Here is a 115,343-nt window from a genome sequence, read left to right as displayed (position 1 = left end):
AACGGTTTGGTCAGGTAGTCGTCGGCGCCGAGATCGAACGCGTCGGTCTGGTCGTACTCGCCGTCCTTCGCGGTCAGCATCAGCACCGGTGTCCAGACCCCACGCTCGCGGAGCTGCTCGAGCACCTTGTAGCCGTTCACCCGGGGCAGCATGATGTCGAGCACGATCACGTCGTAGCTGTGCTCGCTCGCGGCCCACAACCCGTCCTCGCCGTTGTGCACCACCTCGACCACGAACCCGGCGTCACTGAGCCCCCGCCGAACCGTCTCGGCCAGCCGCTCCTCGTCCTCCACCATCAACACCCGCATACCGCCAGTCTGTCCCCACCCCGCTGAGAATCAGCTGAGTGACGCGAAGAGGTCGTCACAGAGGCGGCCGCCGGGGGAGCGGCCGTGTTCGACGAACCACTCGTGGCCGAGGGCTTGGCGGAAGAGCCAGGGCGGGAGCTTGAGGAGGAGGGCGAGGGTGCGGGCGGTGTCGTCGGAGGTCGTTTGGCTGGCGTGGGCTTCGAAGGAGCGGCGCTTGGCTTCGGCGTACTGGCGGACGTCGATGCGGTGGGTGAGGTACTCGCGCGCCGTGTAGGCGGTCGCGTAGTCGGTGGCACGGACGTCGGGGAGGATTCCGGGGACCGCCTCGACCAGGCGGATGAGGCGGCGGATCAGAGTGCGGTCGATCGTTGCCTCTAGCACCAATGGGGTGCCGGCCAGGCGGGCGGCGCGGAGGCCGGCGGTGTGGACCTGCTTGTGGTCGGGGTGGCCGTAGCCGCCGGCGGGGTCGTAGACGGTGAGCGCGTCGGCCTGTTCCTCTCTCAGTAGGTCCGCCAGCGGGGCGGCTGCTTCGTCGATCGGCAGGGAGCTGAACGTCCCTGGTCCGGGGGCGGACGAGCGGGACCAGCCGGAGTCGCGGAAGCCGAAGCGGACGACGCGGGCGCAGCCGAGCGCCTCGGCGGATCGGTCGAGTTCGTCGCGGCGATGCGCCGCAAGATCCTGACGGTACGCCGAAGATGCCGCCCCAGCTTCACCGTCCGTGGCAACGGCGAGCACGACCCGATGCCCCTCAGCGGCGAGGCGCGCGAGCGTACCGCCCGTCAGCAACGCCTCGTCGTCGGGATGGGCGTGGAAGGACACCAGTGTGTAGGCCACCTCACCACCATGGCACGTGGTTGCCCAGGGCCCGAACGGCTCTCAGCGCCCTCTCAGCGACATGCTCCGACGATGAACGAACACAGCCCGACCGTGGACAGGATCGCGATGAGCACACCCCGGCGAACCATCACCTCGGTACTGACCGGCGCCCTGACGATCGCCCTGGTCGTCCTGCTGCCCCGTGCCGTCGGTACCAGCTGGTCGACCGTCGGCACGCTCCTCGGTCACCTCTCGCTACCGGCGATCGTCTTGCTGGCCGCCGTCTGGATCGCGGGCCTGTGGTCGCATTCGTTCGTCCTGGCCGCCTCCCTGCCCGGGCTGACCAAACGCCGCGGTCTCACGCTCAGCCTGACCGGTAGCGCGGTGGCCAACGTTCTGCCGTTGGGCGGAGCCGCCGGCACGGGCCTGAACTTCGCGATGACCCGGCGCTGGGGATTCGGCCCGGCTGCCTTCGGTGGCTTCCTTGCTGTCACCACGCTGATCAACGTGCTGGCCAAGCTCGGGGTGGTCGCTGTAGCGCTGGCTTTGGTCCCGATCGCCAACACCGCGACCGCGCTGCCGATCGGACGTACGAGTCTGCTGCTGATCCCGGTGCTGGTCGCACTGGCTGCCGTCGCCTGGTTCCTCGCGAGCGAAACGGCCCCGGTGACCGCCGGGCGGGCCCTCGGTCGACTCACCCGGGGACGAACCCGGTTGGAGCGTTCGCTTCCAGCTCTGCGCACTTCGGTACTGGGTGTCTTTCGTCGCGGCTGGCGGCCGATGACCGCTGGGATGCTCGCCTACCTGCTGTTGCAGTTGGCGCTTCTCTGGTTGTGTTTCCAGCTCTTGGGGACCTCTCTGAGCCTGCCTGTTCTGATCACCGGACTGGCGGTCGAACGGTTGCTCACGCTGATCCCGATCACGCCCGGCGGCGCCGGAGTCGTCGAGGTGGGTACCGTGGCGGCGCTGGTCGCCATGGGTGGCGATCCTGCCGCGGTGACCGCGGGGATGGTGCTGTTCCGCGGCTTCACCTACCTGCTGGAGATTCCCGTCGGGGGAGTGACCCTGGCTCTCTGGCTGTTGGCCAACCGCAAGCAGGCGGTGGCGGCGTGAGGATCGCACTCGTCAGCGATGTCTACCTGCCACGCCTGGGCGGGATCGAGATGCACGTGCACGATCTCGCCGTCCAGCTCCGGCGGGCCGGCCACGCCGTCACCGTCTTCACCGCGACCCCGGCCGACTCCCCGGCCACCGATGTGCCGGTAGTTCGGTTGCCTTCGCTGGCCGGCGTACCGACGTCTCTTGATGCGCTGCGGTTCGCGCTTGGTTCTGGTGAGTACGACGTGGTGCACGCGCACACCTCGTTCTTCTCTCCACTCGCGTGGAACGCGACCCGGCTTGCCGCAGACCTGAACCTGCCCGCCGTCATCACGCTGCATTCGCTGCCCGCGCCCGACGGTGTGGTCCTTCCATGGCTGCTCGCTCATGTCGATCGCGACTTCGGCCCGCGGGTGCGGTGGACGGCCGTCAGCGAAGCGGTCGCACGCCGGTTGCGCACAGTGCTCCCGCATCGGCCGATCGCTGTACTCCACAACGGCATCGATCCGGCACCCTGGCAACAGCCTCCGGTAGACGACCACTCGCTGACCATCGTCAGCACGATGCGCCTGACCCAGCGCAAGCGTCCGGACGCGCTCCTCGAGACCCTGCAGGACATTCGTCGCAGAGTGCCGGCCGACCTTCCGCTGCGAGCCGTGATCATCGGCACGGGCCCGCGGGCGGCCGCCATCGCCAGGGCGACCAGACGCCGCGGTCTCGACTGGGTCGAGCTGCCTGGCCGGTTGACCCGCTACGAGATCCAGCAGCTCTACCTGGCCGCCGACATCTACCTGGCTCCCGCCGAACTCGAATCGTTCGGAGTGGCGGCTCTGGAGGCGCGGAGCGCCGGTCTGGCCGTCGTCGCGATGGCCTCGGGTGGTGTCGGCGAGTTCGTCCGCGACGGCATCGAAGGCTTCCTGGTGGACGACCACGAGGAGATGGCTGAGGTCACCGCCGGCCTGCTGACCGACCGCCCGCTGCTGCAGAAGCTCCAAGCCCACAACAGGTTCACCGAGCCGTCGATGACTTGGCCGACGGTGATCGAGCAGCACGTCGCCCAGTACGCGCTCACTCAGCCTGCTCTCAGCGTCGGCTACCTACCGTCGACGGCATGATGAATCTGCTCGACCCGCACAGCCTGCTGTCCCAGCTGGGGCCGTGGGCGGTGCTGCTGGTGATGTTCGCCGAGACCGGTCTGCTGATCGGGTTCTTCCTCCCTGGCGACTCGCTGCTCTTCACCGCCGGTCTGCTGACCACGACCGACATCCACCTGAACCTGCCGCTGACGCTGGTCTTCGCGCCGCTCGGTGCGGTGCTCGGCGCCCAGGCCGGCTACCTGATCGGCCGCAGGTTCGGCCCGGCGATCGTCCAGCGGCCGAGACTCGAGCGCGCGGCCGAGCGGGCGAGAGAGCATTTGGAGTCGTACGGCGTGGGCCGTGCGGTCGTGCTGGCCCGGTTCATTCCTGGCGTCCGTACGGTGATGAACCCACTGGCCGGGGCGTTGCGGATCGACGCCAAGGCCTTCACCCGCTGGCAGGTCGCGGGTGGTGTGGTCTGGACGGTCGGGCTCGTGCTGGCCGGTCATCTGCTCGGGTCGCAGATTCCCGGGGTCGACAAGTACCTGCTGCCGATCATCGCCGTCATCGTGATCGTCTCCCTTGTACCGGTGGGAATCGAGTTCCTCCGCCAACGCTCGAGGCCCGCCGCATGAGCAGTGAGGAAACCTCGTTGAGCGGCTGGGGGCGGTCAATGCATCGGCGAAGCGTCGTCCGGAGACCCACGACCGACGCGGAACTTGACGATGCGATGAAGTCGGCCGGACAGGTGACGGTTCGCGGGGCCGGGTGCAGCTACGGCGACGCGGCATTGCCCGGGCAAGGGATTGTGCTGGACATGACCGCACGCAACCGGGTTCTGTCGTTCGACGGGCTCAGAGGCGTCGTTGTGGTCGAGGCAGGCGTAACCCTGGGCGACCTCATGGATCAGGTGCTTCCGCTGGGCTGGGCAGTGCCGGTCCTGCCCGGCACCGCCAAGATCACGGTCGGCGGAGCCCTGGCAAGCGACGTGCACGGCAAGAACCACCCTGGCGCGGGCTCCTTCGGACAGCACGTGCTCTGGCTGTCCCTGCTCGACTCCGAAGGCATGGTCACCGAACTGTCGGCGGGCCAGGATCCCGACGGGTTCTGGGCAACGCTGGGTGGGATGGGGCTGACTGGCGTCATCCTCAAGGCAGCCATCCAGCTCCAGCCCGTCGAAACCGGATGGGCCAGGCAACGTCGTCGACGGACCCGCTCGCTTGACGAGACCATCGCAGTACTCCGTGAGCTCGCCGTCCGTCAGGAGACCGATCCCAACCTCCACGTGGTCGCCTGGCTCGACACCCACACCCCCGGGCCGAGACTCGGCCGCGGACTGATCGACGAGACGCAGCCGGCGCAGCTGAGCGACCTGCCTCGTGGTGTGCCGCCGGATCCCGATCGGCGACGATCCGCAGCCGGGCGGCCGGTGCGGTCGCTTCCTGGACCAGGAGTCGTTTTCGGGCCGACGATTGCCGCCGCGTCGTTGGCCAGGTGGCATTTCACCGGTGCACGGGATGGCCGGCTGCTACCTCTGATGTCAGCCCTGTGTCCGCTGGACCGAGCCGATGCGTGGCCGGCTGCCTTTGGGCGGAGCGGACTGGTTCAGTACCAGTTCGCCATCCCGAGCGAAGCAACTCCGGTACTACGCCGAGTGCTGGCCTTCCTGGTCGGCAGCCGGATGTCACCCGCCCTCACGACGCTCAAGAACCTCGGCTTCGGCACCGCCGGTCCGTTGTCCTTCCCGCTGCACGGTTGGACTCTCGCCGCGGATCTCCCAGCCCGCTGGTTACGCGACGGACGAACCCTGCGCACGCTCGACGCGATGGTCGCCGAGGCGGGCGGCCGCATCTACCTCGCCAAGGACTCGACTGTGGACCCTGACCTGATCCCGGAGATGTACCCTCGGCTCAAGACCTGGCAACGTACGCGGGATCGCCTCGACCCGGACAGGCGCTTCACCTCCGGGCTCGCTGAGCGATTGCACCTGCTGCCATGACGAGTACTGCTTTGCTGGTGGGAGGTTCGTCCGAGATCGGGATGGCCGTCCTGAAGGAGCTGCTCGGCCCGCCGCCGCGCGATGTGGTGCTGGCGGGCCGGCCCAGTGGGCAACTCTGGCAGAACGCCGAGAAGCTGCGCGATCTCGGGTACCACGTGACGACCGCGCAGTACGACGCGATGCTGCACGCCGGTGAGATCGACGGGCTGCTCGCCCATCTGTCGGCCCACCGTCCGGTTGGGCTCGCTGTGGTCGCGGTCGGGTCGATGGCCACGACATCCTTCGAGGATGGGCTGGTCGTCAATGGGGTGGCGGTCGCGCTGCTCGTGCATGCGCTGGTGCAGCGGTTGAGCGACGGCCAGTTGGTGCTGCTGTCGTCGGCGGCGGCCGCTCGGCCTCGGCGATCGATCATGGCCTATTCGCTGGGGAAGCAGTTGGCGGACTCTACGGCGGTGATGCTTGCGCCTCAGGCCGCGGAGCGCGGAGTACGGGTGCTGGTGGTTCGGCCGGGATTCGTGACGACCCGGATGACCGATGGGTTGAAACGGGCGCCGTTGGCGACCACGGCTGAGAAGGTCGCGCAGCGCGTCGTACGGGCCTTGGAGGGACGGCGAACAGTCGTTTGGGCTCCGGCGCCGATGGGTGCGATGGTGTGGTTGCTGGGCAAGTTGCCGAGGCGACTGCTGCCGGTTGAGCTGCGCTGACCTGCTCTCTCCGCTTCCTCTCAGCAGGGAATCGTTCTACTGGGTTCATGAAGTCCAAATCTCCTGCTGAGAAAGCGCGGAGGCGCAGGCGACGAAGAGTCATTGCGCTGGTCCTCTGCTTGTTGCTCGTCCTGCCCGTCGTCTCTTATGTCCGTGCATTGCTCTATCCGGGTAACGCGTCCTTCGCGGTACGGACCGTGGAGTGGATCAGGGATCACGGCGCGGGCGGGATGATCGACGCCATCGAGACCTGGAAGTACTCCCGCCAGGCACCCCCGGCAACCGGTCGGCCGACGGATATGCCAGCGGTCGTTCCGTCCCGGACGCCGGTGAAGGCGACCGATCTGCCGGCGATCAAGTTGCTGCCGGGTGTCAAGGCGTTGCCCCACGAAGGGACCTGGTCGGTTGCCAGGCAGAGCAGCAAAGGCAAGCCGTTGCTCTGGACGGGATGGTTCCGCGCGGACAGCGCACACCTGCCGGTGGCGGCCGCCGCGGCGCTCATCCCGCAAGGTGCGGATCAGGTGCGGTTGATGCCTGGGACGAGGGAGCCGGTGGTCGGGATGGCATCAAAGGACGGGTACTCCGTGCCGGTCCGTGACTACTCGCGACTGGTCGCCACCTTCAACGGTGGCTTCAAGATGCACGACTCGCATGGTGGCTGGTGGACCAAAGAGTCGGACGCCGTGCCGCTGGTGGACGGCCGAGCCTCTGCGGTCATCGACCGCAACGGCGTGGTGCGGATCGGCGAGTGGGGCAAGAACGTCGGGATGAGCCCGGATGTCGTCGCGGTCCGGCAGAACCTGGACCAGGTGATCGTCGGTGGGCGGATCGTGGACAGTCTGAGCAGCAATGCGAACGGGCGATGGGGGAGTGTCCGCAGCCAGTTCCAGTTCACCTGGCGCTCCGGCCTCGGAACCGACGCCAAGGGCAATCTCATCTACGTGGCCGGGCAGGGCCTGACGCTTGCGACGCTGGCCGCCGCGATGCAGCAGGCCGGCATCCAAGAGGGGATGGAGCTGGACATCCACGCGGCCATGGTCAGCTTCGACATCGAGACTCCACAAGGCACTTCGATCCTGAGCAAGCGGCTGCTCGAGTCCATGAATTCACCCGCGAACCGGTACCTGATCGACGACCAGCGCGACTACTTCTACGTCGTGGCCCGATGACTGAGCTCCAGCAGCGGCAAGCCGTCGCATTGCGTACTTCCCGCGCTCGCTCACTCCTCAGACTCAGCAGGCCGCAGCAGTGGCACAAGGCGACGATGCTGTACGCCGCGCCGGCGGCGGCCGGCGTTGTCGATCAGCCCAATGCATTGCTCAAGGCCACCATCGCCGCCGTGGCATTCACCCTCCTCTCGATCGCGGTCTACGCACTCAACGACGTCCGCGATACGCCAGACGACCGCCGCCACCCGACCAAGCAGCACCGGCCGATCGCCTCCGGCGCATTGTCACCAAGAGCCGCGACCGTCTGGGCAATCGTCACGGCTGCGGCGGGACTGGCGGTCCTGACCCAGTTGGGCCCGTCGACCTGTGCACTGGGAGCGGCCTACCTGGTGACGCAACTGCTCTACGTCTACGGCCTCAAGCACATAGCAGTTGTCGACGTGGTTGCAGTTGCCCTCGGCTTCGTACTGCGAGCCGCGGCCGGCGCCACCGCGACCGGCGTACCGGTCTCCAACTGGTTCCTGGTCGTCTCGCTCTTCGGCGCCCTCTTCCTGGTCGCCGGTAAGCGACGTGCAGAGCGTGGTGCCAGCACGGCCGACGCGCGGACTCGCCCCGTCCTGGCGGCCTACACGTCGGCCTGGCTGGACCAGCTCACCACTGTCGCCCTCCTGGGAACCTGTCTGTCCTACGGCCTGTGGGCGTTCCAGTACCTCGGCGACGACGTGTACCGCCAACTTCTTACCGTCTCCTTCCTCCCTTTCCTGACCGGCCTCCTCCGGTACGGCTTCCTCGTCTCAACCGGTCGGGGTGAGCTCCCCGAACACGAGCTGTTTCGCGACCGCGTGCTGGTGATCGCGGGCCTGTCCTGGGCGGCACTGGTCGGTGCCGGGTTGTACCTGGCCTGACGATGAGGTGATACGCGATGCGTAGTACGTGGCGTGTACTATTGGCGGTCATGACGAAGAAGATCGCCAAGGTGCTGGCCGTGGTCGTCCTCGTGCTGCTGGTGGGCTGCACCGGATATGTCGCGGTGGTGGCCGCGCTGAGCAGCCGGCCGGTTGTCTTGCCGGCGTTGACGGGATCTCACCAGGTCGGCCGGACGGCGTTCGAGTGGACCGATCGCAGCCGGGTGGATCCGCTGGCGAGTGATGGCGGGCCACGCCGCCTGGCAGTCTGGCTCTGGTATCCGGCGACGGGGTCGGGCGAGCCCGCGGAGTACATGCCGGGACTTTGGCGCAAGCAGCAGTTCGGGGGTGTGGTCGGCTGGTTCGAGACCGACTTCGAGAACATCCGGGTGCATGCAATGGCGGATGCTCCGGTCGCGGACGGGCGGTTCCCGGTGGTGGTGCTCTCGCCGGGGATGGGTTTCTCGGCGCCGCAGTACACGGCGATCGCGGAGGATCTGGCCAGTCATGGCTATCTGGTCGCCGGGGTGACGCCGACGTACAGCGCCAACGTGAGTGTGCTCGACGGGAAACTGGTGGAGAGTACGCCGATAGGGAACCCGCAGGATCTCGGTGGCCCGGCCCTGGCCGAGGGGAACAAGCTCGTCGACCTGTGGGCAGCGGACGCACGCTTCGTCGCGGGTCAGGTCGCCAACTTGACGGGCCGATTCGCCGGCCGGGTGAAACCAGGCGTCGCCTATCTCGGTCATTCCTTCGGTGGGGCAGCCTCGTTGGAAGCTTGCCGTCTAGACCGGTCGTGTGCCGGTGCGGTCGACCTGGACGGCACTCAGTTCGGCGGTGTGGTCGAGCAAGGGCTTCGGGTGCCGTACATGATCCTGAGTTCGGAGGACTCCTGTGTCACCGGGACCTGTGGACCCAAGGCGGCCAATCCTGACGGCGAGCAGGCTGCCGCCGTGTCATTGGTGAAGGCGAGTAGCGGCGAGGCTGTGCGGTACGTCGTTGGCGGCGCGAGGCATTTCGACTTCACCGACTATGCCGTCTACTTCCTCGCTCCACCGATCAGCAACCTGGTCGGTATGGGGTCGATCGACGGACGCCGTGCGCTGGCGATCGAGAACCATTGCCTGGCGGCTTTCCTCGATCATGCCTACCGCGGAACACCACTGGCGACACTGGCGCGGGGGTATCCGGAACTGACGGCCGCCTAGTCGATGGCCGCGAGGTCGCGGATCGTGCCGCCGCCGGCCAGTGCGAGAGCGACAAGTCCCGAGCCGGCGACCAACCCGGTCGCCAGGTCATTGCCGCTGGCAAATGTTGCGGTGACGAAGACGCCGGCACTCGTGCTGAGGCCGACGACCGCGAACCAGAGCCCGGTCACGAGGCGGCGCGGTCCAGCTGTCGGCTCAATCGATCCGATCGTCCGTGCCAGCTGGACGACGGTCAGGATGAGCGCCAGCCACCAACAGGCCAGCAGCGGCAGGACGAGCAGAAATCCCAGCAAGGTGATTGCATCGCAGACGTCGAGGATCCAAGAGTGCGCCAAGCCCCGGGGAACGGCGGCCGACAACTCCAGCAGCGCATGGCCGGTCAGCCAGCCCGCTCCGGTCACCGCGATGGCGAGCTTCGCGACGCGGGCCCGCCGATGCGTCACGGATCCGGCCGGCCAGATCGCCGGATGGGTCCAGAGCCGGATCAGGTTGACGGTCAGATCAGGCCAGCCGCGCCACCCGTCGCGGCGGGCCTCCTCTTCGAGCTCCGGCCCCCATCGCTCGCGGACGGCCGACGGGTAGAGCCCGACCAGTGCGCGAGTGATGCTCATGCCGGCTTCACTCCGAGATGCTTGAGCCCGGTTGCGGCCACCTTGGCCATGGCGCGCAGCTCCTGTTCCAGCTCGGTGCGCCCCTTGGCGGTCAGCCGGACTGGCCGCTGCCGCCCCTGCTCCGCCAGCGGCTCGATCAACCCCTTGGCCTCGAGCCGCGTCAGCGCGCCGTACAGGCTTCCGGCGCCGAGTCTCTCGCCGGTCAGCTCCTCGATCGCCGCGTTGATCGCGTACCCGTGCATCGGCCCGTTCGCGAGCACACACAGCACCAGCGTCTGCGAATCGTTGACCTGCATCCCGGCAGTCTACTACGCGCCGTGTACGAAACCGCCGTCGGCTTCTGGCCAAGACGGCGTAGTCGTTCTCGTCCGGGCGGGGGATGATCCGGGGCGGCCCGGCCGGGAGCCTAGGACCATGAGTGAGCCGACGGTCACCGCGCTGGGTCATGCCGGTCTGCGCCTCGACGCGCCCGGAATCCGTCTTCTCGCCGACCCCTGGATGTCGTCGTCCGGGGCGTTCCTCGGCGCCTGGTTCCCGTTCCCGGACAACTCGCACCTGCTCACGCCCGAGCTGCTCGACGTGGATCTCGTCGTTGTGTCCCACGAGCATCTCGACCATCTCGACCTCGACCTGATCGCCGGACTCCCGCCGGAGGTGCCGGTGGTGATTCCGCGGTATCCGTCGACGATCATGCAGCGCCGGCTCGCGGCGATCGGGCGGACGCGGGTCGTGGTGCTGGACGCATGGCAGCGGTACTCGCTGGGTGGCGACGACTGGCTGACGGTGATCCCGGAGCAGTGTCCGATGAGCCACGACTCCGCGGTGCTGATCAAGGTGGCCGGTCGCAGTCTGCTGCACACGAATGACGCGCGGATCTCGCTCGGCCAGACCAGGCGGGCGATGGCGGAGGTCGGCGGGCAGTTCGACCTGATGGGCGCGCAGATGTCCGGCGCGAGCTGGCATCCGGTGCGGTACGAGTACGACGAGGCCGAGCGTGAGCGGATCTCGACGATCAAACGGGTCGGCAAGTTCAAGGCCGTCACCCGGCTGGTCCGGCAGGTCAAGCCGCGGCTGGTGATGCCGTACGCCGGGCCGCCCTGCTTCCTCGACGACGATCTGTTCGAACTCAACAGCGGGCTGCAACCGGGCGGGATCTTTCCCGACCAGGGCGAGGCGCTGGCCTGGCTGGCCGAGCGTCTCCCCGAGCAGCCCGGCGTGTGCCTGCTCCCCGGCGACCGGGTCGACCTCGGTAGCCTGGAGGTCACCAGAGACCCACAGTGGCGGGACTTCTCCCTCGACGCCGGCTCGGAGGCTCGCCGCCGCTACCTGCTCGAGTACGCCGACCGGCGCCGTGCAGCGATCGACGCGGTCTGGGCGGCGAACCCACCACCGGCACCCGGACTGGCTGAGCGGTTCAAGGCGCACTTCGAGTCGCTCGGCACCCTGTCGGAGTACTTCCTGGCGCGGATCGGCATGACCGTGCGCTTCGAGGTCGAGGGTCCGCACGGCGGTGTATGGGACGCGCACATCGGTCCCAGCCGGGTACGGGTCGAGCTGGCCGGTGGAGGCTGTCACGCGGACTACCGGCTGATCCTCGACGGTCGCTGGCTGGACGGTGTGGTCTCCGGTCGTACGAGGTGGGAGGAGCTGTTGCTGTCGCTCCGCTTCACCGCCCGGCGCCAGCCCGATCAGTACAACGACTACCTGGTCGGGCTGCTGAAGCATGCCGACCGGGCCGCGCTGCGTGCGGTCGAGGAGTTCGAGGCGGCTCGCGATCCGGAGGAGACGATCGCGCTCACGGTGAACGGCGAGACGATCGAGGTCAGCCGTTTCTGCCCGCACGCCGGGGAGGACCTGGCCGAGACGGGGGTCGTGGTGAACGGCGTACTGCGCTGCCTCGGCCACAACTTCGAGTTCGACCTGACCAGCGGCGACTGCCTCAACGCCCGGTCCGACTCGCTGCACATCAAGCGCAGCGAGCCGTACTCCGAAGCTGTCTGACCTACTGCACCTGGCGCTGGACGTCGGCCAGGCCGGTGACGAACAGCGCCGTCAGCAGGAGGTAGTGGAACGTCCGCCTGAGCGTCGGGCGGTGGAGGTACTCCTGGTCGGCCGCGACCCGCAGTGGGACCAGCACCTGCAAGTAGTAGCTCTCGACATCGGTCCAGTTCGCAGGTGGCACGTTGGACCGTTCGCGGTAGTGCAGCTGTGCGGGGCCGGTGAGCCCAGGACGAGCGAGCAGGATCGGCCGGCAGGACTCCGGGTAGCGAAGGGCCAGGGCGTCGCTCTCCGGGCGTGGACCGACCAGGGTCATCTGGCCGCGGAGTACGTGCCAGAGCTGGGGGAGCTCGTCGATCGCGGTACGCCGCAGGAAGGCGCCCAGGCGGGTGATCCGGACGTCCGACTCGGCGGTCACCTCGGGGCCGGCAGCGACCACTCGCATCGTGCGGAGCTTGTAGAGCGTGAACCGTTGCCCGTTCTCGCCGACGCGGGACTGCCGGAAGAAGACCGGCCGGCCGTCGGTCAACAGGATGCCGATGGCAACGACCGCGATCAGCGGCAGGACTACCACCGACAGCAGCAGGACGACGGCGACATCCAGTGTCCGGCGAAGCAGTCCGACACCGTCGTGGCCGGTGGCTGCCTTGCTCCGGGTGCGGGTGATCAGGGACATGATGGCTCCTTAGCTGGTCAGCCGGTTCCGGCGGCGACGAAGACCGCGGTGAAGGCGGCCGCGGCGAGATCGCATTCATGGGCGAAGGCGGCGGACTCCGAAGGCATCTGCGACGGGGTCATGTGGGTCAGGAGCTGAGCTCCCGCGCGGTGGTGCCGGACCAGTTCGCTCCACAGCGGGTTGGGGGACAGGCTCGGTCCGAGCAGGCTGACGACATTGCCCTGGTACTGCTGGCGCCAGGTCCAGATGTCGACGGCCTTCGCTCCGGCTGCGACCGGTATGTCGATGTAGGTGCGGCTGTCCTCGTCCGCCTGGCCGGTGTCACCCTGATAGCCGTCTGGCTCGGCGAGAGCCTTCCGCGCCTGGAGGACGGTGAGCTGTGGCCATCCCTGGGCCTTGACCCGGTTCCACGCGTCGGTCTGGGCCTCGCGTTTGGTCAGGCCCCACTTGGCGTAGGTCGCGTCCTCGAGCAAGCCGGTGCTGAGATCGAGCCGGTCGATCAGCCCGGCCCGCAGATAGCTCTCCAGGGCGGCGGCGGTCGCGGCCGGATACTTGAGCCGGACGCGTTGCGCACACCCCTGTTGGTTGGTCCCGCGCCAGGGCAGGCAGCCGAGTTCGGGCACGATCGCGTCCACCAGCAACTGCTTGCCGGGGGCAACCTGAGCGAGCCGGGTCTTGGCGGCCTTCAGGAACTGGGCCGCGTCGGCCATCGTCTGGAGGCCGTCCTTGTAGCCGATCTCGTCGGAGACCTTGAAGCCGACGACGCCGGGGACCTTGGCGAGTTCGCCGAGCCGGACGATCGCCTGGTCGAAAGAGGCTGATCCCTCCAGCCAGCGGGATACCAGGTCGGTCTCCCACCAGATGGCCACGCCACGCTGATGCAGGGCTGTCGCCAGTTCGGCGTACCGGTCGGCGCCGAGGCGGGGTGGCTGCGGGGCCCGCGGCGAGGAGACCGGTACCGGTCCTCCGGTGCGTTGGGTGGGCGGCACGGTGTTGGTGACGCCTGGTGAAGCGTTGGTCGGGTCGGCGTCGGGCGTTGCGCTCGAGCAGCCCGTGACCAGCAGGGCGATGAGCAGTGCGGGGGCGGTGAATTTCATGAAGTGACCTCGGTGATCGGTACTGCGGACCTGCTGTGGCGGGCGTTACTGGGCGCGCTCAGTCGCAGTAGCAGGCCGATGAGTAGTGCGTCGGTGGACAGGTAGGCGGCGGTGGAGGCGATGGCCGCACCCATAGCGCCGTGGGCGGGAATCAGTAGCAGGTCGAGGACGACCGTGATGACGAGTCCGATGCCGAGGACGATCGAGTTGAGTCCCGGCGTACCGCGTCCATAGAGGTAGGCGCTCGCGACCCCGGAGGCGCCGGCGAGCAACATGCCCGCGAGCAGCACCCGCGCCGGCGCGACGGCCGGACCGAACGCCGCGCCGTACAGGAGTCGCATCACCGGCGAGGTCAGCAGCGCGACCGGAATGGCGGCCAGCAGGATGCCGATCAGCGTCGGCCGGATCATCCGCCGTGCCGTCGCGGCGGCCTCACTCTGCCCGAGCTTCGCCAACCGTGGATAGAAGACCCAGGTCAGCGCAGTACCCGGCAGCCTCAGCAGTTCCGCGTACTTCGAGGCGACGGCGTAGCTGCCCAGGACGGCCGGTCCCGCCATCGCGCCCAGGATCGCGAAGTCCAGCCGGAGGTTGAGCAACGTGATGAGCCCGCCGACCTGCCCGCGCAGCCCGTACGACGCTATCTGCCTGCCCAGCTCGCGATCCGGCCTACCGAACCACCCAAGACCGTCGCCCGACAGTCCGTACCGCCGCCAGCCGAGCAACCGGCTGACCCGCCGCCAGGCCTCGACGGCGACGACGAGGTCGGCTAGCCCGAGGCCGATCACGATGGCCGTGACCCCGTGGAATCCGGTGAGCAACGGCAGCAGGTAGCACGGCAGGAACGCCAGTTCTTCGGCCGCGATGACCACGTCACCGCCGCGGCGATCCTCCAACCCCTGCAGGGCTGTCTTCCCCAAGGTGAGCAGGAGTTGGGTCGGCACGGTCACTCCGGCCGCTGCGATCAGCAACGCCGGCTCGTCCGGGAAGAACAAGTGCGCGATGACCGGCGAGGCGATGAGCCAGACCACCGTGCCGAATAACGCACCGCCGAAGCCGATCGCGATCAGCGTCGGCCACAGCCGCGGCAGGTCTCGCCGCGGAGCCGCGAGGAAGTAGGCGAGAGCGCCAGGCAGCCCCAGGACGCAGAGCACGCCGACCAGCCCGGGGAGCATCCGCAGCAGTGCATATTCACCGACCGCCGATGGGCCGCCGGTGCGCGCGACGAGGACGGTAGCGAGGGTCAGGCCGGCGATCGCCAGCGCGCGGGCGGACGTGTTCGCCACGACGGTCCGGAACAGTTCACCGGTGACACGGCCTCTCATGAGGCACGCTTCTTCTGCTGGTCCTGCATGACCAGGACGAGTGCGGCGACCAGGCCCAGCCAGGTCCAGAGATGCCGGAAATGGAGTACCTCGTAGAACCCGGCAGCCGTAGCCATGATCGGTCCGATGACGGCCAGCAGCCAGGGTCTGGGGACCAGCGCCGCATAGGACTCGGGCAGGTTGCCGACGACGAGCCGGAAGCACCGCACACCGATGGCGAGACCCAGGGCAAGCAACCCGAGCGCACCGATCAGCCCGCGTTCGAGCAGGGTCGCGAGGTAGTCGTTGTGGGCCTCTTTGACGTACGGCGCCTGGTTGGCGGCGAGGGCCGCTTTGGTCCGGGCAGGCCCGTACCCGGTGGCGTCGCCCTCGAAGAAGAGGTTGGTGCCCTCGTGCACGATGGTCGCGCGCTCGCTGGTGGAGCTGCCGCTGCGGCCGAAGGAGTCGCGCAGCAGCGGGACACTGCCGGCTGCGGCTTCACGGACTTGGCCCAGGTCGACGCGAGGCATGACGAAGACGAACACCAGTCCGGCCAGCAACACCGACGCGGCCAGCGTGGTGAGGCCGATGAGAGCACCTCTGCGGCGGTACCGGGTGACGGTGAAGGCGAGGACGAGCCCGACCAGCAGGGTGAGCATGGCGCCGTTCGAGCCGGTGAAGCCGATCGCTGCCAGGACGAGGATGTAGGCGATCCGGCGTACGCCGGGGGACTGCGGGCACTTGCACGCGGCCATCACGAACAGCGAGACGACCAGGTAGTTGCCGGCCAGGTTCGGGTCGCCGAAGGTGTACGACGCGCGGACGCCGTCCTTGGCGGAGACTCCGCTGAGCGCGTTGATGCCGAGCAGGTACGCCGCGGCCATCACACCGGAGTAGACCGGCGCGGTCCGGCACCAGGCACGGGTGACCGCCGACACGATCGCCGGGTTGTGGCGTCCCAGCGCCAAGGCGGCACCCCAGGCCAGTAGAAGCACGTCCTGCGCCAGTACGAGGCCCACTCCGACGGGTGCTTGTGCGACGTACGCCGCAAAGGCGCCGCCGAGCAACAGGCCCGCAATGCCAAGTAGATAAGGCACTTTGACCGGCAGATGTTCGCGAACCGACCAGAGCAGGGCAAGGCCGATGCACAGCGTCATGCCGACGTCGGCCAGAGCAGTGTTGCCCGGCCCAGCGGGGACCAGGAACGGGAGCAGGCAGACGGTCAGCCCCATCATGGTGGCGAGCACGTCGCCGCGAGGCAGGCCTGGCCGGTTGATCCCGCCGGGAGCGCGTTGCGGAGCTGTCAGCGTCATCGGGCTCTCACTCCTTACCCTCGGTGGGCCATAGCGGCAGACTCGCCAGCAGCTCGAGATGATCGCTGCCGAAGCCGTCGTCGTTCGCCAGCGCTGCTACCTCGCCTAGCCCCACGAGGGCCGCGCTGTACCAGAGGTCAGCCGGCAGCCCGAGCGCGGTGAGCCCGTCGCGAAGGTAGGAGCGGACGAGGTCGGGTAGCCAGCCTCGGCCGAGCAGTCCGTACCTGATGCCCGCGCCAAAACCCGTACGCCGCAAGCCCCGATGCCGGAGTACACGGTGGCCAGGGCGAGTGTGCCGATCCAGGTAGAGGCAGTAACTGACCGCGAATCGAACCAGGTCGCGCAGCGGCCAACCACTGCGCTCGCCACCCTCCCAATCGACCACGCCGGTGATCACCCCGTCGTCGACGAGGAGGTTCCCGAACCAGTAGTCGCCGTGCACCATCGTGCGGCAGACCCGCTGGTCGCCCAGCTGGTGATCGGCCGAGGTCAACCTGATCAGGGCGGAGTCGAGCTGCGGATGACCGGCCCAACGCTCACGCAACTGGTCGGCCACCTCCTCGGCCCACCGGATCCGGGTCCGCTCGCCCGAGGTCGCGGTCTGGAACCTCCGCAGCCAGCCACCGGCCAGCGCGAAGTCGACCGCAACCAGCCGGGCGCGGGCGGTGTGCAGCCAGTGGTGGTACGCAACGCTCATCGGCTTGCCCCGCAAGGCCGTGGAGACCAGTGCCGGCAGTCCGTCGCTGTCGAGCGTCTCGACGTACCGGGGGACAGTCTCGCCGAGACCTCCGAGGTCGGCGTCGCGCAGGTCGATCAGCATCTCGGTCTCGTGCCGGATCGCCGCCGCGGCCAGGGACGTCGCGGGGATCTTGACGGCGATCGGGCCGGCCGGTCCGCCCGGGAAGGTGCCCGGCGCGGGGGTGACGATGAAGGTCATCTTGGCGTCGGGGTCGCGGGAGGCCGCGATCAGCACGCCGCGGGTGTCCGGCGCGAACAGCAGCTCGTGCACCGACCGCGGCCGGGGATGAATCGCTCGGGGCGCTTCGGTCATGGTCGTCTCCCCACGAGAGCGCGGCCAGGTGCGGCCGCGCCGGTCCAGCTCCAGGGCAGCCGCCGGGCGAGGCTGAGCAGTGCCGACGCCGGCACCGCGCTGAGCGCCAGTCCCGGCGGGACGGTGGCGATCGTGGTCCAGAAGTGCCGGACGGCGGCTTCGGTGTCGTCGATCAGGACGATCGGCCGGCCCAGCGTCGGTAGCACGATGAACTCGCGCTCGACCGCGATCGCCAGCTCCCGCGCCAGCCGCCGCAGCCGGCGACGGCTGAACGGGCGCTGATCGATCAGCACCACCGGCAGGTCCGGCTTCAGCTGGTCCGAGAGGTCGTCGTCGATGGCCCGGGCGTCGATCTCCAAGGTGCCGAGTGGGCACAACGTCATCCAGGGCGAGGTCGCGAGCCGGGACGAGCCGGCCGGCTCCGCGAAGCTCATCGCGCCACCAGACCGGCGGTCCGCCCACCTGAGTAGACCTGGTCCAGTACGTCGGCCAGCCGCTCGGCATCGAAGGTCGCCCCAGCGAGCACCAGCCCTTGCCGGACGAGCCGTTCGGCGGTCCGTGGATCGTCCAGTACGCCGTCGATCGCCGCCGCAAGCAGTTCCGGCCGCCCCGGGGGTACCAGTACTCCACTCTCGCCCGGGATGACGAGATCGGGTACGGAGTTCACGGCCGTCGCCACCACGGGCACACCGCATCGCATCGCCTCGACGACGGCACACGGCAAGCCCTCGTAGCGACTGGCCATCGCGAACACGTCGAAGGCGGGCAACAGACTCGCGACATCCGATCGCTCGCCGGCGAACATGAATCGGTCGAGCAGCCCTGCCCTGCGGACGAGTTCTCGCGCTGCCGTGAGCCCGGGCCCCGAGCCGATCCAGACGGCTGTCGCGTCGCGGTGCCGCAGGTTGGCGATCGCCGCGATCAGGTGCTCCGGCGCCTTCTGATAGTCGACCCGGCCGACCGTGCCAACGACCAGGCCATCGCCGGCGAGGCCCAGCGCCGCCCGCGCGGCCGCCCGGGACTCGTCGGTCTTCGGCACGGTGATGGCCTCGACCACCGGAGCGATGGTGCGCAAGGACGACGGCGTCGCCAGTCCTCGGCGCAGCGCCTCTGTGGCGACGCCGCTGCCGATCGCGAGCACGGCGTCGGTGATCGACGCCAGCCTGCGTTCGATGGCGACGTACGCCGCCTTGCGCACCGGGTTCTGGAATTCGTGGAACGGAAAGCCGTGGTACGTGTGCACGATCATCGGGACGGCCGCTCGATGGGCGGCCAGCCGGCCGAGCGCGCCGGCCTTCGCGCTATGGGTGTGCACCACGTCGAAGCCGCCGGCCTCGCAGAGCCTGGTGAGCCGGCGCAGTGCGGTGCGGTCGTCGCGTGGTGACAGCGGCGAGACCAGCGAAGGCTCGATGACGACGCGGAAGCCCGCGGCCTCGGCCCGCTCCGTCAACGGTCCGCCCTGCCCGGTGACGATGGTGACGGCGTACCGGTTGGGATCCAGCGGCAGGACGCCGCGCAAGGCGACCCCGCCGGCGCCGGCGATGAAGCGGGTGACGATCTGGGCGACCTCGATCCGGTCCGTCATCACGACACCCCGTTCGAGCGGACCGACTCCAGGCGCGGCCGCAGGAGCTCGGCCAGGCCCGCGCCGGGTTCACGCCCCAACTGGAGTTCCAAGCAGGGCAGCCGGTTGGCGAGAACGGCAGCGACGTCTTCGACCGGTGGGTGCGCCGGCCCACAACCGGTCGCCATCGCGAGAACGGCAGCGGTCGACCAGAAGCGCCGGAGTTCGCCGGCGGAGTACGTGCCGGTGACGATGGCGCGGGTTGCTTGCGCGGCGGTGATGGATCGAAGCTGAGGGTCGGCTTGCAGCCCGCGCCGTACGACGACGATCAGCTCGGGTCGCAGGGATCGCATCCGCGTCTCCCACCCGTGTTCGCGGCGGCCGTGGAAGGTCTTGCGGCCGGTCGAATCGGTCGCTTCGACCGGCAGCCGGATCGGTTCGGCCAGCCCGTAGGCGATGGTGCCGTCGCACGCGGCCAGGTTGTCGCAGGTGGCCCGGCTGCCGTCGGCCAGCTCGCGCGCCACCAGGCTGGACTTGCCGACGCCACCGGGTCCTGCCAGTAGGACGGCGATTCCGTCGATCTCCACGACCGATACGTGCAGCGGCGCGAAGCCTTGCTGCATTGCCATCCACAGCGCGGGGTAGTGCACGAGCACTTGCCCGGTCAGTGCGTGGTGCCTGGCGGGAAGCAACCGAGCTGCGGCGGCTTCCTTGGCCGACGGCGTCCAGCGGCTGACGACCCGGAGACCGTCCTCGTCGATCGACCACAGTTGGCTGTAGCCGGAGCCGCCCGCGCTGTCGAGGATCGCCTCGCGCCGGTCGGTGGCCCAGACGCCCCGGGTGATCGGCTCGCAGCCAGAGGTGCCGAACCGCTGCTTGCTCGGCTCCACGGCGACAAGGACGTTGGGGAGGTCATCGCAGTCGCGCTCTGCGCCACCGGTCGCAGCGAGAATCGTGTCGATCGCGGCCGCCGATCCCTCGACCGCCATCCGTTGGCCGGCGGTGTGCAGGAAGGTGTGCGCGATCGGTGCGGCGCTCACGCGAGCCTGCCGAAGCGGCGCTTGGCGGGACCGTTGACGATGCCGAGGACCGGCCAGCGGACGGCCTTGAGTACGTCGTCCAGGTCGTCGAGGCGGCGCAGCAACACCGTGCCGCCCGACACGACCACCACGCCGGCCGTCATCTCGTCCTGCGGCGTGACCGCGGACAACCCGGTGAACCGGACGTTCGCGAACGGCGCGTCCATCTCGAGCACGCTCGCTTCACCGGCCTCCTCGATCCCGCCCGGCGAGGTGCTCTTCGCCCGATGTGGTGCCGACGCGAAGCCGGACAGCGAGAACAGCAACTGGCTCACCGTGTCCGCATCCGATTCGTCGGCCCCCATCAGGACGACGGCATCGACTCCCTGCCGTCGGGCAGCGAGCGCCATCGTGTTGCGTAGCGAGCCGATCTCTTCGGAGGACTTGCCCAGGACGGGCGCCTCCAGCAGATGGGCCAGCGCCCGGACACTCGCCACCCGTGGCCGCATCGTCTCGAGGACAGCCGCGGCGGTCAGCCCGAGGACGAGCCCGAGCAGCAACGCGAGCGCTGCCTGGGGGAGCAGAGGTGACTGGACCTGACTGAGCTCCGGCTTATTGCCGACCGGTACGACGATGTCGCGGGTGGCATCGGCGATGGTCAGCGAAGCCCGCTGGGTGGTGAGCTGGGACAGCAGCTGATCGGCCGACTGGATCTGCGTCTGGATGTCGGCCCGGGCGTTGATGTCGGCGATGCCTTTGAGTTGCAGTGCGAGCTTGTTGCGGTTGGCGGTGGCCGCGTCGACCTGCTCGTCCAGCTTGGTCAGCGCGGCGTTGAACGCGGCCCGATCCCCTTGGTTCATGAAGAGCGCGACCCGCTCGGCCAGGGCGGCGACGATCTGGCCGGCCGCGATCGGGTCCTTGTCCGTGACGCTCAGCTCGACGATCGAGGACTCACCGAGCCGCTGCGCAGCCACATGGGTGGCGGCGAATTCGGCCACGTCGCGCTGTGCGCCCGCCTGTTTGAGCGAGGCGTCCAGCAGACCGGGTGTGGTCGCCAGGGCGAGTACCCGGCTGCTGATCCCTTCGGCCTCGGTCGCAGACCGCGGCGCGCCGGAGACCACCTGGAGCCGGATCGAGGCCAGCGAGACCGATGGCTGCCTCGCCTGCCAGGCGATCGCGGCGGCGACCGGGAGCAGTACGCACACCAGGATGATCCCCAGGTGGGCCCGCACGATCCGACGGAACATCTCTTCGATGGTCATCGCTGTGCCCTTCGTCCGATGGCGTGCCTCACGGCAGCACCAGCACTGTCTTCGTGGCCGAGCTGGACAGCCCAACCGTGTCGGTGACCGTCACCCGGACCGTGAAGATCCCGATCGAGGTGTAGGTGCAGGTGGTGGTCGGCGTGGTCTGGACCGGCTTGGCCGGCCCGCTGCCGCAGCTGAACAGGTAGGTCGCGATCGGCGACTTGTCGACGCTGGTCGACCCCGACGCGTCCGCGGTGACGGACTGCTTCAACTTGATCGAGGACTTGTTGAGCTTGAGGTCCGCGTTCGGCGCCACGTCCGCGAGGATCCTGACCTGGGCGGTCGCGGTGCTGCTGGCGTCGGCCGTATCGCGAACCGTCACCCGGGAGGTGAAGATGCCCGCGTTCGGGTAGCTGCAGGTGAACGACGAGGTCGTCAGCGCGCCGGAGGTCTGTCCGTTGCCGCAGTCGAAGGTGTAGCTCGCCAGTGGTCTGCCATCGGCGTCCGACGAAGCGCCCGCGTTGAGGACGACCTGCTGCGGCCGGTAGGCCTGGTTCGGAGTCGCGGTGATCCGTGCGGTCGGCAGGCCGTTCGGCTTCACCACCAGGGCGGTGCCGGTCCAGGTGTCGCTCAGGCCGGACGAGTCCGTCACGGTGACCGTCGGCGTGAAGGTGCCGGCCGCCGTGTACCGGCAGACGCCGCTCGAGGTCGTCAGCACCGTCCCGTTGCCACAGGCGATCTGGTACGCCGTGATCGGCGCGCCCAGTCCGACGCTGGTCGACCCGTCGACGGTCACGTCCACCGGGGCGAACAACGCCGAGGCCGGCGTGACGGTCGCCCTGGCCACCGGTCCGACGAACTCGAAGGCGCCGAGGTCGGCGAAGACGACCGGTCCCACGCCGGTGTTGGGAATCACCGGGTTGTCGGCCAGAGCCGTGCCGTCGCGGTTGGTCGCCGTCCAGCCGGTCACCGCGGTGTCGGCGGAGTCGATCGCGGGGGACTGGCCGGTCAGGTGCAGATCGCGACCGGTGAGATTTACGAAGAGCGGGTTGGCTGCCTGGCCGGCGGCCTCCTGTCCACTCGCGGTCCGGAAAGCGGCGATCGACGTGTACGGCTGGGATGCCCATTCGTACAAGTTGCCGTTGGCAGCTGTCTGGAAGACCAGGTCGCGGTCGAGTGTGGTGCCCGGGCTGGACGCTTCGTCGACCCGGATCTCGCCGATCGTCCGGGTACTGCCGACGGCGTTGTCCATCGCGATGTTGTCGCGGGCGGTGGAGTTGGTCGAGCCGCCCTCGAAGTTGATCCCGGCGGTGGCGTTGCGGACGACCGTGTTCGACAGGACCGTGGTGTTCGGTGCGAACGAGGTGTCGATGCCGTGGTCGCCGTTGTCGTAGACGACGTTGCGGCGGATCGTCGTACCGGTCGAACCGCTGTAGGACTCGATGCCGGAGTCGTCGTTGCCGTAGCTGAGGTTGGCCTCGATCAGGGTCTGCTGAGAGGAGGCGCTGACGTCGATGCCGGTGGCGATCCGGGTGGACAGTCGCTTGTTGCGGTAGGTGGTCACCCAGGCCACGGTGACCCGGGTGCTGCCCTGGACGCTGACGCCGTGGTGCTGGTTCTCGTGGGTGACCGAGTTGCGCAGCTCGCTGTCGGTGGAGTTGAAGAACCGGACACCGATGGAGAGGTTGAAGGCGGACTGGATGCCGGTCAGGCTCGCGTTGCTCGACGCGTCGACCGTGATACCGGGAGCGCCGGCCTGGGCGACGTCGAGGTCCCCGAGGATGACTCGCTGGGTCCGGTCCAGATCGACCCCGTTGAAGTTCTGCTGGCGGATCGCGAATCCGGAGACCGCGATGTCACTGACCTGGCGGAGCAGGATGCCGAAGCTGCGAGCGCCCGCCGCGACGGTGTGGCCGGCTGCCGGGTTGGTGCCGCCGGTGTCGACGTAGAGGCTGGTCGTGGCGGCGTCGTAGTACCAGCTGTTCGGAGTGGTCGTGGTCGCACTGGTTGCCTTGGGCAAGGGCTGCCCGTCCAGGAAGACCTGAGCGGGAGCGACCGCGAAGGTGTGCGTCCAGGCGGTCGTCGCGGTGGCGGTCCAGCCGGCGGCGTCGGAGACGTCGTTGGTGCCGACGATGACGGCGCTCGGCGAGGTGGCCTTCAGGGTGATCGGGTTGGCCGGCTCGCCGCTGGCGGTGATGGTGACCTGCTCGCGGTACTGGCCTGGTCCGACGAGGGCGGTGTCACCGGCGAGCAGTTTCTTGGTGGCGGCGCCAATGGTGCAGAACGGTGAGGCGACGGTGCCGGGGCCTGTGTCGGTGCAGGCGGGGTTGGTCTGTTCGACGGAGTAGGTCTGGACCGGTCGGGTGCTGATGACCTCTTGCGAGCTTGCGGAGTCGGTGAGACCCGCGGCATCCGTGACGGTCACGGTGACCGCGTAGCTGCCTGGACCAGCATAGGTGTGAGTGGCAGTCGGCGTGGGTTGCGGGCCGACGACCGTGCCGTCGCCGAAGTCGAAGGTGTAGGACGCGATGCCGAACAGATCCGCGTCGCTCGAACCGCTCGCGTCGGCGGTCACCGGGGGCGACGGCGGGGTGCTCATCGCGGCGGGGTTGAGGATCAGCGCGGCGTGCGGTGCGTAGTTCGTCGAACCGGCGACCGGCTGGAACTCGAGCGCGCCGCGATCGGCGTACGCCGGTGTGCCGGCGCCGGTGTCGGCGACGATCGTGTCATCGGCGAGTTGGTTGCCAGCGGCATCGGTCGCCCGGAAGCCGGTGGCGCCGGAGTTCGCCGAGTCGACGGCGGTCGAGCCGGCGGTGAGCCTGAAGTCGCCGGACGCCGGGTTGACGAGGTCGGGGTCGATCGAAGATCCGTGGCTCTCCTGGCCGCTGGCGGTGGCGTACCCGGACAGCTTCGGGTAGACGACGCCGCCGACCTTCGTGGTCGGAGCGGTCGTGTGGTTGAAGGCGGTGTCGTAGTCGGCGCTGAATCCGGAGACCGAGCCGGCGTCGACGTACAGGTTGTACTCGGTGGCGGTGACGCCGTTGTCGACCAGCAGGTTGTTGGTCAGGGTCGTGCCGGTGGAGACGCCTTCGACGGAGATGCCGTCTCGGCGGTTTGCGTACGAGGTGTTGTTGAGGTAGCGGACGCCGGTCGATGCGAGGGTGTCGAAGCCGTGGTCGCCGTTGGCGTAGGAGATGTTGCGGGCGACGAGGGCGCGGTGCGAGCCGCTGTAGACCTGTACGCCGGTGTCCTGGTTCTGGTACGTGACGTTGTTGACGACCGTGTTGTCGGGGGAGTTCGTGTTGACGTCGATGCCGGCCGAGGTGGCGTTCGGGTTGACGGACGTGTTCGCGTAGGTGGTGTTGCCGTCGATCAGGTTGTTCGACGAGGTGGACAGGCCGATGCCGTGCAGGCCGTTGTGATGGCTGCTCGACCCGGTGACGGTGACGCCGCTGGACGCGGCGATCCGGATCCCCGTCGACAACGAACCGTCGACGGCGGCAGCGCGGACGACGTTGCCGCCGCCCGGTGAGGTATCGATCAGGATGCCGTTGCTGGCCGACTGGGAGGCGGTGACGTGATCGATGGTGGCCCCGGTCGCGGTCAGCAGCCGGACGCCGGCCAGGTTCGGCCGGTCGGTCTCGATGTTGCTGATGGCAACGTTCGACTTGCTGCTCGCGGTGACGCCGAAGGATTGCGCGCCGGCCTCGACCTGGTGGCCGTCGCCGGGGTTGGCGCCGCCGGCGTCGACGTACAGGACCTTGGCGGTCGCGTCGTAGAACCAGCTGTTCGCGACTGTGGTGGTTGCCGAGGTCGCGGTCGCCAGACGTTGACCGTCGAAGAACACCTGCCGTGGGACGGAGGGCGGCGCGTACGGCGTACTCCACGCTGTCGTGCTTGTCGCCGTCCAGAGCGCTGCTGTGCTCAGGGAGCGGGTGCCGAGGATGACGACACCGGGTGCGTCACCGACGACGCTGATTGGGTCGGTGGCGGTACCGGAGGCGTTGATGGTGACTTGCTCGCGGTATGTGCCGGGCGCGACGTGAACGGTGTCGCCCGGCGCGATCGCCTTCTTGGTGCCCTGGGAGATCGTGCAGAACGGAACAGCTTGGGTGCCGGCGCCTGCCAGGGTGTCGCTGCAGTTGGCCGCGCCGTTGTTCACCCAGTAGCCCGTGCCGGCTGCGGCTGCCGGGCCGCTGCTGACGACGACGAGGGTGGACGCGGCGAGGATCATGACCGATCCGGCCGCCAGCTGCTTGAGCCGTCTGTACATGATCTCTCCTGCGTCTGGAAGCGTGGTTAGTGGAGTACGGCTACCGGCCGCATCCGGGCGACGGGCTGGACCAGCCCGTTGCGGACGAGGACGTCGAGCGCGGCGTCGACGCCGCGGTTGTCGAAGTGCGGGGCGTCGGTGGGTGCGCCGTCGTCATAGCGATAGCGCAGCGTCTTGCGGCCGAGTGGGTCGTCGCCGGAGATGCCCCGGGTGACCAGGTCCTTCACGACCGTGCCGGCGCCATGGCACGCGGAGTAGAGGCTGTTGGCGGCCTTGTCCCCGGCTACCGCGAGATAGCTGGAGGTGCGATGCGTGCCGGGCAGCAGGACGGCCTGACCGGTGTCCGCGAAGGTGGTCCCGGGCGTCATCATGCTGGCTGGGAAGGCCCGGCAGGAGTTGTGCCGATGGACCACAGCCGTCGATCCGTCGACGGGCTCCTCGTAGATGCTGTTGTGGGGGGAGTCGACGACGAGTCGTCCGGTGGCGCCGCCGAAGGACTCGGCCGCGATCTTGCGGAGCGCCGCGTAGGTCGCGGTACGGAAGGCGAAGCCGTAGTTCATCGCTGCCGCCGTGGCCAGCATCAGTCGCTGGCCTTCGTCGGTGGCGAGCCCGAGCGGCGTGCAACCGTCGGTGAAGTAGAGGCTCAGCCGGGCCTTGAGCTGGGCGAAGGACTTCGCCGAACGCAGGTGGAACCACGGCTTCAGGGCCGCGTTGACCGCCTTGATCTGGCGTGGGTAGTCCTTGCGACGGAAGAAGAGCCGGCCGATCTCGCCGGTGAAGACACCGCCGCCACCGTGGTACTGGATGGTCAGCTGGCCTTCCTTCACCCCTAGCTTCGCGGCCCGCTCCGGATCGAGGATCTCCTCGACCCGCTGCAGCTCGACGAAGTGGTTCGACGGGCCGACGGTCCCGAACCGGTACCGCGCCAGCTGGAAGGCGACGCCGGGGAGCTCGGACTGCAGCCGGTCGATCCCGCCGTACCGCTCCAGCTCGATCCGGCCGCCCTCCTCGATCCGCTCGAGGTCGTCGGCGGGTGCGCCCCAGCGCTCGACGCTGAACTCCGAGCCGTTCTTGACCGCCCTGACCACCTCGGAGCGGGACAGCTCGCGCGTGCCCTGAGTGGGGTACGGATAACGCTGGCGGACGGCCCGCATGAAGGTGTCGATGGCGCGCTCGTCGGGAACCTCAGAGTCGACGGCGATCAGCGCCATCCCGCAGTTCACCGACGAGCTGGTCAGGTCGGGACGGATCGTGCCGTTGGTCGCGACCGCGACACTGGACGGCAGCTCCATCTTGGACTTGTGATGGAAGTCGGGCAGCACGACCGGCGGAGCAGCCAGGTCCGCGCCCTCGACCCGATGACGCAGCGCTGCAACCGTGGTCTGGTTGGCCGGCAGCAGGTGACTGTCATCGAAGACCGTCGGGGGGTCGGTGACGGCGTCGAGGACGCGGACATTCAGTGGTGGCTGGTGATCAGTGGTCATGGCTGCTCGCAGTCGTGGTAGGCGGTCACGTGGTCAGAAGTCGTCCGGGTACGGCGCGCCCGCGGTGACAGCGGACACCAGGCCGGGGGCCGGGGTGTACTCCGGGACGAGCCGGCGCAGGTGCCGGAACACCTCGTCGGGACGGTTGTGTGAGGCCGCGTCGTACAGCTCGCGCAGGCCGGCCCGGAAGCCGGGGACGGCGTGCGGCGGCTTCGTCATCGAGATCCGCGGGTGGTCGGTCGGCAGTGCTTCCTCCTCGCAGCCGAACAGCTCCTCGGTCAGCTTCTCGCCGGGCCGCAGGCCGGTGTAGCGGAACTTCACGTCGCGGATGTTGAGCAGGTTCGCGAAGTTGCGGACCAGGTCGACGATCCGGACCGGTTCGCCCATGTCGAGGACGTACGTCGAGGAGCCGTCGGCCATCCGGGCCGCCTCGAGGACCAGTCCGACGGCTTCCTCGATGGTCATGAAGAAGCGGTTCACGTCCGGGTGGGTCACGGTCACGTCCGCGCCGCTGGCGAGCTGGTCGCGGACCACGTGCAGGAGCGAGCCGCGGCTGCCGAGTACGTTGCCGAACCGGACCGCCGTCAGCACGGTGTCCGAGCCGTGGTGCGCTTCCAGGACCAGCTCGGCCAGCCGTTTGGTTGCCCCGAGCACCGAAGCTGGGTTGGCTGCCTTGTCGGTGGAGATCAGCACGAACCGTTCGACGTCGTAGGCGATCGCGGCCTCGACCAGGTTCTCGGTGCCCCGGACATTCGACTTCACGCCTTCGCAGGGGTGGCGCTCCAGTACCGGCAGGTGTTTGAGGGCCGCGGCGTGGAAGACGATCTGCGGACGGTGGTCGCGGAACAGTTGGTGGATCCGCTCGCTGTCGCGGATGTCGGCCACCACAGTGCTCTCGGTGTCCAGCAGCGCCTCGCCCCACAGATCGAGCTGGGTGCGGTGCAGGTTCGACTCGTCGTGGTCGAGCATGATCAGCTCGGCCGGCCCGAAGCCGTAGACCTGGCGGCACAACTCGCTGCCGATCGAACCGCCCGCGCCCGTCACCAGGACCCGCTTGCCGGCGATGGCCTCGGCCGCACCGCGACTGACCACGTGCATCTCCGGGCGCCCGATCAACGGGCCGACCTGGAGAGCGCGCATGTCGGTGCCGGCGATCTGCCGCTGCAGCGCCGACAGGAACGGCGGCAGGTGGAGCACGGTGACGCCTTGGGCGGCCGCCCGGAGTCCGAGCTGCTTCACCTCGTGGGTCGGCATCGACGGGATGGCGACCACGACGACATCGACGCGGTTGCTTTCGAGTACGGCCTCGAGATCGGCCAGCGTGCCCAGTACCCGGCGTCCTCCGAACCGCCGGCCCTGCTTGGATTCGTCGTCGTCCAGGAAGCCAACCGGCTCCAGCCCGAACGAGCTGACCCGGTGCAGGTCGCGGGCCAGGGCGAGGCCGGCCTCACCGGCCCCGACCACGATGGTCCGCAACAGGTTCTTCTCGTCTTGCCGTAGCAACACAGGCTGACTCATTCCGCTCCCTTTCTGGAGAACCGCCGGTTCGTCGCGTCTGCCAACGCGGCGCACACGGCATCGATCTGGCCGTCGGTCAGACGGGGGTGGATCGGTAGTGACAGCAACTGGTCGAAAAGGGCGTCTGCGCCGTTCATCCCGCTCGGGGGAATCGACGCGACCTGGCCGAAGTACGTGAGCTGGTGGACCGGGATGAAGTGCACCGAGGTGCCGACTCCCCGGGCCGCCAGTTCGGCGATCACCTCGTCCCGCTCGATCCCTGCTGCCAGCCGGATCGGGTAGAGATGCCACGCGTGGGTGCCGGTTCCGGGTGCGGGGCGGTGGGGGAGCGCCACCGCCGGCAGCGTGGACAGCTGGAGGTCATAACGGGCAGCGATCTGGGCTCGGCGCTCCTGCCACCTGGGTAGGTGCGTGAGCTGGGCGCGTCCCATCGCTGCCTGGATGTCGGTCATGTTGGCTTTGAGACCGGCTTCGGCGACGTCGTAGCGCCAACTGCCGCCGGGGAGGTACCGGCGCCACGCGTCGGCGGTCATCCCGTGCAAACGGGCCTGATGCAACCATCCGGCCCGGTCCGCGTTGTTGGTAGTGATCATGCCGCCTTCGCCGAGCGGCAGGTTCTTCGTTGCGTAGAAGCTGAAACAGGTCGCTCCGCACTGCGAGCCGATGGGTGTCGAGCCCTCGTAGGTGCCGATCGCGTGAGCGGCGTCGACGACGACCTGGTCGAGCGTGAGCCCGGCCGCGTCGGCCAGCGCCGGTACGTCCGCAAGGTCACCCGCCCAGTGCACGACGGTCATCGCCGCGGGTTGTCCGAAGGCTCGTACTGAGTCCCGCACGGTGGCGGGAGTCGGCATGCCGGTGATCGCGTCGACATCGACGAGAACCGGTTGCAGGCCTGCGTGCACGATGGCCTGGACGGCGCCGCAGAACGTCATCGTCGAGGTGAGGACGAGCGATCCGCGCGGCAGCCCGTAGGAGCGCAACGCGAGCTCGATCCCGTGTGTACACGAGGAAACGGCGACGGCATGGTCCGCGCCGACATAGCCGGCGAACTCGCCCTCGAAGGCGGCCACCTCGCGGCCGGTGGTGACCCAGCCGGACCGGAGTACGCGGAGTGCGGCGTTCTGGGCCGCGGCGGTGATGTAGCAGTCCGCGAACGGCACCTGGACCTCTTCGGCCGGTACGGCGCGCGGCACAGCATTGATTCGGGTAGTCATCCCGTATGCCCCCCTCAGAGCCACTGCTTTGACCTCGACGCTACGGGCCGTGAGCGTGGCCCGCGCCCGACGAGGAGGTGAGAACGTCTACGTCAGAAGGACGATCCGCGGCAGCCGGCGGCCGGGAGTTCGTCGATTTCGTCGATGCCCTTCACGCCGTGTGACCGGGCGAAGGCCACCAGGGCGAGGGCCGAGTGCTGGTCCGATCTGCGGAGCAGGCTCTGCACGTGGGTCCGGACCGTGTTCATCGAGACGAACAGCTGTGCGGCGACCTCGGCCCGGGTCATCCCGGACACCAGGCAGCGCAGTACTTCGAGCTCGCGCGGCGTCAGTTCCGCGACGAACTCGGCGGCCGCCTGCCGTCCTCGGCGATCCGACAGCAGATGATCCAGCACCGGCCGCAACGTGGCCGGCGCGAGGTAGAGCTGGCCGCTGAGGACCTGCCACACAGCCGCCATCAGCGCTTGCAGTGGTGTGGTCTTCGACAGCCATCCGCCTGCACCCGACTCGAGTGCCTTGACGATCAGGCGCGGCTCGTTGCTGCCGGACAAGACGATGGCCGGCGGCGCGTCCGCACTGCGGGCCAACTCGTCGAGCAGGTCGAACCCGGACTCGTCGGCGAGCATCAGGTCGAGCAGCACGAGGTCGGGTGGATCGGAGGCGATGAGTGCCCGGGCCGCGTCGAGGTTCGAGGCACGGTCCACCCGGCTGATGCCGTCTTCTGCCAGCAACGCTTCGCCGAGGACGTCCGCGAAGACGCGATGATCGTCGACGAGCAAGAGAGTCGCGCCCTCGGTCATACCGGCCTACCACCGCTGCTCAGGACGGCCGCGTCGACCAGACCGGCGGCCTCGGCCGCCCTGGCGATCTTGCCCCTGCCGTGGACTCCGAGCTTGCGCAGGATCTGCTGAACGTGGGTCCGGACAGTGTGCCGACTGACCCCGAGCCGGTCGGCCATCTCCTGCGTGGAATGACCGCGCACGACGAGCCGCAGTACTTCGAGCTCGCGGCCGGTGAGCGCGTCCACGACGCCGTGGTCCTGCCGCTGACCCGGGATCTGCCAGCCCTCGGACACCCGCTCGCCACCGGCGACCCGGTCGAGAGTGTTCATCAGTACGGGAAAGGCGCAGGCCTTGTTGACCACGCCGCGGATCAGGCCTTGCTCGTAGGCCTCCCAGACACCGTCCTGGCAGACATCGGTGAGCAGGACGACGGCCGGTGGATCGTCGAGTCCGGCCAGGAACCCGGCCACCGCGACCGCATAGGTCTCCACGACGTCGATGACGCAGATGTCCGGACGCGACTCGGTGGCGCGGCTCATCAGAACGGCGGGCTCGTCGGTGGTCAGGACCACCTCGTGGCCTTGCTGCGCGAGGGCCGTCGACAGGACCGACGAGAAGAGCCATTGCTCGTCGCAGATCGCGAGCCTCATGCCGGCCTCACCGGACGCCGGAGGGCCGGGACACAGAGGCGGACAGTGGTACCGGTTCCTGGTCCGCTGGAGATCTCGAGTCGGCCCTTGCAGGCCCGCACCGCGGCCGCGACGACCTGTAGGCCGTGGCCGGTGCCCGACGCGATGCCGCCGAAACCCGCGCCGTCGTCGACGACCTCGACCTTCGCCTCGTCGCCGTCCACACCGACCGTCACCGTCACGGACCCGTTCGCTCCGGCCGCGCGGCAGGCGTTGTCGAGCAGATTGCCGACTGCCCGCCGGAACAGTGCCTGCTCGCCCGCCACCAGGACGTGCTTCGAGCGTACGACGGTGATCCTGCCCCGGTGGGTGAGCCGTACGACCTCCGCGCACTCGGTGACGAGTCGGGAAAGATTGACCGTGCCGGTGTCGTGACCGCGATCGAACTCGGCCGCGAGCATCTCGGCGATCGCGGTGAACTGCTGGTGGATCAAGGTCATCCGGGTCTGCCCGGCGTCCTGCCCGGCCCTCGGCTCGGACAGCAAGAGACCTGCGGCAACGTACTGCCGCAGGTCGTGGCACAGCCTCTTCAGCTGATCCGGGTTGTTCGTCTCCGCACTCTTCTCGACGAATGGTTCCGGCGCACTGACAGCACTCATCCGTGACCCCCCTCAGAGTCATCACCGAGCGAACCGCTGCCCCTGCGGTTCCGTGCGGCCAATCCCTTCGCAGGGCCCCCTGGCGTGCACGTCCCGGTCTCAGGGCACTAGTACAGGGGGTCGGCCCGCCTGCTGGTGGAGGTTTCGCGGAGTCGTCATGAGGCGGTCATTTTCCTGTCATGAACCGCGCCCCGGGATCAGTGGTGGAACTCGTACGCACCCAGGTCGTCGTAGCGCCTCGGACCTTCGGCGAAGGTGTTGGCCGTGGCAGGATCGTCGTACCGGCCGGCGCCGAGGAGATCGGTCGACTGGGCTCCGGAGACTCCGGAGTCGCCGCGGTCGATCGCGGCCGAGCCGGCCCGCAGACTGAGATCCCATCCGCCGGGGGAGACGAAGCCGGGGTCGGCCTGGACGCCGTGGGACTCCTGCTGGGTGGCCGCCTGCATCGCGGCGAGCGAGGTGTAGGTCGACTTGAACGCGTACATCTTGCCGGCCTTGGTCAGCCAGACGAGGTTGTGGTCGACGGTGGTACTGGCCGGCGCCGAATCCCAGATCCCGATGTTGCCCGCCCGCCGGGCACAGGAGATGCCGTTGTAGGCCGGGTAGACGGCGTTGTCGACCGCGATGTTGTTCACCACCTGGTAGTTCCCGGAGGTGCCTTCGACGTTGATGCCGGTGGTGCAGTTGCGGTAGACGGTGTTGCCGATCATCCGGCCACCGGTGACGTTGAGGTTGTCGATGCCGTGGTCGCCGTTGTTGTAGGTGACATTGAGCGCCGCCAGGTTGTCGTTCCCGCCGGTGTAGAACTGGATCCCGGAGTCCTCGTTGTCGTGGGTGACGTTGCGCAGGACGGAGTTGCCCGGGCTGACCACGTTGATCCCGTTGGCGTTGCGCTGGAACCCGTCGGCGTTGAAGCTCGCGGTGTTGCCGGTCACGGTGATGCCGGTCGCGCCCGCGGTGAGCACGATGCCGGTGCCGTTGTTGTGGTGCACGTAGTTGTCGCTCACCGTCGACGAGGTGGCGCCGCGGATGCTGATCCCGGGGGCGGTCTTGCTCTTGATCGGGCGGCCGGCGCCGGTGATCGTGTTGCCGGCGATGGTCAGATGGTCGCCGCCGGACACGTAGATGCCGTCGGCAACGGTGCCGGCGAAGCTGAGGGCGGAGACGGTGACGTAGCTGCGGCCGGTGAGGCTGGCGCCGTAGTACGTGGCGCCGGTGATGGTCGGGTTGCGTCCCGGCCACTCGGTGATCGTGATCGGCGCGGCGGCGGTACCGGAGACGGGGGGCTTGATCGTCTCGGCGTAGGTGCCGTTGCCGATGTAGAGCGTGTACCCGGCGGCCAGCTTGGTCACGGCCTTGCCGATGGTGCAGTACGGCGTGGTGGCGGTGCCGATGCCCGAATCCGAACAGGCGGCCGTGCGATCGACGTACAGGGAGGTCGTCGCGGCCTCGGCGAGTGAGGGGAACGCCAGCAGGCCGGCCGGCAGCAGCGCGGTCGCGCACAGGCCCAGACTCCTGATCAGTCTCATGCCCTCACGGTAGGAAGCAGCCGGATTCGTTGCATCGCGCAATCGACGTAGCCGCGCCTGCTCGCTGGCTGAGCCGACGTACCACTGCGTACGTCGGCCAAGCGCGGTGGTCCCGTCACGGCTAGGGGGGAGTGCCGGTGACGGGCGACAGCCGCGGCGCAGGGGCGAATGGGGGGACGCCCTGGCGCGTCGACGTACGCAGTCGTCATCCAGGCTGCGGGCCGGATGAGGTCGAGGGCAAGGAAGATGACGGAAATGTCATCGAGTGCTCAGCGCGGCAGCGAGAGTTCGAAGACCGCGCCGCCGAGCGGATGGTTGTGAGCGGTGAGAGTCCCACCATGGGCGGCGGCGGTCGCCCGGGCCATCGACAGGCCCAGGCCACTGCCCATCGGGCCGTTCGGCGGCATCCGGTGCCAGAACCGGTCGAAGATGGCGGGCAGGTCCTCGGGGTCGATCCCGGGACCGGAGTCAGTCACGGCGATGACGAAGGAGGTTTCGAGCAGCTGGCAGGCCACGGTGATCGAGCCGCCGTCGGCGGTGAAGTGCACTGCGTTCTCGATCAGGGCGTCGATGGCCAGGGCGAGCCATTCGGGATCGGCCGCGACGATGCCGGTCTCCTCGTTCCGGATCCGCCAGGCCCGATCGGCGCCGGCCGACCAGTTGGCGCCGAGCTGTCCGACCAGCTCGCCCAGGTCCGTCGGCTGCCGGCGGATCGCGACCCCCGAGTCCAGCCGGGCGAGCGCGAGCAGCCGGTTCGACAGGGCCGACATCCGCTCCAGCTGGGCAAGAGCGACGGTCAGGTCCTCCGCCGTGCCCGGTGCGACCCCGGAGGCCGCGGCGAGTTCCAGGTGCCCGCGCGCGATCGTCACCGGCGTACGGAGGGCGTGCGAGGCGTCCCGGAAGAACTCGCGTTCCCGGTTCACGCCGGCGACCTGTTTGGCGGCCATCTCCTCGACCTGGCGCAGGGCGGTGGCCCGGCGCTGGGCGTGCCAGACCATCACGCCGACCACTGCCGGCATCAACGGGATCTCGGCCAGCTCGGCGCGGGCGAGCACGCCCTCGGAGGCATGCGTCCACATCAGCCAGCCGCCCGGCACGGTGATCGCGACGATCAGGGCCAGCGTCGGGACCACCGGCCAGACCCGGTAGCCGTAGGCGACCGCGAGGGCCAGGAACATGATGTGGAACGGCGCCGCCTCATGTCCGGGCAGCGCGAGCATCAAGCCCATCATCGCCACGACGAAGACGGCCAGGCAGACGTCGACCGCCAGCCCGGTCCGCAGGCGCGGTACCGGAACCCGGACCGGCGTGCTCAGCGCCTCACGCGCTCTGGAGCTGATAACCGACATTGCGCACCGTCACGATGACATCGGGGCGCAACTTGGCGCGCAACCGGCCGATACAGACGTCGACCACGTTGGTCGCCGGGTCGAAGTCGTAGCCCCACACCTCGGAGAGCAACTCCTGGCGGGTGCAGACCGCGTTGGCGTTCCGCATCAGGTGCAACAGCAGCAGGAACTCCCGCTGCGACAGCACGGTCGGCTTGCCGTCGACGAGCAGCTGGCGCGCCTGCAGGTCGAGCACGATGTTGCCGACCTGCAGGGTGTCTCTTCGCCGCGTGGTGGCGTTCTCCTGCAGCCGGCTGCGCACCCGGGCGATCAGTTCCCGGACCGCGAACGGCTTGGCCAGGAAGTCGACCGCGCCCTGCTCGAGGCACGAGATCCGCAGTTGCACGTCACCGGTCGCCGACAAGATGAGCACCCGCAGCCCAGGGTCCTGCGCCATCAGCGCGGACAGCACCGCCTCGCCGTTGACGCCCGGCATGATCAGGTCGAGCACAACCAGATCGGGCCGTTCGGTCAGCGCGAGCCGGATGCCGTCGAACCCGTTCGTCGACGTGAGCACCTGATACCCGTCTGTCTCCAGTGCCCTCTTGACGAACCTCACCAGGTCGGGTTCGTCATCGATCACCAAGATTTTGGTCATCTCGCCCCCCTCAGGATGATGACCGTTGTTCACATTCCCGTAGCCCATTGTTATCGGGCCGCCGCAGCCCACGGTAGGGCTGACCACACCCCGTTAGGTGGAGATTCGCTAACGACGGCGTGTTCGGAGCTCATCGACCACGGCCGGTAAATGGATCGCCACTCTCAGCGGATCCTCAGCCAGCGGTGACTAGGGTGCTCCTCGCAACAGCCGTCGATCCGGGAGAGACCACGTGAAGCACTGCCTGTCGGTAGGCCGTTCTAGGTTGGAGATTGCCCACCGATGACGATCTGGGCGTCAATCGTTCTCGGCATTGTCGAGGGCCTGACCGAGTTCCTGCCGGTGTCGAGCACCGGCCATCTGACCATTGCGGCGAAGATCCTGGGTCTGCGCATCGACGACCCAGCGATCACCGGCTACACCGCCGTCATCCAGGTCGGCCCTATCGCCGCCGTGGTTCTCTACTTCTGGGGCGATATCCGCCGGATCGTCGTCGCCTGGGTGCGGGGTCTCGTGCACCGTGAGCATCGCGACGAGTTCGACTACCGGATGGGCTGGTACGTCCTGGTCGGCTCGCTACCGATCGGCATCGTCGGCTTCCTCGCCCGCGACCTGATTTCCGGCCCTCTACGCAGCCTGTGGTGGGTCGCCGCCGCCCTGATCATCTGGTCCTTCGTCATGGTCGCCGCCGAGCGACTGAGCAACAGGTCGCGCCCCTTGGACAACCTGACCCTCCGCGACGCCGTCATCATGGGCGCGGTCCAGTGCCTGGCGCTGATCCCCGGCATCTCCCGCTCCGGCGCCACCATCTCAGCCGGCCTCTTCCGCGGCCTCGACCGCGTTGCAGCCACCCGAATAGCGTTCCTCCTCGGAATCCCGGCCCTGGTAGGCGCCGGCCTCTATGAACTGAAGGACGCCGTATCAGGCGGCGTCGGCCCCGCGGCCCTGATCGTCGGAACCGTAGTGAGTTTCATCGTCGCCTACGCCTCAGTCGCCTGGCTCCTCCGCTTCGTCACCAAACACTCCATCGAGGTCTTCGCTCTCTACCGGGTAGCCCTAGGCGTCATCCTCATCCTGCTCCTGGCGACGGCGACAATTTCTGCGCAATGACGGCCTTTGGGGGTGGTCGTCGGGGCAGAGAAGAATGAAGCTTTAGTTGCGGTCGGGGGTCGATCTGAGCGAGGGTGCCGTCGTCATGTGTCATGCCAGATCTGTGTTGGTGGCATCGATTTTGGGTTGAACCGAACCTCCTGGGGTGCAAAGTCATTGTTTGACCCGTCCACGAGGGGGGGGGGGCGACCGGTGGGATCCGCGGTCGTTGATGGTCAGGGAGGCAGCGGTCGGTACGGCCTCGTCAACTCTGACCTGTACCGAATCCTGAGCTCTTGCGTAGCAGTTGGGCGGCTGGACCGCGCGCATCGCGTGCATCGATTCTGCTCGTGACACTGAAGATGCGGACGCGCAATCAACTGTCACTCTCCGTGGCCACGACCACGGCGGGAGTGGACGTGTGAAATAAGCGCTTTGCGCGCAACACATTTCACACTCCGTCAACGTGGGCAGATTAAGTCGACTGGTCAACGCGGCCCGGCTGATCTCGTTGATCGAGGACGAGTCGCTGCTGATCGCTCAAGTGCACGGTTATGACGAGTTCCGATTTCGGTAAGCAGGTAAACGGATTCGCGCCACCGAAGGCGTTCATCTCACAGCGGCGCGCCGGTGGGTGCCGTCCCTTTGAATCCGTTACAAAATGGATCTTGTAGCGATTGAGTATTGCGCGGTGGGCTGTGTTCAGTCGGTGACATTTGGTGACCGTCCGTGATTCAACACAACTCTCTCGCACCTCCGGTGATCGATGCGGGCGGTCACCCCGCGCGGGAATCAACGAAGACCTGGGAGGTCAACCAAGCGCCATCTATCTCACCTTCGGATGAAGAAGCTCCTTGGACCGGTCAAGGAGTAGCTGATGGGAGGTGAAAGATGGAGAAAGAGATTCCTCAACCTGAAGTGCCCAAAGACAGAGACAGAGCCAAGACCATCCAACGGATTGTGGCCGTCGGAGTGCAGTTGGCCTCGGCTCTGATCACCCTCTGGGTAAGGAGGAACAGCGACTGCTGAGCGAGTTGGAGCTCGCTCACCCTTGGGGGCCTGCACCTAATGTGTAGGTCCCTAATGGGACTACCGTAGCAAGCCTCAGTCAGGTCTGCCTGGAGCCGCCGCGTGTATCTAGATACAAGGCTCAAATGCTCTGGCCGATGGGTGCATTGGCGAATCGCGACGCCTAGCAGTAGTCCGCGAGAGGTCTGGTGCAAGATGTCTGCGGTCGTCCGTGGTGTATATGACGCGATACCGAGTGTCTCAATCACGACGAGGTAGTTCTCGACCTCCGACTCTTTGTCCAGGTCGCGAACAGTGGTCAACTCCTCCAGATAGACGATCTGCGGCTGATCGAGAGCTGGATGTCGACGGATCGTGAAGGCGCGGCCTACACCGCGACGACCTCCGTTCCGAACGGCAAGATTTGCAAGGTCACATTGGGGCGTCGAGATACCTCGACGACGTCGCCGGTCGAACTGATCCATCAGCGCGAAGCAGAGGCACCCGACTAACGCGGCTGTGCCTACGGTGCTGGCATCGGGAATCAATCAGTCTTCCTTGATGAGTGTGCTTCGGAGCCTCCCCTCCTTCTGCGCGACATATCCGTGTGGCTTGGCTCGACGCTGGACCTGGATTTGGCCGGCGTGGCGGGCGAGTACGCCACGGCCGTGTGTGGCGCGCCCGAAGTCTGCTTCGCCGCTCCGTTGAGGCGTTGTTAGGGCGAACCTCTGGAGGGCGGCGGCGTTGCTGAGCATGTTGAGATCGTGCACACCCGGCTGGGCGACACCTTACCTATGGGTGCACGACCTGGTGAGGGGTTGGACGAGGTTCTGGAGGCGAACCACTGGCGGTGGTACAAGTTCATGGATGGCTGGCAGCTCTCGACCCAGCGTGATGGGCAGGCGCGAGCCGCTGACATCGACGCCACAGCGCGTGCACTCCGAGGACTGGGGCATGAAGTCACGGTGGAGGATGTGAGAACCTCAAACTTTCGGTATGCCGTCAGACTTGCCGAACGATCTGTTGTCAAGTTCGAAGCGCTGGTTGCCGACTGGGACAGGTTGCCGCCTCTTGCGGGAAAGAGACCGTTCGTATGGCTCCGCAGACGTGTCGAGGCCGAACTGGAGGCTTGGCGAGCCCTCCGGGACCAGCTTGTGGAGAACGGGTATCCCTACTCACAGGACACCATTGGTAGCGGTGACTACGTCCGTATCAGTGGTCACTGGCGCAAGGTGGTGCGGGTCAACCGTAAGTCGGTCAGTGTTCGCACGGAGACACGCGTGGACAAGGCGCCCTATCACCGCATCACAGACCACTGGCCAGCTGATCTTCTCGGAGGCGATCATGACTCGCCGGCGCCCTGACCCGAGCGCCGTCATGACGGTGGCGGAGCGGGCGCGGTTGGGTCAGGTGAATCGAGTAGCCAGAGAGTTCTTTCGCCACGAGCTGCGAAGCGCAGAGGACGGCTGGGCGGCGCGGTCCCTGAGGCAGCAGGGTGCAGAGATGTTGCTCGACCCAGCCGGCCGGTGGGCGGTCGGCTACGCACCAGGTGCCCGCTCGCGGCTTGTGGGCTACCTGCGCTCGTGCGGCTTCGCGCTCGAGTCGATGACGAACGCTGGACTGACGGGTCGGAACGCCGAGGGGAGGGCGGTCGATCGGTTCCGGGATCTGCCGATGTTCCCGGCGAAGAACGAGCGGCTGGAAACTGTCGGCTTCATTGGGATTTCGCAGGCGGGGAACTACGAGTTCTCGCCCGAAACCCAGTTGCATAGGAGGGCCACTTCTCTCGTCGGAGTGGCTGAGCAACAGGAGTTACTGATCGGTGGGGGAGCGCCTGTACTGGTCGCGGATCCGATGGATGCCATCGCGATCACCCACGTCAGCTTGCTGTCGGCGGGTCGATGGGTGGGCATCCCGATGTTCGGCGCGGATCTGTCTCCAGTCCAGATGAGAATCCTCGGACGGTACGCCGCAACGGACCACGCGATCGTCGTACTGCCGGACACCACGATCGGGAGACGTCAGGCCGAGAGGTCGCTGAGAGGCTTGGGAGCTTTCTTCCCTCGTGTGCAGGCTGTTGAACTTCCACGGGGTACCTCGCCGAACAAACTCAGGCTTGGGGCCAACGGCTTGCAGCGCCTTCACGACGCCTTGCTGGAGACCCGCCCGCTCTCCGACTATCGCCGTGCCAAACCGCGGGCGGACATGCTTGAGCGGTACGCGGAGGTCGAGGACACACCGCTCCTGGATCCCTGAATCCCGGTCGCCGAGCTCCCGGCCGAGGGCGATGTTCGTTGGCATGACCGGGGATCGAGACCTACAGAAACTGCGGTGGAGCATCCAGCGGCTGATCGAGTTGGTTGATCAGGGCATCGACTCGGCCGGCGAGCAGCTCTCGAGAGGCGAGCCGTTCAAGGCATGGCGTCCTCCAGTGGGGACGTCGCCTCGCGACGACCCGGACCCGGACCCGGATCGAGGGCTGAGTCCTTGAGGGTGGGATCAGGGTTCTTGCCCCGCGATCCCGCAGCGATCTTCGAGTGCGACAGCAATCAGTTGCACATCGGAGGTTGTGATGGGTGAGGTCATCGATCCCGGATTCGTTCCCTCGAAAGAGGAGCGAGCGCGGATCCATGCGGCGATGAAGGAAGCCGGCAGGTTCTTTCGGGCCGAGTTGCTGAGAGCAACCGCCGATTGGCCGGGACAGTTCCTCAAGGAGCGCGGACTGGAGAGCGCCGCTGATCCAGGTGCGACGTGGAGGATCGGCTACGCCCCGGACAGCCACTCGCGGCTGACGGATCACCTCCAGAAGCAAGGATTCGACCTCTCCACGTTGATCAGAGCCGGCCTGATGTCCTGGACGGACGAGGGGGCGCCGATCGACAGGCACCGTGACCAAATCATGTTCGTCTCGCGCGACGTCCAGCTGGAGCTGGTCAGCTTCGTCGGGATCGACAGGGATGGCAGGGTGGCCTCGCAAGCGCCACCGACAGCCGCACATCATCCATCGAACGGCCTGGTCGGGCTGTACGACCAGCTGGATCTGCTCAACGCCGGCGCGACTCCGGTCATCGTGGACAAGTTGACGGATGCCCTGGCGATCGAGGAGCTGAGCCGGGCAACGACGAAGGAGCACGTCGGCATTCCATTGGCCGAGTCTCCGCTGTCCAGCGCTCAGGCACGGATGCTGGCGCGATTCAGCGAGACCGACCACGCGATCGTGATGATCCCGCCCGAACGCGCCGGCCGCGAAAGAGCGATCGGTGCGTCGCTCGACCTCGCGCTCTTCTTCGACCGTATCCGCGTCATCCCGCTGCCGCCTGATGATGCGATGTCCACGTTGACGCACTCACCACGCGAGCGTCAGACGATGCTCACATACCTCTCACTGGCCAGGCCGTTGACCGGTCACCAGAACGGCGTCAACGACAACGGAACCCAGCACACATCCCTGGAGATCGAGGATCCAGGGCCGGGACTGGAAATCTGATGAATGACGCTGAGGCAGGCCGCATCTCGCTAGACGAGAGGCAGCGGTTGCATGAGGCTAACGCCCTTGCGGCGATCTTCTTCCGCCAAGAACTGCTGGGGACGGAGAAAACTTGGCCGGTCGCTCTGCTTGAGAGTTGGGGCGCAGGTCTAGTTCTGAGTCCAGGCTCGGCCTGGCAGATCGGACTTGCGCCTGATGGTGGCACCCGCTTAGTGGATCGCCTACGGGCGGCGGGCTTCGGGCGCGAACTGCTCCTACGGTCGGGGCTGGCAAGCTCGGCCGAAGATGGCCGGCTGGTGGACCGGTACCGGGATCAGCTTGTGGTGGTCTCACACGATCGTCGACTGGATCCGGTGGGTTTCGTGGGCATCGATCGCGAAGGACGAGCCCGGCCGATCTCGGCGGAGACGCCAGTCCATCGCCGAGCGGAGGCACTCGTCGGCGTGATGGAGCAGATTGACTTGCTCGGAGAGGGAGCGATCCCAGTCATCGTCGATCACCCGCTGGATGCGGTTGCCGTTGGGCTTGGTAGTCATGAGGGCGGCAGGAGGCACGTCGGGATTCCGCTGTGCGGGGCGCCGATCTCGAAGGACCAAGCCTCGATCTTGCGGCGGTACACCGCCACCAACTGGGTGATCGTGACGGTGCCATTTGAGCAGGAGAGCGGGCAGCGGGCACTGCGTAGTGCCGTCGACCTGACCGAATACTTCGACCGCGTCAGGATGCTCGAATGCCCTCCCGGACCGCTGGTGGGAAACCCATGGCGGTTGGAATTCCTCGCCGACCTGTACCTGAACCCGCCGGGGGCCGATCGGTCAGGCGACCTTGCACAGCATCTCGATCCAGAGATCGATCACGGGTCGGACGGCCCTGGCCTTGTTCCTTGAATTGATGATCCAGGTTCTGGAGCGGCGGCCGAGCCGGGACCTTCGAAGTGAAGGCTTAGCGCTCGCGCTCGGAGGTTGTGATGGGTGACCAGGAGGCTGGACGCGGTACGTCCGAGGGGGAGAAGCGATGGTTGCATGAGGCAAATGCCGCGGCGGCCGTCTTCTACCGGGAGGAGTTGCTGCATGCGGCACCGGACTGGCCAAGTGAGGTCCTTGAACGTTGGCACGTCGAGGAGGTGCTGGATCCGGGATCGGCATGGTCGATCGGATATGCGCCGGACAGCGGCACTCGGCTGATCGACCACCTGCAGAAGCAGGGCTTCGGACGAGAGACCCTGATGCGGGCAGGGCTGATGAGCTGGACCAACGATCGCGGGGTTGCCGATCGCTACCAGGACAAGCTGGTCATGGTTTCCCGTGATAGGCAACTGGATCCGGTGGGGTTCGTAGGGATCGATCGTCGCGGTCAGGCGACGGTGATCACGCCAGAGACGCCGGTACATCGGCCCGCCGCATCGCTCGTCGGAGTACTGGAGCAGGTCGACGCGTTCAAGGCGGGCGCGATGGCTGTCATCGTCGATCATCCGCTGGACGCGATCGGGGTTCAGCTTGCCGTCGCTCATGCGCGAGATTTGAGGTACGTCGGGATTCCGCTGCTCGGCGCAGTATCGCAGGTTCAGGCGCAGATCTTGCAGCAGCACAGCGAACCCAGCCGGTTGATCGTCACAGTTGCCCATGAGGTCGAGTCGGCCGAGCTTGCACTGGAGAACGCCCTCGAGCTCACGTTCGCCTTCGACGAGATCCGGGTTTACCAACGGCCGCCTGGTCCGTTGCTGGGGAACACCGAGCAGATGCAGATAATCGCCGACCTGGTGGTGAGCAGCCGATCCACCGGCCCAAGCAGCGACAACGGTCACGACGCCACATTGGGCAATGAAGACCCTGGACCGAGTCTGTGATCGATGAATGCCTTGGTTCGGGCCAACGAGCTGGCCGCAGAACTCTTTCGTCGCGAGTTGCGGAACCGTCGCTCCGGCTGGGCCGCCGACCACCTCATCAGGAGACGGTTGGGGGCAGCACTCAATTCCGACAGCACCTGGGAGATCGGCTTCGCTCCTGACAGGTGGACCCGGCTGGTCGACCACCTGCGATCGAACGGCATTGGCGTCGACGTCATTGTGGCGGCCGGCCTGGCCAGCCCGACACCGTCTGGCTACCTCGCGGCCAGGTTCCGCGACCGCATCACCTTTGTGGCGCATGACATCGACCTGAGGCCGGTGGGTTTCGTCGCGCGGTCCCGAAGCCGTGAGCCGCGCTACCTCAATACTCGATCGACGAAGGTCTACACCAAGGGCAGGTCCCTGGTCGGCCTTGTCGCGCAAAAGAAGCGGCTCGCCGCCGGCGCGGTCCCGGTGATTGTCGAGGGGCCGATGGATGCCTATGCGGTCAGCCTGCTCGGCGATCAATGGGCGGGCCTAACGCCGTGCGGTACTGCGCTCACGCGACATCAGGCGTTGATGATCAGGGAGCACGCCGTCGCCGACTCGGTGATCATGATGTTCGATGCCGACGCGGGCGGCCGGGCGGGGGCAGAACGGAGCCTTGCCCTGCTGGCCCCGCTGTTCGGCACGGTCCTGATCGCGGAGCTTCCCGAACGCCGAGACCCAGCTGCTCTGTACTCCGCCGATCCCGGCTTGCTGCGCACCGCGATCCGGCAAACACGACCGTTACTCGAGTTTGCGATAGACGCCGAGCTGGCGCGGTGGGTAAGGGTACTCGACCACGTCAGCGGACAGGTGGATGCGTTGCGAGCCGTGGCGCCTCTCGTGGTGAGGCTTCCAAGCGACCGGATTGGGACCCAGGTTGTCCGGCTGGCCGCTCACCTCAACCTCGAAGAACGAGTGGTGTCGCGGGAGCTCCTGGCCTGCGTCGGCCGCCGGCCGAGAGCAGGCGCGTCCGCCGGTGACCTGGAGGCCGACCTGGATCTGGGTTCCAGGACGTTCCAGAACAGGGATCCAGGTTCATAACGGGTTCGGCAGACAGCAGATTGATGCTCATGGATGACGAGCTGGAGGTACTCATCAGCGCCGCGGCGAGGTCGGCGTGGGCCGAGGAGCCGTCCGTCGAGTTGATCGAGGCTATCGAGCAGCACATCGTCGTACCGCTACCGCACTGGATGAAGACGGTTCTCGGGCGCGATGAGGCCGCTCAGCTCGCTCGGGTGATTGCTTGGCGCAAGTGTCAGGTCCTCGCGGTCAATCCACCTCGGGGCGGTGTCTCATGGGGATATCTCGCCAACCATGTCCGCTGGCGTGTGAAGGATGCGGCGTTGACGGAGCTTCGCCATCGCCAGCGATTCCCCCTGACTCCGGCAGCACCGGACTCCGAGTTGCCGGAGCTGCCGACGCTCGGCCTGCACCTGGAGCAGATCGTCGCCGAGCTAGAGCGTCACGGCATCTCGAGCGCGATAGGCCGGCAACTGGTCCGTACGGCTGCCGACGGGCCCCCGTTCTATCGGGCAGCCATCATCAGCAGGCTGCGAGGGATAGGGGTCACCCGATCTCGGGCAGAGGGACTCGCTTGGCTCCTCCGTGGCGGTGCGGCAAGACCGTCTGCGCTAGCCCGACTCGCAGCCGGTCAGGCACCTGAGCAGGTCTTTGCTGATCCAGCTGTCCGGAACTGGTTGAAGGCGGCCACCGGCCGTGACCTGCTGTTTTTCGGACAACGGACTAGCGAGAACCGGTGGAACGACCTCGCTAGATCCGCCTGAGGAAAGTCTTTCGGGCCAGACCGTTGAGACCGCATGACCGACTCATGCCGTCGCAATTGGCTCGTCCGCTACTACCGCGCGCAGCTCAAGTTCTGGCTGTACGTGCTTGCCGGCCTGCGCCTGTTGCCGCCTCCCGTTGCGTTGGCCGGCCTCAGGTGGCTCCGGCGTACCGCAGTCCCCAAGAGAGGAAATCCCACGTGAACCGCTCCAGCTGGGCACGCTTCGTGCTCCCTATCGCGATCCTTCTCACCGTCATCACGATCGTTTCGATCTTGGTATTCGGATCGAACGGCCGCGACGACGAACAGGCGAAGACGTCCCAACCGACGCTCGTCCCGAGCCTGGCCGACGATGAGCCGGCACAACTCGAGGCGTGGAAGCGACCCACGACGTCAGATCCAAAGCTGATGGCGATCGGGTATGCCCGGGCGATCTGGACCTACGACACCTCGAAGCACAGCCTCAAGGACTGGCAGGACGCGGTCAGCGTCTTCGCCGATCCGTACGGCGAAGGTCCACGGGTCGCCCGGAGCCTGTTGCCGCTCATGGGGGAGTGGCAACAGCTCGAGCTCCACCATGCGAAAGCAACCGTCGATCAGATCACTGCAGAGAGCACTCCGGAGATGAAGCGGCTCCAGCAGAGCGAGGCGGCGCCCGACGGTTGGACCGGCTTCGTCATCCATGGGAAGCAGACGACTCTGCTCGACACGGACACGATCGTCTCCAACCGGCAGATGGCAGTCGGGGTCGTCTGTGCGTCGATCTGCAAGTTCTGGTCGGCATCGGCCCAGATCAACCCGTGATCGCTAAGGCTGCCCTGGCGGGCGCGCTGCTGATCAGCGGCGTTGGCTTGGTCGCTCCGCTCGCAATGGCGGCCGGAGGCTCGGACACCTGCATGGCCACACCTGCCGAAGCGGCACCAAACGACTGCAAGCCGCCTGACGAAACCACGGCGCCAAGCGGCGCCGGTGAGCTACCTGATGCGCCAGGCGCAGTCGCGCGTGCACTTCGACTGGTGGGGAGTCACGGCTACTACCAGTTGTGCGCTCGGCTTGCGGCGAACATCTGGGGTCGCCCCCGGGCTGGCTATTACTCGGCCGCCGAGCAGTGGCGGCAGATGGTTGCCCTGGGCAAAGCGCATCGCAATGACCTGCGGCCACCCGTTGGCGCGCTGGTGTTCTGGGCGACGGGTGGCCCGTACGGGCACGTCGCCGTGTACATCGGCGACGGCCGCATCGTCTCCAACGACATCAACGACCGATACCCCGGTGAGGGCGGCGTCTACGACGTCGCGTTCGGCCTGATCGAGACCCGCTGGGGTGCGACGTACCTCGGCTGGGCACCTCCCATCTACTGAAGGACCTGACGTGTACATCCATCCGCTCCAAGACCCGGGCGTGACCCCGAACAGCAACGGCCTCCCTGGTCTGTCTGCGATCCGGCAGATGGTCGGTGCTCTCCAAACGATGACGCTGGTGGTCTGCGTCGGCGTCGTTGTCGTCGGCGCAGCAGCGTGGGCGTTGGGGAGCCTCAACAGCAGTCCCCACTACGCCGGCAAGGGCAAGATCGCCTGCCTGATTGCTGCCGGTGCCGCGATCCTGATCGCCTCGTCGAACAAGATCGTCGCGTTCTTCAGCAACATCCCGATTGCCTGATCGCGATGGCCTGGTCCGACTGCCTTCTCAATCCAGTGTCCTGCGTCGTCGACAACACGGCCGGCGCTGCTGCCAGCTCAGTCTGGGATTCGTTCCTGCGCTGGGCCGCCGGCGGCCTGACCGACCTCACCAACTTCGTCTTCAAAGCATTCAGCTCCAGTACGTCACCACGATTCGACCAGCAGTGGTGGAAGGACAATCTGGGCCTGCTGGTCGCGATCTCTCTGCCGATCCTCGTTGGGCTGTTCATTCTGCAATGTGTTTCCGCTGCCATACGCCGCGAACCCGGCGGTCTCGGACGCGCCTTGGTTGGTGTGTTGATCGGCACCGCGGGAGTGCCATTCGCCGTTGCGGTCATCGCCTCGTGCGGGAAAGCAGTTGACGAGATCGCTCTGGCGATCCTAGGCAACCAGGCAACGGCAGACGGACTGAAGCGCATGGTCGACCTCAGCGTGGTGCTCTCTGCAGGGACCCTGGGCGGCTACGTTCTTGTGGCGGTCTTCCTCGGGCTGATCGCCACCATCTCCCTGTACGTCGTGATGTTGCTCAGGGATGTAGCGATCATCGCGTTCGTCGTGTTCTCGCCGCTGGCGCTGGGCAGCTGGACCTGGGACGCAACGAGGCACTGGCTTCGCCGCTATCTCGAGGTCGTCGGCGCCTTGGTCTTTTGCAAGGCCCCCATGGCAGTCGTTTTCGCTCTCGGTGTCTCAGCCCTCGGCAATGGTGGATCGACTGGCGGAGCCAGCATCGGCACGTTCCTAGCGGGCGTTCTGCTGCTCGGGATGGCTGCTCTGACGCCGCTGGCAACACTCAAGTTCGTGTACTGGATGGGGGATCACGCCCAGGCCGCCGTGCAGGCCCTCGAGCAAGGATTGGCTGGTGCCACGTCGGGAAGAGAGAAGGCCGCACAGGTGCAGCAATGGCGCGCGGAGCACTTCGGCAGCTCCGGCGGTGGCGTTATGGACCCGATCGTCGGAAGCGACTCCGATGAGGACTCCGACGGCTCAACCGTGGTTGGTTGGAGCGAGGACGACCTGGGAGGAGACGGCCCTCGCGGTACGACGTCGCAGGGGAGCGAGGGAGGAGACTCTGGGCGCCACGAGAACGGCGGTCGGATGTCCGGCACGCCGGCACAAGGGGAGCCGCTCGTCGCGCCCTCAGGACCTGAATCATCGGAGACGGCAGCCAGACCGACTGCCGCAGGTCGATCAGGATCTGGGAGCGGTGCCGATAGCGGCGGTGCGCCGGCGTTGGATCGCGGCGACCCGAGCGTCATCACAAACCCGATCGGCGATGTGTCCGGCAAGGCCTCGGAGCCTTCGGATGACCGGGCCGGATCCGACGACGGTGAGGGTCGTTGATGAGCACGCTTTCGACCCGGTTCCCACGACCGGAACGCACCACGGTGCTCCTCGGACTCCGGCCGATCCAGCTCGCTCTGATCGCCGCTTGCGTACTCATTACGACGCTCGCGATGGTCATGGACACGACGTCGACGATGAAGGCGGTCGGACTGCTGGTCTCGGCCCTGTTCGTGACGGTTGCGTTCACACGGGTGGAAGGCGTGGAGATGCACCGGTGGCTCGTACTGCGAGCTGCTCAGTTTTGGCGACCACGCTCGTACCGTGCGCAGATGATGCAGCCACGCAAGCACGGTCGGCTGGAGCTGCCTGGCGAGAAGCTGAATCTGTTGAGCTGGAACTCCTCGATCGGGATCGTCCACGACCTGAAGAGACGACGGCTGATCGCGGTGGCGAGGATCGAAGGGCCGGCACACCTGCTGCAGAACTCGGATGAGCAGGACCGGCGAGTCACGGCGTACGGGCGGATGATCGCGGGTCTTTGCCAGAACAACCGGATCGCTCGAGCACAGATTCTCGAACGCACGCTTCCCGATGCCGGGGATGAAGTCGGCGCCTGGGCGAGGATGAGGAACGTTGACCCATCGACACCAGCAGGCTCGGTCTACGTCGAGTTGCTCGACCGGGCGGCACCCGCGGCTGCGAGGCACGAGACGCTCTTCGCCTTCGCGATCAACCTCGACGCGGTATCGCGCGAGGTCAGGAAGCATGGCGGCGGCATCACTGGGGCTGTCGCTGTGCTCGAGTCCGAGGCCCGGGCGTTCCAAAGTTCCCTCGGTACTGCAGGGGTCACGGGTTCGTGGCTGTCGGCCGAGGATCTGAAAATGAGCCTGCGACTAGCGTTCGACCCGACGGCAGTTCGTGGGTTGAAGGTGCTTGAAGCCGCTGATGTTGGACCGCTGGCCATGGATGCCGACTGGGACCTCTTGCGGACGGATTCGTCGTTCCATCGGGTCTATGTCATCTCCGAGTGGCCGCGGGTGCGCACCACACCATCCTTCCTGAGTCCGCTCCTGCTGAGGCCAGGCATCCGACGCACCTTCACGCTGGTTCTCCAGCCGATTCCGATGGCCAAGGCCATGCGCGACGCCCGTCGGCACCAGGTCGAGCGGATCACAGACCGCAGTACCCGCGCTCGGATCGGGCGGTTGGAAACAGAGGAAGACCGGCAGTACGACGCGGATGTCGCACAGCGCGAACGGGACCTGGCCGCCGGCCACGGCGACGTCCGATGGCTGGGGCTCGTCGTTGTCTCGGCAGATGACGAGGAGAAGCTCGACGACGCCTGCATGGAGATCGAGATCGCCGCAACGCAGTCGCTGCTGGACCTTCGCCGCCTTGTGGGTCAACAGGCCGACGGCTTTCTGGCTGCGGCCCTTCCTTTCGGGATTGGACTCTGATGGCGCTTCTCGTCGACGCGCACCGGGCAACGACCCGGATCGCCCAAGTCGCCTACCCCTTCCTCGCGGAGGGTGGACTCGGGGCCGACGGCACCTATATCGGCTCGGACGTCTTCAGCGGCGGTTCGTTCGTCTACGACCCGTGGGTTCTGTATCAAGCCCGGGTGATCACCAACCCGAACATCCTTCTGGCCGGAGTGATCGGGAGCGGGAAGTCGTCCACCGCCAAAGCTCTGATCACAAGATCGATTGCCCTCGGTCACAAGGCCTACATCCCGTGCGACCCGAAGGGGGAGTGGACCCTGGTCACGGAGGCGATGGGTGGTAATGCGATCAAGCTCGGTCCTGGTCTTCCTACTCGGCTGAACCCGCTGGACGCCGGCCCCCGACCTCAATCGGTCGCGGCCGACGAGTGGGACAGAGTCGTCTGGACCCGACGTCGCGCTCTGCTGGGCACCTTGGCTGAGTCCACCCTGGGACGCCCCCTGGCGGCCATCGAACATACTGCGCTGGATCTCGCGCTCGAGACGGTCGCGGCCCAGGTCGCGGCCCCCACGATCCCAGACGTCGTGGTTGCGCTCTTCACGCCCGACACCAGGCGGGCTGAGCGCGCGGGCTTGACCGCCAGGAGCCTGACTGACGATGGGCGCGAGGTCGCCCACGCAATCAGACGTCTGGTCCACGGCGACCTGTCCGGCATGTTCGATGGACCGTCCACCACGGAGTTTGACCCGGCTACCCCGATGGTCTCTCTGGACTCGTCATGGATCGGCAGTGGCGGCAACGACCAGGCACTCCGGCTTACGCTCGCCTGCGCCTCCTCCTGGATGGAGGCCGCCGTAGCTGATCCAGCAGGCGGCAACCGCTACATCGTGTACGACGAGGGCTGGCGGGTGATGCGTGATCCCGCCTTGCTGCGCCGGATGCAGGAGCAGTGGAAGCTGTCCCGAGCCTGGGGTATCTCGAACGTCATCATCGTCCACCGCCTGTCGGATCTGGCGGCAGTTGGAGATCTCGGCTCTGAGGCGAGAGCGCTGGCCGAGGGGCTCCTGGCCGACTGCTCGACACGCATCATGCTTCGTCAGGAATCGGACCAGCTCGAACGGACCGCGAGTCTGCTGGGACTCACCGACGTCGAGATAGCGACGATCGCGAAGCTCCCGAAGGGACGGGCACTCTGGCGCCTGCCAAGCCGTTCGTTCGTCGTCCAGTTGGTACGGCATGTCCGCGAGGTCGAGTTGTTCGACACCGACGGGCGGATGTAGCGATGCGCTTTCCTAGGAGCTCCGCGCCGCTTGAACCGTCCGACCTTCTGATCGCGGGAGCAGCCATACTGCTGGGATGCGCCGGCATGTTCCATCTGGCCGGCGGTCTCGGCTGCCTGGTGACCACCGGCAGGTGGGTCAACGCGCCTTGGATAGACAGCCTCGGCGTGCTGTTCAATCCGGGTGATCCCGCCTCGGCCTTCGGGCTGCAGCGGGACGAGTTGCCGCCGGCGACGTATTGGACGATCTTGGGCCTTCTGATCGCGCTTCCGCTGGTCGGCGGCACAGTAGTCGGGCAGCTGATTCTGCGAAGACAAGCAGGTGCTGCGAGTCGAGGGCGCGCTCTTGCGGGTCGACCAGGGCTCGCCACGAAGTCCGATATCGAAGCGACGGTTGGGCGCCAGCAGGTCGTACGCCGGGGACATTCTGCGCGGCCACTCGCGCCAAGCAGTTCGCCTTCTGAGGTTGGGAACTTGCTCGGCCACTCGCGGAGGCGTGAGTGCTGGGCATCAGTCGAGGACTCGGTGATCGTCGTTGGCCCGCCTCGCGCGGGCAAAGGCCTTCATCAGATCATCGGCACGATCATCGATGCGCCTGGCGCCGCCGTGACGACCTCCACCCGGCCGGACAACCTGATCGCGACGCTCGGGCTCCGTCGGAAGACGGGACCGGTCGCCATCTTCGATCCGCAAGGGCTTTCGAAAGCAGAGGGCATTCGCTGGTCCCCGGTCCGCGGATGCGAGAACCCGACGACCGCGATGGTCAGAGCAAGCGGCCTTGCTGCCGGCGCCGGCTTCGCCAAGGGCGGTGTCAGCGACGGTGCCTTCTGGCACGGCCAGACCGAGATGGCTTTGCGAGGTCTTCTCCACGCCGCCGCGATCGACGACACCGGCATCTCCCAGCTGTACCGATGGGGACTCGAGCCGGCGTCCGCGATCGAAGCCGTCACCATCCTCAACCAGTCCTCGCTAGCCGCTGAAGGCTGGGGCGACACCCTCGACGGCATCGTCAGGATGGAGAGCCGCACTCGCGACGCGATCTGGGCGGGCGTCCGCTCAGCTCTCTCTGCCCTCGCCGATCCAGCCGTTCGCAAGGCTTTCGACCCGCCACCGGGGGAGGGTCTCGACCCGAAGACCTTCATCCAGGAGAAGGGAACCATCTACCTCCTCGGAACGGGCGCCGGCGCGAGTGCAACCTCGTCCTTCATCGCAGCTCTCCTGGAGGACATCACCGAATCAGCGCGTGAGATGGCCGCAGGGAATACGGGCGGCCGGCTTGAACCACCGTTGGCCATGGTGCTCGACGAGATAGCCAATCTCTGCGCAGTACCGTCCCTGCCCGGCCTCATGGCAGACGGCGGGGGCTCCGGCATCTCCACCCTGGTAGTCATTCAGTCCCTCGCTCAGGCCCGTGACCGCTGGGGGGAACAAGCAGCCGCAGCAATGTGGGACGCAGCGACTCTCCGCCTGATCCTCGGCGGCTCCGCCCAACCCCGCGACCTCCAAGACCTCGCCGCTGTCTGCGGCGAACGAGACGAAGAGCTCCGCAACTGGAGCCGCGGCCCAGACGGCGCCCGCACCATCTCCACGAGCACCCGCCGGCTCCCCATCCTCCCCGCGGACGTCATCCGCACCCTGCCCTTCGGCACCGGCGTACTCCTAGCCCGGACCGCCCCACCGATCCTCTTGAAGATGACTCCATGGCCCAACCGCCCAGACGCCGACCAGATCCGCAACAGCATCCTCGAAACCTCGTAACGGATGACCTCACCAAAGCCCTAGGCCTGATCCCCACAAACGACCCGTACGTCGTCTGCTGGCGCGACCTAGACACCGCAGACCTAGACGACGAACTCAACCGCCTAGCCACCTGGGTCAACTGGGCAACCGACCGCTACCGGCTAGACCACAAGGTCATCCCGCCCTGCTGGCCCAACCACGGCGCCCTGGTCGAAGAACTCTCAGCCCTCCGCACCTTCTGGGAAGCCTGCTACCTAGAAGACGCTTCCCCCTCAGACCCCCTGAGCTTCCACCGAGACCTGACCCTGGCGCTCCGTCGCCTCCGAGATTGGAGCTCCATGCTCGGTTGCTCCCGAACGGTACACAGATCGGAGTGATCCACGGGGGGTTACGCGTCCATCCCAGCTGCGGGAGTTCCAGGTCAGCAGTAGTACCCGTTAACGTGGTGCCCATGGCGACTTTTGACTGGGGGGTCAGCGATGAGCCAGCGGCGCCCACCGGTGAGCCTCTGCCTGTCGAGGCTGCTGACCTGCCCGAGGTGACCGAGCTGCAGAGCGAGGGGTGGGCCCTCGCGCCGGAGGAGCCGATGTGGGTCTTCCTCCCTGCGATCTGGCCCGGTACCCATCGAGCGTGGGTAGCGGATCGTTCAACGAGGTGGGTCGAGAATTCACGTGACGGCGTCGTGCTCGACCGAGCGCCGTGGCCCGCGGACCTGTACGAAGAGATCGAGTCTGACGTCAACGCACTGCTGGCCGAAGCGGGAGTTCCGCCTCGGCCAGCGGGCCGGCTCTGGCTGCTGAAGCCGCCGCCAGTGCTCACCTCGGTACAGGACGTCATCGACCAGGTGATCGAGCTAGCACTAGCGGCGGGTAGCGAGCTTGTGCCGAGTTGCAATCCCGAGTTCGTACGACATGCGCAGCGAACGGTTCAGGAGTTGTTCGGTAGGTGATTGCTCACGGCACCCAAGGAACTTGGTAGTACTTGCAGTTCGGTCCGCACTGGCGCCAACGGCCGGTGTGAATGGTGCCGGCCGCGAACAGTTCCGAGTGGCCGTCGGCCTTGAAGCTGCCATGTAGATCGTCGTGGTACGTCGTGTTGTTGGACAACCTGGTGTCCGTCTGCTCGTAGCCCGTCGAAGACGGCGCCCACGATCGCCAGCTAGTCGAGGTGACAGGAGAGAAGTCGAGCTGGACATTGTCGCAGAATCCGTCAGGTCCGCTGCGGTTGATCCGGCAGTCTGCCCAAAAGGCATTCGGGCGGATGGTCGGGCCACTGTCCCAGATCAGCAATCCCCGCCAGCGTGGGAACGGTCCGTTGAACGCTTGGCGAACGATGAAATCTACCCTGCCGATGACGGTGCCACCGACACCGTATACGCCATTGCCTTTCACCTCGGCGATGTAGTCGCTGATCTTTCTACCGCAGACCGTCCCATCCTCGCACCATGAGTCGTAGTCGTCGGCGAGGATATCGGCGCCGGCGGCGGCCTTGGTTGCTGGCGGCGGAGTCAGCTGGACGACACCGGATCCGAACTCTTTGATCTCGGTACGAGGCGCGCGGCCGGGTACCTCGACGCGGGCTGTGAGCGTTCCAGCCATACAGGTCCAAGCAGCCTTCGGCATCCGCTTGGCTTCAGCGACGCAGGCACGCTGTGCGCTGTCGTCCAAGTGGACGCCGGTAGCTGGCGGCGGGCTGGATGCTACGGCAGACGGCGCCTGTAATAACCCGCATGTCAACAAGAGTGCGACGATCACTGCAATGTTCTTACGCCTCACGATTCCCCCTGAACGGGTTGTGGGCGCCAGGCAACGACGGTCCGACGCCCGAGTCCAAGCAGTGGGGATCATCCGCTGGCATACAGGAGTCAGTGGCGGATGATCATTGATGATTCACGCAACCGTCGCGAAGGTCGTGATGTCACCAAACCGCTGTCTGCGGATCGTCGTCAACAATAAAGCTGTTGCACGTTCCTGCAATTTCGATCAGCCCGCCGAGAGCTGACAGAGCACCTCCGTTGCTTCAGGTGGTAAGGCCCATCCTTCTGGCGAGTTGTCGGACTGGAGGTGCTGAGCGCTTGCCTCGGTGGAGGAGGTCCATTACTAGTTGGCGGGCCATGGGGCGGTTGTGGACGTGGGCTGGGGCTAGGCGCTCGGCGGTTAGGAGGGCGTCTAGGGCGGCGTCGTCTTGGTGGACCATGGCTAGGCTGCGGGCTCGGCAGGTCCAGTAGTGGGTGCGGCGTTCGGTGGAGCTGATGGCGTCTACTGGGACTCGGTCTGAGAGGCCTAGGGCGTCGTTTGGTTGGCCTAGTTCTACTGCGGTCTCGAGCGCGTGCAAGGCTACGTTCGGTGCGTTGAACTGGGTTTGCCAGGTGTTGCCTGAGGCTGGGGCTACGCGGGCGGCTTCGGCTAGGTGGGTGCGGACGTCGGCTTCGGCCCACAGGCGGGAGCTGGTGACGGCGGCTCGCAGGTGCAGAGCACCCCAGAGGGCGGATAGTTCGGCATCCTTGCCGACGTGTTCTTCGAGGCGGTCGATGCCCTCAATTGCTGCCGAGCGGGCTGAGCGGAGAGCGTCGCCGCCGGCGTGGAGCCATACGCCGCATAGGTCCCAGGAAGCTGCGGCTAGGGGAGCGGGGGCGCCGAGGGTTTCGGCGGTGCGTGCCTCTAGTTCGACGGCTGTCCAGGCGAGGTCGTGGTGGCCCGTTAGGTCGGAAGTGACGCGGGCGATGTGGCAGACGCGGACGAACAGTGCGGCGAGTTCGTCGTGGGTTTGGCCTTCGGCGGCACCTAGAGCGGCTGCGACATCGTCGACCAGGGCGGGCATGATGCCGCCGAGGGCGGTGAAGTTGGCGGCCTGGCGGAGGTCTTCGGCTGCGGTGACCTCGGTACGAAGCTCTGCGAGTGTCCGCGGGGCGCGTGCCGGGTCGCGGTAGGTCGGCATGAGGGCTCGCTGGAGTGCGAGCCGAAGTGCTGGGATGCCGTTGTGGCCGGAGTCGAGGTCCGGGGTTCCATGGCGGTACGGCTGGCCGGTGAGTTCGACCATCTCGACGCCCAGTACGTCGGCAACGCGGTCGAGGACGCTGAAGCGGTCGAGCGGAATGGCGCCGCGCTCGGCCTGACTGACCCAGCTGACGGAGTACCCGAGAGCGTCGGCCAGTTGGCGCTGAGTCCAGCCCCTGCGCTTGCGCGCGCGGGCGACCCGCTCCCCGGCGGTCTTGCTCGTCATCGTCCCTGCCTCTCCGCATACGGACTGCTGCGTCCCATTGGAAAGTCTCTCACTGCCTCTGACCAAGCAGCGCGGACTCGCAAAAACTCTGCGAGTGCGGAGCCTGTCAAGAGGGCCAGACTTGATCACAGAGAGCAATCTTCCAAGCGAGGCTCCTGATGGGGTCAGGAAGTGGGGCTGATCAGGGTGCCGACACACCCAGACGGAGAAGGCGGCAGCTGATGGGAACGGGGCGTCTGCGCCACCCGCTCGCTGCGCTACGTGATCAGGCCGGGTTGCCCGCGCTGGCATATCTCCGCAAAGTCGACGAGCAGCACCGCCGGTTGGGCTACGGACCGATGGCGCTCCGGCGCGAGAAGGTGACTCGTTGGGAGTCAGGCAGCGTTGTGCCGGACGCGGCGGCGCAACACGCGATGGGGGAGCTGCACGGCGTACCTCACAAGGTGGTGAAGCAACTCGGTTGGCCGGCCTGGTTGCTACAAGCGTTTCCGGACGACCACGCGGTCCTCCACAGTCCATGGACTCCCGAAGGTACGGTGGCTTCAACCGCCGCTGCCGCGCAGGGAGGATCGATGGACCGTCGTGGTTTCTTGATCGCGACCGGTGCGACGCTGTCGTCGCTCGGTGCGGACTGGGCCGGCGCTCTCGCGGATCCGCCGGCGGCGGCCGCTACTGGCAGACGTCGAGTCACAGACGCGACCATCGCCCGTCTCGAGCGGCGGTTGGACGACTTACGTCGCTTGGATGACGTCCTCGGCGGCGGCGAGATACGCCCACTGGCGGTCGCCGAGTTCAACCTCCTCAGCCAGCTAGCCGACGCTGCTGTGTACGACGCTGAGACCGGGCGTCGGTTGTTCTCGGCCCTGGCCGAGGCCGCGCGAATCTGCGGCTGGCTCCACTTCGACGCCGGCCGACACGCAGCCGCGCAGTCGTACTACATCTCCGCCCTGCGCGCCTCGGCGTCGGCAGGGGATCGGGCGAGCGGTGCCAACGTGCTCGCGTTCATGGCGATCCAGACGTACTCGGTGGGCAACCCGCAAGATGCGGTCAATCTGGTCCGCACTGCCCAACGAGACGCACGGACGGCGACTCCGCTTGTACGGGCGATGCTGCACATGCGGGCCGGGCGGGCGCTGTCGAAGATCGGTGACCGGGTGGGAAGCGCCCGCGAGCTCGACGCTGCGAGGACCACCTACGCGGCTGGCAGCAGCGACGACGATCCGTCGTGGGCGTACTGGATGTCTGCGGCAGAGATCGAGATGACTGCAGCCTCGGCAGCCCTGGAACTGGAAGACCCGCGCCAGGCGTTGGCCAGCTTCGCGGCAGCCCGTGAGACCTCCTATGCTGCCGACGGCTATGCGCGGGACAACGCACTCTTCCTCGTCAGGTCGGCCGATGCCCACTTGAGGCTGGGTGACGTCGACGCCGCCTGTGCTGCAGCCTCACAGGCCCTGGCCCAAAGCGATGGAGTCGACTCCTCTCGGCCAGCTGGTGCGTTGGATGACTTCCGTAAGTCTCTGGCTTCCTATCGCACTACCCGGTCGGCCCAAGACTTTCTGGCTCGGAGCGGTTAGGCGTTAGTCACTTCGATCCATGAGCTGCACATGCCATCTTGGCTGTGCGGCTTGTTGTCGTGCCATTAATCCATGCCGAGGGCAATCGATTTCGACGCAACATCGACGCAACACTAAGAGGAGAAGGCAACAGCGAGGCAACAGTCGATCTCTGTTCGAGGATCATCGAGTTGCGCTTTGGTGGTTATGCAGATCCAATCGCCCAACCATCGGAGTGAATCCCATGACTGGCTACTGGCTCGTGACCGTGGCACCCATCGTGAATGACGGCCTGATCGCCCTTGCTGTGCTGGCGTACCTCGCAATCGCTCGCGATATCGCTCAGGACGTCCGGGGTCAGTGATGCAGACCTTGCTGACTCCAGAACCTCGCCACCTGGTTCAGGTCTTGTACGGGGAGTTCGCGATTGCCGAGTACGCCGCAGAGTCGGCACTAGCCGATCGGTATGCCGCTGCGATGAGGCGCCGATTCCCCACCCTGCAGGTCATCTGTACGCCAATCGAGATCGACGCCGATCCCGGGGATCTGTAGCCCACTGTCGGAGTCCTCGTCCGTGAGATCTCCCGTTCCCCTGCGGGTTTCGCGGCCGAGGACTCCTCTCAAACCGGCGGGCGAGTGTCCGACTGAGGGCCACTCGCCCGCCGTTCCACCTCCGAAGCTCAACAGCGCGAAATGAAAGGACCCGAACGTGCAAAGCACCAAGCCAGGGCCCCCCGAGATCGTGAGCGAGATCCGGGACCACTACACCGAGCGCCATGACGAGGCTGGTCGGCTGCAGACAACGCTCAAGGGTCGCCTCGAACTCCAGCGGCTGAAGGAGTTGCTCGATGAGCACCTCCCGTCGGCGCCGGCCCGGATCGCGGACGTCGGTGGCGGTCCGGGAAAGCACGCTGAGTGGCTTGCCGAACTTGGCCATGACGTCGTGCTTCTGGACCCGGTGGAGCGACATGTCGAGCAGGCGAAGGCCGCCGGTATCAACGCCGTCATCGGGGATGCGCGTCGGCTGCCATGGGACAACGAGAGCATGGACGTTGTTCTGATGGCCGGTCCGATGTACCACCTGACCAGGAACGAGGAACGACGCCTGGCAGTTCGCGAAGCCGTTCGGGTACTTCGTCCTGGCGGCGTGCTTGCGGTCATCGCGATCAACCGGAACGCAAACCTCATCGGCTCGACGCTGGCGAACACGCTGCAGACCCGACGTGAAGTCGTCGAGGACATCCTCAACGACGGCTACAGCTTCGAGAACGAGCGGATGGCAGAGACGACCTATCACACCGTCGCTCAGCTCCGGAGCGAGCTCGCGCCGTTCCTCGACCGGGTCAGGATCTCGGGACTGACCGGCCCCGGCGGCTGGCTGACCGTCGTCATCGACGCACACTTCAAGGACATGCCGCTACCGCCGTCCATCGGCGCCCCGGATCCCCTCGAGACCGCCCTTGCATGCTCGCGCCTGGCCGATGGGCAGCCTCACCTCGTCCACGCCAGTTCCCTGCTCCTCGCAATAGGCAAGCGTGCCTGATCGACCTTCCCCGCTGGAGAGGCGCCGCAGAGACCACCTGCGGCGCCTCGCAATGCGATATGTCAGGAACGACTGGCCGATCGCTCGGCTGGCCATTCCTCACGGCACCGGCTGCACCTGCGGTCTAGTCGGTTGCCTTGAGCCACATTTGGTGCCTGCGGGCGTGCCCACGATCCACACGCAAGACGAGGCTGCGGAAGCTTTCTCGGATGGCAGGTGGGAGATCGCATTAATCACTCAGCACTTCGACGTCCTGGAGCTACCCGCACGACTCGGAGCTCCGCTCCACGACCAGCTGAAGGGCGCCTGTCCCACGGCCATCGTCCCCGCGAGCCGAACTTGGCAGTTCTTCGTCACCCAAGGCTCAGTGCCTGCCGAACTCGCCGAGAACGCTGGAGGCCGGGTGATCTCGGGGCCCAACGGATGGGTACTGACGCCCAGCACGAAGATGGGGGCTACCAAGAGGATCCGGTGGCTGATCCATCCGAGCCTCACGAGATGGGAACCCTACCGACGGCGGGACGCGATCGACATGGTCTTCGAGACTGCGGATTGGTCGGCCTATGACGCGCCAACCAATCCGTCATCCGCGATCGTGGACGGTCTGCTCGACTAGGCCAGGTTGCGGACGCCGCTGAGCAACTCAAGCCGCTCCTGCTCCGCCTGACCCACCAGTCGCAAGACGTCCTCGGCGGACGGCAGCGGCGCCATCGGGAACCGCGACGCATCCTGCCAGCGCAGGCGCGTTCGCGCCCCCAGCAGGGCAGCGCTGGAGGCCCGACGCGACGGCGGCACGAGCACCGGTTCCCCAGGCTCCAGGTAAACCACGCCTGCCGGCAGAGAGATATCTCCCGTCGGCGGCAACGTCGCCAGCACCCAATCTCCGCTCGGCAGCTTCAGTTGCGGCGTCCACGGCCCAGGACGCTGCTGCTCGAAGAGTCGCAATCCTTCGGCCCCGCTGATACGAGGCGCTTGCCAGAAGGACACCCGCGAACCTGATGTTGCGAGGAGGTTGGGCGGAGTCGGTGCCTGCCAGGTAGAAGCGACTTCCTCAGGATTCGTTGTCCAGTCAGCTTCCGCGTCAGCATGTGCGCCAGGAAGTTCGCAGAGCAGATCGCCACAGGAGCAGATCCAGCGCCCAAAGGCATCGTGCTGGGCTGGCGACCGTACTAGCGCAGGCGCCGGCCGGACAGCGATCCCCGCTGCCGCATAAGCCAGAGCAGCCTCGAGCAGCGAGTTACGTGGTCGGAACATGAGTAGGACCTCCTGAAGCAACATCATGGCTCACCTGCCACCGCCCTCCCGAACTGCCCTGCCCAGAGTGCAATTTCTAGGCAGCTCCACTAGTCCAGGCCGACGGTGATGTCAATTGAGTTGGCGCATCCGATTCCGCATGGACTCCCGCTGTTCACAAGGGAATTGCATGTTGCTGCAACTTCTACGAATCACCTTGTCAGGACTAGCTGGTGGCCCGCACGCTGGCTCGGCTGCCTCGTCCCGGGCAGTTGCACCTCGGGGGTGCTGATACTGGGGGTTTCTCGTGGTTGGTCGGTTGCGTTCTTTTGCCCTGCCCAAATTCTTGGCGATCGTGTTGTCGGCGGCTTTGCTGACGGCTGGTTTGATGAAGGTCACGCCGACGGCGTCGGCTGCTGCTTCGCCGACGTTGACCGTGGCTGGTGTTGCGTTGGCTGGTTCGACGCAGCCGGCGACGTTCAAGGCTGATCTGACTGATGCTCCGGCGGCCACGGGCGAGGTGACGTGGCTGGTGGACGACAAGTTCGCCGCGAAGACACCGACGCCTCCGCATGCGTACTCGGCCACGTACACAGCCGGCCCGCACAAGCTGAAGGCGCGCTGGGTCATCGACACCACGACTGGTGCGACGGCGGAGACGTTCGCGAACTTCACGGTCGGTACGACGCCGACGCAGCCGACTCTCATGGCGGGCAGCGAGCCGCTGCAGGGCGCGACGGTGAACTCGCCGTTCCGCGCAGACCTGGCCGGCGTACCGACGTCGATCCCGGGTGGGGTGACGTTCCTGCTCGATGGCGCGTTGGTCATCAAGGACACGTCGTCGCCGTTCCAGGCCAACATCACCACCAGCGCCGGCTCGCATCAGGTGAAGGCGACGTGGACGGATCCGTCGAATCAGCAGGCCAAAGAGGTTGTTGCTACCGCCAACGTTCAGGACGGTCCGTTCCTGTCGTCGGCTGGTACGCCGTTGCACGCGGGCAAGGTCAACTCGCCGTTCACCGCTGTGTTGTCGAACCCGGTCGGTGTGAGCGGCGATGTCACGTGGTTGCTGGATGACGGTTTCATCGGCAAGAGCACGGCGCCGCCGCATCAGTTCACGGTGACCACGACCAACGGTCAGCACAAGTTGAAGGCCCGTTGGGTGATCAACACCGGCACGGGCGCGACCAAAGATGTCACCGCGGTCTTCACGGTCGGCACGATGCCGGACTTCCGGGTCGCGCCGCCGGTGGATGAGGAGCCCGGCCCGGCGATCAAGAATTTGTGGGCGACGTCGGACAACCGGCGTACTGCGATCGCGGGTGTCTACGACTGGAGCCACGCGGGCTTCGGTGGCGGTACTCCGCTTCCGGCACCGTCCAACTACCGCAGCGACGCCGCCTGCAACTTGACGGCGGCGACGGTTCAGTCGACGTACAACGTGATCCCGAACGACGACAAGGACGACACGAACGCGCTGCAGGCGGTCATCGACCACATCCGTACGGACTGCTCGCCGACGTCCCGGATCGACTCGATGGCCAAGGTGTTGCTGCCCGCGGGCAAGATCAACCTGAGCCACGAGCTGCACATCGACGCCGACTACATGCTGCTGCGCGGCGCGGGCTCTGGTACCGGTGGTACGCAGCTCGTCTTCGCGCCGGATGCGAACACCCGCTACGACAAGATCACCAAGGACGGCTCGCGTTGGGATCTCGACGCGATGACGTCGGGTGAGGCGACCGGTGGGTGGATCTGGCCGGGCCGCGGCATGATCCGGGTCCAGTCGCGCGCGGTCGCTCCGAAGTACGCCGAGCAGTACGCCGCCGCCGCGCCGAACCGCAAGGACCTGTTCGAGGGCACCGTCAACGACCACTGGACGACCGGTCTGCTGCTGGGCGGCAAGGCGGGCGACGCGAACTACAGCGCCCGTAAGGGCGACAAGGTCATCCAGCTGGCTCCGGGGACGCCGTTCGACAACCTCAAGGTCGGCGGCTTCGTGAACGTGATGGCCGCGAACTCGCAGAAGTTCTACGACAGCATGGAGGCGACGCCGACGGAGTTCCCGTTGGACAACCTGCACATGCGTCAGCAGATGTTCATGGTGACGTCGGGCGATCCGCTGGCCGGGACGCTCACGCTGGACAAGCCGCTCGAGTACGACCTGCCGGTCAACTCGACGTCGGACGGTTCGGCGCCGCTGAACGGTGAGGTGTTCCCGTCGAAGGTGTCGCCGATGGTCGACCTGGTCACCGGCGTCGGCATCGAGGACCTCGCCTTCACCCAGGTGATGCCGGGCCTGGACAAGGAGTCGGCCAAGCACAACTACGGCAACATGGACCCGGCCGCGGCGATGCACGGCATCGTGCTCAAGTGGGTCAACAACTCGTGGATCCGCAACGTGCACTCGGAGATGACCGGGTCACACCCGATCGTCACCGAGGCCGCGGCCAACATCTCGGTGATCGACAACAAGCTCGAAGGCTCGTGGAACAAGGGCAAGGGTGGCAACGGGTACTTCCGTGGCTCCCGTGTCTGGGACTCGGTGTATGCCGGGAACACGACCCGCGATCTGCGGCACTTCACGTTCCAGTGGTCGTCGAGCGGCAACGTCGCGATCGCGAACAGCTTCGACTCCGACCTCAACCTGCACGGTGGTTTCGAGCGGAACAACCTGTTCGAGTTGAACGAGGTCACCGTCCCGTACGAGCACAAGTCCTCGAACTGCCAGAGCAACTGTGGTGACGAGGGCGGGTCTGATCCGGACGACTCGGATTGGTATCCGATCTGGTGGGCGGCTGGGAAGAAGGCGGTGAAGTGGTCGGGGTCGTCGGGGGAGAACAACGTCTTCCACAACAACCACCTGCGCAAGCAGCTCGGTGACGAGACGCAGCAGTTCACCGACTACCAGCTCTACTCCGACCGGTCGAAGCTCTACCGGTTCGGTTCCGACGGTGGCGAGTTCAAGCACCTGACCGCGGACGGTACTGCGATCAGCGACTGGGCGCACATGGAGGAGCGCGACTACACCGGCCACAACGGTGTCGACGCGTCCAAGTCGGACGGCGCCCGGTCGATCTTCTTGAAGAGCATCTCGCAAAGCGGGTACGGCGGACCCAACCCGCAACCGTTGCGCCGTACCTGGGGCTGCTCGTGCTGGGACGGCCGGGGCATGGTCAACACGCGTCTCGCCGCCGACCCGGTCAACACCGCGACCGGTTCGCTGACCGAGTACTTCACCGACCTTGCCGTCGCCGGCCCGGGACGCTCGCTCACCGGCACCCGGACATACAACAGCCTCGACGATCACGTCGGATCGTTCGGTAAGGGCTGGACCTTTGGGTACGACGTTTCGCTGACCAAGAACGCCGACAACTCCCTCGACATCCGCAACGGGACCGGCGGCGTCACGAAGTACACGAAATCCGGATCGGCTTACGTGACACCTGACCCAGGTGTGACTGCGACGCTGACGGACAAGTCCGGCGGTGGCTGGGTACTGACCAACATCGCCGGCGACACGATGACCTTCAACGCCACCGGCCAACTCATCGCAGACCGCGACCCCCAAGGCCGCGGCGTCTCGCTCACCTACTCCGGCGGCAAGCTCGCCACGATCACCGACGACCTGACCCAGACGTTCACCGTCGAGTGGAACGGCGCGCTGATCAGCAAGATCACCGCCTCCACCGGCGACGTCACCGAGTACGGCTACACCGGCGGGCAGCTCACTTCGGTCAAGGGCATCGACGGCAAGACCACCACCTACGGGTACGACGCGACCGTCGGCCTCCTGAATAGCATCATCGACCCCACGGGCGCGGTCAGCGCGAAGACGACCTACGACCCGACCACCAAGCGCGCGGTCTCGCAGATCGACGAGGCCGGCGGCACCTGGACCTTCGCCTGGGACGCAGCCAGCGAAACCGCCACGATCACCGACCCCGCCGGGGTCAAGACCCAAGACATCTACCAAGGCAACGTCTTGGTGTCCCACGTGGGCGGCGACGGACGCTCCGAAGACCTGTACTACGGCTCGAACAACCACGTCACCGCGACGACCAGTCCCGGCCAGGAGCTGACCCGCAGCGAGTACGACACCCGCGGCAACCTCCTCAAGCAATACCTCCCCACCGGGACCACCGACGCGGCCGGCGCCTTCGAACAGTGGACCTACGACGCCGGCAACCGCGTCACGTCCTACAAGGATGCCGCCGGCAACGAAACGATGTACGAGTACGACTCGAGCGGCCAACTTCTCAAGACGACCTACCCGGACGCCTCGACCACCTCGCAGACCTACACCGCGCTCGGCCAGGTCGCCACCAGCACCGACCAGCTCGGCAAGGTCACCACCTTCACCTACAACGCCAAGGGCGACCCCATCAAGGTCACCAGCCCCGGCGGTGCCGTGGTGACGTCGACCTTCGACGCCAAGCATCAGAAGCTTTCCCAGACCAGCCCACTGGGCAACGTCGCAGGTGCGACTCCCGAGGTCGTCGAGGCAAATACCGAACACTGGACCTACGACGCCTTCGGTCAGGTCCTGACGCATACCGATCAGCTCGACCGGGTGACGACCAACACCTACGACGCGCTCAGTCAACTGCTCACGATGACGGACCCTGCTGGCGGCATCACTAAGTACGAGTACAACGCTTCAGGGCAGGTCACCAAGACGACCGATCCCGAGGGCCGGGTAACGACCAGTGAGTACGACGACGCTGGACGGCTCATCAGTACGACAGCTCCGGGCGGGGCCAAGACCACCAACACCTACGACTCAGTCACGGGTGAATTGGCGGCGACGACTAGGCCTGAGGGCAACGTCGCGGGCGCAGATGCGGCGACCAAGGAGAAGTACACGGCGCGGTTCACCTACGACGCCGAAGGTCAACTGACCCACACGCTCGTGTCTGACCCGAACGACCCGGCCAAGAAGCTCGCCACGGTCACGACGTATGACGACCAAGGCCGGCCGGTTAAGGTCACCAATCCGGACATGAGCACGATCAGCACCGCGTATGACGTGCTCGGTCAGGTCGTGGAGACCACTGACCCGACCGGGGTGAAGTCATCACAGACGTACGACAAACTCGGCCGCGTCGTGGCGAGCACCAACGCCGGTATCACCTCGACCTTCACCTTCGACAAAGCCGGACAACAGACCCGAGTACAGAGCCAATCCGGTCGCGCCACCACGACGTCGTACGACGACGACGGCCAAGTTACCTCGACCACCGATCCGTTGGGGAAGATCACCAGGTTCGAGTACGACGCGAACGGGCAGCAAACGAAGTCGACAGACCCGCTCGGGCGCTCGGCTGGCACCACCTATGACGCGGCAGGCCAAGTCACATCAGTCACCGATCCCGCGGGCGGCAAGGTCGAGTACACCTACGACACACTCGGCCAATTGAAGTCGGTCAAAACCCCGACGGGCGCTGTCACCGCCTACGACTACGACAAGACCGGCAACCTCACCAAAACGACAACGCCGCGCAACGGCGCCTACCTCAACACCTACGACGCTGCCGGTCGCCTGGCCACCAACGTCACGCCGACGGGTCGCGAGACCCGAATGTCTTACACAGCGTCCGGCGCTCTTGCCTCGACAACTCTGCCGGCCGGGTCGGTGTCCTACACCTATGACAACCTCGGGCACACGACCAAGGTCGACTACTCCGACAGCACACCGGATGTCACGTCGACCTACGACGCAGCTGGCCGGGCGAAGACCGTGACAGCCGGCGCGGCGTCAACGGCCTACAGCTATGACAAGGCAGGACGCCTCACGGGCTTGACCAGGGGGTCGGCCGCCTTCACCTACGGGCATGACGCCCAAGGCAAGTTGTCCAAGCGCACCTATCCGGACGGTCGATCGCAAGCCTTCACCTACGACACCGACGGACTCGTCGCGACCGCGACCCTCAGCGGCGGCTCGATCAGCTCTCCGATCGCCACGACCTACACCTACGACACGGCCGGCCACCTCAAGAAGACCGACGCCGGCGGCCTGATCACCGACCGCACCTACGACGACGCCGGGCAACTCACCAAGATCGAACACGGCCGCTCAGGCACCGCGCTGATGTCCCAAACCGTCGCGTACGACGCCGCAGGTCGACCCACCACGATCGACACAACGCGCGGAGCCACCGTCAAACGCAGCCTCTACGGCTACGACACGGGAGGACAACTCACAGCGTTCTGCACACCGTCGTCGGCGGCGACCATCTGCGATGGCGCACCCGGTTCCCAGTACACCTACGACGCCAACGGCAATCGGAAAACCAGCACCAAGGTCACCCCGGGCCAGGCCGACCTAGTCACCACCACAATCGTTGACGCCGACGACCGGGTCCAGACCGAAACCACCGGCGCCAGCGTCACCACCAGCACCTACGACGTCAACGGCTACCTGAAGAACCGCGGCTCTCCGGCAGGTACAGAAGCCTTCACCTACCGCCTGGACGGCAACCTCGCTCAGGCGACCACCACTGCCGGCACCGTCATCGACTACACCTACGACGAAGCCGGAAACCGCCTCACCTCCAGCGCCGACGGCGTACTCCAATCCAAATGGACCTGGGACACAGCCGGCGCCCTCCCAACCCGGATCAGCGAAGCAAACGGCACAGGGACCACGACCCATCAGTGGGCCAACGACCCGGTCAGCGGCCTCGGCGGCGCCTACATCGACACCGTCGGCACCAGCCCAACCTGGCTTCTCGGCGACTACCAAGGATCCATCACCGACACAGCCAGCACCGGCACCGTCCTCACCGGCACCGCCACCTGGGACCCCTTTGGCACAGCCATCACCGCGGCCAGCGGCGCCATGGCCACCAACCCACTGCGCTTCCACAACCAATACCAAGACACCAAAACAAGTCTGTACGACGTACGCCTCCGCGACTACGACGCAAGCCAAGGCCGCTTCACCGGGCCGGACCCAGCCGCAGCCTCACACGATGGCTTCATCCAGACCTACGCATATGGCTACAACAACCCTGCCACCCAAGCCGACCCCTCCGGAGCCTTTGGGTGCGGGTGGTGCGCTGTCATCGGCGCCGGAATCGGCGCCGGCGTTGGAGCCGTGACTGGCGGCTACCAGGCCTACAAGGACAGTGGCGGCGACTGGAGCGATACCTGGGAAGGCGCTGGCAAGGGCGCAATCCAAGGCGGCCTCATGGGTGGTGCCATCGGCCTCTGTGCCGGTAGCAACCTCCTTGTAGTAGCCGCTTGCGCCGGCGCAGGCAACGCCGCCGGCGGCTACCTGAACTCCCTGATCTGGGGCGATGACTATGGCTGGAGCGACGCCGGCAAAGACTTCCTCTGGGGTGCCGGGAGCACACTCCTCTTCGGCGGGCTCGGGAAAGCCGGAGGCACCTTCCTCGAAAGAACGCGAGCCGGCCAAGCGATCGTGAACTGGGTCAAAACCAACATAACGCCCCACTTGCCAGCGAAGCTCCGCGGTCTGTATAAATGTGCTCCGACCGAACGGCCGACAAGCAAAGTCAAGCCCGCAGTGAAGAAGGTTGTCGGTGCAGTCAAGAATCATTACCGGGAAGCAAAGCGCGACGAACGCGGCTCCATCCGATTGCCGGGTGGTTCCGATTACAAGGGTCTCAGCAATGCATACATTAAGAATGTCCTGAAGAAGCTCGGCACCGAGCCTCATGCCTTCAAGGAGGAATACGTGGGCAAGTCGGAGATCTCTCGCTTCGATATTAAGATCGGCCCAGGGCGGCAACTCTTTCTTGTCAACAAGAATGGAAAAGTCGCGATTCCGACCGGAGTGTTCCCGGATGATTTGTGATGATTAGAGCCGAGATTGTGGTGCAGAGTGCGGAACTGTCGCTGGACGAGCTGACCGCTATTATCGGGAGAGAACCCGACTCTGGGCGAACTATCGGTAGCCCAAGTAGGGTTCAGCCTTCCCGAAACTACAGATCGTCGTTGTGGGCACAGAGTCTCGAATGGGATTCGTCGCTACATGGCGGGACGGAGGGACTCTCGATCGCTGTCGCTGCACTGGGTGACGAGTTAGGTGGCCGCTTGGCCGCGCTGAAACTACAGGGCTGCGATGTCGTACTCGACGTTGTTCAAGACATTGAGGGCGAGCATGACGACTCAACCCTCGGCCTCAGCTTCTCGGAAGCAGCTGTCGAGTGGCTTGCTCGGGCCAAGGCCAGCATCTCGGTGGACCAGTATGTCGGGACGGCACCCTAGCGAGTTGCGCGGGACCTGAGGTTGGTCAGGTCTGTGACCTTGTATGTCGTGTTGCCGGGAAGAGAGCCGTGCCGTCCGGGGTGAGGTAGCGGCCGAAGGCGGCAAGCCAGGTAGTTTTGCTCCATCCGCTCGCGAGCGGATGGAGCAGCACAGCCTTAGCATCAAGAATATGCGTGCCCGAGCGGGCGTACGGGATTTGCAGCTACACCGGCAAGGTGCCTGGAAGTCCACCAGGACCGGCGGTCTCAGCGATATCTGGACCACTCACACCGGAGACGCTCCACCCCCTTCGCTAGCTTCGATGTGGACGCGTGCACTCGGCGTGCCGGCGTCTTGCGGACGAGTGGCGGAGGCTGGTGGCTTAAGGCCGCGCACGAGTTGATGCAGGCGCTGGTAGTGCCTGGTTTGGGCTCGGGCATCGGGTGATGGTTTGGAACCGAGTATCGATTGGCTATTGATCGAGTAGCGCTCCCGGTAGGCCGCGATTTCGCTGATGACGCTGTCGGAAAGGCCACGGCACCATGCCTGTCCGGTGGCGTGCGCCTGTTCGGTGAGCCAAGTTGCTCGCTGGACGATCTGCGACTCAAGTTCCCGGAGTGGAGCGATGAGGGTTGGGTCCGAGACGTGGTCGGCCGGGGTGACGAGTCCGGCGATGAGCGTCGGCTGATGGCCGCTGCGACGTACCGCTCTGGAAGTCAGTCGCTCTACTCGGGTGTGAAGTACGGCTGCAATGTCGCTCGCGTTGTTGAGTGACGACTGGTGGACTGATCGGCGTAGTACTTCGGTGACATCGAGGCCGGCGGTTTCGGCTCGGCGCAGGGCGGTGATGAGGGGGCCGTAGGCAGCGGAGGCTTGGAGCGCGGCCTGGTCGGCTTGGTCTAGGCCGCTGGCGGAGATTGCGGGGGCGAAGCGGTTGCGGGCGTCTAGTTGGCAGAGGTGTTCGTGGATGGGGATGAGGCGGTCGAGGCGGGTAGCGTTGTCCAGTTCTTGGCGCATGACTTCGTGGGCGGAGAGTTCGACTCCAGGGTTTTCGAGGATGGCTTCTAGGACGTCTTGCATGGTCTGTTCGATGCGTGGTTCGTGGAGGTCGGTCGTTGATTGGTGGGTTGCTACATAGGCGTGGTTGCTGCGGCGGCCGCGGGTCATTCCGACGTACAGGAGGGCTCGGGTGAGGTGGTCGGTGACGAGTAGGTGGGCGGTGTCGACGGTGGAGCCTTGGGCTCGGTGGGCGGTTGTTGCGTACGCGAGTTCCACGGATTCCTGGACGTACGCGGCCGGGAGGGTCACCTGGGCTTGGCGAGCGTTCTCGACTGTGAGTGAGCCGTCGGCCCAGCGATGAACGACGGTCCACTGGTCGCCGTTCTGGACGAATCCGTGTCGGCCGTGGCGTAGGCGGCGGTTGTTGAGGCGGGTGACTATGTGGTCGCCGACGCCGACCTGGGTTTGGTCATGGAGGGTGATTCCGTTTGGTTCGACCTCGCCGGTGATGATCCGATCGAGCCGGGCCCGGGCGTTGAGCCGGGCGACGGTGGCGTTGTCGGCGGCGATCAGGAGGCTGGATTTGCCAGCTGCGATGTCGGTCATCCACGCGCGGTACGCCGCGTCCTCCATGGCGTCGCTCGAGCCGGCGGCGAGGCGGTGCTGGTCGTCGTACGCGTCGATGACGTCGACGGAACCTGCTCGTAGTTCGAGGCTCGCCTCGCGTTCCCATGTGTTGCTGAAGCGCCACACATCGCTGAGTTCGGCGGCTTCGGTGTCGCGGGCGATGAGGCGAAACGCACCGCCGGTGTCAGCAGCGCTGAGTTGTGCGTCATCGCCCACGAGTAGGAGCTTCGCGCCAGCGGAGTCTGCTTCGCGCGCGAGAGTCGCGAGCTCCATCGTGCCGGCCATCGACGCTTCGTCCACGATGACCAGTTGGCCTGACCGGAACTTCCAGCGGTCCTGCTCGGCGCGTAGCGCGGCGAGAAGCTGTGACAGCCGATACTCGCGACGTCGTCGTCCCGCATGACGAGCTTCCCGTACTGCGTACCCCGCCTGCCGAATGCGGTCGCGACGCTCCTCGGCGCCGAGCCCTGTCGACTCGTAGATCCACTTGGCGATGTTCTCCGCCGGCGATCCGATGGCATCGGACAGCACTGCCGATGCCGCCGACGATGGTGCCAACGCGATGACAGAACCTTCGCCGTGAGCGGACTCCCAGTCCATTGTCATGGCCGCCAACAGGCTGGTCTTGCCAGTGCCGGCAGGGCCAACGAGCGCTTCCACTATTTGGCCGCTGGTGGCGATTCGCCTAAGCGCCGCCTGCTTGTCTGCGCTCAACCCGGCGGCGGTCACCGGAGCAGCAATCTTCGGTCCGGTTGCGTTGCGAGCGAGGTCCAGGAGAAGCGACTCCGCTCCGAGGACGACGGGCGAGGTGAAGATCTGTCCGTTGTGAATCGTGAAGACGCTCTCGCCGTCTGCGCGGGTCTCGGGCACGGTGACGATCGCCGGGGCCGTCAGACTGATCGACTGCTGTTCCGCGCTCGCCACGATCGATTCCAGTACTGCGAACCGCTCGGCCGACGAAACCAAACGGATCAGCCGTGTCTGACGTGCGGCCTCTGCAAGGAGGTTCCAGCGAGTCCAGGTGGCCCGCTTGGTCTGCAGGGTGATGACCGTCGCAGCTGCGTACGCCTCGAGCGTCTGTGGGCTGAGATCGGCTGCTGCCAACGGCCGGTCGCCCGCTTGGGCAAGGGACTGCTGAATCGTCTCGATGCCCTCCCTGCCGACCTTGAGATCGGCCCTCCGGCGCCAGCTCTGCATGAGCATTGCAAGCGGTCGCGCGTGATGTTTGGGTGGTCGATTCATAAGCGTCGCTCGTTGGCGTAGGACGTACATTTCGTTGCGCCTAGGTGTGGGCAGACCGTCTGCGCGCTCGTCGAGAAGTACCGCAAGGTTCGACTCGATCTGCTCGGTTCTGGCCGAGAACTCCTCGATCAGCTGGTCGGGAATGACCGTCAGTTCGAAGGCCGGGTTCCGGCGCTTGCCGCGCTGCCGCAGCTCCCAATCGACGCCTAAGCGCCGACTGAGATTGTCCGCGAGGAACACGTTGTGGATCTCTGACATCGCCACCGCCGAACGGAACAGAACGCGCCCGTCGATGCTTCGCCAGGCGCCGTCTGGCCCCTGAACCCGGTTGGCCACGACGACGTGAGTATGCAGCTGCGGATCGCCGGAACGCGTGTCCCAGTGGTCGAAGGCGGCGCCGACAAGTCCGCGAGTCTCGACCTGAGCGATTCCGTGTTCACCGGTGCGAGTCAGAACTGCATGTTGCTCGATCAGTCGTACTACGTCGTCAACCGCGTCATGGTGTGCGGCGACGATCTGCTCCTGAGTGCCCACATCGGTGGTTGCCCATAGGGCTGAGACGGACTTCGAAGGGGAGAAGGTCAGATCGAACCCGGCAACCGCCTGTTTGGTCTTCTCTCGCATCACGGCTGCTCGAATCTGAAGGATTGCCTCGTGCCTGGAGTCGTCATCCAGAGCCGGGTCGAGGGCGCTGATCAGGTTCTCTATCCGCTCGGACGGACTCTTGAAAACGGGGTACGGACGCCCAAGAGGCTGTCCAGTGCACGGGTCTTCGGCGCGTCCGAAGAGAGCAGCCATCTGGCTCTCGGTCACTACCGCGCCAAGGGCCAAGCTCCCGCTGGGGAGACCCGCCAATCCGGCACCGATCCAACGGCCAGGCGGATACCCCGAGGCCGCGTAGTACGCCGTCAGTGGCGTGGTCAGCGAACGCTCGACATCCCCCGAGGCGACGTGCCGCAGTAGGTACAGGTAGCCCTCGCCGGCGGATAGCCGATGGATGCCTAGCACAACTTCCGCCGTGCTCGATGCGTGCTGAATCGATGCTGGATGCTCTCCATACAGCAGTCAACGGTGGGGCGCGGTAGACCGCGTTTCGCACCATCTCCGAAGCGAAAGCGCCTTAAGTGCAAGAAGTGTAGTGGTGGTTGGTCCTTCGCATAGCCCAAAGCCTCGACGTCGCCTCCGTTGAGTGGCCGTGGGCAACCGAAGGGATGTGCAATGAACAACATCAATGACGTTGGCGATGTACGCCGGCGGATCACGGAGCTGGCAACCCGGGCCGAGGCGATCGTCGAGGCAGCGGAGGTCAATGCCGCCGACGGCCGATGGGCGATGACGGCGTTCAGTCGGTACCGGGTCTGCGAACTGCTCGGCATCCTCCCGTACGTCAGGTACGACGGTGCGTTGGATGCCGATCCTGCGGCGCTGTATGAGGAGGCCATCGAGGCGCTGAATGACCTGGACGTGCCAATCGAGGATGTCGGGTGGCGGCTCGCGCTTGGCGACGCACTCAGGTCGGCCGCGGCCGACGTCCGGAGAGTTCGGGATGCGCGCGACGTATGAGGATCTCCTCCGCGCGGCTCGTCGGGCAGCAGTACAGGCTCATCAGGTCCAGCACACCGACAACGGCGAGCTCCTGTCTGGATGGCAGGCCGTCCTGATCGCAACGCGGTCTCATCTTGGCTGGTTGCGTTGCGACATCGATCTCACCGGCGACGCGGTGGCTCTCAACAACCTGGATCGCTCTAAGGGACTGATGCCAGTGGCTTGGGCGCTTGGTGCTGGTGCAGATCTCCTGGCGACACAGGATGCGTACAACGCCGCAGCTCTCGACAACTGCCACGATCTCCTCGCGGCTCGGGCCGAGGTCGCCGACGTGGCACGGATCGCGGGCCGGACTGTTCTCCGTGACCTTGGAATGCCGAAGCGGAGCAAGGAGTACCGCCATGTACTCAAGGCGGTGGCGCAACTCGGGGAGATCGTCACAAGAGGCCGCGGCGCCTCTGGGCTCGGCGATCTTCGGAACCTCGCGACGAATCGCCCGCAGTACGGGACTGACGAGCTGTCGCAGCTGGCTTGGATGGCGGTGCGTTGGGAACGCGCCCACCTGGACATCGACGCACACACGTTGCTGACGCGCGATCTGCGGTCGGGCACATCTCAACTTCGGACGATTTGTGGCTACGCGTGGCACCTCACGGACTGCATCGCGTCCGTAGCCGAGGACGTTGGTCTGGACGCTCAGCAGCGGCTGGACCTCGCACGACTGAGAGAGGCTTTGCGTGCCTTCGATACGGCCGCCGCTCGAGTGGCCCGCTCATGGCAACAAAGACTCTCGGACATCGGTGGCCAGAGTGGCACACCGGGCGAGGTCGCCTTCCTTGATCTGAAGGCAACCTTCGACGCGTTCCTGCGGGCCGACGGCAATCTGTTGGCACCGAAGGCCCTGATACCGGATCACAGGCAGGCGATCGCAGCGCTGGATGCGCTCGACGAGATGGTCGACTCTGCATCGCGGATAGCGCGATTCCAGCAGGCTGCCGTTGATGACCTGATTCGGAGCGGTCACCTCTTCATGCCGGTACGAGACATCGCGTCCATGGAACTGCCGCACTACAGCCGCCGCGTGGCCCGTCCCGCGGTGGCGAGGCGGTGGATGCGTACCAGCGTCGCCATGTATTTCACGGAACTGACGAGCACCCTTACCCAGAGCGCCGCCCACCTGGCGATTGCCGCAGACGTGGCTCGCCACTTGTCAGGTACCAGCCACCACAGCCGGCCGTTCGGCGACAGGTCTCCGCGGCTCCAACCGCCGCCCCTGCTGGTCTCGAAGGCCCTCGTTGCCGAGAGCACCGGATTGCCAGATCTGGGACAAGAGCCCGACCCGCCAGGCCGTTGACCAACTAGAGCCGTCGATCAGGAGGTTTCTCGTGACCAAGATGAATGTGAGCGCCGAGGTTCTGCACACCGTGCTCACGCAGGAGATACGGAAGGTGAACTCAGGTGTCGGGTGGGCACGGTGGCTCGACGCAGCCGCATTGTTCCCGACGTACGGCTTTGGGAATGCCGTCCTGATCAATCTCCAAATGCCTCATGCGAACTTCATCGCCGGCGCGCCGGCGTGGGCGCGGCTTGGACGCCAGGTCGTGAAGAGTGGCGCCATCAAGATCCTCGCACCGGTGCGGGCCGAGGTGCTCTTCGAGGACGAGGCCGGGGAACCGACGATGGATCCCCAAGGTTCGATCCGGCAGGGGATCATTGGGTTCAAGGTTGCGAACGTGTGGGACGTCGCGCATACCGTCGGTCCCCGGATCTCGCTGCCGGCGATGGTCTCGCAGGGGACGACCGCCAAGCTGTGGGGCGCCCTGGTAGGGGATTCGCGCGCACACGGGCTGACCGTGGATGTTCGGTGGACGGCGCCCGAGATGGATAGCTATACAGATCCCGGCGCAGGACGGATCGTGGTTTCGAATCGACTGGACCCTGTCGCCAAGGTCGCGCGCTTGGCGCATGAGGTCGGCCACGTGCGCATGCACTCGGGTCAACAGGGCAAGGCCGAGGCCTGCTACGGCATTGAGGAAGTCGAAGCCGACTCATTCGCACACATCGCGCTGGCGCGATTCGGGCTCCCCATGGAGACGTCGTCCTTCGATCGCGTCCTGGTCTTGGCAGACGCGGTTCAACCCCGGTCACCCGAGTCGGTGATCAAAGCGATTGGTACCCGCGCAGTGGTCGCCTCGAGGAGGTTCCTCGAAGCGACCGGCCATCAGATTTCGCCCATGCCGAAGACAGCCGGCAAACGCCTTGAGCACGAGGCGGGAACGCAGGCTCCGTACCTCGGTCCCGAGCTGTGAGCTGGCGATGGGAGCAAGTGAGCGGGTCGCCGCGCTACAGCGGGCACGTCAGCGCCAGGCGAGAATAGAGGCGGCGACCGCTCGCGCGATCAACGCCCAGGCTTCGCTGGCTCGCGCAATCCAGGCCAAGGAAGCGGCGATCCGGCGGTGCGATGAACGAGTCGCTGCCGCGGAGGCTCGATCGGGGAGCGAAGCGTCGCAACTGGCCCGGACCTGTGGTTCCGCAGAGGCCGCAGCCGAGATCCTCGGTTGGAGCATCCGTGAGGTCCGCAGAACCATGAAGTCTGAGCGTGAACGCCGAGCGGGGCCGGGAGACTCTGATGTCGCCGGAAGCTGAGCCGAGTCCTATCTGGGACGCCGACCAGGTGGCGGCCTACCTGAAGGTGCCGAAGGCAACCTTGTACGGCTGGCGGACCAAGAAGTCCGGTCCGCCGGCCCGTAGGGTCGGACGGCATCTCCGGTACAAGGCCGACGAGGTCATCGAGTGGTTCGACAAGCTCGACGGGCAGCTCCCTGACGATGACTAGCTTCCTCGGTCCATCCCCAGTTGGCGGTCGGTCGGGACGTCGAGCGCGGCCCGCAATCCTTCTCGGTAGGTACTGCCGGTTCGGCGTACCACTCCGCGTTCTAGCTTGGCGATGTAGTGGCCGTCCAGCGGTACGCTCACGCGCTTGGTGCGCCAAAGCCATATACAGACAGCTTCGGCGAGTTCTGCACGAGACATGGGCCGGCTTGGATCTCTTGGAGATGGCGTCCGCAGCCGTGCCTCGCGGAGGGCAAGGTTGGGAGAAGGCATGCAGTTGGAGCTCTCTGTCAGGAGTTCAGGATGTAGCCGGTCCGGTTGATGCTCAGAGGTGTGAGCACCAACCGGACCGGGTTTGGGCGGAGCGAGGAGGGGGGTCTCTCAGCTCCTGGAATTGAGTAGAAGGACACGGGCGCCGGTGGCACGCTCAAACGTGCCCTTGATGTCATTGCTGGCTCCCAGTACTGCAAAATGCAGGGGGCTTGGCAGGACGACGGCGGTGATGTTGTGGCGGCGGACAGCGTCGGTCATAACTTCGAAGACTGCCGGCCAGATGGCCGGCTCGTCCACGAAGACGAAGCCCATCGAGAAGCCTTCGGCTTCGGCGAAGCTCGACATCTGGCGCTCGATCTTCTGGACGTCGCCAGCGGTGGCGATCAGCTCGCGCCGGATATAGCCGAGTAGCAGAGGCCGCCCGAGGTCGTCTTCACTGGACTCGTCGAGTTCCTCGGGCGGGCTCGTCACTCGTCCCGCCGTCCGCTCGGCCAGCTGGGGTGCGGCGCGTCGAGGTACTGCTGCGACGTCCATCGGCTCCTCAATCTTTCGCTTCTCAGCTCGCTTGGCGACCGTTGCCGGGGGCGTCCCAAGCTTGCTCGCGGACGGGCGGACAGCGGCACCGCATTCGCGGACATTTAGGGACATTTCGTGTTACGGTCCGGGTAGACATTTAGGGACATCTACTCGCTGGTAAGGATGCGGCTGTGGTGAACGAGGTCTTGCGGAGCGCGATGTACGGCGCTCAGCTCACCGAGGTGGATTTGGCGGCGAGGCTGGGTGTGGAGCCGAAGACAGTCCGGAACTGGTTGCGCGGTCAGGTGCCGCATCCGGGCAGACGCGCGGCGCTGGCTCGACTCCTCGAGGTCGATGAGACCGTGCTCTGGCCTACCCTGGCTTCGCCAGTCGAACATCCCACCGAGCTCGTCGCCGTGTACCCGCGTAGGTTGTCGATTTCGCAAGCCATGTGGCGGGAGCTCTTTGCCTCGGCAGAAACTCAGATCGGAGTCCTTGCCTACAGCGCCTTGTTTCTGGCGGAGGACGTGAGGCTCATCCGCCTTCTCGGTGACAAGGCTGAGCAGGGAGTGCGAGTGCGTATCGCCCTCGGTGATCCGGGCGGGCGCAACGTCGACCGCCGAGGTGTCGAGGAGGAGATCGGCGAGGCGATGAGCCTGAAGATCAGAAACGCGATCAGCTTGCTCAGGCCCATACTGGCGCACGACCAGGTCGAGCTCAGGTTGCACGACACGGTGCTCTACAACTCGATGTATTGGTCGGACGATCAACTGTTGGTCAACCAGCACGCGCTCGGCATCCCTGCGGCCCGGTCGCCTGTGTATCGCTTCCGTGGAGGCGACGACAGTGAGATGTTCCAGTCATACGCGACCAGCTTCGAACGGATCTGGTCACTTGGCCGTTCCGCTGCGGTAGGAGCCGGCCGCATGTAATGTCATGAGCATGATCAGTGCGACGGATGCGGAGGCATTGGCGCGCGACCTGCTGGCCGAAGAGTTGCCCAGACGATGGGCCCACAGCCAATGCGTCGCGAGTCGGGCACGAGAGCTTGCTGTCGTGCTTGGTCCGGAAGCCGAGCTGGTTGAAGTTGCCAGTTGGCTGCACGACATCGGCTACGCCTCAACCATCAAGGTCACGGGCTTTCATCCGCTGGATGGCGCGCGCTACCTTCGCGATGTGGCGGGGGTCGACGAGCGTGTCTGCCGATTGGTAGCGCATCACACCTGCGCCGTCATCGAGGCGGCGGAGCGGGGGATCGCTACCTTGGCGGAGGAGTTCGCGCCGTCCCGGCAGGATTTGCTCGACGCGCTGACGTACTGCGACCTGACTGCCGGCGTCGATGGTCGGCCAGTCGATGTCGATGAACGTCTGAACGAAATCTTGTCGCGCTATCCAGTCGATCACGTGGTCCATAGGTCGGTTACCCGCGCCAAACCTGTTCTACTGGAGTCCGCGCGGAACGTTCGCCGCCGTTTGGCTGCTGGATAGGACATCTCTGGGCTGGAGACATCTAGAGATGTCTGACCATGCCCTTACCCCGTCCGCTGAACAAGCCGCAGGCTTGGGCAATGAGCGGTCGCGACCGAAAGCCCAACGAGGCTCTACGAAGAGCTCGAGGAGCGATGTCCCAAGGGAGCCTCGCCGACCAGGTCAACGCTGCCATCTATCGCGCAACGGGTCGCGAAGTGACGATCACGGCGAAGTCGATCTCGGATTGGGAGCGTGGGTGGTACTCGTGGCCGTCGGCTGACGTTCGCGCGGCGCTTTGTGAGGTGCTTCGAGTACCCGACCCCTCGGATCTCGGTTTCGTCTTCCGGCGTACGCAGCGCAACGTTCCGCCCGCAGCATTGCCGGATCTGATCGGAGGACGAGCGCTCCTCACGACTGAGGCAAGCAACATCGTTGAACTACCGTCCGGGAAGTCGTTCGCCGGCGCCGAACTGTTGGTGCATCATTGCAGCGCAGAAGAGACCGGGCTTGATTGGCTGATGGTCGAGCCGACCGAACAGCTCACAACGTCGCTTCGCCGCACGGATCGATGGAGTGCCGTCGTCACGTCCGATGCCGATGGCAAGTACTACGTGTCCGACGCTCGGCGATTCGTACGCCGGGCAAGTCGCCCCGCTATCCGGCAGCCTGTCGCGTCCGCCAACGTGATCGACGACCTCACGGCCGGCATCATCTGGGCCGTCGTCAACGCGGACACTGCATTGCTCGCCGATGACGCCCAACTGGAGATGAGCCAGGCGAGACTGGCCCACTACGTGGAGCAGTCGGCGTCTGAGGCTTCGTTGAGTGAGGTACCCGAACTCAACGCGGTTTCCGCACAGTGGCTGGGCTCGACATTCTGCTCGCGGCACATCAGCCGGCACCTGGGGCGACTCTCCGAAACCCCATTCTTCTGGACCCGGGAACAGCGAGGTGAGGATGCCTCGTCCTGGCTGTTGTGGAACCACAAGCTCGACTACCTGAGGTACACCTCACGGCGCTTCATCCGGATGCGTCGGGCGTTCTGCATTCCTGAGGCCGAGGTCGATGCCTCGCCCCGGTACGAACGAGTGCTTCTCCTTCTGGCAATGGCTCTCATGGAGGCGTTCGGGATCACGGTGGAACTGACTGTGGATCCGGGGTTGAGCGAGGTCGGCGGCTTCGTTCTGGCCGATGAGGCGATCGAGGCGAACTGGTTGGGTGGCGAGGGGATCTGGCGAGTTGATGCTCGCCCGCGACCACGGCGCGTGTCGGAGTACCGAGAGATCGAGAGGCGCCTCGCTGCGAGGTCAATGATTGCGGTCGAGTGCTCAGCAGGACGGTTGGAGGAGATGGCCGACTACCTCGGCGTGCCTTGGCGATGGTTCCGGCGTAGGTGTGAGGAGTTGGCTGTAGCGGGCATCGAAGGGATCGCTCAGCCGCGGAGTCGTCACCTGTCCACTCGAGGCCTTGATGCAGCGATTCGCTACGTTGCGCACATCGATGCGATCGAAGGAAGCTATCTTGCGTGCAGCTGAGCTGACCCTGGGACGGACCTTCGCCGTCCACTTCGATCATGACGACGACTTCTACAGCGCACTCGCGCAGTTCTGTGTCGAGCGAGACGTCCGGCAGGGCTTCATTCCGATGTTCGTCGCCGGCCTGCGCGAGGTCCAGCTTGTCGGAACGTGCGAGAAGCTGGACGACCCGGCCGCGCCAGTTTGGAGTGCCGTGCACCTTGAGAATGTGGAGGCGTTCGGCGGTGGCACCCTGGCACACGACGCAGCCTCAGGTGGCGTACGGCCCCACATTCACGTGTCAGTTGGCTTGAAGGCGCAGGCGGCCACCGCACACACCAGTCATCTCCTCGACGCCAAGGTTCAGTTTCTCACCGAGATGTACGTCGTCGAGGTGAAGTCGCCAGAGTTCAGCCGAGTCCCGCGGCCTGACCTGTACGACGTACCGCTGCTGTCTTTCGGCAGCTGACGGATCAGTCGATGTAGGGCGTGCCCGGGTTCTCGAGGTAGTAGTCGATGCGCCGTCGCATCGAGCGGTCCATCGTCAGATCCGGCAGCTCGGATCGGGAAATCCAGCGCACTTCGGTGGACTCGGAGCTGGGGGTGAGTTCGCCGCCTGTCGCTCTAGCTCGGACGACGATCGAGAACTCCTGACGCGCTTCACCGTTGCTGGTGTAGAGGATGATGTGCTTGGGGTCGGTATAGATGCCCACGACATCGATTACCTCGCAGTCAATGCCCGACTCTTCTTTCGTCTCCCGCATCGCCGCCTGAGCGAGTGACTCGCCGAGGTCGATCGCACCTCCGGGAATGGCCCAGTTGCCGTTGTCGGAGCGACGGATCATCAAGAGTTCACCGGCCTCGTTCTCGATGATGACGTTGGTCGACGGCACCATGCTGTTCGCGGCCGGCGCATCAGGATCGTCGTAGTAGTCGATTCTCCTGGCCATCAGTCCTCCTCACTCAGCGGAACGCTGAGGTCCCATACGGCCTCGAAGCTCTCCCTGTAGGGGGCCGCCAGCTCGCCTCCAGGAATTTTCTTCAAATGCCAGATCGGAGCACGTGCGGCCGCCAGGCCGTAGATGTGCGTGTTGACCAGCAGTTGGTCGTCAACGACATAGATCGAGTTGTAGAGCACCGTGCGATGAAGACGGAACTCGATGCCTTCCGTCTCCCGGAGCTTTCGAAAGAGGAGGAGAGCGTTGCGGATCTTCGAGGCGAGCCCATCGCCGATTCCCTCTTCCTCACCCCGCTCAGCGATGTGCGCATCGCTGGGGTCACCGAGCATCACCCGAACACGCACACCCGCCTTCGCCTTCTTCAGCAAGATGCGCTCGAGCCCGGTGTCTTCGGCAAAGAACAGCCCCGCGTACACCAAGACACCGATTTCGTCCTGGGCCGATTTGAACAGCCGCAGCCAGTCGTCTCGGGGCATATCGGCGCGGTGCGGATACACCTGGACGATCTCGCTCTGCGACACCGCGACGGCCCGGCTCCGCGGCAACGCATCCGGCCACAGGTACGACTCGTCGACCTTGAACCTGGTCGCCAGCTGATACCGGTACCTCGGGTACGGTATGCGGCTCTCCGTGATCCAGCGCACGACTGTCTTCACATTCACATCGAGCTCTTCGGCGAGCGCGAGATTCGTGAGCCCGTGCTCCGCCATCGCCCTCCGCAGCCGTTCGTTAGGTGACTTCGGCAGCTGTTCCTTCGACACAGACCCTAACCTAGGACATTTGGGGACATTTAGCGGCGAACCAAGCCGCTGTCGACGACCCGATCCATCTGTTCTTGGCCAACACGCTACTGACTCTGCGCCCAATGACGCTGGACACTGGTGTCTCACCTGTGGATAACTGCAGTGTCTGGCGGTGTTTGGCGTGCGTGGGCTTCCTGCCGGCAGGAAGGGTGAGCATGCGCCAACGCCCGCGTAACCGGGTTCGGCCGCTGACGGTACGGTGCCGGTCATGGGTACTTGGGATGCAACGGTGTTCGGCAACGATGCGGCTGCTGACTGGGCTGCTGGCTTGGTGGATGCCGGCGACGAACAGCTCGTGAGAGATGCGCTGGAGCGAGCGGTCGGGCCTGACTGTGTCCACTATCTCGAGTATTCCGAGGGTGTGGAGGCCCTCGCCGCGGCCGAGGTTGTCGCTGCTGCAGCCGGGCGGGCGACTGCATCGAACCCGTACAACGAGAAGGCACTCGGCTGGGCAGTTGGCCGGTCCGGCCTAGTCGAGCTAGTTCCGCTCGCAGTGCGCGCAGCTGAGCGAGTCATTGCCGAGAATTCTGAGCTGCGAGAGCTGTGGGCAGAGCCCGACGACCCGGCATGGGCTGCTGCAGTTCAGGATCTGCTCGGCCGCCTGCGATAGCAGTCCGAGCGAGAGTAGTACTACCGAGCCTGCTACGCGGCAGTTGCAGGTGTGGCATGCAATTCGGCTGCAAAGACGGCGCCGTAGCGAGCCAAGTCAGGGTCCCGGAGATCGATAGGGTGACAGTTGACGCCCCGCCAAGTCCACAGTCTCCCGCCGCCAGCGGAGGGCCCGCCGGGTTCATAGCCGAGCGCCCACCCAGCGGCATCCGGCTCGGTGCGGTGCATCCGCTGTGCAGCCTTAATCCGATCGCGGAACTCCGCTTCGAAGTAGATCTGGCCGTGCCCAGGTCCGCCGTCGAGCCTGATCGTTGGTCCACCTGCCATCAGGTCACACTCGTTACCATCACGGGGTCTCCTGTCCGGCAGGCCGTAGGTCCGATTGTGGGATCCAGGCGAGGTGGCCGTCGCGGTCGCGGACGCGGCCGAGCCATTGGCCGCCTTCGCGGAGCCATGCGTCCAGTTCCCCTGATTCCCAGGCGACCAGGTGCTCGACGGGCTGGGGCGGGTCGACGGAGCGTATCTCATCCGCCGGACGTGGCCCGTGGGCGTTGAACTGCAGATCGAGATCGGTCTTCATCTGCTCGGCTGCGGCCTTGTCGAGGTTGGCCACGCGCCAGCCGTTGACCGCGCCGTCCCACACGCCGTAGGTGCCGTCGCCTGCGTCTGAGGGGCGCACCGTGAACCGTCCAAGCATGGGACCCACGATAGCCGATGTTCGAACATATGTTCTAGTCTCGGTGTCAACGGGAGGAACATCGATGGGCTACAACAATCCGCCGGTGAAGTGGTCGGAGCTGGAGCGGCGGCTGTCGAACCGGTCGCGGCCGGGCAGCGACGGCGGCCGTCCCGCCGCTGGCGATGGCGGTGACTCACCGGCGTGGAGCCAGCACCGTGGCCCGTACGTCCCGGCCGCTGACGGGGAGTCGCCGATCGATCGCGCGGCGCGGCTCCGCGCTGAAGCGGTGCCGTACGTCGAGTTGCATGCGCATTCGACGTTCTCGTTCCTGGACGGTGCGTCGCAGCCGGAGCGGCTGGTGGAGACCGCGGCCGATCTCGGCCTGCATGGTCTGGCGCTGACCGATCACGACGGCTTCTACGGCGCGGCCCGGTTCGCGGAGGCCGCGACGGCGCACGGTGTGCCGACGGTGTTCGGTGCGGAGTTGTCCCTGGGTTTGTCGGGGCCGCAGAATGGTGTGGCGGACCCCGAAGGTGATCATCTGCTGGTGCTGGCCGAGGGCCAGGAGGGCTACCACCGGCTCGCTGGCGCTATCACCGAAGGCCAGCTCGCTGGTGGCGAGAAGGGCCGGCCCGTCTACAACCTCGAGGAGCTTGCCGCCCGCGGTCGCGACCACTGGGTCGTGCTCACTGGCTGCCGCAAAGGCGCGGTACGCCAGGCACTGGAGCTCGGGGGAGCGGCAGACGGTCCGGCTGCCGCCGATCGTGAGCTCGGCCGGCTGGTTGCGCTGTTCGGCACTGACCGGGTGGTGGTCGAGCTGATCGATCACCAGTTGCCGACTGACTCGACCCGCAACCGGATTCTCGCCGACCTTGCCCGTGGACGGGGATTGGCGGTGGTGGCGACGAACAACGTGCACTATGCCAACCCGCGTGATCACCAGCTCGCTGCGGCCCTAGCCGCAGTACGAGCGCGGCGTGACTTGGACGCGATGGATGGGTGGCTGCCGCCGGCTGGGATGGCGTTCCTGCGCTCCGGCGCCGAGATGCGGCAACAGTTCCGCCGGTACCCCGGCGCGGTCGAGTACTCGGTGGCATTGGCCGCCCAGCTCGGGTTCGATCTACGCCGGGCCAAACCGAAGCTGCCGTTGCGGGATGTGCCCGAGGGGCAGACGCCGATGAGCTGGTTGCGGCATCTCACCTATACCGGCGCGAAGACCCGCTACGGCACCCGCGAGCAACGCCCTGACGCCTACCGGCGTCTGGATCGGGAGCTGGCGGTGATCGAGGAGCGTGGGTTCCCCGGCTATTTCTTGATCGTGTTCGACATCTGCCGTTTCGCCCGCACCAAGCAGATCCTCTACCAGGGCAGAGGATCAGCCGCGAACTCGGCAGTCTGTTACGCGCTGGAGATCACCGCGGTGGACAGCATCTTGTACGACTTGCCGTTCGAGCGGTTCCTGGCCGCGACCCGCACCGAGGAACCCGACATCGATGTCGACTTCGACTCCGACCGGCGCGAAGAAGTGATCCAGTTCGTCTACGGCAAGTACGGGCGCCGCAACGCCGCCCAGGTCGCCAACGTCATCTCGTACCGGCCGAAGTCCGCGATCCGCGACGCCGCGAAAGCCCTCGGCTACTCCGTCGGCCAGCAAGACGCCTGGTCCAAGAACGTCGACGGCTGGTCCGCTGACATCGCGGCCGGCGGCGGGGGAGACGGCGACATCCCGCCACGTGTCACCGCGCTGGCGACCCAGTTGCTGAAGTTCCCGCGGCATTTGGGGATCCACTCGGGCGGGATGGTGCTGACCGAGCGGCCGGTGGGGGAGGTGGTGCCGATCGAGCACGCCCGCAAGGAGAAGCGGACGGTGTTGCAGTGGGACAAGGACGACTGCGCCTGGATGGGCCTGGTCAAGTTCGACCTGCTCGGCCTCGGCATGCTCGCCGCCCTGCAGTACTGCATCGACCTCGTCCGCGAGCACACCGGCGAGGCATGGTCGCTCCACACCATCCCGAAGGAAGAAGCCGGTGTCTACGACCAGCTCTGCCGCGGTGACTCGGTCGGGGTGTTCCAGGTCGAGTCCCGCGCCCAGATGGCCACTTTGCCCCGCTTGTTGCCGCGCCGGTTCTACGACCTGGTCACCGAAATCGCCTTGATCCGGCCCGGTCCGATCCAAGGCGGCGCCGTTCACCCCTACATCCGGCGCCGCACCGGCCAAGAGCCCATCACCTACCTCCACCCCAAACTCCAACCGGTCCTTGAGCGGACTCTCGGGGTGCCGCTGTTTCAGGAGCAGTTGATGCAGATGGCGATGGCCGTCGGCGGCATCGACGGCGACGAGGCCGACTTACTGCGCCGCGCGATGGGCTCCAAACGCGGCATCGAGAAAATCTCCTCCTTGAAGACCAAACTGTTTGACGGCATGGCGGCCAACGGGATCACCGGCGAGTTGGCGGAGGAGATCTACGACAAGATCGAGGCGTTCGCGAACTTCGGGTTCGCCGAATCGCACTCGATCAGCTTCGGCCTACTGGTCTACACCTCCACCTGGTTCCGTCTCCACTACCCAGCCGCCTTCCTCGCCGCGCTCCTGCGGGCGCAGCCGATGGGCTTCTACTCGCCCCAATCGCTGGTCGCCGACGCCCGCCACCACGGTGTCGAGACCCGCCGCCCAGACCTCGACCGCTCCGGCATCAACGCCACCCTCGAGCCCCTGGTCGACGGCCAGCAACTCACCGGCCCGACCGGCGATCCAGCTTGCCTCGTTGACCCGCAACCTGTCGTCGGGCCGTTCGACCTCAACGCGCCATTCACCACGGCCACGCATCGTCGCGATGGCGCCTACGCGGTCCGGCTTGGCCTGACCGACGTCCGCTCGATCGGCGAGAAGGACGCCGAGAGGATCGTCGCCGAACGCGACACCAACGGTCCCTACGCGTCGATGGCCGACCTGGTCCGGCGCACCGGCATCACCGCCAAACAAGTCGACGCGCTCGCCACCGCCGGAACGTTCGACAGCTTCGGCCTCGACCGTCGCCAAGCCATCTGGCAAGCCGGCGCCGCCGCCGAAGAACGCCCCGACCGACTCCCCGGCATCACCGCCGCCGGCCCACCACCGATGCTGCCCGGCATGACCGAGATCGAGACCGACATGGCCGACCTCTGGTCCACCAGCATCACCCCCACCAGCCACCCCATCCAACGCATCCGCGGCTGGCTCAAAGAACAAGGCATCCTGTCCGCCGCCGACCTCCGCCAAGCCGACGACGGCTCACGCGTCCGCGTCGCCGGAGTCATCACTCACCGCCAACGCCCGGCCACCGCCTCCGGCGTCACCTTCATCAACCTCGAAGACGAGACCGGCATGTCCAACATCGTCATCTCCATCGGCGCCTGGAACCACAACCCCAAAGTCGCCCGCGGAGCCGCCGCAGTCATCGTCACCGGCCGCATCCAACGCACCGGCCAAGTCGTCAACCTCAACGCCGAAAAGCTCCAGTCGCTTCCATTGGCCGCCAAAACCAAATCCCGAGACTTCCGCTAGGTGAAAGCGCGATCGCCGTTCCGATCGGAATCATTCGAAGCCTTGGTGGGGTCGAACACGCCGCCGGAATCAATCCGCTAGCGATCCCGCAGGGATTGTTGCCTCCAATAGGCAAGATTTTCACGGGTCAGCAGGGTGTCGGGGTGGTCTGGACCTAGGATTCGGAGACGGTCAGCGAGCAGTTTCTCGTACCCGGCCTTAGCCCCAGCTAGGTCTCCGGCCTGCCCGCTCCATCCAGCATGATTTCCTCGTGTGGCGAGAGTCTCGGGGTGGTCTGGTCCTAGAACGCGGAGCTCGTCGGCGAGTAGTTCGTCGAATCTCGCTGCGGCTCCGGCCGGGTCGCCAGCTTGGCCCTGCCAGGAGGCACGGTTGCTGCGGCTGTTGAAAGTGCCGGGGTGGTCAGGCCCCAAGATTCGTATCTGATCGGCGAGGAGGTCATCGAACTCGACTATGGCTCCGGCCGGGTCGCCAGCCTCACCACGCCAAGCGGCGAGATTACTCCGGCTCTGGAGGGTATCGGGGTGCTCGGGTCCGAGGAGCCGGAGGCGGTCCTTGAGCACAGCCTCGCTGAGGACGGCCGCCTTGGCTGGGTCCCCGGCGCGCCCGAGCCAGTGGGCAATGTTGTTGCGGATACTGAGGGTGTCGGGATGATCAGGTCCGACGATCCGTAACTGGTCGGCGAGCAGGGCCTTGAATGCTTCAGCAGCTCCGTTAAGGTCCCCGGCTTCGCCGCGCGAGGATGCGAGTCTGCCGCGGGTATCAAGCGTGTAGGGGTTCTCGGCTCCCAGGACGCGTTCCAGGTCCGTAAGTAGGGCAGCGAACTCGACTAGAGCTCCGGCTGGGTCCCCGGCCAGGCGACGCCAGTCGGCGAGGTTGCTGCGGGTTCGGAGCGTCTCGGGGTGATCAGATCCCGAGACCCGGAGGCGGTCATCAAGTAAGGATTCGAGCTCGGCCGCGGCCCCTGCTGGATCACCGGCCATCCCCCGTGAAACTGCGAGGTTGTTCCGGGTGACAAGCGTATCTGGGTGATCAGGCCCCAAAACTTGAAGGTGATCGTTCTTCAAGGCCGCGAACCCGGCTGCTGCGCCAGCTGGGTTGCCGGCCTCAGCACGCCAGTGCGCGAGGCTGCTACGGGACTTGAGGGTATCCGGGTGGTCAGGGCCGAGTACACGCAGGCGATCTTTGAACAAGGCCTCGGAAGCGATTGCCGCGCCCGCGGCATCGCCGGCGACGCCGCGCCAATACGCGAGATTGCCGCGAATACCGAGTGTCTCCAGGTGGTCAGGCCCCAATCGTTCTAGCGCTCTGACGTGAAGGGCGCGGTAGGCCTCGATCGCGTCAGCGAGAAGTCCAGCTCGCCCGAGGCTGCGGGCAGCCCTGAACAGAACTGGATGCGCGCCACTGCCATGTCCCCACAAAACCCGTTCATGAAGTGTGCTTGCGAGTGTGGTGGTGTTGGCGCGAAGGAGCTGCGCTTGGTATCGATCGCGTTCGACGTCTGGCCAAACAGCGATAAGCATCTCGGCCGCGATGATCGTGGCCGAGTCGGCAAGTGTGGGGATGCCGAGAAGCAGATCGTGAGCCGCATGCTGCACAAGCGCATGAATGCGGATGGCGTGGGCATCGCGAGTGGCAATGCTGAATCTGTCAAGGTTGGCCAGGGCGCTGGTCACAACTAGGGCGGTGACGTCGTCGATCTCAAGGTCTGTTCGACCAGCAATGTATGCATGTGCAGGGAGGGTGTGGAAGGCGTCAAGTGGGATCCCATTCGGATCAAGTAGACAGCCCAGCTCCAGCAAGGCCCCTGCGACTCCAGCCGGTTTGGCCTGGTTCGCGCGGTCGATGGCCAGGGACATGGTTGCCGCGACTGTGAGCAGTGCCTCGCGCCCGAACAGTTCCGCTTCGTCGGGAAACAGGTCTTGGAGGCTGTGTTTTCTCTTGTCGAACAGGTCGCGGTAGCTGGCGCAGCGTAGGTGTCTGTCGTTCATGAAGGCGACGGCGTGAGCTAGCGCCAGGGGCAGCCGTTGCAGGGCTGTAGCGACACTTGCGGGATCGTCGGACAGGCTGGGATTCAGGGCCTCATTCAGGTAGGTGTTCGCTTGATCATCGGTGAACGCCTCAAGGAGAACCTTGTCGCGGCCTTCGAAGAGGGTGCTGTCGGTGCGGGAGGTGGTGCCGATCACCTGTCCTGTCCCCGGACGCGGGACTGGCCACAGGCCCGCGACGGCTTTCGCGTCCGTGACGTTGTCGAGAACGACCAGCCAGCGGGCGTCGGTGATGTCCAGCCAGTCCAGGAACTTGTGCGCGGTCTCGTCGGGATCTGCAGGGTCACCGATCCCAACCTGAGCCGCTGCGGCCGCGTACGCTGTGACGATGTCGACGCGCTTGCCGGCCGGTGCCCATACCGTGAGGTCCACCATGCACTTGCTGCTGTCGGCCGCGTCATGAGGCATTAGCTCGGCGGCGTAGGCGGCGGCCAGATGTGTCTTTCCTGTGCCGGGGAACCCTGACACGATCGCGGCCCGTCCTGTTACTCCCGCGGCGGCCAGTGCCGCGCGCTCGACCTGGCGAGGCTGGAACGAGTCGGGACGAGTCAACTTGCTCCCAATCCACACCGGCCACCGCCGGTCAGGTTCAGCGATTTCCCCACGAGCGATCCTCCAGCGGCGTTTGCACTCGTTGACGCCCTCTTCACCTCCGAGGAACCGCGCGAGGTGCTCGACTTTCTCCCACGGCGGTAGGCGCTTGCCGGTCAGCCACTCGGAGAGGGACGCCTTGCTGATGTGGATTCCGAACTTTCCCACGCTCAGCTTGGAGATCTCGCTCAGCGAAGGCTCGCCAGCCTCCAGATGCAGGCTCCGGAGCCATCCCGCGAACCTGGCTATCCGTTCGTCGCCCTCGGGCGGGTGTTCGGCATCGTTCGGCATCGTTCGGTTCCCCCACAGATGGTGCGCGCTAGTGGCTCAATAGTCGCAGGCAAACCTGCTCCACCGTCTGTTGGGAGACACCAAAGTGACCATGTCCGACCAGATCGACAACTCGACCCCGGACTCGAACGAGCCCGATCCCCCCTTCTCCCTCCGCACTACCGTGCTGATGCTCCTGGCCCTAGTGCTCGGTGTCTCGATCGGCGTCCTGACCTACCTGGCACACCAGCCGGTTGCGGCTGCGATCGTGGCCGGGATGGTGGCTGCGGGCGCCGCCTTCGCTGCCGCGCATCGACTGGTAGGCAAGGGCTGAGCGCAGCACTGGCACCGGGATGGTGGTGGGTTCAAGCCCCTGAACCCACCAGAGCCGGTAGCCCCAATCGACCACATAGGCCTCTTGTTGCCGATCGATCGAGCCTCCGCGGGTCCTTGAGCCGCGGATCAAGGTTCCTCGGCTTCGGTTTCCGCGGGACGTTGCGCGCCGGCGGTGGCGACGTGGCCCAGTTCGGGCGCCCGGGCGGCGCACGCGCGAGGTACTTCACGATCGTTCGCCTCGACATGTTCATGACCTTCATCCCGGCGGCGAGCAGTGGGCAGGGATTGGAAGTCCTGAGCTACTCGGAGGTACCGGTGTCGGTCGAACTGAAGAGCTCGATGGCGAACTGATACAGCCAATCACATTCAGCGAAGAAGGAAATCAGATGTCACCGAAGAAGGAAGCCTCGGCACCCGGCCAGTCCGCTGAGCCCGAGTATCTGACCGACCAGTCAGGTACGAAGATCGAGGACGAGGTCCTGAACGAGATCACCGGCGAGGACGGCGCGAACCCGACGTACCCGCCGTTCCTGTAGCAGTTGGACCAGCAGCGCCCTGCGAGGTACGAGCAACTGGCGGGGCGCTGCCGCCATCAGACATCCACAGGCGATCCCAGGAAGCCCTCACCACCAACGCGTGCGGCACGAGATGCAGCCGGGCCAGTCCTGTCCAGGCGCGCTTGATGGTGAGATCGCTGTTTGCTTGCGGCGCCTCTGAATCCGAGGAGGTCGGATAGAACGACTGCGGGAGCGATGAGGTAGATCCAGGGGGAGACGAAGACAACGGCCCCGCTACCGATATCTCGCTCGAGGGCTGTCGCGAACAGCGGCCCGGCTGTCATCGCGACGACCAGCGCGATGTTCGGAGCGCCAGTCTCGACAAGAAGGATGACACCGAGGCTCATCCCCATCGGACCGTGCGTGCTGGTCCACGAGGTGGATCCGAACCGGACACCCGAGATGGACACGGACAGGACAAAGAGAGCGAACGCTTCGATCACGCTTCCTCTGGTGTGAACCCAGTCCACTACGGGTGTCAACGACAACTCGGCACCGGACCAGTCGACGGCAGACTGCAACACCTCGGCAGGGGTCTGCTGACGGTAGATCGACAGCACCACAAGCCAGGCCAGACCTGACTTGATCAAGACGCTCGCGGACCGCGTCGCCACCTTGACGATGCCGCCTGAGATGGCCGCCGCCATGGACGTCATCGGCTCAATCACAACGAGAACCTCTGAGCCTGAGGCTGAAAGATGCACATCTGCCGACCATAGAGCGCGCTACCGACATTGTTGATGCGAAGTTCGTCGTCCTGGTCTGCCCGCGAGGAAGTCGGCGGTTCCCCGTCCTCGCGGATGCCTGGTGACTGCCATGCCCGTGGAGGTCACCAGGCTCACGCCACACTCGATGCTGGCGGCCGCTTAGCAGTTCGCTCGTTAAGACTCGCTCAAATGGCGCCTCGTCAGTCCTTTGTCTGCGCCCAGGCGTTCATCACCGACTCAGACCACCAGTCGCACCAGGCCACGGAAGGCTTGGCCTCGGTGATCTTGATCCAAGGACCGTACACGTCCTTGCTCCACAGGCCGGTGTAGATGTTCTTGCACTGGATCGCGACCCGGTACGACCCTGTGCCGTTCCAGCACATCGTCGAACGGCTCACGCCGCTGCCGCTCACCGGACAGTTCCACGGGCTGGCCTGCGCAGGACCCGCGGATGCAACGGCCAAGCTGGCAATCAGGACGGCCGCGCCTGCTGTGGCGACAGCGGCTCGCCGCTGGTTGGATCGTTTGTTCGAGATTCCCATGGAGACCTCCCTCAACGTCCCCGGCCGGTGCCAGGGCCCCTTGGCTGAATGGCTCAGCAGTTCAGTTGTAGGGCCGTTCGACGTTGTCCGATCCGGCGACGGTCATCAATACTTGACTACCTGCTGCGACGGTCAAGATGCATACCGGCAAGGTGGAGGGGGAGTCTTGTCACGGCCAGAACGCCCGCTGGACCCGGCTGGCGGTCCGATCGCGGAGTTCGCGAGCAGGCTTCGCGAACTGCGGAAGTCTGCGGGCTCTCCGACTTATTTGTCGATGCAGCGCCGTACTGGCCGGTCGCGCACGGCCTTGTCGGAGGCTGCGGGTGGAGACCATCTGCCAAGTTGGGAGACCGTCGAGGCTTACGTCATGGCGTGCGACGGTGATGTTCGTTCATGGCTGGACGACTGGCAAGACACCCGGGATCTGGTGCGTGGTGGTGAAGCGCCGCAGCCGCTCCGAGGACCGGCCAAGGAGAAGTCGAACGAGGTGGTCGTCGGTTGGCCCGCGGCCGAGTTGCGTTGGCTGACTCGACGTCGAGCGACCGTACTTGGGCTGGTCGTCGGTGTCATCGCGGCTGGCGCGTTCGGTGGGGTAACACTGACCCGTAGGTTCGCCGGCGACCCTCACTGCGAGAGCGGCCCGTGTGTCTTCATGCATGGAGAGTCGGATGTGACGGTTTGGTCTGACAGCACGACCAACTCTCACGTCGTGGGCCGGATTCCGAATCGCGCATCTGTCCAGATGTTGTGCTGGTCAGATCACCAGATGCTGCGGCCCCCGAGAGCCAACTACGCCTCAGATCGCTGGTTCAAGATCGAAGCCGGAACGCTCACCGGATTTGTCCACTCTGCAAGCGTCTACAGCCAATCCCAGGTACCCCACTGTTAACACGCCGCCGGCCGTCACTGCTCCAGTTGGGCACCGGCGTGGGGGAGTAGCGCCCGAGCCCGGACCATCCGGATCAGAGCCGGCGAAATCGGGGGCGCGCGCCCCCGGTGCCATGTCAGACGAGCCGAAGGTGCTGAAGCCGGGGTTGATGATCGATGTCAGTCGGCTCAACACGGTGACGGTTGACCCGTCGACGAAGCCGGCGGTGGCGTCAAGCTGGCTGAGTTGGCGACGCAGGCCTTCCCGAGGTCGGGGAACTCGACTCGAGAAGCTGATGGCCTGGTGGGACGCGGGCCTAACGCATGGCACCTCGACCGATGATCCGGATCTACCAAATGCTGCAAACACTCGCCGACGCAACCCGCAGATCCGCGGAACAGGTGACCGCCCTTCTAACTGCAACGAGTTAATCCGAGCCTAGCGGTGGTCGCCGGGTCTTGCTGGGCTTCACATTCGACGTGATCTCGCCACCGAAGTAGCGCTGCGGCTTCTTGGGGCTTAAGGTCCCGCTCATGGAAGACCAGTACGTCGAGACGGTGCTCGGGCGGATCCACCTGCGGGTCGGGGGCGAGGGGCCGGCGATGGTCTGCTGGCCGAGTCTGCTGATGGACGGGACCTTGTGGAACGCGCAGGCGGCGTACTTCGCGGACCGATTCCGCGTCGTCCTCGTGGACCCGCCGGGGCACGGGGGCAGCAGCCCGTTGACGCGGGAGTTCAGCTTCACCGAGTGCGCCCAAGTCGTGGTGCAGATTCTCGATGCCCTCGGCATCGACCGCGCCCACCTGCTCGGTAACTCGTGGGGCGGGATGATCGGTGGGACCTTTGCCGCGCTGCATCCTGACCGGATCGATCGCGCCGTCCTGATGAACGCGACCGCTTCCCCGGCGGGCCTGCGGCACCGGCTCGAGTACCCGATGCTGGTCGTCACCGCGCGCCTGCTGGGCGGGCTACGCGGCCCGCTGGTCGGTCCCGTCCGCGACGCGTTCCTAGGCCCGACCAGCAAGCGCGACCGGCCCGAATGCGTTGCCTTCGTCAACGATCTGGCCTCCCAGGCCGACGTCGGGTCGGTGCGGCACGCGGTCACCAGTGTCGTCCCCAAGCGGCCGGACCAGCGAGAGTTGTTCGGGTCCATCAAGGCACCGGTGCTGGTCGTGGCCGGCCGCGAGGACGCGACGTTCCCGGTCGCGGAGTCGCGGGCGATGGCCGACGCGATTCCCGGCGCGCGGTTCGCCGTACTGGAGAACACGGCGCACCTCGCGGCGCTGGAGAACCCGGTCGAGGTGAACTCCTTGATCGAGGACTTCTTGGTTCAGTAGCCGGTCGAGGCGCTGACGTGGGCCCAGCGCTCGGCCTCGTCCGTGCGGGCATCAGCACGATTCTCGGCGAAATCCAGGACTCTCGGGAATCGAACCACGGTTCCTTTCAGGTAGGTCGACGCTCACGGTGGACAGTCAAGTGTCAGTCTCCGGCGCGAGCCGGCCTGTCGAGTGGGCGGTATGGAGGGAAGTAAAGAGAAGACAACGAGCTGTTGGTCAGCTTGACCTCCGTGAACTCCGCAGGAAGCCGGTCAAGCCCGAGCAGATCAGCCAGCGCCCCCCGCTGGGCGTCGGTCACGGCCCGACCCGTACTTTGCTCACCGGCTGCCCAGTGGACAGCCGCCGTGCACAGCGGCGCCAGCGCCGGCGGAAAGGCCCTGGAACTGTCCACGCAAGGACGATACAGACGTCATGTCGCCAACGCCGCCCTGGATGGAAGGCAGAATTAGGAATTGTCTTGTCAGTACTCGCTGTGACCAAAAGTGCGTTCAGGGCTTGGCAAGTGGGTCTCTGCGGAGCATAGTGGCTACTGACAGTAGAGGCGCCGCTGCAGCAGCAGCGGTTCTCTTGGGGGACAGAACTCGGGAGCACCGGCTTCCTCGGGTAGGAACGCATCTGGCGTCGAGGCCGATCATCACGTCGGCAGCTTCGACGCGCCCGCGACCTGCACAGACAGGTTGCCGCGGTGCGCCGCCATTTCGCCTAGTTCTGAAGCACGCACGGCTGAGCCGTGTGGTGGGGGAAGCATGACATCGATTGCATCGGTCAAGGTGCGCCTTGTTGCACCGGACCAAACCTTTCGCGGTATCGCTGACGATCTGTTCACTGACTGCTGCCTGGGCGCGAAGACCTTCGTCTACGGCCGCAACGGAACTGGCAAGACCACCTTCGCAGAGTTGCTCCGACAGGCGGCCCGCGGTGATGTAGCTCTGACGGCCGAGTACTTCGAGAACAACGGCTGGCGCAAGGGAGCCCTATCGGCTGCCGTCGGCGGGTGCGTCCGCGTCTTCAACAGGTACTACATCGAGGAGCACCTGGCATTCTTTCTCGACGGCAACGGATCCTCTGCCGGAATTCTCAAATTGGGCGCCGCGAACGTCGCTGCGGAGTCTTCTCGTCGTGAGCTCGAGCAGGAGGTTGAACGGCAGCGGGTAAGGCTCGTCGCGGTGATGGCCGCAGGCAAGGAGTCTGCCGGCCGCGTCGACAAGCTCAAGGGGGACGCCAAGCGTCGAGTTCTCGACGTTCTCGGTCCGGTCTTGCCAAACCGATACACGACTCAGATCTACACCATTGCCAAGGCACACAAGGCGCTGATCGACCCGCCAGCGGTGGTTCTCGCCGACGACCAGGTCGCCGCGGATGTCGAGTTCTTGTCGGCCGAAGAGTTCGAATCGCTGAAGGTCCCACCAGATCCGACCGGCGCGGCCAGCGTCTTGGCGGCCCGGGTGGCCGAGGTTGCTGCGCGGGAGCTGACCAGTCGGATAAGCGCAGCTCTGGAAGCCGACCGCGCGCTGGCGGACTGGGTACAGGTCGGCCTGGCGTTGCACCCGGCAGGCGGCGATCCATGCAGGTTCTGTAACGACGGTGTGCTCTCGGCAAAGACGCGTGATGCCTACGCTGAACATTTCGACCAGTCGCTGAGTGCTCTGCAGGCGGATCTGAAGCAGGCAGCGGAGGACCTTGCTCGAACGAGTCAAGCTCTCTCAGCCTGGCGCGAGAGCCTTCCATCGCCGGATGATGTCCTTCCTGACCAGCGGTCTGGCTACCAAGCCGCGCTGGATGAGCTCAAGGTACCTATCGACAACTGGAGCTCGTATCTTGACGCACTGGCGGTGCTGGTCGGCAAAAGGACAACCGACCCCTACCGCCCGGTTCTCGAACCGTTGCCGACGGCACCTGCTCCGATAGATCTCAACGAGCTGGCCGGATCAGTGGTCGGCCACAACACGGATGTCGGGAGTCAGACCGGTCTGCGAGCGCAGACAGAAGCCCGTCTGATCGCACACCTGGTCGAGCCTTTCCGAGCCGACTACGCCCGCGCCCTGCGTACCGAGCCGGCTGCCAAGAACGCTGGCGTTCGCCTCGAGAACCGCATCAAGCAATTGCAACTGGAGAGTGAGAAGTTGCGGAGCCAGCAACATGATGTGGGCAAGACGGCGGAGCTAATTAACGACGACCTCGCGGACGCTTTCGGGCACGTGCATCTGTCGCTGCGAGTGACTGCGGATGGGACCAGCTACGAAGTACTACGGAACAACGGTCCGGCGCTGCATCTGAGCGAGGGCGAGCGACACTGTCTGGCGCTCCTGTACTTCTTGCGGAGCCTCGAGGCGGACGGCGTGACTCCGGACAACGACCTTGTCGTGATCGACGACCCGGTCACCGGCCTCGACAAAGACGCGCTCTTCGCCGCGTACGCCCTGGTGGACGAGCGGACCAAGAGATTCGGTCAGGTCGTCGTGCTGACCCACGACTACGAGCTGTTCCGGCTGTTCCTGATGCGGTACAAGAAACTACTGCGCGCTTCACGCGGTGCGATCGGCAAGAACGACCAGGAGGAGATCAAGTTCCCCCGGATCCAGTTTCTGGAGACGAGAGTCTGTGACGGCCCCGCCGGCGACCGTCGGGTGAATCTCCGAGCAATGCCGGAGAGGCTGCTCAATCAGCCGACGGACTATCACTACATCTTCTATCGCATCGCCGAGGCAGTGACCGATAGCAACACCTCTGACCTGATCCTGCTCGGCAACGCCGCCCGCCGGCTGCTCGAAGGGTTCGTGGCGTTCAGATCGCCGACGGGCGGTGACTTCCAGGGCAAGATCGAGAGCACCGCCAAACAGGCGAAAGTCCCCGAGGAACTCACTCAGCGCGTCGTTCGCTTCGCTCATGGCTCATCGCACCGAGAGGAACCGAACCCTTCGGTGTCCTTCTCGGCGAACGTCCCCGACGAACTAGGCCAGGTCCTGCGTTTCATCTGGACCTGCGACGAGGAGCATTTCAAGGGCATGTGTACGGCGGTCGGTGTCGACATCAGACCTCTCGTCGCGAACTGGAAGCGCAAAGGACATCTGGAGTCCCAGGCCGCCCCGCCTGCAGCATCTCCTGAGCGGGAGGTCGCCGCCGGCCTGCCGACGACATCAGCGGGCGGAGAAGATGCCTCAGACAACACGTTGCCCTACTAGGCGATCTTCGGCTCCAGTGCCGGGGCCGGGTGACGTAGCGGACGGGGACTTCGGAGGGGTGGAGGGGGCGGTCGGCCATTGGGCGGATGGATTCTGGGGTGAATCGGCGGTTTTGGAATTCCTGGGCCACTGTGTGGGCGAGGGTGAGGTTGCCTTCATCACGCCCTCCGACGGTCTGCAACCAGTTCCCTGTGGCAGCACGATCCTGTCCCGTCTCTCCGGGACGGCCTGTCGAAGCGATGTGTCTCCCATCGCGCTGGAACCGCCGGTGTTACGTGTAACTGCACAGGCTCCTGTGCAGATCTAAGGCTCGATGAGCCTGATGGGATGATTGGGGCGTGAGCGCTACTGGACAGACCTGCTCCGAGGTTGGCTGCAGGAGGGCGGCTGTGTTCAAGACGAGGACGCGACCCAGTTGGTGCGACGAACACATCACCGCGGTGCTTCGCCTCGGCGGGATCGAGCCACTCGAGGCCTTCGTCAAGTTGACCAGTTGGCGGCTGACCAGGTGCCTGGTCTGTGACTGTGAGGCGCACTATCGGCTCGAGTACGTCCTGGACCGCAACAAACTCGGCGAACCGGTCTGCCGGGCGTGTTTCTGGAGGGGCTGGGCACAAACGACCAGAGCCTTACAAGGACTCCCGGTCTCGGCAGCCAGTGAAGAAGAGGTTCGCTCGCACGCCGAGGCGAGCGGGTTCGATTATCTCGGGTCACTGACCCAGCCTTCATTGCATGACGATCCACATCGGGTGCGGTGCCGGCTCTGTCAGCGGATTTCGGCGACTCGCTTATCCGATCTGAGCTTCGGCTGCTCATGCCAGTCCAATCCTCGCCGTGACCGTCAGACGGCCAACGTGTCAGGGCCGCGGCGTAAGGAGCTGCTCAAAGACTCTGGGCTGCCCGTGCTGCGCTGGTGGGATCAGGAGAGGAATGACTCCGCCTCGTGGGAGACCGTGGGGGTGTCTGGACGGCGGGAGGTGGGGTGGAAATGTCCGGTCTGCGACCTGCGCTTCAATCGTCGAGTTGATGAATGGCGTCGTTGCCAAGCTGCCCTGCCTGCGAGCAAGAGCGCAGGGCTGCTTGGCAAGCTGAATACCGCCTCCGGCGTCACCTTCATCAACGTCGAAGAGACGAAACCGGCATGTCCAACATCGTCGTCTCCATCGGCGCCTGGACCGCCAACGCCAAGGTTGCCCGCGGCGCAGCCGCCGTCATCGTCACCGGCCGCATCCAACGCACCGGCCAAGTAGTCAACCTCAACGCCGAAAAACTCCAACCCCTCCCACTCGCCGCCAAAACAAAATCCCGAGATTTCCGGTAGCTGACGATCAGGCGTCGTGGCCTTCGTTGCGGCGGAGTGCGGCATGGCTGAGTCTGCCGTCGTGGTGAGTGGACTAGTGCCACTTAGGTCCGCGAAGTGCGGATGCGTCCAGTCCGAACCCGTGCTAGGTAAGTCAGGCCCCAACGACGTCGCCCGGTGAGTGGCAAGCCGTCGGTCCGTTCTCGATCGTCGGCTCTGATTATCTGGCGGCCTACCGATCAACAGGGTTCTAGATCATCCTGTCCTTCGCTTGCCATGATGAGTCCACGAGTGTCGACGATCACTTCGCTCTCACTGCGAGATCGGTATCGTGCTTTGACTCGCCACGGCTCAACGTCGGCAACGAATATTGCACTAGGCAACTCACGGCGGCTGGCGTCGTCGGCAAAGACTTGGGCGACATCACGTTCTTCGCTCCATGCCAGGCCGCAACGCCGATCGACAGGTGCTCCTCGGTAGACCGTCATCGTGCTAGTCGGCTGCGGTACTGGATCATCCCAGTCGCTCAGATATCCTGTCGCCCCAAATGCCTCCAGCCATTCACTGGCGGGGATGAGCGCTTCGGGGGAGTTGTCGAGAACCCAGGCCTCGTCCATCGCCCGCGATGTCACCTCGTCGCATAGACAGTTTGCTCGAACAAGTTGAAGTGTTGCCCACCGCTTCGAATCGATGTTTAGTCCGACTTGGTCGAAGAGTATGCCAAGTACCCAGCCGTCGCCCATGCCGTAGTCGCGGCGGCCTGCGTGGCGATCACTTATCTGCTTCACGAGATGAGCAGCCTGAAGTTGCTGCGCATCAGTCGGATCGAGGGTCATGTGCTCGATATTACGAAGCACAGCTCGCCTGCGACACTCCGAAGTGGCCCTACATGACGCTGTCAGTCTTCCGGTTAGTCAGGAGGTCGGTTCAATACCAACCTTTAGGTAGCTCCACCCCGCGCGAGTTCCGGTCTGGTAGTTGAGAATCCTGCCGACGACCCTCGGTCGTCGCGGCTCAGTTCGGTAGGATTATTTTGGACAAGCCCAAGGTATCCGGCTCCACCCTGCCGCCCACGGCCTGGATCGCTCGAACCTCGACCGCCCGCCCCCAGCGGCTCACGGTCAAGCATCTTTTCGCGATGGCGTCAGCGAGTCCCGGGTTCATCCAAGGTCTGTCAGGGTCTTTCGGCCAGCGGCCATGACGCGCTGCCGGGACGCGGAACTGTTTGTAAGTAGAGTGTGTTGGCGACGCTGCGGCCGCTGACTTATGGCTTCTGTCGGATGCGAGATTTCCTTGCCTGGTTCGCAGGTTCCCGAGGCCCCCGAACGCGTCACCCCGGCAGCCGCGACCTCGGTAGCGGTTACGGCTGAGGCCGCCTGGCGCCCTGGTTCGGCCAGGAGGATCCGGCGTCGGCCTGGGCTTCACGCAGCTCAGGCCTCTCATCACGGGGAGGAGCTGTCAGGATGGCCTACCCGGATGGCAAGTTGATGTCTCAGCTGCAACAGCTTGTTGCGCTCGTTTGTAACGTCTAACGCTTGGTGAGCGATGAAGCGGTTGCTGATCCGCTCGGTAACCGTGTGTGGTTGCCGGTGCCGTCCCGGTCAGCGACTGCGCTGGGAGCTTGCCGTGTTTGTTCTGGATCGTTCGCAGCGTGCGCGGGTGCAGAAGTTCCCACGCGTCATGGCTGGTGTGGTGGTCTTGGCACTGCTGACCACTACGGTCGAGGCGCGTCAGCCCGCGGAGGCGGCCTCTCCGTTGGCTGATCCTGTGCATGTGGCGCAGAAGGTTTCGTCGCGGCCGGATCTGGTGTCGGCAGTGGTGACGGCACGTTCGCAGGGTTCCAAGGTCGAGGTGGAGTCGCTGCGGACCGAGAACGCGACCACGTGGGTCAATCCTGATGGGACGATGACCACGGAGGCGCATGCGGCGCCGATTCGATTCAAGACCCCGGGCGGGGAGTGGCAGTCGATCGATTTGACGCTGCAACGGGGCATTGACGGGTTTGTCGCTCCACGTGGCCACAAACTTGCTCTGCGGTTGGGAAAGCGCAACGCTACGACTGGTCAGGTATTTGCAGCGGTGTCGGCAGGAACCGGCCGGCAAGTCGAGTGGATGGCTCCGTGGAAGCTGCCGGAGCCGTCGCTGGACGGCACGAAGGCGACCTATGCCGACGTGCAGCCAGGTGTGGACCTGAAGATGGACGCGCGCCGCTCGGGGTTCGAGACCGACTTCATCGTCAAACAACGCCCGACCGTTGCGCCGGTGTGGCGGATCCCGCTGCGCACGAAGGGACTGACCCCGAAGGCGTTGCCAGATGGGTCGATCGACTTCCTCGACGCCAAGAATGTTGTTCGTTCGACGATCCCGGTCAGCTACATGTGGGACTCGGTCACCGACCCCGCCACCGGGCAGCCGGTCCACAAGACGGCCGTGAAAGTCACCGTGGAGCAGGTCTCGGCGGGCAAGGCGACGCTGGTGATCGCCCCGGATGCGCAATGGTTCCTCGATTCTGCGCGAGTTTTCCCGGTCACGGTCGACCCGACGTATGCGAACACACCGGTGTATTCGAGTTTCGACACATTCGTGCAGAGCGGCTTCACCTCGGACCTGTCGACGACGGTGGACCTTCGGGTCGGCAAGAACGGCACCACGACTGAGCGTTCCTTCCTGAACTTCGCCGGGACGACATTCCAGGGCAAGGACATCACATCGGCGAGCTTGTTCTTGTATCAGTACGGTGCGACGACGTGCACGGCGACGCCGATGAATTTGCACGCCGCTTTGCCGGCGTCGACGTCGACTCGGTGGACGGCGCAGCCGGTGACCAGTCAGCAGATCTGGGGCTCGGTGTCGGCGGCGAAGGGATTTTCGGGCGCGTGTCCTGGTGGGCGAATCGCCGTGCCTATCACTGAGCTGGCCAAGTACTGGTCCGGCACCACTGACACAACGGTGGGCGTGGCATTAAAGGCGGCGAACGAAGCGGACGCGAACGCATGGAAGCGGTTCGTGTCCAGCGAGGGCGACGCCGATCCCTATATCTCGCTTACCTGGAACCGGGCGCCGGGCAAGCCGGCCGCCCCGACCTACACCGAGGCTGTCGCCTACGCCGCACCTGGAGCGACGGAGTCGTGGCTGTATTCACCGACGCTGAGGCCGTGGGTAACGACCAAGGCCAATGATCCAGACCTCAATACCGTTAAGTATGTCTACGAGTTCCACACCACGCCGGTGAACAGCACCAGCCTGAAAGCTACGTGCACTTCATCGGTGTATGCCTCCGGCACCACTGCGGGCTGCCGACCGAGCATCGACCTGCCTGACAACACGCCGATTTATGTGCGTGCGAAAGCCAACGACGGCCGCATCGACGGCGTCTGGTCCAACTTCGTGCGTGTTATCACCGGCACCCAGCAGCCTGCGCAGCCTGTGGTGACCTGTCCTGCCCCATACTCCGACGGCACCTGGCAAGACAACGCGCCGACCGCAAATGTGGAGTGTGTCATCGCCGCAACCGGCGCCAGTTACTCCGCGCCCGGCTATGTCCGGGTGACGGTTGATGGCAAGCTGTTGCCGACGAATGTCGTCGGCGGGCCGCCAGGCCAAATAAAGATCACGCCGTCTAGCGACCCAGCGATCGCGAAGTACTCGGTTTCGCTCCCTAAGGACACCCCGGGCCTGCACACCATCGCTGCCCAGGCCGAAACACCCGCCGGGAAGCTGTCCACAACGAAAACCCACAACGTTGGTTGGGGCGGCACCAATCTCACCTCGCCCGCGGCGAGCCCTCGGGTCACGACGAGTGGCGCGGTCCGCATCACCGCGTCCGGTCCGCCGAAGGGCCAATCGGCAACGCCAACGGCGCGAGTTCGGTGGAGATTGTCCGGGTACGGCGGCTCCCAGGACACTGTCGGCTGGAATGAAGACGCTACACCGCTCCCCGTGGTCGACAAAGGCGCGGGCGGGGTCAGCGTCGACACGCTTTGGGACACCAACAACGCCAAGATCGACACCAATCTCGACGCGGACCCGTCGACGCCGGTAATTGAACCCACCACGCTGAATGACCGGGTTCCGGTGCTCCTGGATGTTCAGGTCTGCTTCGTTTACGGGACCGCTTCCCAGTGCACCTGGTCGCAGAAACCGGACACGACCGTTCAGCGGGTCCCGCATGCGTTCGGTGATGGATTTCCGACTGCAGGCGCGGGTTCTGGCGAGGTGGCGCTCTGGACCGGCGAGTTCACGGTGAGTTCGACCGACGTAGAGGTTCCTGGCTACGCCGACGATCTGACCCTGTCTCGCACCCACTCGACCTATGCAGGACCCAGCGATGATGTCAACGGCGTCTTCGGACCTGGCTGGAAGGCGGGATTCGACGGCATCGCTGATGGCGTCGCGGGTTTTGAGGTGGTCGATTCCAGCCGCGTCGACGGATCGATCGCGCTGCTCAGCGGCGACGGAACCGGTCTGGTATATGAGGCGCCGAACGGGCTACGGCGTACCGGCGCAGCTTTTCAGGTAGGGGATTGGGTACCTGCCGATGAAGCTACCGACTTGGATGCCGGCCGGTTGACTGTATCCGGCAGCGGAGCTGCAACGGTGCTTGCTTATACAGAAGATGACGGCACGGTCACCACATTCAAAGTGACGGCGGCCCCAGGAGCCGGAGTAGATGCCGCGTTCCGAGTAACGGGGATCGCGGTCCCAGGCGTCGCGACGGATACGACGTATTCCTACGACGGATCCGGACGGGTGGCACGGATACTGGCCCCAAGCCCGGCGGGCGTGAGTTGCCCGGCAACTGGCGCGCTGAATCCGGGGTGTCGAGCGCTCAGGATGGAGTACTCATCCATCGGAACGCCAGGGATTCGCCTTACCGGTGTCTGGTTGGACATCTACAACCCAGACAAAGCCGGCGGTGCCGGAATGGATTCCATCAGGGTCGGAACCTATAGCTACGACTCTGCGGGACGGCTCCAGAAGCTGACGGATCCACGCTCGAACCTGTCCACCGAGTACGGCTACAACGCTGCCAATCACCTCACCTCCATCAAGCCACCCGGCCAGGTGCCAGTCCAGTTGAACTACGAGCTGGTGGATGGCCAGGAACGACTCTTGGAGGTCACGCGGGCCCGGCCAGTGAACGACCCGGCAGGGGGGACGGCCGTCCTTGCCAGGTTCGTTTATGACGTGCCGGTGTCCGGAGCCGGTCTGCCAGACATGACGGCCGCATCGGTTGGCCGCTGGAATCAGAAGAGCGCCCCCACCAAGGGCTTTGCGGTCTTCGGGCCGGAACATCCCGTCACAGGAACCCCAACTGAAGGTGACTGGAAATACGCCGATCTCCAGTACACCGATGCCAGCGGCTACACAGTCAACACCGCAGAGTTCGGCGCGAACAAATGGCAATACACCGCAATCGACTACAACGACCAAGGCAACGCCGTCCGAGAACTGGACGCGCGTGCTCTACGGAAGGTCATCGACGATCCGCTTCCTGCCGGGGCAGCCGTCGACCAGCTCGCGACGTTGACGATCTACAACCTTGACAGCAAGGACGCTACCGGCGAGGTTCTCACCCCTGCTGGCACGCTTGTGACGGACACGTATGAGCCGTCGCGGCAGGCGGTGTTGAGAGACGGTTCGGTCCAGTGGCTGCGTCGACACGTCCGGACGAAGTATGACCAGGAGGCTCCCAACAACGGGATCAATCCGTCTACTACCTTGCCTTACCGACTCGAGACCAGCGAACAGGCATCAGTGAGTGACCCTGGTACGGGCGCAGACATTGAGGTTATCGCCGGCTCCTTGACCAGATATTCGCTCGCCGGGGAGGCCGACGGCTGGGACAGGGGACTTGTCGGTGAGTCCATCACGGACATGGACCTCGACGGATCCAAGAGTGCTGGAGATCAGATTCACATCACTCGCTACGACTCCGAGGGGCGTGTGATCGAGGGCCGTGCAGCTGGATCGGCTTCAGGCAATGGCAGCGACGCGGGGACGACAAAGACCGTTCACTACAGCGCAGCGCCCAACTCCGCCTTCCCGGCCTGTGGAGGCAAGCCGCAGTGGGCTGGACAGGTCTGTACGACCTACCCTGGCGGATCACCGGTGTCGGCCGCGGGGCAGCCAGCGACGCCGACAATTCCGACGATCACGGTTGGCAGCTACAACTACATGCTGAATCCAACAGTCACCACTGAGACGTCCGGATCGGTGACCAGAACGACGACTCTTGGCTACGAGCTCGACGGACGTCTGAAGACCAGCTCTACCAGTGTTGTTGGCCTACCCACCTCGACACCAGTGACGCGGAAGGACACCACCTACGACCCTGTTACTGGGCTGCCCACGGTCGCGATTGCTTTGAACGCGGACAACTCGGTCGCAGGTACTGTCACCACGGGCTACGACACCTGGGGCCGCCAAGTCAGCTACCAGCCGTCAGGTGAAAGCGCCACAACGACCACCTACAACGCTGCCGGTTCTGTAGCAACCGTTGTCGATGCCAACGGTGCCACCACCTACACCTATGCCGGTGCCGACGCGGCCGGAGGCATCGAGACACGTCAGCTACCCACCAAGGTCGAGGTCACGACTGCCGGTGGCACCTGGGTGTCAACTGCCGCTTACGACTCGGCAGGCGATATGACGCTGCAGAGGCTTCCCGGCGGGATCACCGCGATCAATCAGTTCGATCATGTCGGCGAGCCTGTCGGTCTGGAATACACCGGTCAGGTCACCACGACAAACGAAGACGGCTCCACGACGGTCCAGCCGGATGGCAGCTGGCTTGCCTGGTCGATGGACAACGACGTCAACGGCCGGCTGGCGAGAGAGTGGACGCCCAGCGGCGCAGCCTTCACTGAACCAGCCAACGACACCGGCCCAACCGACGTCGGTGACGCCGCACCCTACGACCGCGCCTACTTCTACGATGCAGCAGGACGCCTCACTCAGGTGAGAGACCGCACCGGCGTTGCAGGCGTCGACATCGAAGACCCGGCCCAGTCCGCATGCGTAACGCGCACCTACAGTTTCGATAGCAACGACAACAGGCTGGCCAAGACAACTAACACATCCGGCTCGACTGGTGCATGCCCGACCGGCGGCGGTACCGCGTCGAACCGTGCGTTCGACACGGCAGACCGGCCGACGAGCGGAGCAAACGGACAGGGAACATACGTCTACGACCCACTCGGCCGCACTCTCACGATGCCAGGCGCCGATGCGCCAACGCCTCAAGATGGCGACGTCACCTTCGCCTATTACGACAACGATCTCGCCAAGAGCATCACCCAAGCCGGTGTCACCACCAGCTTCACGCTCGATGCGCTGGACCGGCGAGCGACCGAGACCGCCGTAGCAGGCGGAATCACCACCCAATCAGTCAGGCACTACACCGATGAGTCGGACAACCCAACCTGGGTGACTCAAGGGACCACAACGCAGCGATTCACCGAACTGATCGGCGGAGAACTCGCGCTCACCGTCTCCCAGAACGGCTCGGGCGACCTCACCCTCAGCAACCTGCATGGCGACGTCGTCACCACCGTTGACCTGTCGACTGCTAGTGCCGTTGCCACCGCCATCTCAGGCTGGAACGACTACGACGAGTATGGTCAGCAACGTCAGCACACCGCCACGACAACACTTGTGAAGTACGGCTGGCTTGGTGCACGACAGCGAGCGCACTCGGGTGCGGACCTGACACTGATGGGCGCACGTCTCTACAACCCCGCCACCGGTCTATTTACGTCGATGGACCCAATCCCCGGCGGGAATGCGAACGACTACACCTATCCGACTGACCCCGTCAACACGTTCGATCTCGATGGCCGGATGTGTCGAGCCGATCAGGGCGGCAGATCCCGAGGCGCCGACTTCGGCGGCTCCCGCAGAGTAGAGCTGCGCAGGCCGCCAACGCGCACGACTGTCACAAGCTCCTCAGGTGGCTACCGGTACGGACTTCGCCACCTCAACCGAATCCAGGACAGACTCGAAAGAATCAATCGCAGCCGTCATGCCACGATGCAAGGCAAGAAAGGCATGAACCAAGCGAAGGTGAGCCAGAACACCAAGAAGATCACCATCCACGGCCGCACACGGATCCCCGACGGTAGATCTGGCAAGGACGGCAGGAACATCGTGGAAGTCAAGAACTACCGGGTAGGACGGACACTGGCCGCGACCCGACAGATCCGTGACTTCGCAGACTGGGCCAGGCTGCGCGGCGGAACCTTCACCCTCAAGGTCAACCGCGGCGTCAACCTCAGCGGGCCGCTAAAGTCTCTTATCCAGTCCGGAGCGATCAGGTTGGTCCGGTATTGATGGGACGGTCCCACACCGCTAAAGGCAGGTCACGATGCAGGCGATGAGTGAGAACGAGGAGCACGCGGTCAGCGTGCTCGAGGTTGCCCTGGGCATTGATCTCACCGAGGTCGAGTTGGGGGAGGACTATGTTCTTGAACCTAGCGACGAGATGCTCAAACGATGCGAGGACCTGGTCGCCTCTGGGCCGTCGCCTGAGGTACTCTCCGAACTCGTCGCAGGGCTACGCAACTCCTACCATCTGAGGAGGGTTCACCGTCTGCTCGCAGAGATGGGCTGGCAGGTCTTGCATCAACTGCGTGCAGATGTCGGCACCTCGGGCGTGTTCCTGCGTGTGGCCGAGAGGCTCGGGCAGGCGTTCAAATACGGTGCCGGGCCGGCCGATCTCGATCTCGTGCTGGAGATGTGCAGCGATACCAATCTCACCTTCGAAGGCGATATTGAGGATGTCCGGAACTACTGGTTCGACTCACTCGCCAAGATCCGTGACGATCGTGTAGGCGAATTCTGCCGAAGCATCATCGATGCCGATCTCGGCAGGTGGCAGGATCTCAGGTTGGGTTCATCGATCAGGGCTCTTGCCAAGGTGTGGGATGGCAAAACTGATCCCATCCGGGTCGGCCGCATAGCGGAGGAACACCCTGACTCCTTCATCCGCAAGGTAGCGCGACAGAGCCTCGCGAAGCACTAGCGAACCTGGCGGAAGGGATCCACGGATCAGAGGCCTGCAAGCCGGCGGTCGTCACGGTGGCTGCTGGCTTCCTCCAATCGTGCGCGTCGGTACCCGACAACGAGTGCAAATCGCGGCGCCAACTCCCGCTGCCAGTCCGAGTGCGATCTTGACCAAGTCCGCGAGGAGCTTTTGCTGGTCTGGGGTGTGTACCCGCGTCGGCGGAGCACGATATATCGGGGACCAGGGGGACGGCGAGCGGCGGAATACGCAACCCCCACGAGGTGGGGGCGGCCGTCACTGTTGCCGGCCTGGAGCGTTGGGTCAAGTGAGTACTCGTTTAGTGGCTCCGCCACGCGTTTGCGCAACTCCCGCAAACCCTTCCCCCGCTCGCGGTGACGTTCGGCGATATGACGCCAGGCTGCGCTGCCGCCTCACGCTCAGCAGTACGGACCCTGCTACTCGGGGTTTCATGGGTCTCCCCGAGCTCGCGATCGACGGGCAGCGCGGGACGATCCGAGGATCGGGCCAGCTCGATCGGGCACTGCTGAGCCGCACGGAAAGTTCGACGAACATGACGCCAGGTCGCCCCGATCCCAGAGCAGTGTCTGGGGTCAGGGCGACCGGCTCACCGGGGCGACCTCAGTGACGCCACCAGCGACTGTGTCGCTGGTGAAACCGTGCCAGGACCGGCTCGGGAGGTCGCCGTTCCAAGTCGCCTCAAGTCAGGCTTGTCGTCACAGGATCTCAGGGAAGGCTCCAGCGCCGGTGACGAGCTTTCGTTGGCGAAGTTCTTCGTTGATCTGGCTTTGAACGGAGTCATGGAAGGATCCGATCGAGTCGATCAAGGCCTGGACTCCCTGGGACCCGGCGTGCTGGACGATCGATCGCGCCATGAGTGCTGCGACCACCGGGTTTTGACCAGGTAGCCAGGTCAGGATGGTGTTGAGATCCTCGGGCGAGCCCTCGATGACGACAGTTCTGACGGCCGAGCGGAGTTTGTAGATGCCGGTATGGATCTGCTTCTTGCTGAAGCGGCCGTCCTGAAGAACTCCGACAAGCTCGAGCAACGCGTCCCTGGCAGCGGTCTGTTCGCCTCGAACAGCGAGGCCGCTGATGAATCGGCCGGCGTTCCCGAATCCGGTGAGATCCGGCACTTGCTTACCTAGAAGCCGAGGCGACAGCGTGAGCGTCAAGACAGTCGGCCAGTGGCCTGCTGTCGCTGACTCGTCGAACGCCGCCAGTTCGAGCCAGGTGTCGCGACATGCATCGAGGACTACCGGCTGCACCAGGCGTTTATGCGAAGGGTTCGTCGAGAGCTGTGGGGTGTCATGCGGGCGAATGCTCAAGTATCGCCGGCAGAGCTGGATGGCGTCGGCGATCGCAGGCTGCCTGTCGTGGATGAACAGGGCGAGTGACCTGATCAACGCTGCTGTTGCCTCCGGGTGGGTCACCGCATGGATCGAGGACTCGATGACGCTCAAGTCAATCGGTAGAACGCCGGCGGTCATCAGCTCCAGCATCAGCCGGGCGCCTGCCGACTGGTCCTTTGGATTCGAGGCCAGGTTCCGGCTGATCATGGTACGAAGGTCGTCGGCATGTCGTTCGAGCAGCGCCGGTCCGTCCGAGGAGCGGCAGAGGTCCTGGATCGGTGGGATGCGGTTGAGGCTGATCGAGAGCTGGACGGTTCCCCGGATGAGCTCAGGATCGTTTCTGTTCCATTGAACGCAACCGTCGAGCAGCAGGTTTCGGGACACGACGTCGAGGTGTGTGGGCTCCAAAATCGCCACAGCCAGGGCCTCTTGAGCTGCCGCGACTCCAAGGGCGGACGCGCGGGCGGTGAGCATCACGACTCCGCGTCGATCGAGCCATACGTCGACGTTGCGGCGAAAGGAGTCTGGCAGTGTTCGGAGGAACAGGTCACTGGTGACGCGTTCGTTCGCCAGGGCGAGCCGGGCGACTTCGCCCAAGCGGACTTCGAGCTCGCTGGCCTGCTCGTCAACCAGGTGTTCCAAGGCATCCTGGAGTCGCCTCGAGATCTGGGAGGCGAGCGGGCTGGGCGTGGCCAGCCCCACCGGTAGTGCACTGCGTTGGAGTTGGCGAGTCGCGGCTTCGTGACCCATAGAGAGCATTGCGTCGAGGGTCAACGGAATCCGAGGATCGTGGTCCGGCGACTCGGCAAGGACGTACATCAAGGCGACGACGGCGGCGCCGGCACTGATGGATTCATCGTTGTCCTGAAGGGCAGCCAGAGTCTCAGCAACCAGTTCGTTCCATGCATCCGGGCGGTCAAGGAGCCCGCTGAGTCTCCATTGCGCGGCGTAGAGCACACCCAGCGACTCCCGAACCGATCGCGAGTCCGTGTCGCGGCGGGCCTGTCCGAGAACCACGGATGCGACGATCTGGTCGAGGTACTGCTCACTGCCTATCTGCTCCCAGATCGCGCCGCCTGACGTCAGCAACGCGGTAGCGATGGCTCGGCCTTCTCCAAGGGACAGCGCCGAGTCGAGCAAGATCCGCAGTGCGTCCCGCGCCCACGAGGGGTCGATCGAAGCAGTACGGGAGATCAAGCGAGGCAAGGTGCGCTGCGCGGTCGGGCTGGCAGCCTGGTGCTCGACGACGTAGACGCAGATGTCGTGTTCTCGAGCGAAACGCGCGGCGTCGGCCGGGATCCGATGGGAGATCCGGCTCAGGGCCTCGACCACGCTGAGCCGCAGATGTTCGTCATCTGCCATCCAAAGCGAGGCCAGGAGATCCATCACGGCAGCTTCGTCGCTGTGGTAGATCGTCGGCAGGACGTGCGCGAGATGGCGCACGGAGGAGATCGGCAAGGCTTCGATGATGACGGTGGGTGTCGGCAGGAGGCGAGGGTGGTGCGCGAGGGCGGTCAGCCCGATCTCGTGCAGTGCGACTTCGTCTGTCTGCAGCAGACTGTGGACGACGTCCGCCGTAGCAGTACGGGCCGTTGTGTCGTAGCCGCTGACGATCAACAGGTGCTCGAGGACCGCCCCGGTGAGAAGGTCCTGCGGCTTCGTCCGTACCCGGGCGAGGAGACTGTCCAAGTCGCTGTCGCGGTGCCGCTGAAACAGCCCCTGGGCAGCGGCGTACTCGAACATCGTCTGGTGCAGGAATCTCACTCGTCCCTGCGTGACGTAAACGACTCCTCGGCGGCGGAGGGTTTCCAATCCATCCGGATACGTGGGCCTCGCGGCCGCGGGCATCGCCGCCAGAACGCGGGGGACTGTTGCGGCAAGCACCGCTTCAGGGCAGTCCGGTGTTCCTTCGGCCAGCATCGCGATCGCGATGGCGGATGCAGTCGCTCCGAGGTCGTTCTCAGGACGATGGCTGGTGTCGGTATCGGATCTGGGATCGGCCTGTACTCGCCGCTGCCAGAACCGTGCGTAGAGCCCGCTGGTGTCGATCTCCAGAGCAGGTTCGTTCGGTGCGTTCAACTCGAAGAGCAGACGCAGCAAGAGTGGGCTGCGGCATACCTCGGAAACCGGCTGGCCTCGGGCCACCGACGAGCGGATGTGTTGACCGAGAGAACCACGGTCCACGTCCGGGCAGAGGGCGCCTGCGAGTACCTGGACGGCGTCATCGAGTTCGGCGTCGCTGTAGGCGGCCAAGGGCACGAAGCGCGCACCTTCGAGTCGCAGGTATCGGGTCTCGTGTGGCCGTGAAGTGATCACCCAGTCGACGCCCAGGTCACTGATCGAATCGAGCAGTACCCGGGTCTCCAGCCGAAGCCTCTCGTCGTGCAGCAGGAGATCGGCCGTATCGAGGAGTACGACAGGCCTGAGGCCGGCTTGGTGAATGTCACGGATGACGTCGAGTAGATCCGACGGGGTCAGCGATGGTGCCTGACCGTCATCGGACAGAAGCCACGTCGACGACAGTAGGAGAGGCTCGACCTGGTGAACCGACAATCGTCGGTGGAGGGACCACAACAGGCTGCTCTTGCCATGGCCGGCATCCGCTCGAACGACCAGCTGGGAGGGCTGTCGCGGGTCCAGAATCTCCGCGAACAGGTCGTCCTCGATCTCTCGGGACACGTACAACCCGGCCGAAAGGCCGATCAACTCCTCGTCCCGCAGTACGCCACTGTCTAGATCTTGCGCCAGCAATCGCGACATGCGCTTCAGTCGCGCCCACGGGGTGCTCCTGATGATCGCGGGGGACAGTCGCTCAGCAATTCCCGGAGCGGTAGACGGCGCGCCGACATCATCGGTCGAATCGTGGGACGAGGCGACCGCTCCCGCTCGCCGACGCTCGACCGCCTTCAGCGCGTCGGCCCTCGCAGCGGTGACCTCCTGGTCGCTTCGCAGTCGTTCGAGGACCTGCTCGAGGAGCGCCTTCGCCGTGTCGAGAACGCCTTGGCTCTCAGACCCGGAGAAGTACTTGCGAGCGCTGCGCTCCGAGCTCTGGGCGGGGTATTCGACCGCGATCGCTAGGGCTTGCCGGTGCCCTGCTCGTTGCGGATCGTGCAGAGCGGGCTTCATGCTCGTATCGACCCGCTTCTGCGCCTCCTTCAGGCTGCACCCGATCTCGGGCCACGGCTCGCTGACTGTCCGCGGGTAGAAGCCCGGGGTGCCAAGTCCGAGCAGTAGATAGGCAACCAGCATCGGCCGCCGTGGTGCCGTTTTCGACTCATGGGCGGAAACCGACCTCAGGATGAGCTGCCAGGTAACTGCGCTGGCAAGCTCCGTACTCCGGATGCCGAGTACCTCGGCGACGTGGGCGTTCAAGAGTTTGCACGGCTCAGCGGAGTCCCACGGCGGGTTGATCCCACCCCCACGCCTCTTACCGGCCAGCAGCCGACTGAGCTCAGCTTGCCATTGGCGCTCGACCTCGGGATCCGGAATTCGGAGTGGCCCGTCGGCCCTGTTGCCCGTCGGCGGCTGGCTCACCATCACGCAATCGTAGTTCCCCGATCGCTACAGCATCGCTCGCTGCTGCCCCAGCTGGCCGGCCTCGGACTTCCAGGCTCCCAACGGGCCCGCCTCGCCCTCGTCCCAAACAGGGAACAAGAGACCTTTGGGACGAGCTCGGGACGACTAGAGCCCGTTGTTGGGACATGGGACCAATGGTCTTGCACCGGCGCATGGCGGCCCTTGGCTAGCACAGGGCCGCCGACCCTACCCATCACTCGTCTCTGGAGGAACCTCACCATGCAGACCAGTCTTCCTGCGTTGTGCGCCGGCATGGTCTCGACCCAACCGATCGGCCCCGTACTCGTCCTGGTCGCCGGCCTGGTAGCGGCAGTGCTGATCATTTCGCTCACTGTTGCGGCGGTGGCGATCCTGTCAGTCGTACTGAAGAAGGATACCCAGCGGAAGAGCGGTATCCGGGTACTGCGCGAACTGCGCCGGATGCTTCATCTTCTTCTCCGCGTCCTCCGGGACTTCTGGACCGGAGGACGCGGAGGACACGGAGGACACGGCAGCATTGACCACTGATCCACGCGGGGCCTCGTCAGACCGAGGCCCCGCTCTGGCGGTTGGGTCCTGCGCTACCGGGGAAGGTGGGTAGGCACTGGACACCAAATCCCGGAGGCCGACTGTGGACAGCCTGACCAGGCACGGCACTGGGGTCAGAGCAGTCTTCGACCTTCTCGGGCGCGACGAGAACGATCTGACGGCCGCGCTCGGGTTCACCTTGGCGAACTGCTCTGGCTTGCTCGAGTCGATCGTCAGGAGGGTCGCGCCGAGACTGAGCGGACTGGATCGCGATCAGATCTCCATCGACCTGGAGGTTCGTGGCGCCGGAGGACGTACCGACCTGGAGATCTCTGTCCCGGGCGAGGTGTTCGTCTTTGAGGCGAAGCGCGGCTGGCTGTTGCCGTCTGTTGCCCAACTCGCGAGCTACGCACCGAGGATTCAGATGCGTGGTGGCGGTGCCCTGGTCACCTTGTCCCAGGCAAGCGAAAGTCTGGCCCGGACGCAGGTACCTGCCGAGATCGATGGTGTACCGGTGGTCCACGTTCCGTGGCGGCAGGTCCTTGCGCACATCTCCGCGGTCAGGGGATCTTGCCGTGGACGTGAGCGCATGTGGCTCGACCAGCTTGATATCTACCTTGCGGGAGTGATCAAAGTGCGGAATGTGGCGGACAGCTGGACGTACTGCGTCGCCTTGAACGACCAACGACCAGGTGGCGGTGGCGCGCTGACGTTCCGCGAGTTCGTCACCGATCGCCTGTGCTACTTCCACCCATACGGCATCAGTGGATGGCCGACCGAACCGCCCAACTTCATCGCATTTCGCTGGGGTGGCGCGGTTCGGCGGATCCATCGAGTGATTGCCGCCGAGGTGGTGCCCAACCTTCTGGAGCGATGGCCGGACATTCCGCCGACCGAGGACACGGTACGACCGCACGCGATCTATGAACTCGGTCCACGAATCCCACCCTTCGAGCAGGTGCCGAACGGCGCCCAGTACCGTGCATCAAGACTCTGGGTACTGCTGGATCAGCTACAGACCGCGCCGACGCTCGCACAGGCACTCTCGCAATCGAAGGCGCTCAACGGCTGACCACCGTGGAGTGATAGTGGTGAGGGCCCGTCGGTCAGCGCTCCTCGTTGGGCGCCGAGTTCGCTTCCGCACGGCTGCTTTGACAACGGTCCCGGGCAGCAGGCGCGCTGCAGCCACACACAGATCGGGCCGCCGTAATCGCGGAGCCGGCCCCGCAGCATGGAGGCCACAGGTCGTCTCCCAGGAGCACTGTGCGATCTGTTCGTCCTCATGGTTTGAAGCGGGCGCCCGTTACCGGGCAGCAGCCTTCCGGACGGCCTTGTAGGCGAGGCCGTTGAGCGCCTTGAGGAGTCCGTCGAAGTCGGTCACATGCTTGCGTGGGTCTGTGTCGAGTTCGAACTTTGCGTGCCAGGTGCGCATCTCAGCGCGAACATCCTCGGCCTCGGGGCTCCGGTCGAGCTGGCTGCCGATCTCCTCGATGAGTGCCGCCACGTCTTCTCGCCGGGCTTGACTGTCATGCGTGCGGGTGAAGTCTTTCTTCGCGCGGTTGATGCGACCGGAGATCTTCTGGACGGACTCGGCCCGCTCGGCCGTCCGCTGGCACAAGGCGATGCTTTTGAGCAGCAGCTTGAAGTTCTCGGCAGCTGTATCGCGGTCTTCCTCGGTTACCTTGAGGTCGACCGCAGTGCCGGTAAGGGCGTCGACGGTGGCACGTGCGAACGCGACCTTGTCCAGATGGAAGGTCGGGATGCCGGACTTGTCCGCGATGGCTTTCTCCAGGAACTTCAGGGTGCCGTAGTTCTTCGGCGCCTTCCCGTCGGGACCGTTTGCGTCCGGGTAGACGGTCGCTGCGGCCAGTCCGAACGCGAGAGGATTGACGCTCGGGACGAACTCCTTGCAGTAGCTCGTGGCTGCCAGGAGGGCAACGTGGAACGGGACGATGTCCTCTATACCGACGATGCCGAGCGGGTTGTCAGTTGTCAGGCCGTCAAGCGGACCCCGTGCGAGTTGAAGAACCAGATCTGAGTCGATGAGTTTGTCGCCGTACGCACCGCCGGCCGCGAGGTCGTCCTTCGCTTCGTTGCCGGCGTTGTCGTTGTCCAGAAGCACGACGACGGGCGGCTTGTCGACGTCGCGACCGCGAGCGAGGTAGACGAGGTACGGAATGTGGCGAGTGCCGCCGGCGGGAACAATCGTGATGTGATTCAGGTCGAGTCGGTCGCGGTCGGCGACGCCGACCTTCTTCAGCCACCGCGATGCACCGGCGATCAGGACTTGGTCGGACGGTCCTTCGACCATGAGATTGCAGTTGCCGATGAACGTGGTCTCGGAAACGAAGCTACCGAAGGCAGACCGCAGGGGCTCGTAGTGGTTCGCTGCGGCACTGGTGACGACGCGGGTGCCCTCGTCGTGCTCGCCCTTCTCGAGGACGCGGATGCGGTCGGCTTCGTTCTTGTCGATGAGGAACGGCGAGTGCGTAACGTACACGACCTGAATCGGGTCGCGACCCGCATCCTTGGGATCCGCGAAGTCGTCGAAGATCCGGAGGAGGTCCTGCTGGCCCGAGGCGGACAGAAACTGGTCCGGTTCGTCCATCAGGAGGATTTCGGGGCGACCGTCCGGCCGAACTTCGTGGGCGAGGTACTGGACGAAGTACGAGAGGAAGTACTTCAGGCCTGCGCTGCGCTCGTCGAATCCATAGGTGCGTCCGGTTCGGTCGCGGATCATGAAGACGAGGTCGAACTCGAACAAGGCCACGAACAGCTCGAACTGCGAGTCCTGAGACCACCAGTGCGGGAAGTCGAGAGCCTTCGCGAGCTCGCTGTTGATGGTGTCGACAATGCTATTCGCGTAGCCGTTCTTTTTCTTGACGTGTGCCTGTAGCTCCCTGACGAGTTCCTTGTTGATCCCGGCAACCTTGAAAATGAGGTCGGCGGCGAGTTCGTACATCTCGACCTCGTCCTCGGTGGCCTGTCGAATCGGCCGGAACATCTTGGAGATTGCGCCGGCGTGCGTCGTAACGGTCTGGTCGGACTGGAACCAGGAGTTGTTCTGGTGGAAGCCGTCCCAGAGTTCACGCAGGTGGTCGCGACCGAGCGGTGCGGTCTTGTTACCCGAGACGAGGTAGTCGATGGGGACGCTGTCCGGCAGCGGAACGTCGGCGTTGATTCGGAACGGCACCGGGACACCGAAATCGGCGAGCGCGGAGGGCTTTGCAACGTGCTCTGGCCCGGTCCACTTATCGTTCTGGCGAACGTAGACGCGGAACTTCGGCGTTTGGTTCATCCTGAAGAACGCGACGCGCTCGACGTCGTGAAGATCGCTGTGGCCCGAGATGGTCTCGATGAGCTTTACGGCCTCATCGGAGATGTCAGCGAACACGACGCCGAACTCGGGCAGCACGAGGTCGTTGTGGACGCCGAAGAACCGGGAGTAGCGGCAGAAGTCGCTGCGCTCGAAACCTATCCCGGTGAGGGCCGCCTGGATCGCGCTCAGGACCTGGGACTTCCCGGACTCGTTCGCGCCGACGACGGTCGTGATACCTGGACGGAGTTTGATCCGCACGAACGGGTAGTTGCCCTCAGGCGTCTCATCCCATGGGTCGGGTTCGTAGTGCTCACCCGAGGCGCGGATGAAGTCGTAGTTCAGCGATCGGTAGAAGCGCGCGTAAACCGAGTGAAGCTTCATGCGGTGTCCTGTCGTGGGTCCGAGTGCCGATTCTGTCAGGTGGGTCCGACAGTTCGTGGGTCAAGACGCACAGCGGCATACCACGTATCCAAGTCGGGCTGGTGTTTCATCGTTTCCGCTGAATTGCTTAAGATGTCTGCTTTAGGTCTTGAGCGACTGCGATATTCGGCGTGGCCCTA

The 115,343-nt window shown here is 65.5% G+C and carries 87 protein-coding genes (1 of these 87 cut by a window edge); 49 read left to right on the top strand and 38 right to left on the bottom strand.

What is annotated here, in order from left to right; translation table 11 throughout:
- Window positions 1-308 carry the 5' portion of a response regulator transcription factor gene (locus tag ABD116_RS21520; RefSeq protein ID WP_343972911.1) on the bottom strand. Its footprint begins 370 nt before the window's first position, so only the first 308 of its 678 coding nucleotides appear in the window; the start codon lies at window positions 306-308; its stop codon lies beyond the left edge, outside the window.
- Window positions 309-338: 30 nt separating this feature from the next.
- Window positions 339-1,142, bottom strand: a complete 804-nt coding sequence (locus ABD116_RS21515) for a PIG-L deacetylase family protein (protein WP_343972909.1) — start codon at window positions 1,140-1,142, stop codon at window positions 339-341.
- 72 nt (window positions 1,143-1,214) lie between these two features.
- Here ABD116_RS21515 and ABD116_RS21510 point away from each other — a divergent pair, with 72 nt between their 5' ends.
- From ABD116_RS21510 to ABD116_RS21475, 8 genes are all read left to right on the top strand, one after another.
- Window positions 1,215-2,237, top strand: a complete 1,023-nt coding sequence (locus tag ABD116_RS21510) for a lysylphosphatidylglycerol synthase transmembrane domain-containing protein (protein WP_343972907.1) — start codon at window positions 1,215-1,217, stop codon at window positions 2,235-2,237.
- Complete coding sequence (locus ABD116_RS21505) at window positions 2,234-3,337, top strand: glycosyltransferase family 4 protein (RefSeq protein ID WP_343972904.1); 1,104 nt, start codon at window positions 2,234-2,236, stop codon at window positions 3,335-3,337. Before ABD116_RS21510 ends, ABD116_RS21505 begins: the two co-directional genes overlap by 4 nt.
- On the top strand, window positions 3,334-3,933 hold the full coding sequence (locus tag ABD116_RS21500; protein WP_343972901.1) for a DedA family protein: 600 nt from the start codon (window positions 3,334-3,336) through the stop codon (window positions 3,931-3,933). The genes ABD116_RS21505 and ABD116_RS21500 overlap by 4 nt, the downstream gene beginning before the upstream one ends.
- Window positions 3,930-5,297 (top strand): FAD-binding oxidoreductase, encoded by a 1,368-nt coding sequence (locus tag ABD116_RS21495; protein WP_343972898.1) that lies wholly within the window; start codon window positions 3,930-3,932, stop codon window positions 5,295-5,297. Before ABD116_RS21500 ends, ABD116_RS21495 begins: the two co-directional genes overlap by 4 nt.
- Complete coding sequence (locus tag ABD116_RS21490; protein WP_343972895.1) at window positions 5,294-6,001, top strand: SDR family NAD(P)-dependent oxidoreductase; 708 nt, start codon at window positions 5,294-5,296, stop codon at window positions 5,999-6,001. Before ABD116_RS21495 ends, ABD116_RS21490 begins: the two co-directional genes overlap by 4 nt.
- A 119-nt stretch (window positions 6,002-6,120) precedes the next feature.
- Window positions 6,121-7,170: a phosphodiester glycosidase family protein gene (locus ABD116_RS21485; RefSeq protein WP_343972892.1), complete on the top strand. Its 1,050-nt coding sequence runs from the start codon at window positions 6,121-6,123 to the stop codon at window positions 7,168-7,170.
- Entirely contained in the window at window positions 7,167-8,075 is a 909-nt protein-coding gene (locus ABD116_RS21480; protein ID WP_343972889.1) for a decaprenyl-phosphate phosphoribosyltransferase, read from the top strand. Before ABD116_RS21485 ends, ABD116_RS21480 begins: the two co-directional genes overlap by 4 nt.
- 50 nt (window positions 8,076-8,125) lie before the next feature.
- Entirely contained in the window at window positions 8,126-9,283 is a 1,158-nt protein-coding gene (locus tag ABD116_RS21475; protein ID WP_343972886.1) for an alpha/beta hydrolase family protein, read from the top strand.
- Here the strand turns inward: ABD116_RS21475 and ABD116_RS21470 are convergent.
- On the bottom strand, window positions 9,280-9,894 hold the full coding sequence (locus ABD116_RS21470) for a hypothetical protein (RefSeq protein ID WP_343972883.1): 615 nt from the start codon (window positions 9,892-9,894) through the stop codon (window positions 9,280-9,282). The genes ABD116_RS21475 and ABD116_RS21470 overlap by 4 nt on opposite strands.
- A complete protein-coding gene (locus ABD116_RS21465; protein ID WP_343972880.1) occupies window positions 9,891-10,190 on the bottom strand; it encodes a PadR family transcriptional regulator in 300 nt (99 codons plus the stop codon). The genes ABD116_RS21470 and ABD116_RS21465 overlap by 4 nt, the downstream gene beginning before the upstream one ends.
- 118 nt (window positions 10,191-10,308) lie before the next feature.
- Here ABD116_RS21465 and ABD116_RS21460 point away from each other — a divergent pair, with 118 nt between their 5' ends.
- Window positions 10,309-11,895 carry an MBL fold metallo-hydrolase gene (locus ABD116_RS21460; protein ID WP_343972877.1) on the top strand — a complete coding sequence of 529 codons (1,587 nt, stop codon included), beginning with the start codon at window positions 10,309-10,311 and terminating at the stop codon, window positions 11,893-11,895.
- Window position 11,896: 1 nt separating this feature from the next.
- Here ABD116_RS21460 and ABD116_RS21455 read toward each other — a convergent pair whose 3' ends face one another.
- The 19 genes from ABD116_RS21455 to ABD116_RS21365 form a co-directional block, all read right to left on the bottom strand.
- The gene (locus tag ABD116_RS21455; protein WP_343972874.1) at window positions 11,897-12,568 is read right to left on the bottom strand and encodes a sugar transferase; all 672 of its coding nucleotides are present in this window, start codon (window positions 12,566-12,568) and stop codon (window positions 11,897-11,899) included.
- A gap of 17 nt (window positions 12,569-12,585) precedes the next feature.
- Complete coding sequence (locus ABD116_RS21450) at window positions 12,586-13,665, bottom strand: hypothetical protein (protein WP_343972871.1); 1,080 nt, start codon at window positions 13,663-13,665, stop codon at window positions 12,586-12,588.
- The gene (locus ABD116_RS21445; protein ID WP_343972868.1) at window positions 13,662-14,987 is read right to left on the bottom strand and encodes an oligosaccharide flippase family protein; all 1,326 of its coding nucleotides are present in this window, start codon (window positions 14,985-14,987) and stop codon (window positions 13,662-13,664) included. Before ABD116_RS21445 ends, ABD116_RS21450 begins: the two co-directional genes overlap by 4 nt.
- Window positions 14,984-16,279 carry an O-antigen ligase family protein gene (locus ABD116_RS21440; RefSeq protein WP_343972866.1) on the bottom strand — a complete coding sequence of 432 codons (1,296 nt, stop codon included), beginning with the start codon at window positions 16,277-16,279 and terminating at the stop codon, window positions 14,984-14,986. Before ABD116_RS21440 ends, ABD116_RS21445 begins: the two co-directional genes overlap by 4 nt.
- Before the next feature lie 7 nt (window positions 16,280-16,286).
- Window positions 16,287-17,330 carry an aminoglycoside phosphotransferase family protein gene (locus tag ABD116_RS21435; protein WP_343972864.1) on the bottom strand — a complete coding sequence of 348 codons (1,044 nt, stop codon included), beginning with the start codon at window positions 17,328-17,330 and terminating at the stop codon, window positions 16,287-16,289.
- Window positions 17,327-17,764, bottom strand: coding sequence for a hypothetical protein (locus ABD116_RS21430; RefSeq protein ID WP_343972861.1), 438 nt, complete (start codon window positions 17,762-17,764; stop codon window positions 17,327-17,329). Before ABD116_RS21430 ends, ABD116_RS21435 begins: the two co-directional genes overlap by 4 nt.
- Window positions 17,761-18,915: a glycosyltransferase gene (locus ABD116_RS21425; protein WP_343972858.1), complete on the bottom strand. Its 1,155-nt coding sequence runs from the start codon at window positions 18,913-18,915 to the stop codon at window positions 17,761-17,763. The genes ABD116_RS21430 and ABD116_RS21425 overlap by 4 nt, the downstream gene beginning before the upstream one ends.
- Window positions 18,915-19,934 (bottom strand): hypothetical protein, encoded by a 1,020-nt coding sequence (locus tag ABD116_RS21420; RefSeq protein ID WP_343972855.1) that lies wholly within the window; start codon window positions 19,932-19,934, stop codon window positions 18,915-18,917. Before ABD116_RS21420 ends, ABD116_RS21425 begins: the two co-directional genes overlap by 1 nt.
- Window positions 19,931-21,175, bottom strand: coding sequence for a GumC domain-containing protein (locus tag ABD116_RS21415; RefSeq protein ID WP_343972852.1), 1,245 nt, complete (start codon window positions 21,173-21,175; stop codon window positions 19,931-19,933). The genes ABD116_RS21420 and ABD116_RS21415 overlap by 4 nt, the downstream gene beginning before the upstream one ends.
- Window positions 21,176-21,203: 28 nt before the next feature.
- On the bottom strand, window positions 21,204-25,433 hold the full coding sequence (locus ABD116_RS21410) for a right-handed parallel beta-helix repeat-containing protein (protein WP_343972849.1): 4,230 nt from the start codon (window positions 25,431-25,433) through the stop codon (window positions 21,204-21,206).
- A 26-nt stretch (window positions 25,434-25,459) separates the two neighbouring features.
- Window positions 25,460-26,917 carry an RtcB family protein gene (locus ABD116_RS21405; RefSeq protein ID WP_343972846.1) on the bottom strand — a complete coding sequence of 486 codons (1,458 nt, stop codon included), beginning with the start codon at window positions 26,915-26,917 and terminating at the stop codon, window positions 25,460-25,462.
- A 33-nt stretch (window positions 26,918-26,950) separates the two neighbouring features.
- Window positions 26,951-28,435 carry a polysaccharide biosynthesis protein gene (locus tag ABD116_RS21400; RefSeq protein WP_343972843.1) on the bottom strand — a complete coding sequence of 495 codons (1,485 nt, stop codon included), beginning with the start codon at window positions 28,433-28,435 and terminating at the stop codon, window positions 26,951-26,953.
- The gene (locus ABD116_RS21395; RefSeq protein ID WP_343972841.1) at window positions 28,432-29,649 is read right to left on the bottom strand and encodes a DegT/DnrJ/EryC1/StrS family aminotransferase; all 1,218 of its coding nucleotides are present in this window, start codon (window positions 29,647-29,649) and stop codon (window positions 28,432-28,434) included. The genes ABD116_RS21400 and ABD116_RS21395 overlap by 4 nt, the downstream gene beginning before the upstream one ends.
- Before the next feature lie 92 nt (window positions 29,650-29,741).
- Complete coding sequence (locus tag ABD116_RS21390; protein ID WP_343972838.1) at window positions 29,742-30,449, bottom strand: response regulator; 708 nt, start codon at window positions 30,447-30,449, stop codon at window positions 29,742-29,744.
- Complete coding sequence (locus ABD116_RS21385; RefSeq protein WP_343972835.1) at window positions 30,446-31,081, bottom strand: LuxR C-terminal-related transcriptional regulator; 636 nt, start codon at window positions 31,079-31,081, stop codon at window positions 30,446-30,448. The genes ABD116_RS21390 and ABD116_RS21385 overlap by 4 nt, the downstream gene beginning before the upstream one ends.
- Window positions 31,078-31,719, bottom strand: coding sequence for a sensor histidine kinase (locus tag ABD116_RS21380; protein WP_343972832.1), 642 nt, complete (start codon window positions 31,717-31,719; stop codon window positions 31,078-31,080). Before ABD116_RS21380 ends, ABD116_RS21385 begins: the two co-directional genes overlap by 4 nt.
- Window positions 31,720-31,916: 197 nt before the next feature.
- Window positions 31,917-33,248, bottom strand: a complete 1,332-nt coding sequence (locus ABD116_RS21375; RefSeq protein WP_343972829.1) for a right-handed parallel beta-helix repeat-containing protein — start codon at window positions 33,246-33,248, stop codon at window positions 31,917-31,919.
- Between the two features lie 269 nt (window positions 33,249-33,517).
- Window positions 33,518-34,597 carry a sensor histidine kinase gene (locus tag ABD116_RS21370; protein ID WP_343972826.1) on the bottom strand — a complete coding sequence of 360 codons (1,080 nt, stop codon included), beginning with the start codon at window positions 34,595-34,597 and terminating at the stop codon, window positions 33,518-33,520.
- Window positions 34,569-35,234 (bottom strand): response regulator transcription factor, encoded by a 666-nt coding sequence (locus tag ABD116_RS21365; protein WP_343972823.1) that lies wholly within the window; start codon window positions 35,232-35,234, stop codon window positions 34,569-34,571. The genes ABD116_RS21370 and ABD116_RS21365 overlap by 29 nt, the downstream gene beginning before the upstream one ends.
- 282 nt (window positions 35,235-35,516) lie before the next feature.
- Here ABD116_RS21365 and ABD116_RS21360 point away from each other — a divergent pair, with 282 nt between their 5' ends.
- The 17 genes from ABD116_RS21360 to ABD116_RS21280 all read left to right on the top strand — a co-directional run bounded on the left by ABD116_RS21360 (window position 35,517) and on the right by ABD116_RS21280 (window position 52,844).
- Entirely contained in the window at window positions 35,517-36,344 is an 828-nt protein-coding gene (locus ABD116_RS21360; protein WP_343972820.1) for an undecaprenyl-diphosphate phosphatase, read from the top strand.
- 1,805 nt (window positions 36,345-38,149) lie between these two features.
- Window positions 38,150-38,695, top strand: a complete 546-nt coding sequence (locus ABD116_RS21355; protein WP_343972817.1) for a hypothetical protein — start codon at window positions 38,150-38,152, stop codon at window positions 38,693-38,695.
- Window positions 38,676-39,587: a hypothetical protein gene (locus ABD116_RS21350; RefSeq protein ID WP_343973088.1), complete on the top strand. Its 912-nt coding sequence runs from the start codon at window positions 38,676-38,678 to the stop codon at window positions 39,585-39,587. Before ABD116_RS21355 ends, ABD116_RS21350 begins: the two co-directional genes overlap by 20 nt.
- A 43-nt stretch (window positions 39,588-39,630) precedes the next feature.
- Complete coding sequence (locus ABD116_RS21345; RefSeq protein WP_343972814.1) at window positions 39,631-39,822, top strand: hypothetical protein; 192 nt, start codon at window positions 39,631-39,633, stop codon at window positions 39,820-39,822.
- 81 nt (window positions 39,823-39,903) lie between these two features.
- On the top strand, window positions 39,904-40,818 hold the full coding sequence (locus ABD116_RS21340; RefSeq protein WP_343972811.1) for a hypothetical protein: 915 nt from the start codon (window positions 39,904-39,906) through the stop codon (window positions 40,816-40,818).
- Window positions 40,818-41,705: a hypothetical protein gene (locus tag ABD116_RS21335; RefSeq protein ID WP_343972808.1), complete on the top strand. Its 888-nt coding sequence runs from the start codon at window positions 40,818-40,820 to the stop codon at window positions 41,703-41,705. Before ABD116_RS21340 ends, ABD116_RS21335 begins: the two co-directional genes overlap by 1 nt.
- Window positions 41,706-41,785: 80 nt before the next feature.
- On the top strand, window positions 41,786-42,664 hold the full coding sequence (locus ABD116_RS21330; protein WP_343972805.1) for a hypothetical protein: 879 nt from the start codon (window positions 41,786-41,788) through the stop codon (window positions 42,662-42,664).
- Between the two features lie 3 nt (window positions 42,665-42,667).
- On the top strand, window positions 42,668-43,732 hold the full coding sequence (locus tag ABD116_RS21325; RefSeq protein WP_343972802.1) for a toprim domain-containing protein: 1,065 nt from the start codon (window positions 42,668-42,670) through the stop codon (window positions 43,730-43,732).
- 29 nt (window positions 43,733-43,761) lie between these two features.
- Window positions 43,762-44,475 carry a hypothetical protein gene (locus ABD116_RS21320; protein ID WP_343972799.1) on the top strand — a complete coding sequence of 238 codons (714 nt, stop codon included), beginning with the start codon at window positions 43,762-43,764 and terminating at the stop codon, window positions 44,473-44,475.
- Window positions 44,476-44,672: 197 nt separating this feature from the next.
- Window positions 44,673-45,278 (top strand): hypothetical protein, encoded by a 606-nt coding sequence (locus ABD116_RS21315; RefSeq protein ID WP_343972795.1) that lies wholly within the window; start codon window positions 44,673-44,675, stop codon window positions 45,276-45,278.
- 212 nt (window positions 45,279-45,490) lie between these two features.
- Window positions 45,491-45,832, top strand: coding sequence for a CHAP domain-containing protein (locus tag ABD116_RS21310; RefSeq protein ID WP_343972792.1), 342 nt, complete (start codon window positions 45,491-45,493; stop codon window positions 45,830-45,832).
- Between the two features lie 10 nt (window positions 45,833-45,842).
- Window positions 45,843-46,130: a DUF6112 family protein gene (locus ABD116_RS21305; protein ID WP_343972789.1), complete on the top strand. Its 288-nt coding sequence runs from the start codon at window positions 45,843-45,845 to the stop codon at window positions 46,128-46,130.
- Window positions 46,131-46,135: 5 nt separating this feature from the next.
- Window positions 46,136-47,491 (top strand): TrbL/VirB6 family protein, encoded by a 1,356-nt coding sequence (locus tag ABD116_RS21300; protein ID WP_343972786.1) that lies wholly within the window; start codon window positions 46,136-46,138, stop codon window positions 47,489-47,491.
- Complete coding sequence (locus ABD116_RS21295; protein WP_343972783.1) at window positions 47,491-48,891, top strand: SCO6880 family protein; 1,401 nt, start codon at window positions 47,491-47,493, stop codon at window positions 48,889-48,891. The genes ABD116_RS21300 and ABD116_RS21295 overlap by 1 nt, the downstream gene beginning before the upstream one ends.
- Window positions 48,891-50,156 (top strand): ATP-binding protein, encoded by a 1,266-nt coding sequence (locus tag ABD116_RS21290; protein ID WP_343972781.1) that lies wholly within the window; start codon window positions 48,891-48,893, stop codon window positions 50,154-50,156. Before ABD116_RS21295 ends, ABD116_RS21290 begins: the two co-directional genes overlap by 1 nt.
- Before the next feature lie 524 nt (window positions 50,157-50,680).
- Window positions 50,681-51,913 carry a type IV secretory system conjugative DNA transfer family protein gene (locus tag ABD116_RS21285; RefSeq protein ID WP_343972779.1) on the top strand — a complete coding sequence of 411 codons (1,233 nt, stop codon included), beginning with the start codon at window positions 50,681-50,683 and terminating at the stop codon, window positions 51,911-51,913.
- Window positions 51,914-52,346: 433 nt separating this feature from the next.
- Entirely contained in the window at window positions 52,347-52,844 is a 498-nt protein-coding gene (locus ABD116_RS21280; protein WP_343972777.1) for a DUF5956 family protein, read from the top strand.
- A gap of 4 nt (window positions 52,845-52,848) precedes the next feature.
- On the opposite strand, the gene ABD116_RS21275 is transcribed toward ABD116_RS21280, so the two are convergent.
- Window positions 52,849-53,562, bottom strand: coding sequence for a hypothetical protein (locus ABD116_RS21275; protein WP_343972774.1), 714 nt, complete (start codon window positions 53,560-53,562; stop codon window positions 52,849-52,851).
- A gap of 352 nt (window positions 53,563-53,914) precedes the next feature.
- A complete protein-coding gene (locus ABD116_RS21270) occupies window positions 53,915-55,117 on the bottom strand; it encodes a helix-turn-helix domain-containing protein (RefSeq protein ID WP_343972771.1) in 1,203 nt (400 codons plus the stop codon).
- Window positions 55,118-55,338: 221 nt separating this feature from the next.
- Between ABD116_RS21270 and ABD116_RS21265 the strand changes: the two genes are divergently transcribed.
- Together ABD116_RS21265 and ABD116_RS21260 are read left to right on the top strand one after the other, a co-directional pair.
- Window positions 55,339-56,691, top strand: coding sequence for an NsdA family TPR-like regulatory protein (locus tag ABD116_RS21265; protein WP_343972768.1), 1,353 nt, complete (start codon window positions 55,339-55,341; stop codon window positions 56,689-56,691).
- A gap of 688 nt (window positions 56,692-57,379) precedes the next feature.
- A complete protein-coding gene (locus tag ABD116_RS21260; RefSeq protein ID WP_343972765.1) occupies window positions 57,380-58,213 on the top strand; it encodes a class I SAM-dependent methyltransferase in 834 nt (277 codons plus the stop codon).
- Between the two features lie 612 nt (window positions 58,214-58,825).
- On the opposite strand, the gene ABD116_RS21255 is transcribed toward ABD116_RS21260, so the two are convergent.
- A complete protein-coding gene (locus ABD116_RS21255; protein WP_343972762.1) occupies window positions 58,826-59,200 on the bottom strand; it encodes a hypothetical protein in 375 nt (124 codons plus the stop codon).
- Window positions 59,201-59,765: 565 nt separating this feature from the next.
- On the opposite strand from ABD116_RS21255, the gene ABD116_RS21250 reads away from it, so the two are divergent.
- Window positions 59,766-67,268 (top strand): RHS repeat-associated core domain-containing protein, encoded by a 7,503-nt coding sequence (locus ABD116_RS21250; RefSeq protein WP_343972759.1) that lies wholly within the window; start codon window positions 59,766-59,768, stop codon window positions 67,266-67,268.
- Between the two features lie 677 nt (window positions 67,269-67,945).
- Here the strand turns inward: ABD116_RS21250 and mobF are convergent.
- Window positions 67,946-71,536 (bottom strand): MobF family relaxase, encoded by a 3,591-nt coding sequence (mobF, locus tag ABD116_RS21245; RefSeq protein WP_343972756.1) that lies wholly within the window; start codon window positions 71,534-71,536, stop codon window positions 67,946-67,948.
- Window positions 71,537-71,746: 210 nt separating this feature from the next.
- On the opposite strand from mobF, the gene ABD116_RS21240 reads away from it, so the two are divergent.
- From ABD116_RS21240 to ABD116_RS21225, 4 genes are all read left to right on the top strand, one after another.
- A complete protein-coding gene (locus ABD116_RS21240; RefSeq protein ID WP_343972753.1) occupies window positions 71,747-72,091 on the top strand; it encodes a hypothetical protein in 345 nt (114 codons plus the stop codon).
- Window positions 72,075-73,427 (top strand): hypothetical protein, encoded by a 1,353-nt coding sequence (locus ABD116_RS21235; RefSeq protein WP_343972750.1) that lies wholly within the window; start codon window positions 72,075-72,077, stop codon window positions 73,425-73,427. Before ABD116_RS21240 ends, ABD116_RS21235 begins: the two co-directional genes overlap by 17 nt.
- Window positions 73,428-73,467: 40 nt before the next feature.
- On the top strand, window positions 73,468-74,382 hold the full coding sequence (locus ABD116_RS21230) for an ImmA/IrrE family metallo-endopeptidase (RefSeq protein WP_343973085.1): 915 nt from the start codon (window positions 73,468-73,470) through the stop codon (window positions 74,380-74,382).
- Between the two features lie 320 nt (window positions 74,383-74,702).
- Window positions 74,703-74,909 carry a helix-turn-helix transcriptional regulator gene (locus ABD116_RS21225; protein WP_343972747.1) on the top strand — a complete coding sequence of 69 codons (207 nt, stop codon included), beginning with the start codon at window positions 74,703-74,705 and terminating at the stop codon, window positions 74,907-74,909.
- Here ABD116_RS21225 and ABD116_RS21220 read toward each other — a convergent pair.
- Both ABD116_RS21220 and ABD116_RS21215 read right to left on the bottom strand, forming a co-directional pair.
- A complete protein-coding gene (locus ABD116_RS21220; RefSeq protein ID WP_343972744.1) occupies window positions 74,906-75,049 on the bottom strand; it encodes a hypothetical protein in 144 nt (47 codons plus the stop codon). The two genes, ABD116_RS21225 and ABD116_RS21220, sit on opposite strands and share 4 nt — an antisense overlap.
- A 237-nt stretch (window positions 75,050-75,286) precedes the next feature.
- Window positions 75,287-75,712 (bottom strand): hypothetical protein, encoded by a 426-nt coding sequence (locus ABD116_RS21215; protein ID WP_343972741.1) that lies wholly within the window; start codon window positions 75,710-75,712, stop codon window positions 75,287-75,289.
- 173 nt (window positions 75,713-75,885) lie between these two features.
- Between ABD116_RS21215 and ABD116_RS21210 the strand changes: the two genes are divergently transcribed.
- From ABD116_RS21210 to ABD116_RS21195, 4 genes are all read left to right on the top strand, one after another.
- Complete coding sequence (locus ABD116_RS21210) at window positions 75,886-76,626, top strand: XRE family transcriptional regulator (protein ID WP_343972738.1); 741 nt, start codon at window positions 75,886-75,888, stop codon at window positions 76,624-76,626.
- Between the two features lie 10 nt (window positions 76,627-76,636).
- Complete coding sequence (locus ABD116_RS21205; RefSeq protein ID WP_343972735.1) at window positions 76,637-77,182, top strand: HD domain-containing protein; 546 nt, start codon at window positions 76,637-76,639, stop codon at window positions 77,180-77,182.
- Between the two features lie 359 nt (window positions 77,183-77,541).
- Entirely contained in the window at window positions 77,542-78,699 is a 1,158-nt protein-coding gene (locus ABD116_RS21200) for a hypothetical protein (RefSeq protein WP_343972733.1), read from the top strand.
- Window positions 78,686-79,147, top strand: coding sequence for a PPC domain-containing DNA-binding protein (locus ABD116_RS21195; RefSeq protein WP_343972730.1), 462 nt, complete (start codon window positions 78,686-78,688; stop codon window positions 79,145-79,147). The genes ABD116_RS21200 and ABD116_RS21195 overlap by 14 nt, the downstream gene beginning before the upstream one ends.
- 4 nt (window positions 79,148-79,151) lie before the next feature.
- Here the strand turns inward: ABD116_RS21195 and ABD116_RS21190 are convergent, their stop codons facing one another.
- On the bottom strand, window positions 79,152-79,628 hold the full coding sequence (locus ABD116_RS21190; protein WP_343972727.1) for an NUDIX domain-containing protein: 477 nt from the start codon (window positions 79,626-79,628) through the stop codon (window positions 79,152-79,154).
- A complete protein-coding gene (locus ABD116_RS21185; protein WP_343972725.1) occupies window positions 79,628-80,398 on the bottom strand; it encodes an XRE family transcriptional regulator in 771 nt (256 codons plus the stop codon). The genes ABD116_RS21190 and ABD116_RS21185 overlap by 1 nt, the downstream gene beginning before the upstream one ends.
- Window positions 80,399-80,648: 250 nt before the next feature.
- Between ABD116_RS21185 and ABD116_RS21180 the strand changes: the two genes are divergently transcribed.
- Complete coding sequence (locus ABD116_RS21180) at window positions 80,649-81,050, top strand: DUF4259 domain-containing protein (RefSeq protein WP_343972723.1); 402 nt, start codon at window positions 80,649-80,651, stop codon at window positions 81,048-81,050.
- A 345-nt stretch (window positions 81,051-81,395) separates the two neighbouring features.
- Here the strand turns inward: ABD116_RS21180 and ABD116_RS21175 are convergent, their stop codons facing one another.
- Window positions 81,396-81,746, bottom strand: a complete 351-nt coding sequence (locus ABD116_RS21175) for a hypothetical protein (RefSeq protein WP_343972720.1) — start codon at window positions 81,744-81,746, stop codon at window positions 81,396-81,398.
- A 64-nt stretch (window positions 81,747-81,810) separates the two neighbouring features.
- On the opposite strand from ABD116_RS21175, the gene ABD116_RS21170 reads away from it, so the two are divergent.
- Window positions 81,811-85,272, top strand: a complete 3,462-nt coding sequence (locus ABD116_RS21170; RefSeq protein ID WP_343972717.1) for an error-prone DNA polymerase — start codon at window positions 81,811-81,813, stop codon at window positions 85,270-85,272.
- A gap of 77 nt (window positions 85,273-85,349) precedes the next feature.
- Here ABD116_RS21170 and ABD116_RS21165 read toward each other — a convergent pair whose 3' ends face one another.
- A complete protein-coding gene (locus ABD116_RS21165) occupies window positions 85,350-88,199 on the bottom strand; it encodes a tetratricopeptide repeat protein (RefSeq protein WP_343972714.1) in 2,850 nt (949 codons plus the stop codon).
- Between the two features lie 91 nt (window positions 88,200-88,290).
- On the opposite strand from ABD116_RS21165, the gene ABD116_RS21160 reads away from it, so the two are divergent.
- From ABD116_RS21160 to ABD116_RS21150, 3 genes are all read left to right on the top strand, one after another.
- Window positions 88,291-88,512 carry a hypothetical protein gene (locus ABD116_RS21160; RefSeq protein ID WP_343972711.1) on the top strand — a complete coding sequence of 74 codons (222 nt, stop codon included), beginning with the start codon at window positions 88,291-88,293 and terminating at the stop codon, window positions 88,510-88,512.
- Window positions 88,513-88,694: 182 nt separating this feature from the next.
- Window positions 88,695-88,865, top strand: coding sequence for a hypothetical protein (locus ABD116_RS21155; protein ID WP_343972708.1), 171 nt, complete (start codon window positions 88,695-88,697; stop codon window positions 88,863-88,865).
- Window positions 88,866-88,900: 35 nt separating this feature from the next.
- The gene (locus ABD116_RS21150; protein ID WP_343972705.1) at window positions 88,901-89,050 is read left to right on the top strand and encodes a hypothetical protein; all 150 of its coding nucleotides are present in this window, start codon (window positions 88,901-88,903) and stop codon (window positions 89,048-89,050) included.
- Between the two features lie 56 nt (window positions 89,051-89,106).
- Here ABD116_RS21150 and ABD116_RS21145 read toward each other — a convergent pair whose 3' ends face one another.
- Together ABD116_RS21145 and ABD116_RS21140 are read right to left on the bottom strand one after the other, a co-directional pair.
- Window positions 89,107-89,739, bottom strand: a complete 633-nt coding sequence (locus tag ABD116_RS21145; protein ID WP_343972702.1) for a hypothetical protein — start codon at window positions 89,737-89,739, stop codon at window positions 89,107-89,109.
- A gap of 239 nt (window positions 89,740-89,978) precedes the next feature.
- Window positions 89,979-90,320 (bottom strand): hypothetical protein, encoded by a 342-nt coding sequence (locus ABD116_RS21140; protein ID WP_343972699.1) that lies wholly within the window; start codon window positions 90,318-90,320, stop codon window positions 89,979-89,981.
- A 1,401-nt stretch (window positions 90,321-91,721) separates the two neighbouring features.
- Between ABD116_RS21140 and ABD116_RS21135 the strand changes: the two genes are divergently transcribed.
- From ABD116_RS21135 to ABD116_RS21125, 3 genes are all read left to right on the top strand, one after another.
- Entirely contained in the window at window positions 91,722-92,525 is an 804-nt protein-coding gene (locus tag ABD116_RS21135) for an alpha/beta fold hydrolase (protein WP_343972695.1), read from the top strand.
- 746 nt (window positions 92,526-93,271) lie between these two features.
- Window positions 93,272-95,707 carry an AAA family ATPase gene (locus ABD116_RS21130; protein ID WP_343972692.1) on the top strand — a complete coding sequence of 812 codons (2,436 nt, stop codon included), beginning with the start codon at window positions 93,272-93,274 and terminating at the stop codon, window positions 95,705-95,707.
- 1,141 nt (window positions 95,708-96,848) lie between these two features.
- The gene (locus tag ABD116_RS21125) at window positions 96,849-97,028 is read left to right on the top strand and encodes a hypothetical protein (protein ID WP_343972689.1); all 180 of its coding nucleotides are present in this window, start codon (window positions 96,849-96,851) and stop codon (window positions 97,026-97,028) included.
- A 218-nt stretch (window positions 97,029-97,246) separates the two neighbouring features.
- Here the strand turns inward: ABD116_RS21125 and ABD116_RS21120 are convergent, their stop codons facing one another.
- Window positions 97,247-97,843, bottom strand: a complete 597-nt coding sequence (locus ABD116_RS21120) for a hypothetical protein (protein WP_343972686.1) — start codon at window positions 97,841-97,843, stop codon at window positions 97,247-97,249.
- A gap of 709 nt (window positions 97,844-98,552) precedes the next feature.
- On the opposite strand from ABD116_RS21120, the gene ABD116_RS21115 reads away from it, so the two are divergent.
- Together ABD116_RS21115 and ABD116_RS21110 are read left to right on the top strand one after the other, a co-directional pair.
- Complete coding sequence (locus tag ABD116_RS21115) at window positions 98,553-105,338, top strand: DNRLRE domain-containing protein (protein ID WP_343972683.1); 6,786 nt, start codon at window positions 98,553-98,555, stop codon at window positions 105,336-105,338.
- A 43-nt stretch (window positions 105,339-105,381) separates the two neighbouring features.
- Entirely contained in the window at window positions 105,382-106,029 is a 648-nt protein-coding gene (locus ABD116_RS21110) for a hypothetical protein (protein ID WP_343972680.1), read from the top strand.
- 716 nt (window positions 106,030-106,745) lie between these two features.
- Here ABD116_RS21110 and ABD116_RS21105 read toward each other — a convergent pair.
- A complete protein-coding gene (locus ABD116_RS21105; protein ID WP_343972677.1) occupies window positions 106,746-110,918 on the bottom strand; it encodes an NACHT domain-containing protein in 4,173 nt (1,390 codons plus the stop codon).
- Window positions 110,919-111,176: 258 nt separating this feature from the next.
- Between ABD116_RS21105 and ABD116_RS21100 the strand changes: the two genes are divergently transcribed.
- Both ABD116_RS21100 and ABD116_RS21095 read left to right on the top strand, forming a co-directional pair.
- Window positions 111,177-111,464: a hypothetical protein gene (locus tag ABD116_RS21100; protein ID WP_343972674.1), complete on the top strand. Its 288-nt coding sequence runs from the start codon at window positions 111,177-111,179 to the stop codon at window positions 111,462-111,464.
- Between the two features lie 217 nt (window positions 111,465-111,681).
- Window positions 111,682-112,536: a hypothetical protein gene (locus tag ABD116_RS21095; RefSeq protein WP_343972671.1), complete on the top strand. Its 855-nt coding sequence runs from the start codon at window positions 111,682-111,684 to the stop codon at window positions 112,534-112,536.
- 231 nt (window positions 112,537-112,767) lie between these two features.
- Here the strand turns inward: ABD116_RS21095 and ABD116_RS21090 are convergent, their stop codons facing one another.
- The gene (locus tag ABD116_RS21090) at window positions 112,768-115,164 is read right to left on the bottom strand and encodes an AAA family ATPase (protein WP_343972668.1); all 2,397 of its coding nucleotides are present in this window, start codon (window positions 115,162-115,164) and stop codon (window positions 112,768-112,770) included.
- Window positions 115,165-115,343: the final 179 nt, after the last annotated feature.

It is taken from the genome of Kribbella koreensis, from assembly GCF_039525325.1.
Classification (GTDB): domain Bacteria; phylum Actinomycetota; class Actinomycetes; order Propionibacteriales; family Kribbellaceae; genus Kribbella; species Kribbella koreensis.
The sequence above is the reverse complement of the archived record's forward strand: the minus strand, read 5'-3'. Positions and strand labels throughout refer to the sequence as shown.

Excerpts from the sequence above, each read along its gene's own strand:
- ABD116_RS21405 (WP_343972846.1), bottom strand. The coding sequence starts at position 26,917 with ATGACCACTGATCACCAGCCACCACTGAATGTCCGCGTCCTCGACGCC.
- ABD116_RS21265 (WP_343972768.1), top strand. The coding sequence starts at position 55,339 with ATGGGAACGGGGCGTCTGCGCCACCCGCTCGCTGCGCTACGTGATCAG.
- ABD116_RS21365 (WP_343972823.1), bottom strand. The coding sequence starts at position 35,234 with ATGACCAAAATCTTGGTGATCGATGACGAACCCGACCTGGTGAGGTTC.
- ABD116_RS21450 (WP_343972871.1), bottom strand. The coding sequence starts at position 13,665 with ATGAAATTCACCGCCCCCGCACTGCTCATCGCCCTGCTGGTCACGGGC.
- ABD116_RS21400 (WP_343972843.1), bottom strand. The coding sequence starts at position 28,435 with ATGAGTCAGCCTGTGTTGCTACGGCAAGACGAGAAGAACCTGTTGCGG.
- ABD116_RS21345 (WP_343972814.1), top strand. The coding sequence starts at position 39,631 with ATGACCGGGGATCGAGACCTACAGAAACTGCGGTGGAGCATCCAGCGG.
- ABD116_RS21240 (WP_343972753.1), top strand. The coding sequence starts at position 71,747 with ATGAACAACATCAATGACGTTGGCGATGTACGCCGGCGGATCACGGAG.
- ABD116_RS21390 (WP_343972838.1), bottom strand. The coding sequence starts at position 30,449 with ATGACCGAGGGCGCGACTCTCTTGCTCGTCGACGATCATCGCGTCTTC.
- ABD116_RS21375 (WP_343972829.1), bottom strand. The coding sequence starts at position 33,248 with ATGAGACTGATCAGGAGTCTGGGCCTGTGCGCGACCGCGCTGCTGCCG.
- ABD116_RS21230 (WP_343973085.1), top strand. The coding sequence starts at position 73,468 with ATGAATGTGAGCGCCGAGGTTCTGCACACCGTGCTCACGCAGGAGATA.
- ABD116_RS21500 (WP_343972901.1), top strand. The coding sequence starts at position 3,334 with ATGATGAATCTGCTCGACCCGCACAGCCTGCTGTCCCAGCTGGGGCCG.
- ABD116_RS21235 (WP_343972750.1), top strand. The coding sequence starts at position 72,075 with ATGCGCGCGACGTATGAGGATCTCCTCCGCGCGGCTCGTCGGGCAGCA.
- ABD116_RS21475 (WP_343972886.1), top strand. The coding sequence starts at position 8,126 with ATGACGAAGAAGATCGCCAAGGTGCTGGCCGTGGTCGTCCTCGTGCTG.
- ABD116_RS21435 (WP_343972864.1), bottom strand. The coding sequence starts at position 17,330 with ATGACCGAAGCGCCCCGAGCGATTCATCCCCGGCCGCGGTCGGTGCAC.
- ABD116_RS21410 (WP_343972849.1), bottom strand. The coding sequence starts at position 25,433 with ATGTACAGACGGCTCAAGCAGCTGGCGGCCGGATCGGTCATGATCCTC.
- ABD116_RS21330 (WP_343972805.1), top strand. The coding sequence starts at position 41,786 with ATGGGTGACCAGGAGGCTGGACGCGGTACGTCCGAGGGGGAGAAGCGA.
- ABD116_RS21140 (WP_343972699.1), bottom strand. The coding sequence starts at position 90,320 with ATGGGAATCTCGAACAAACGATCCAACCAGCGGCGAGCCGCTGTCGCC.
- ABD116_RS21150 (WP_343972705.1), top strand. The coding sequence starts at position 88,901 with ATGTCACCGAAGAAGGAAGCCTCGGCACCCGGCCAGTCCGCTGAGCCC.
- ABD116_RS21290 (WP_343972781.1), top strand. The coding sequence starts at position 48,891 with ATGGCGCTTCTCGTCGACGCGCACCGGGCAACGACCCGGATCGCCCAA.
- ABD116_RS21280 (WP_343972777.1), top strand. The coding sequence starts at position 52,347 with ATGGCGACTTTTGACTGGGGGGTCAGCGATGAGCCAGCGGCGCCCACC.
- ABD116_RS21295 (WP_343972783.1), top strand. The coding sequence starts at position 47,491 with ATGAGCACGCTTTCGACCCGGTTCCCACGACCGGAACGCACCACGGTG.
- ABD116_RS21115 (WP_343972683.1), top strand. The coding sequence starts at position 98,553 with ATGAAGCGGTTGCTGATCCGCTCGGTAACCGTGTGTGGTTGCCGGTGC.
- ABD116_RS21340 (WP_343972811.1), top strand. The coding sequence starts at position 39,904 with ATGGGTGAGGTCATCGATCCCGGATTCGTTCCCTCGAAAGAGGAGCGA.
- ABD116_RS21325 (WP_343972802.1), top strand. The coding sequence starts at position 42,668 with ATGAATGCCTTGGTTCGGGCCAACGAGCTGGCCGCAGAACTCTTTCGT.
- ABD116_RS21205 (WP_343972735.1), top strand. The coding sequence starts at position 76,637 with ATGATCAGTGCGACGGATGCGGAGGCATTGGCGCGCGACCTGCTGGCC.
- ABD116_RS21445 (WP_343972868.1), bottom strand. The coding sequence starts at position 14,987 with ATGAGAGGCCGTGTCACCGGTGAACTGTTCCGGACCGTCGTGGCGAAC.
- ABD116_RS21430 (WP_343972861.1), bottom strand. The coding sequence starts at position 17,764 with ATGAGCTTCGCGGAGCCGGCCGGCTCGTCCCGGCTCGCGACCTCGCCC.
- ABD116_RS21160 (WP_343972711.1), top strand. The coding sequence starts at position 88,291 with ATGTCCGACCAGATCGACAACTCGACCCCGGACTCGAACGAGCCCGAT.
- ABD116_RS21090 (WP_343972668.1), bottom strand. The coding sequence starts at position 115,164 with ATGAAGCTTCACTCGGTTTACGCGCGCTTCTACCGATCGCTGAACTAC.
- ABD116_RS21440 (WP_343972866.1), bottom strand. The coding sequence starts at position 16,279 with ATGACGCTGACAGCTCCGCAACGCGCTCCCGGCGGGATCAACCGGCCA.
- ABD116_RS21385 (WP_343972835.1), bottom strand. The coding sequence starts at position 31,081 with ATGAGGCTCGCGATCTGCGACGAGCAATGGCTCTTCTCGTCGGTCCTG.
- ABD116_RS21300 (WP_343972786.1), top strand. The coding sequence starts at position 46,136 with ATGGCCTGGTCCGACTGCCTTCTCAATCCAGTGTCCTGCGTCGTCGAC.
- ABD116_RS21460 (WP_343972877.1), top strand. The coding sequence starts at position 10,309 with ATGAGTGAGCCGACGGTCACCGCGCTGGGTCATGCCGGTCTGCGCCTC.
- ABD116_RS21225 (WP_343972747.1), top strand. The coding sequence starts at position 74,703 with ATGTCGCCGGAAGCTGAGCCGAGTCCTATCTGGGACGCCGACCAGGTG.
- ABD116_RS21270 (WP_343972771.1), bottom strand. The coding sequence starts at position 55,117 with ATGACGAGCAAGACCGCCGGGGAGCGGGTCGCCCGCGCGCGCAAGCGC.
- ABD116_RS21510 (WP_343972907.1), top strand. The coding sequence starts at position 1,215 with ATGAACGAACACAGCCCGACCGTGGACAGGATCGCGATGAGCACACCC.
- ABD116_RS21130 (WP_343972692.1), top strand. The coding sequence starts at position 93,272 with ATGACATCGATTGCATCGGTCAAGGTGCGCCTTGTTGCACCGGACCAA.
- ABD116_RS21120 (WP_343972686.1), bottom strand. The coding sequence starts at position 97,843 with ATGACCCTCGATCCGACTGATGCGCAGCAACTTCAGGCTGCTCATCTC.
- ABD116_RS21360 (WP_343972820.1), top strand. The coding sequence starts at position 35,517 with ATGACGATCTGGGCGTCAATCGTTCTCGGCATTGTCGAGGGCCTGACC.
- ABD116_RS21335 (WP_343972808.1), top strand. The coding sequence starts at position 40,818 with ATGAATGACGCTGAGGCAGGCCGCATCTCGCTAGACGAGAGGCAGCGG.
- ABD116_RS21425 (WP_343972858.1), bottom strand. The coding sequence starts at position 18,915 with ATGACGGACCGGATCGAGGTCGCCCAGATCGTCACCCGCTTCATCGCC.
- ABD116_RS21100 (WP_343972674.1), top strand. The coding sequence starts at position 111,177 with ATGCAGACCAGTCTTCCTGCGTTGTGCGCCGGCATGGTCTCGACCCAA.
- ABD116_RS21110 (WP_343972680.1), top strand. The coding sequence starts at position 105,382 with ATGAGTGAGAACGAGGAGCACGCGGTCAGCGTGCTCGAGGTTGCCCTG.
- ABD116_RS21190 (WP_343972727.1), bottom strand. The coding sequence starts at position 79,628 with ATGGCCAGGAGAATCGACTACTACGACGATCCTGATGCGCCGGCCGCG.
- ABD116_RS21170 (WP_343972717.1), top strand. The coding sequence starts at position 81,811 with ATGGGCTACAACAATCCGCCGGTGAAGTGGTCGGAGCTGGAGCGGCGG.
- ABD116_RS21465 (WP_343972880.1), bottom strand. The coding sequence starts at position 10,190 with ATGCAGGTCAACGATTCGCAGACGCTGGTGCTGTGTGTGCTCGCGAAC.
- ABD116_RS21320 (WP_343972799.1), top strand. The coding sequence starts at position 43,762 with ATGGATGACGAGCTGGAGGTACTCATCAGCGCCGCGGCGAGGTCGGCG.
- ABD116_RS21495 (WP_343972898.1), top strand. The coding sequence starts at position 3,930 with ATGAGCAGTGAGGAAACCTCGTTGAGCGGCTGGGGGCGGTCAATGCAT.
- ABD116_RS21105 (WP_343972677.1), bottom strand. The coding sequence starts at position 110,918 with ATGGTGAGCCAGCCGCCGACGGGCAACAGGGCCGACGGGCCACTCCGA.
- ABD116_RS21480 (WP_343972889.1), top strand. The coding sequence starts at position 7,167 with ATGACTGAGCTCCAGCAGCGGCAAGCCGTCGCATTGCGTACTTCCCGC.
- ABD116_RS21180 (WP_343972723.1), top strand. The coding sequence starts at position 80,649 with ATGGGTACTTGGGATGCAACGGTGTTCGGCAACGATGCGGCTGCTGAC.
- ABD116_RS21125 (WP_343972689.1), top strand. The coding sequence starts at position 96,849 with ATGTCCAACATCGTCGTCTCCATCGGCGCCTGGACCGCCAACGCCAAG.
- ABD116_RS21490 (WP_343972895.1), top strand. The coding sequence starts at position 5,294 with ATGACGAGTACTGCTTTGCTGGTGGGAGGTTCGTCCGAGATCGGGATG.
- ABD116_RS21395 (WP_343972841.1), bottom strand. The coding sequence starts at position 29,649 with ATGACTACCCGAATCAATGCTGTGCCGCGCGCCGTACCGGCCGAAGAG.
- ABD116_RS21380 (WP_343972832.1), bottom strand. The coding sequence starts at position 31,719 with ATGAGTGCTGTCAGTGCGCCGGAACCATTCGTCGAGAAGAGTGCGGAG.
- ABD116_RS21135 (WP_343972695.1), top strand. The coding sequence starts at position 91,722 with ATGGAAGACCAGTACGTCGAGACGGTGCTCGGGCGGATCCACCTGCGG.
- ABD116_RS21215 (WP_343972741.1), bottom strand. The coding sequence starts at position 75,712 with ATGGACGTCGCAGCAGTACCTCGACGCGCCGCACCCCAGCTGGCCGAG.
- ABD116_RS21455 (WP_343972874.1), bottom strand. The coding sequence starts at position 12,568 with ATGTCCCTGATCACCCGCACCCGGAGCAAGGCAGCCACCGGCCACGAC.
- ABD116_RS21470 (WP_343972883.1), bottom strand. The coding sequence starts at position 9,894 with ATGAGCATCACTCGCGCACTGGTCGGGCTCTACCCGTCGGCCGTCCGC.
- ABD116_RS21370 (WP_343972826.1), bottom strand. The coding sequence starts at position 34,597 with ATGTCGGTTATCAGCTCCAGAGCGCGTGAGGCGCTGAGCACGCCGGTC.
- ABD116_RS21350 (WP_343973088.1), top strand. The coding sequence starts at position 38,676 with ATGACTCGCCGGCGCCCTGACCCGAGCGCCGTCATGACGGTGGCGGAG.
- ABD116_RS21165 (WP_343972714.1), bottom strand. The coding sequence starts at position 88,199 with ATGCCGAACGATGCCGAACACCCGCCCGAGGGCGACGAACGGATAGCC.
- ABD116_RS21175 (WP_343972720.1), bottom strand. The coding sequence starts at position 81,746 with ATGCTTGGACGGTTCACGGTGCGCCCCTCAGACGCAGGCGACGGCACC.
- ABD116_RS21415 (WP_343972852.1), bottom strand. The coding sequence starts at position 21,175 with ATGACCATCGAAGAGATGTTCCGTCGGATCGTGCGGGCCCACCTGGGG.